The organism is Caballeronia sp. LZ008 (assembly GCF_031451435.1).
In the GTDB taxonomy this organism is placed as follows: domain Bacteria; phylum Pseudomonadota; class Gammaproteobacteria; order Burkholderiales; family Burkholderiaceae; genus Caballeronia; species Caballeronia zhejiangensis.
This window is the reverse complement of the sequence record NZ_JARUXK010000001.1, coordinates 168,775-281,988: the sequence shown is the minus strand read 5'-3', so window position 1 is coordinate 281,988 and position 113,214 is coordinate 168,775. Positions and strand designations below refer to the sequence as shown.

The 113,214-nt window shown below is 63.0% G+C and carries 111 protein-coding genes and 1 tRNA gene (1 of these 112 only partly in view); 40 read left to right on the top strand and 72 right to left on the bottom strand.

Features of this window, described 5'->3' with window-relative positions; translation table 11 throughout:
• Positions 1–56: 56 nt before the first annotated feature.
• The 15 genes from QCE49_RS01395 to QCE49_RS01325 all read right to left on the bottom strand — a co-directional run bounded on the left by QCE49_RS01395 (position 57) and on the right by QCE49_RS01325 (position 17,832).
• Positions 57–1,844 carry an acyl-CoA dehydrogenase C-terminal domain-containing protein gene (locus tag QCE49_RS01395; protein ID WP_008351605.1) on the bottom strand — a complete coding sequence of 596 codons (1,788 nt, stop codon included), beginning with the start codon at positions 1,842–1,844 and terminating at the stop codon, positions 57–59.
• Positions 1,845–1,913: 69 nt separating this feature from the next.
• Positions 1,914–2,588: a TetR/AcrR family transcriptional regulator gene (locus tag QCE49_RS01390; RefSeq protein WP_008351607.1), complete on the bottom strand. Its 675-nt coding sequence runs from the start codon at positions 2,586–2,588 to the stop codon at positions 1,914–1,916.
• A gap of 272 nt (positions 2,589–2,860) precedes the next feature.
• Positions 2,861–4,150: a phosphatidylserine/phosphatidylglycerophosphate/cardiolipin synthase family protein gene (locus QCE49_RS01385; RefSeq protein ID WP_034470584.1), complete on the bottom strand. Its 1,290-nt coding sequence runs from the start codon at positions 4,148–4,150 to the stop codon at positions 2,861–2,863.
• Positions 4,147–4,623: a dihydroneopterin triphosphate diphosphatase gene (gene nudB / locus QCE49_RS01380; RefSeq protein ID WP_008351611.1), complete on the bottom strand. Its 477-nt coding sequence runs from the start codon at positions 4,621–4,623 to the stop codon at positions 4,147–4,149. The genes QCE49_RS01385 and nudB overlap by 4 nt, the downstream gene beginning before the upstream one ends.
• A 109-nt stretch (positions 4,624–4,732) precedes the next feature.
• A complete protein-coding gene (gene aspS, locus QCE49_RS01375) occupies positions 4,733–6,535 on the bottom strand; it encodes an aspartate--tRNA ligase (RefSeq protein WP_008351612.1) in 1,803 nt (600 codons plus the stop codon).
• A gap of 91 nt (positions 6,536–6,626) precedes the next feature.
• Positions 6,627–7,289, bottom strand: coding sequence for a DUF502 domain-containing protein (locus tag QCE49_RS01370; RefSeq protein ID WP_008351614.1), 663 nt, complete (start codon positions 7,287–7,289; stop codon positions 6,627–6,629).
• A 134-nt stretch (positions 7,290–7,423) separates the two neighbouring features.
• Positions 7,424–7,795: an FmdB family zinc ribbon protein gene (locus QCE49_RS01365; RefSeq protein ID WP_008351617.1), complete on the bottom strand. Its 372-nt coding sequence runs from the start codon at positions 7,793–7,795 to the stop codon at positions 7,424–7,426.
• A gap of 149 nt (positions 7,796–7,944) precedes the next feature.
• Complete coding sequence (locus QCE49_RS01360; protein WP_250433651.1) at positions 7,945–8,562, bottom strand: methyltransferase; 618 nt, start codon at positions 8,560–8,562, stop codon at positions 7,945–7,947.
• Positions 8,563–8,573: 11 nt separating this feature from the next.
• Positions 8,574–10,145, bottom strand: coding sequence for a ubiquinone biosynthesis regulatory protein kinase UbiB (gene ubiB, locus QCE49_RS01355; protein WP_008351622.1), 1,572 nt, complete (start codon positions 10,143–10,145; stop codon positions 8,574–8,576).
• A 22-nt stretch (positions 10,146–10,167) separates the two neighbouring features.
• Positions 10,168–10,872: an SCP2 sterol-binding domain-containing protein gene (locus tag QCE49_RS01350; RefSeq protein ID WP_051996412.1), complete on the bottom strand. Its 705-nt coding sequence runs from the start codon at positions 10,870–10,872 to the stop codon at positions 10,168–10,170.
• A 125-nt stretch (positions 10,873–10,997) separates the two neighbouring features.
• Positions 10,998–12,008, bottom strand: coding sequence for a Tim44-like domain-containing protein (locus tag QCE49_RS01345; protein WP_008351625.1), 1,011 nt, complete (start codon positions 12,006–12,008; stop codon positions 10,998–11,000).
• A 25-nt stretch (positions 12,009–12,033) separates the two neighbouring features.
• Positions 12,034–12,765 carry a bifunctional demethylmenaquinone methyltransferase/2-methoxy-6-polyprenyl-1,4-benzoquinol methylase UbiE gene (gene ubiE / locus QCE49_RS01340; protein WP_250456610.1) on the bottom strand — a complete coding sequence of 244 codons (732 nt, stop codon included), beginning with the start codon at positions 12,763–12,765 and terminating at the stop codon, positions 12,034–12,036.
• 84 nt (positions 12,766–12,849) lie between these two features.
• Positions 12,850–13,257: a gamma-butyrobetaine hydroxylase-like domain-containing protein gene (locus QCE49_RS01335; RefSeq protein ID WP_008351631.1), complete on the bottom strand. Its 408-nt coding sequence runs from the start codon at positions 13,255–13,257 to the stop codon at positions 12,850–12,852.
• Positions 13,258–13,266: 9 nt separating this feature from the next.
• A complete protein-coding gene (locus tag QCE49_RS01330) occupies positions 13,267–13,701 on the bottom strand; it encodes an HIT family protein (protein ID WP_008351633.1) in 435 nt (144 codons plus the stop codon).
• A 36-nt stretch (positions 13,702–13,737) separates the two neighbouring features.
• Positions 13,738–17,832, bottom strand: a complete 4,095-nt coding sequence (locus QCE49_RS01325) for an FAD/FMN-binding oxidoreductase (protein WP_250456611.1) — start codon at positions 17,830–17,832, stop codon at positions 13,738–13,740.
• Between the two features lie 494 nt (positions 17,833–18,326).
• On the opposite strand from QCE49_RS01325, the gene ilvA reads away from it, so the two are divergent.
• From ilvA to queF, 3 genes are read left to right on the top strand one after another with little or no spacing between them, the layout of a single operon-like run.
• Positions 18,327–19,850, top strand: a complete 1,524-nt coding sequence (gene ilvA / locus QCE49_RS01320; RefSeq protein ID WP_008351636.1) for a threonine ammonia-lyase, biosynthetic — start codon at positions 18,327–18,329, stop codon at positions 19,848–19,850.
• Positions 19,851–19,856: 6 nt separating this feature from the next.
• Positions 19,857–20,768 carry a 5'-nucleotidase gene (locus QCE49_RS01315; RefSeq protein ID WP_008351638.1) on the top strand — a complete coding sequence of 304 codons (912 nt, stop codon included), beginning with the start codon at positions 19,857–19,859 and terminating at the stop codon, positions 20,766–20,768.
• Complete coding sequence (queF, locus tag QCE49_RS01310) at positions 20,765–21,589, top strand: NADPH-dependent 7-cyano-7-deazaguanine reductase QueF (RefSeq protein ID WP_008351640.1); 825 nt, start codon at positions 20,765–20,767, stop codon at positions 21,587–21,589. Before QCE49_RS01315 ends, queF begins: the two co-directional genes overlap by 4 nt.
• A 56-nt stretch (positions 21,590–21,645) precedes the next feature.
• On the opposite strand, the gene QCE49_RS01305 is transcribed toward queF, so the two are convergent.
• The 3 genes from QCE49_RS01305 to QCE49_RS01295 are packed head-to-tail and all read right to left on the bottom strand — an operon-like array spanning position 21,646 to position 24,435.
• Positions 21,646–22,026, bottom strand: coding sequence for a RidA family protein (locus QCE49_RS01305; RefSeq protein ID WP_008351642.1), 381 nt, complete (start codon positions 22,024–22,026; stop codon positions 21,646–21,648).
• Positions 22,027–22,060: 34 nt separating this feature from the next.
• Positions 22,061–23,545, bottom strand: a complete 1,485-nt coding sequence (locus QCE49_RS01300; RefSeq protein WP_034470570.1) for an amidohydrolase family protein — start codon at positions 23,543–23,545, stop codon at positions 22,061–22,063.
• A 2-nt stretch (positions 23,546–23,547) separates the two neighbouring features.
• Positions 23,548–24,435 (bottom strand): MurR/RpiR family transcriptional regulator, encoded by an 888-nt coding sequence (locus QCE49_RS01295; RefSeq protein WP_008351646.1) that lies wholly within the window; start codon positions 24,433–24,435, stop codon positions 23,548–23,550.
• Between the two features lie 134 nt (positions 24,436–24,569).
• On the opposite strand from QCE49_RS01295, the gene QCE49_RS01290 reads away from it, so the two are divergent.
• The gene (locus QCE49_RS01290) at positions 24,570–25,844 is read left to right on the top strand and encodes an amino acid deaminase (RefSeq protein WP_008351648.1); all 1,275 of its coding nucleotides are present in this window, start codon (positions 24,570–24,572) and stop codon (positions 25,842–25,844) included.
• Here QCE49_RS01290 and QCE49_RS01285 read toward each other — a convergent pair.
• Both QCE49_RS01285 and QCE49_RS01280 read right to left on the bottom strand, forming a co-directional pair.
• A complete protein-coding gene (locus tag QCE49_RS01285) occupies positions 25,841–26,311 on the bottom strand; it encodes a MarR family winged helix-turn-helix transcriptional regulator (protein ID WP_008351651.1) in 471 nt (156 codons plus the stop codon). The genes QCE49_RS01290 and QCE49_RS01285 overlap by 4 nt on opposite strands.
• A gap of 12 nt (positions 26,312–26,323) precedes the next feature.
• A complete protein-coding gene (locus QCE49_RS01280; RefSeq protein ID WP_250456612.1) occupies positions 26,324–27,919 on the bottom strand; it encodes an MFS transporter in 1,596 nt (531 codons plus the stop codon).
• Positions 27,920–28,024: 105 nt separating this feature from the next.
• Here QCE49_RS01280 and QCE49_RS01275 point away from each other — a divergent pair, with 105 nt between their 5' ends.
• A complete protein-coding gene (locus QCE49_RS01275; protein ID WP_008351653.1) occupies positions 28,025–28,873 on the top strand; it encodes an EcsC family protein in 849 nt (282 codons plus the stop codon).
• Here the strand turns inward: QCE49_RS01275 and QCE49_RS01270 are convergent.
• The 3 genes from QCE49_RS01270 to QCE49_RS01260 all read right to left on the bottom strand — a co-directional run bounded on the left by QCE49_RS01270 (position 28,843) and on the right by QCE49_RS01260 (position 31,590).
• Positions 28,843–29,787, bottom strand: coding sequence for an alpha/beta hydrolase (locus QCE49_RS01270; protein ID WP_250456613.1), 945 nt, complete (start codon positions 29,785–29,787; stop codon positions 28,843–28,845). The genes QCE49_RS01275 and QCE49_RS01270 overlap by 31 nt on opposite strands.
• Before the next feature lie 12 nt (positions 29,788–29,799).
• Positions 29,800–30,246 (bottom strand): CHRD domain-containing protein, encoded by a 447-nt coding sequence (locus QCE49_RS01265; RefSeq protein WP_008351655.1) that lies wholly within the window; start codon positions 30,244–30,246, stop codon positions 29,800–29,802.
• A gap of 180 nt (positions 30,247–30,426) precedes the next feature.
• A complete protein-coding gene (locus QCE49_RS01260; protein WP_175979781.1) occupies positions 30,427–31,590 on the bottom strand; it encodes a porin in 1,164 nt (387 codons plus the stop codon).
• A 440-nt stretch (positions 31,591–32,030) separates the two neighbouring features.
• On the opposite strand from QCE49_RS01260, the gene QCE49_RS01255 reads away from it, so the two are divergent.
• Positions 32,031–32,966, top strand: coding sequence for a LysR family transcriptional regulator (locus QCE49_RS01255; RefSeq protein WP_250456614.1), 936 nt, complete (start codon positions 32,031–32,033; stop codon positions 32,964–32,966).
• Positions 32,967–32,978: 12 nt separating this feature from the next.
• Here the strand turns inward: QCE49_RS01255 and QCE49_RS01250 are convergent, their stop codons facing one another.
• The 6 genes from QCE49_RS01250 to QCE49_RS01225 all read right to left on the bottom strand — a co-directional run bounded on the left by QCE49_RS01250 (position 32,979) and on the right by QCE49_RS01225 (position 40,986).
• Positions 32,979–36,137: an ATP-binding protein gene (locus tag QCE49_RS01250; RefSeq protein WP_250456615.1), complete on the bottom strand. Its 3,159-nt coding sequence runs from the start codon at positions 36,135–36,137 to the stop codon at positions 32,979–32,981.
• A 392-nt stretch (positions 36,138–36,529) separates the two neighbouring features.
• Positions 36,530–37,180, bottom strand: coding sequence for a response regulator transcription factor (locus QCE49_RS01245; protein ID WP_008351659.1), 651 nt, complete (start codon positions 37,178–37,180; stop codon positions 36,530–36,532).
• 59 nt (positions 37,181–37,239) lie between these two features.
• A complete protein-coding gene (locus QCE49_RS01240) occupies positions 37,240–37,920 on the bottom strand; it encodes a response regulator transcription factor (RefSeq protein WP_033536541.1) in 681 nt (226 codons plus the stop codon).
• Positions 37,921–38,046: 126 nt separating this feature from the next.
• Entirely contained in the window at positions 38,047–38,694 is a 648-nt protein-coding gene (locus QCE49_RS01235) for a response regulator transcription factor (RefSeq protein WP_034470552.1), read from the bottom strand.
• A 440-nt stretch (positions 38,695–39,134) separates the two neighbouring features.
• Positions 39,135–39,665: a single-stranded DNA-binding protein gene (locus tag QCE49_RS01230; RefSeq protein WP_008351662.1), complete on the bottom strand. Its 531-nt coding sequence runs from the start codon at positions 39,663–39,665 to the stop codon at positions 39,135–39,137.
• Between the two features lie 118 nt (positions 39,666–39,783).
• Complete coding sequence (locus tag QCE49_RS01225; protein ID WP_075583486.1) at positions 39,784–40,986, bottom strand: MFS transporter; 1,203 nt, start codon at positions 40,984–40,986, stop codon at positions 39,784–39,786.
• A gap of 342 nt (positions 40,987–41,328) precedes the next feature.
• Here QCE49_RS01225 and uvrA point away from each other — a divergent pair, with 342 nt between their 5' ends.
• A complete protein-coding gene (gene uvrA / locus QCE49_RS01220; RefSeq protein WP_175979777.1) occupies positions 41,329–44,202 on the top strand; it encodes an excinuclease ABC subunit UvrA in 2,874 nt (957 codons plus the stop codon).
• Between the two features lie 112 nt (positions 44,203–44,314).
• A complete protein-coding gene (locus QCE49_RS01215) occupies positions 44,315–45,406 on the top strand; it encodes an AI-2E family transporter (protein WP_008351668.1) in 1,092 nt (363 codons plus the stop codon).
• Positions 45,407–45,458: 52 nt separating this feature from the next.
• On the opposite strand, the gene purU is transcribed toward QCE49_RS01215, so the two are convergent.
• The 5 genes from purU to QCE49_RS01190 are packed head-to-tail and all read right to left on the bottom strand — an operon-like array spanning position 45,459 to position 50,440.
• The gene (purU, locus tag QCE49_RS01210; RefSeq protein WP_008351670.1) at positions 45,459–46,328 is read right to left on the bottom strand and encodes a formyltetrahydrofolate deformylase; all 870 of its coding nucleotides are present in this window, start codon (positions 46,326–46,328) and stop codon (positions 45,459–45,461) included.
• A 22-nt stretch (positions 46,329–46,350) separates the two neighbouring features.
• Positions 46,351–47,196 carry an NUDIX hydrolase family protein gene (locus QCE49_RS01205; protein ID WP_175979776.1) on the bottom strand — a complete coding sequence of 282 codons (846 nt, stop codon included), beginning with the start codon at positions 47,194–47,196 and terminating at the stop codon, positions 46,351–46,353.
• Positions 47,197–47,199: 3 nt separating this feature from the next.
• Positions 47,200–47,814 carry a LysE family translocator gene (locus QCE49_RS01200; RefSeq protein ID WP_008351673.1) on the bottom strand — a complete coding sequence of 205 codons (615 nt, stop codon included), beginning with the start codon at positions 47,812–47,814 and terminating at the stop codon, positions 47,200–47,202.
• A 1-nt stretch (position 47,815) separates the two neighbouring features.
• Positions 47,816–48,382: an adenine phosphoribosyltransferase gene (locus tag QCE49_RS01195; protein ID WP_008351675.1), complete on the bottom strand. Its 567-nt coding sequence runs from the start codon at positions 48,380–48,382 to the stop codon at positions 47,816–47,818.
• A gap of 60 nt (positions 48,383–48,442) precedes the next feature.
• Complete coding sequence (locus tag QCE49_RS01190) at positions 48,443–50,440, bottom strand: monovalent cation:proton antiporter family protein (RefSeq protein ID WP_008351676.1); 1,998 nt, start codon at positions 50,438–50,440, stop codon at positions 48,443–48,445.
• A 160-nt stretch (positions 50,441–50,600) separates the two neighbouring features.
• On the opposite strand from QCE49_RS01190, the gene kdsD reads away from it, so the two are divergent.
• From kdsD to QCE49_RS01135, 11 genes are all read left to right on the top strand, one after another.
• A complete protein-coding gene (kdsD, locus tag QCE49_RS01185) occupies positions 50,601–51,584 on the top strand; it encodes an arabinose 5-phosphate isomerase KdsD (RefSeq protein WP_008351678.1) in 984 nt (327 codons plus the stop codon).
• On the top strand, positions 51,584–52,123 hold the full coding sequence (locus QCE49_RS01180) for an HAD family hydrolase (RefSeq protein ID WP_034470545.1): 540 nt from the start codon (positions 51,584–51,586) through the stop codon (positions 52,121–52,123). The genes kdsD and QCE49_RS01180 overlap by 1 nt, the downstream gene beginning before the upstream one ends.
• 4 nt (positions 52,124–52,127) lie before the next feature.
• Entirely contained in the window at positions 52,128–52,730 is a 603-nt protein-coding gene (lptC, locus tag QCE49_RS01175; RefSeq protein ID WP_008351682.1) for an LPS export ABC transporter periplasmic protein LptC, read from the top strand.
• A 30-nt stretch (positions 52,731–52,760) separates the two neighbouring features.
• Entirely contained in the window at positions 52,761–53,447 is a 687-nt protein-coding gene (gene lptA / locus QCE49_RS01170; protein ID WP_033536543.1) for a lipopolysaccharide transport periplasmic protein LptA, read from the top strand.
• Between the two features lie 11 nt (positions 53,448–53,458).
• The gene (lptB, locus tag QCE49_RS01165; RefSeq protein ID WP_085955336.1) at positions 53,459–54,226 is read left to right on the top strand and encodes an LPS export ABC transporter ATP-binding protein; all 768 of its coding nucleotides are present in this window, start codon (positions 53,459–53,461) and stop codon (positions 54,224–54,226) included.
• Positions 54,227–54,379: 153 nt separating this feature from the next.
• Positions 54,380–55,897: an RNA polymerase factor sigma-54 gene (locus QCE49_RS01160; RefSeq protein WP_034470542.1), complete on the top strand. Its 1,518-nt coding sequence runs from the start codon at positions 54,380–54,382 to the stop codon at positions 55,895–55,897.
• Positions 55,898–56,081: 184 nt separating this feature from the next.
• Complete coding sequence (hpf, locus tag QCE49_RS01155) at positions 56,082–56,441, top strand: ribosome hibernation-promoting factor, HPF/YfiA family (RefSeq protein WP_008351690.1); 360 nt, start codon at positions 56,082–56,084, stop codon at positions 56,439–56,441.
• A gap of 414 nt (positions 56,442–56,855) precedes the next feature.
• A complete protein-coding gene (ptsN, locus tag QCE49_RS01150) occupies positions 56,856–57,311 on the top strand; it encodes a PTS IIA-like nitrogen regulatory protein PtsN (RefSeq protein ID WP_008351691.1) in 456 nt (151 codons plus the stop codon).
• Positions 57,312–57,485: 174 nt separating this feature from the next.
• Entirely contained in the window at positions 57,486–58,454 is a 969-nt protein-coding gene (gene hprK / locus QCE49_RS01145) for an HPr(Ser) kinase/phosphatase (protein WP_008351692.1), read from the top strand.
• 63 nt (positions 58,455–58,517) lie between these two features.
• A complete protein-coding gene (gene rapZ / locus QCE49_RS01140) occupies positions 58,518–59,390 on the top strand; it encodes an RNase adapter RapZ (RefSeq protein WP_008351693.1) in 873 nt (290 codons plus the stop codon).
• A 56-nt stretch (positions 59,391–59,446) separates the two neighbouring features.
• Positions 59,447–60,079: an LON peptidase substrate-binding domain-containing protein gene (locus tag QCE49_RS01135; protein WP_008351694.1), complete on the top strand. Its 633-nt coding sequence runs from the start codon at positions 59,447–59,449 to the stop codon at positions 60,077–60,079.
• Here QCE49_RS01135 and mutY read toward each other — a convergent pair.
• Both mutY and mutM read right to left on the bottom strand, forming a co-directional pair.
• Positions 60,076–61,137, bottom strand: a complete 1,062-nt coding sequence (mutY, locus tag QCE49_RS01130; protein ID WP_008351695.1) for an A/G-specific adenine glycosylase — start codon at positions 61,135–61,137, stop codon at positions 60,076–60,078. The two genes, QCE49_RS01135 and mutY, sit on opposite strands and share 4 nt — an antisense overlap.
• Positions 61,138–61,143: 6 nt before the next feature.
• The gene (gene mutM / locus QCE49_RS01125; RefSeq protein ID WP_250456616.1) at positions 61,144–61,974 is read right to left on the bottom strand and encodes a bifunctional DNA-formamidopyrimidine glycosylase/DNA-(apurinic or apyrimidinic site) lyase; all 831 of its coding nucleotides are present in this window, start codon (positions 61,972–61,974) and stop codon (positions 61,144–61,146) included.
• Between the two features lie 85 nt (positions 61,975–62,059).
• Here mutM and QCE49_RS01120 point away from each other — a divergent pair, with 85 nt between their 5' ends.
• The 8 genes from QCE49_RS01120 to hisC all read left to right on the top strand — a co-directional run bounded on the left by QCE49_RS01120 (position 62,060) and on the right by hisC (position 69,149).
• Positions 62,060–63,919: a tetratricopeptide repeat protein gene (locus tag QCE49_RS01120; RefSeq protein WP_175979773.1), complete on the top strand. Its 1,860-nt coding sequence runs from the start codon at positions 62,060–62,062 to the stop codon at positions 63,917–63,919.
• A complete protein-coding gene (gene lolB, locus QCE49_RS01115; protein WP_008351698.1) occupies positions 63,916–64,545 on the top strand; it encodes a lipoprotein insertase outer membrane protein LolB in 630 nt (209 codons plus the stop codon). The genes QCE49_RS01120 and lolB overlap by 4 nt, the downstream gene beginning before the upstream one ends.
• Positions 64,546–64,575: 30 nt before the next feature.
• Positions 64,576–65,457: a 4-(cytidine 5'-diphospho)-2-C-methyl-D-erythritol kinase gene (gene ispE, locus QCE49_RS01110; RefSeq protein WP_008351699.1), complete on the top strand. Its 882-nt coding sequence runs from the start codon at positions 64,576–64,578 to the stop codon at positions 65,455–65,457.
• A gap of 53 nt (positions 65,458–65,510) precedes the next feature.
• A tRNA-Gln gene (locus QCE49_RS01105) sits at positions 65,511–65,587 on the top strand.
• Between the two features lie 50 nt (positions 65,588–65,637).
• On the top strand, positions 65,638–66,591 hold the full coding sequence (locus tag QCE49_RS01100; protein ID WP_008351701.1) for a ribose-phosphate pyrophosphokinase: 954 nt from the start codon (positions 65,638–65,640) through the stop codon (positions 66,589–66,591).
• Between the two features lie 151 nt (positions 66,592–66,742).
• Positions 66,743–67,360, top strand: a complete 618-nt coding sequence (locus QCE49_RS01095) for a 50S ribosomal protein L25/general stress protein Ctc (protein WP_034470532.1) — start codon at positions 66,743–66,745, stop codon at positions 67,358–67,360.
• Positions 67,361–67,465: 105 nt separating this feature from the next.
• Positions 67,466–68,068, top strand: a complete 603-nt coding sequence (pth, locus tag QCE49_RS01090; protein WP_250456617.1) for an aminoacyl-tRNA hydrolase — start codon at positions 67,466–67,468, stop codon at positions 68,066–68,068.
• Between the two features lie 13 nt (positions 68,069–68,081).
• Positions 68,082–69,149, top strand: coding sequence for a histidinol-phosphate transaminase (hisC, locus tag QCE49_RS01085; RefSeq protein WP_250456618.1), 1,068 nt, complete (start codon positions 68,082–68,084; stop codon positions 69,147–69,149).
• On the opposite strand, the gene QCE49_RS01080 is transcribed toward hisC, so the two are convergent.
• The 3 genes from QCE49_RS01080 to rsmD all read right to left on the bottom strand — a co-directional run bounded on the left by QCE49_RS01080 (position 69,146) and on the right by rsmD (position 70,716).
• Complete coding sequence (locus tag QCE49_RS01080) at positions 69,146–69,406, bottom strand: YfhL family 4Fe-4S dicluster ferredoxin (RefSeq protein ID WP_008351708.1); 261 nt, start codon at positions 69,404–69,406, stop codon at positions 69,146–69,148. The two genes, hisC and QCE49_RS01080, sit on opposite strands and share 4 nt — an antisense overlap.
• A gap of 77 nt (positions 69,407–69,483) precedes the next feature.
• Positions 69,484–69,990, bottom strand: coding sequence for a pantetheine-phosphate adenylyltransferase (coaD, locus tag QCE49_RS01075; protein ID WP_008351711.1), 507 nt, complete (start codon positions 69,988–69,990; stop codon positions 69,484–69,486).
• A 99-nt stretch (positions 69,991–70,089) separates the two neighbouring features.
• Positions 70,090–70,716: a 16S rRNA (guanine(966)-N(2))-methyltransferase RsmD gene (gene rsmD / locus QCE49_RS01070; RefSeq protein WP_034470529.1), complete on the bottom strand. Its 627-nt coding sequence runs from the start codon at positions 70,714–70,716 to the stop codon at positions 70,090–70,092.
• Between the two features lie 232 nt (positions 70,717–70,948).
• Between rsmD and ftsY the strand changes: the two genes are divergently transcribed.
• A complete protein-coding gene (gene ftsY, locus QCE49_RS01065) occupies positions 70,949–72,184 on the top strand; it encodes a signal recognition particle-docking protein FtsY (protein ID WP_250456619.1) in 1,236 nt (411 codons plus the stop codon).
• Positions 72,185–72,216: 32 nt separating this feature from the next.
• Here ftsY and QCE49_RS01060 read toward each other — a convergent pair whose 3' ends face one another.
• The 3 genes from QCE49_RS01060 to QCE49_RS01050 are packed head-to-tail and all read right to left on the bottom strand — an operon-like array spanning position 72,217 to position 74,184.
• Positions 72,217–72,834 carry a LysE/ArgO family amino acid transporter gene (locus tag QCE49_RS01060; protein WP_008351716.1) on the bottom strand — a complete coding sequence of 206 codons (618 nt, stop codon included), beginning with the start codon at positions 72,832–72,834 and terminating at the stop codon, positions 72,217–72,219.
• Positions 72,831–73,475, bottom strand: a complete 645-nt coding sequence (gene maiA, locus QCE49_RS01055) for a maleylacetoacetate isomerase (protein ID WP_008351718.1) — start codon at positions 73,473–73,475, stop codon at positions 72,831–72,833. The genes QCE49_RS01060 and maiA overlap by 4 nt, the downstream gene beginning before the upstream one ends.
• Before the next feature lie 10 nt (positions 73,476–73,485).
• Positions 73,486–74,184 carry a fumarylacetoacetate hydrolase family protein gene (locus QCE49_RS01050; protein WP_008351720.1) on the bottom strand — a complete coding sequence of 233 codons (699 nt, stop codon included), beginning with the start codon at positions 74,182–74,184 and terminating at the stop codon, positions 73,486–73,488.
• Positions 74,185–74,510: 326 nt separating this feature from the next.
• Here QCE49_RS01050 and ybiB point away from each other — a divergent pair, with 326 nt between their 5' ends.
• Both ybiB and leuA read left to right on the top strand, forming a co-directional pair.
• Positions 74,511–75,503, top strand: coding sequence for a DNA-binding protein YbiB (gene ybiB / locus QCE49_RS01045; protein WP_008351722.1), 993 nt, complete (start codon positions 74,511–74,513; stop codon positions 75,501–75,503).
• A 417-nt stretch (positions 75,504–75,920) separates the two neighbouring features.
• Positions 75,921–77,573 carry a 2-isopropylmalate synthase gene (gene leuA / locus QCE49_RS01040; protein WP_008351725.1) on the top strand — a complete coding sequence of 551 codons (1,653 nt, stop codon included), beginning with the start codon at positions 75,921–75,923 and terminating at the stop codon, positions 77,571–77,573.
• Positions 77,574–77,589: 16 nt separating this feature from the next.
• Here the strand turns inward: leuA and QCE49_RS01035 are convergent, their stop codons facing one another.
• Positions 77,590–77,973 (bottom strand): nuclear transport factor 2 family protein, encoded by a 384-nt coding sequence (locus QCE49_RS01035; protein ID WP_008351729.1) that lies wholly within the window; start codon positions 77,971–77,973, stop codon positions 77,590–77,592.
• 45 nt (positions 77,974–78,018) lie between these two features.
• On the bottom strand, positions 78,019–78,585 hold the full coding sequence (locus QCE49_RS01030) for an acyloxyacyl hydrolase (RefSeq protein WP_033536544.1): 567 nt from the start codon (positions 78,583–78,585) through the stop codon (positions 78,019–78,021).
• A gap of 363 nt (positions 78,586–78,948) precedes the next feature.
• On the opposite strand from QCE49_RS01030, the gene rpoH reads away from it, so the two are divergent.
• The gene (gene rpoH / locus QCE49_RS01025) at positions 78,949–79,884 is read left to right on the top strand and encodes an RNA polymerase sigma factor RpoH (protein WP_008351733.1); all 936 of its coding nucleotides are present in this window, start codon (positions 78,949–78,951) and stop codon (positions 79,882–79,884) included.
• A gap of 131 nt (positions 79,885–80,015) precedes the next feature.
• Here rpoH and nagE read toward each other — a convergent pair whose 3' ends face one another.
• The 5 genes from nagE to QCE49_RS01000 all read right to left on the bottom strand — a co-directional run bounded on the left by nagE (position 80,016) and on the right by QCE49_RS01000 (position 87,495).
• Positions 80,016–81,806 (bottom strand): N-acetylglucosamine-specific PTS transporter subunit IIBC, encoded by a 1,791-nt coding sequence (gene nagE / locus QCE49_RS01020; protein ID WP_034470518.1) that lies wholly within the window; start codon positions 81,804–81,806, stop codon positions 80,016–80,018.
• Positions 81,807–81,893: 87 nt separating this feature from the next.
• Positions 81,894–84,482, bottom strand: coding sequence for a phosphoenolpyruvate--protein phosphotransferase (ptsP, locus tag QCE49_RS01015; protein ID WP_008351737.1), 2,589 nt, complete (start codon positions 84,480–84,482; stop codon positions 81,894–81,896).
• 12 nt (positions 84,483–84,494) lie between these two features.
• Positions 84,495–85,502 carry an SIS domain-containing protein gene (locus QCE49_RS01010; RefSeq protein ID WP_008351738.1) on the bottom strand — a complete coding sequence of 336 codons (1,008 nt, stop codon included), beginning with the start codon at positions 85,500–85,502 and terminating at the stop codon, positions 84,495–84,497.
• Positions 85,495–86,598, bottom strand: coding sequence for an N-acetylglucosamine-6-phosphate deacetylase (nagA, locus tag QCE49_RS01005; RefSeq protein WP_008351739.1), 1,104 nt, complete (start codon positions 86,596–86,598; stop codon positions 85,495–85,497). The genes QCE49_RS01010 and nagA overlap by 8 nt, the downstream gene beginning before the upstream one ends.
• Positions 86,599–86,760: 162 nt before the next feature.
• Entirely contained in the window at positions 86,761–87,495 is a 735-nt protein-coding gene (locus QCE49_RS01000; RefSeq protein WP_008351740.1) for a GntR family transcriptional regulator, read from the bottom strand.
• A 198-nt stretch (positions 87,496–87,693) separates the two neighbouring features.
• On the opposite strand from QCE49_RS01000, the gene QCE49_RS00995 reads away from it, so the two are divergent.
• Complete coding sequence (locus tag QCE49_RS00995; protein WP_309805630.1) at positions 87,694–88,737, top strand: GNAT family N-acetyltransferase; 1,044 nt, start codon at positions 87,694–87,696, stop codon at positions 88,735–88,737.
• Between the two features lie 58 nt (positions 88,738–88,795).
• Here QCE49_RS00995 and QCE49_RS00990 read toward each other — a convergent pair whose 3' ends face one another.
• Positions 88,796–89,608 carry a MetQ/NlpA family ABC transporter substrate-binding protein gene (locus QCE49_RS00990; RefSeq protein ID WP_008351742.1) on the bottom strand — a complete coding sequence of 271 codons (813 nt, stop codon included), beginning with the start codon at positions 89,606–89,608 and terminating at the stop codon, positions 88,796–88,798.
• Between the two features lie 201 nt (positions 89,609–89,809).
• Here QCE49_RS00990 and QCE49_RS00985 point away from each other — a divergent pair, with 201 nt between their 5' ends.
• Complete coding sequence (locus QCE49_RS00985) at positions 89,810–90,109, top strand: YciI family protein (RefSeq protein ID WP_175979765.1); 300 nt, start codon at positions 89,810–89,812, stop codon at positions 90,107–90,109.
• A gap of 34 nt (positions 90,110–90,143) precedes the next feature.
• Here the strand turns inward: QCE49_RS00985 and QCE49_RS00980 are convergent, their stop codons facing one another.
• The 5 genes from QCE49_RS00980 to QCE49_RS00960 are packed head-to-tail and all read right to left on the bottom strand — an operon-like array spanning position 90,144 to position 94,236.
• Positions 90,144–90,734, bottom strand: a complete 591-nt coding sequence (locus tag QCE49_RS00980) for an SCO family protein (RefSeq protein ID WP_008351744.1) — start codon at positions 90,732–90,734, stop codon at positions 90,144–90,146.
• The gene (cyoE, locus tag QCE49_RS00975; RefSeq protein ID WP_008351745.1) at positions 90,731–91,636 is read right to left on the bottom strand and encodes a heme o synthase; all 906 of its coding nucleotides are present in this window, start codon (positions 91,634–91,636) and stop codon (positions 90,731–90,733) included. Before cyoE ends, QCE49_RS00980 begins: the two co-directional genes overlap by 4 nt.
• Positions 91,637–91,645: 9 nt before the next feature.
• Positions 91,646–92,770 (bottom strand): heme A synthase, encoded by a 1,125-nt coding sequence (locus tag QCE49_RS00970; RefSeq protein ID WP_008351746.1) that lies wholly within the window; start codon positions 92,768–92,770, stop codon positions 91,646–91,648.
• A 32-nt stretch (positions 92,771–92,802) separates the two neighbouring features.
• Complete coding sequence (locus QCE49_RS00965) at positions 92,803–93,453, bottom strand: cytochrome c oxidase subunit I (protein ID WP_008351749.1); 651 nt, start codon at positions 93,451–93,453, stop codon at positions 92,803–92,805.
• Positions 93,454–93,483: 30 nt separating this feature from the next.
• Positions 93,484–94,236 (bottom strand): SURF1 family protein, encoded by a 753-nt coding sequence (locus tag QCE49_RS00960; RefSeq protein ID WP_034470509.1) that lies wholly within the window; start codon positions 94,234–94,236, stop codon positions 93,484–93,486.
• Positions 94,237–94,361: 125 nt separating this feature from the next.
• Here QCE49_RS00960 and QCE49_RS00955 point away from each other — a divergent pair, with 125 nt between their 5' ends.
• Positions 94,362–94,571, top strand: coding sequence for a twin transmembrane helix small protein (locus QCE49_RS00955; RefSeq protein WP_008351753.1), 210 nt, complete (start codon positions 94,362–94,364; stop codon positions 94,569–94,571).
• Positions 94,572–94,777: 206 nt separating this feature from the next.
• Here QCE49_RS00955 and QCE49_RS00950 read toward each other — a convergent pair whose 3' ends face one another.
• From QCE49_RS00950 to QCE49_RS00915, 8 genes are all read right to left on the bottom strand, one after another.
• On the bottom strand, positions 94,778–95,635 hold the full coding sequence (locus tag QCE49_RS00950) for a cytochrome c oxidase subunit 3 (RefSeq protein WP_008351755.1): 858 nt from the start codon (positions 95,633–95,635) through the stop codon (positions 94,778–94,780).
• Between the two features lie 85 nt (positions 95,636–95,720).
• Positions 95,721–95,924 (bottom strand): DUF2970 domain-containing protein, encoded by a 204-nt coding sequence (locus QCE49_RS00945; RefSeq protein ID WP_008351758.1) that lies wholly within the window; start codon positions 95,922–95,924, stop codon positions 95,721–95,723.
• A gap of 5 nt (positions 95,925–95,929) precedes the next feature.
• Complete coding sequence (locus QCE49_RS00940; protein ID WP_008351760.1) at positions 95,930–96,502, bottom strand: cytochrome c oxidase assembly protein; 573 nt, start codon at positions 96,500–96,502, stop codon at positions 95,930–95,932.
• 9 nt (positions 96,503–96,511) lie between these two features.
• Positions 96,512–96,652, bottom strand: coding sequence for a cytochrome oxidase small assembly protein (locus tag QCE49_RS00935; RefSeq protein WP_008351762.1), 141 nt, complete (start codon positions 96,650–96,652; stop codon positions 96,512–96,514).
• Between the two features lie 63 nt (positions 96,653–96,715).
• Entirely contained in the window at positions 96,716–98,326 is a 1,611-nt protein-coding gene (gene ctaD / locus QCE49_RS00930; RefSeq protein WP_008351764.1) for a cytochrome c oxidase subunit I, read from the bottom strand.
• 97 nt (positions 98,327–98,423) lie between these two features.
• On the bottom strand, positions 98,424–100,037 hold the full coding sequence (coxB, locus tag QCE49_RS00925) for a cytochrome c oxidase subunit II (RefSeq protein ID WP_008351767.1): 1,614 nt from the start codon (positions 100,035–100,037) through the stop codon (positions 98,424–98,426).
• Positions 100,038–100,079: 42 nt separating this feature from the next.
• Entirely contained in the window at positions 100,080–100,553 is a 474-nt protein-coding gene (locus QCE49_RS00920) for a DUF2244 domain-containing protein (protein WP_008351769.1), read from the bottom strand.
• 232 nt (positions 100,554–100,785) lie between these two features.
• Positions 100,786–101,766 carry a methyltransferase domain-containing protein gene (locus QCE49_RS00915; protein ID WP_250456620.1) on the bottom strand — a complete coding sequence of 327 codons (981 nt, stop codon included), beginning with the start codon at positions 101,764–101,766 and terminating at the stop codon, positions 100,786–100,788.
• 149 nt (positions 101,767–101,915) lie between these two features.
• On the opposite strand from QCE49_RS00915, the gene QCE49_RS00910 reads away from it, so the two are divergent.
• Together QCE49_RS00910 and trmL are read left to right on the top strand one after the other, a co-directional pair.
• Positions 101,916–102,701: a ComF family protein gene (locus QCE49_RS00910; protein ID WP_175979761.1), complete on the top strand. Its 786-nt coding sequence runs from the start codon at positions 101,916–101,918 to the stop codon at positions 102,699–102,701.
• 22 nt (positions 102,702–102,723) lie between these two features.
• Positions 102,724–103,194, top strand: a complete 471-nt coding sequence (gene trmL, locus QCE49_RS00905) for a tRNA (uridine(34)/cytosine(34)/5-carboxymethylaminomethyluridine(34)-2'-O)-methyltransferase TrmL (RefSeq protein WP_008351775.1) — start codon at positions 102,724–102,726, stop codon at positions 103,192–103,194.
• Here trmL and QCE49_RS00900 read toward each other — a convergent pair.
• From QCE49_RS00900 to QCE49_RS00880, 5 genes are all read right to left on the bottom strand, one after another.
• Positions 103,167–103,712, bottom strand: coding sequence for an O-acetyl-ADP-ribose deacetylase (locus tag QCE49_RS00900; protein ID WP_250456621.1), 546 nt, complete (start codon positions 103,710–103,712; stop codon positions 103,167–103,169). The genes trmL and QCE49_RS00900 overlap by 28 nt on opposite strands.
• A 12-nt stretch (positions 103,713–103,724) precedes the next feature.
• Entirely contained in the window at positions 103,725–104,723 is a 999-nt protein-coding gene (locus tag QCE49_RS00895; protein WP_250456622.1) for an NAD(P)H-dependent glycerol-3-phosphate dehydrogenase, read from the bottom strand.
• 27 nt (positions 104,724–104,750) lie between these two features.
• Positions 104,751–105,221 carry a protein-export chaperone SecB gene (gene secB, locus QCE49_RS00890; protein ID WP_008351779.1) on the bottom strand — a complete coding sequence of 157 codons (471 nt, stop codon included), beginning with the start codon at positions 105,219–105,221 and terminating at the stop codon, positions 104,751–104,753.
• A gap of 70 nt (positions 105,222–105,291) precedes the next feature.
• On the bottom strand, positions 105,292–105,552 hold the full coding sequence (grxC, locus tag QCE49_RS00885) for a glutaredoxin 3 (protein WP_008351780.1): 261 nt from the start codon (positions 105,550–105,552) through the stop codon (positions 105,292–105,294).
• Entirely contained in the window at positions 105,549–105,974 is a 426-nt protein-coding gene (locus QCE49_RS00880) for a rhodanese-like domain-containing protein (RefSeq protein ID WP_008351781.1), read from the bottom strand. The genes grxC and QCE49_RS00880 overlap by 4 nt, the downstream gene beginning before the upstream one ends.
• A 182-nt stretch (positions 105,975–106,156) precedes the next feature.
• Between QCE49_RS00880 and gpmA the strand changes: the two genes are divergently transcribed.
• From gpmA to QCE49_RS00860, 4 genes are all read left to right on the top strand, one after another.
• Positions 106,157–106,903, top strand: coding sequence for a 2,3-diphosphoglycerate-dependent phosphoglycerate mutase (gene gpmA / locus QCE49_RS00875; RefSeq protein ID WP_008351782.1), 747 nt, complete (start codon positions 106,157–106,159; stop codon positions 106,901–106,903).
• A 248-nt stretch (positions 106,904–107,151) separates the two neighbouring features.
• Positions 107,152–108,735 carry a S41 family peptidase gene (locus tag QCE49_RS00870; RefSeq protein WP_008351783.1) on the top strand — a complete coding sequence of 528 codons (1,584 nt, stop codon included), beginning with the start codon at positions 107,152–107,154 and terminating at the stop codon, positions 108,733–108,735.
• A gap of 102 nt (positions 108,736–108,837) precedes the next feature.
• Positions 108,838–109,608: a molybdopterin-synthase adenylyltransferase MoeB gene (locus QCE49_RS00865; RefSeq protein WP_175979757.1), complete on the top strand. Its 771-nt coding sequence runs from the start codon at positions 108,838–108,840 to the stop codon at positions 109,606–109,608.
• Between the two features lie 77 nt (positions 109,609–109,685).
• Positions 109,686–109,982 carry a hypothetical protein gene (locus QCE49_RS00860; protein WP_250456623.1) on the top strand — a complete coding sequence of 99 codons (297 nt, stop codon included), beginning with the start codon at positions 109,686–109,688 and terminating at the stop codon, positions 109,980–109,982.
• Here QCE49_RS00860 and ptsP (QCE49_RS00855) read toward each other — a convergent pair.
• The 4 genes from ptsP (QCE49_RS00855) to gshB all read right to left on the bottom strand — a co-directional run.
• Positions 109,979–111,739, bottom strand: coding sequence for a phosphoenolpyruvate--protein phosphotransferase (gene ptsP / locus QCE49_RS00855; RefSeq protein WP_008351786.1), 1,761 nt, complete (start codon positions 111,737–111,739; stop codon positions 109,979–109,981). The genes QCE49_RS00860 and ptsP (QCE49_RS00855) overlap by 4 nt on opposite strands.
• 221 nt (positions 111,740–111,960) lie before the next feature.
• Complete coding sequence (locus tag QCE49_RS00850) at positions 111,961–112,230, bottom strand: HPr family phosphocarrier protein (RefSeq protein WP_008351787.1); 270 nt, start codon at positions 112,228–112,230, stop codon at positions 111,961–111,963.
• Positions 112,231–112,267: 37 nt separating this feature from the next.
• Positions 112,268–112,756, bottom strand: a complete 489-nt coding sequence (locus tag QCE49_RS00845) for a PTS sugar transporter subunit IIA (RefSeq protein ID WP_008351788.1) — start codon at positions 112,754–112,756, stop codon at positions 112,268–112,270.
• A gap of 297 nt (positions 112,757–113,053) precedes the next feature.
• On the bottom strand, positions 113,054–113,214 hold the 3' end of the coding sequence (gene gshB, locus QCE49_RS00840) for a glutathione synthase (protein WP_008351790.1). It continues 796 nt past the right edge of the window; only the last 161 of its 957 coding nucleotides appear in the window; the start codon falls outside the window, past its right edge; the stop codon is at positions 113,054–113,056.

The following is a 113,214-nucleotide window of genomic DNA, read 5'->3' as shown; positions in this document are numbered from 1 at the left end:
GACCGACACGAAAACGGGATCCCCCGAAAGCGAAAGCAGAAGCGAAAGCAAAAACATCAAAACAACGCTTCGTCGTAATCCATCATAGGCTTGGCACCGGCCCGAGCAGCGCGAATCGTAGAAGCGGTCTCAGGCAGCAGCTTGGCGAAATAGAACCGCGCGGTGGCCAGCTTGGCCTTATAGAAAGCATCACCGCCAGAGGCACGATCGAGCGCAACCCTCGCCATCCGCGCCCAGAAATAAGAAAACACGAGATGCCCGACAGTGCGCAGGTAGGGCACAGCAGCAGCCCCGACCTCATCGGGATTCTGCATGGCCTTCATGCCGATCTCCATCGTGAGCTTCTGCACCTTCTCGCCGATATCCGCGAGCGGATTGATGAACTCCTGCATCTCCGGCTTCACGCCTTCCTGCTCGACGAAGTCCGCAACCAGCTTGCCGAAGCGCTTCAGCTTCGCGCCCATGTCGCCGAGAATCTTGCGGCCCAGCAGGTCCAGCGCCTGAATGGAATTCGTGCCCTCGTAGATCATGTTGATGCGCGCATCGCGGACGTATTGCTCCATGCCCCATTCGGAGATGAAGCCATGTCCGCCGTAGATCTGCATCGCCATGTTCGTGCCTTCGAACGCGTTATCGGTCAGGAAAGCCTTGATGACCGGCGTCAGCAGCGCGACAAAATCGGCGGCTTCGGCGCGCACGGCTTCATCCGCATGCGACAGTTCCTTGTCGATATTCAACGCCGCCCAGTACGTGAACGCGCGGCCCGCCTCGGCATAGGCCTTCTGCGTGAGCAGCATGCGACGCACATCCGGATGCACGATGATCGGATCGGCGGCCTTCTCCGGCGCCTTCGGGCCGGTCAGCGAGCGCATCTGCAGACGCTCTTTCGCGTACACGAGCGAGTTCTGATACGCGACTTCAGTCAGCCCGAGACCCTGCATGCCAACGCCCAGACGCGCTGCGTTCATCATCACGAACATCGCGTTCAAGCCCTTGTTCGACTCGCCGACGAGCCAGCCCTTCGCGCCGTCGAGGTTCATCACGCAGGTCGCGTTGCCATGAATGCCCATCTTGTGCTCGATCGAGCCGCACTTGATGTCGTTGCGCGCACCGACCGCACCGTTCGCGTCCGGTACGAACTTCGGCACGATGAAAAGCGAGATGCCCTTGGTGCCCATCGGCGCGCCGGGCAGACGCGCGAGCACCAGATGAACGATGTTCTCGGCCATGTCGTGCTCGCCGCTCGAAATGAAGATCTTCGTGCCGGTGAGCGCGTACGAGCCGTCGGGATTCGGCTCGGCCTTCGTGCGCAGAATGCCGAGGTCCGTTCCGCAATGCGGTTCCGTGAGGCACATCGTGCCGGTCCACTCGCCCGAGACGAGCTTCGAGAGATACGTCGACTTCTGCTCCGGCGTGCCGTGCGCATGCAGGCATTCGTAGGCGCCGTGCGACAGGCCCGGATACATCGTCCAGGCCTGATTCGCCGAGTTGAGCATTTCGTAAAGCGCGTTGTTCACGAACGCGGGCAAGCCCTGGCCGCCGTACTCGGGATCGCATCCGAGCGCGGGCCAGCCTGCATCGATGTACTGCCGATAAGCTTCCTTGAAGCCGGCAGGCGTCTTCACGACGCCATCGCCCTCGTAAGTGCAGCCTTCGCGGTCGCCGCTCTGATTGAGCGGGAACACGACTTCGGAGCAGAACTTCCCGGCTTCCTCGAGCACCTGATTGATGGTGTCGGCGTCGAGGTCGGCATGCTTCGGCATGCTCTTCAATTCGGCTTCCACGTTCAGCACTTCGTGCAGCACGAACTGCATGTCGCGAAGGGGGGCGGCGTACTGTCCCATGAGTCTCTCCAGTTTCTTCAAGCGTCTGGTTGCGCGCCGCCGAACCCTTTGTCGATTCGAACGGCGCCGCTAACGGCTGTCGGTCTGTTGCGATGTCAGATTCGTGGCCGGGATCGGAGTCGGCTGCGCAACGCTTCCATTCGCGCCCGCACTCGACGTCTGATACGACTGAATCGTCTTTTCCAGCGCGTCCCGCGTCAGTTGCACGGCTTCCGGCAGATGCAGGAAGCGCGCGTCGTGATGCAGGCCGAGCGTAAAGCTGTACAGCTCGAACAGCATCAGATGCGGATCGGTTTCCGCCTTCAGATGCCCTTCGTCCTTCGACTGGCGGATCGCGCGCAGCAGCGCCTCGCGCCACATGCTCACGCTATGCACGAGCTGCTCGCGCACGGCGCTCGCGGCGCGGTCGTCGTACTCCACCGCTCCGCTGATATAGATACAACCCGTGGTCACTTCCTGGATGCGTTTCTCCATCCAGCGATTCATCATCGCGCGCAATCGCGGCAGGCCTCGCACCTCACGCAGGCTCGGAAAGAACACCTCATCTTCGAAGCGCCTGTGGTACTCGCGCACTACTTCCACCTGCAAGTCCTCGCGCGACCCGAAATGCGCAAACACACCGCTCTTGCTCATTTGCATCCGTTCGGCCAACAGGCCGATCGTCAGCCCTTCCAGCCCGTCCCGACTTGCCAACTCCAGCGCTGCGTCGAGAATCGCGGCCCGCGTCTGTTCGCCTTTTCGCATGATGTCCCTACCGTTCTTATGTGACCCGTAAAATCGAACGGCCGTTCTATTATTATGGCCGAACGTTGGTGATACAAGCAGATTTTTAGACACGCATTTCTAAAACGCCAAGCCTTGTCTATAGGATAAATCTCAACAATGTCCGGGTTCATTGTCGCGTTTTATGTACGGACTGCCTGTAAGTGACTGCCCGAATTTCCCGATTCGTGGGAAGCCTTCTGCAGCGCTGCTTGTCGGTATGTATTTTTGCGCAATCGCTGCTAAAAGGCAGGTTAATCGTACTGCCCGATGGTGATCACCTTCATCATCAGCCGGTACGTGTTATAAGCCAGCCAATTAAGCGTGCGCTCCGTAACGGGCCGCGCCGCATAGTGTTTTTCATCGATGGGGCGGCCTTCGTCAAAAGCCTGAAGAATGGCGTCGTGCAACCCCGCGATCTCGGAATGATTGACGAGCACCATGTTGGCCTCGTTGTTGAGCACGAGCGAAAGCGCATCGAGATTGGATGAGCCGATGGTCGCCCAGTCCGCGTCCACTACCGCGACCTTGCCGTGAAGCATCGTCTTCTCATACTCGGCGATCCTCACGCCATGCTTGAGCAGATTGCCGTAGAGAAACGGCGTCGCGTAATCGAGCGCGACGAACTCCTTACGACCAATGACGAGGGACACGCGCACGCCGCGCTCCGCCGCGTTGACAAGCGCGCGCCGCAGCTTGCGACCCGGCATGAAGTAAGGATTCGCCAGCAGGACTTCGCTCTCGGCGTTCGCGATCGCCCGCAGATACGCCTTTTCGATCGCGCGCCGGTTGAGCAAATTGTCGCGCGCGACGAACGCGACGCACGGGCGATCGACCGCGTGAATCTCGCCGAGACGCGCGCGCCGGCGTGCCAGCATGGCGCGACGGGCGTTCCATCGGCCGGGCGCGCGATCGCTCTCTTGCGTTTCACAACCCGGCTGCGACGGCTGACGCGGCTTCACGCCGAGCCGGATGCGCTGCCATTGGAGATCGAACGCTTCGCGCACGTCCTTGACGACGGGGCCTTGCGCCTCCATCGCGAAATCCCAGCGCGGACGCTCCAGACGCGTGCCGTTCTGGTCGTAGTCGTCGACGATATTGATGCCGCCGCAAAACGCAAAGGTCTCGTCGATCAGCGCGAGCTTGCGATGCGTGCGCGACCAGCCTTGCGGACCGAACAGCAGATGCGGATTATAGATGCGATGCTCGACGCCGCGCGCCTTCCAGAGCTCGAACATCGGCAGATTGCTTTCCGTGCCGATGCCATCCGTGATCACGCGTACCGTGACGCCACGCTCGGCGGCGCGCACGAGCGCATCGGAGACGGCGCGACCGATGTCGTCGTTGGCGAAGATGTAGGTTTCGAGCGACACCGATTTGCGCGCGTTGTCGATCCGCTCGATCAACGCCGGGAAGAACTGCACGCCACCTTTGAAGAGCCTGACGTGATTGCCCGTCGTAAAGCATAAGCGCGGCGGCCGGCGGCCGGAGAACAGCGCCTGGCGCAGCCGCTTGAAACTGCGCCGGGGACGCAGTCCGATCATCGGTTATGCGCCGCGAGGCGCTCGGGCAATTGCAGGATCGCTTCCCGGTTCGACCACGAGAAGCATCGGTCGGCGGCCTCGCGAAACGGCAGCCAGAGATGCGCGGTGTGTTCGCGCGGCGCGAGCGTCACTTCGAGACAATGTGGCACGAGCAGGCTGAACTGATGCTCAGTGTTGCGCATGATCCCTTCCGCGTAGCGATGCCGCCATTGCGGATAAATCTCGTACTGAATGCTGTGATGCCAGTCGAGCAGCGCGTTCTCGGGCACGAGCGCGCTGCCTATCACGATGCCCGTCTCTTCCTGCACCTCGCGCGCGGCGGTCTCGATGAGCGGCTCGTCGATGTGATCCTTCGAGCCCGTCACCGATTGCCAGAAGCCCTTGTGATCCGCGCGTTCGATGATGAGCACGTCGAGCTCGGGCGTATGAATGACGACGAGGACGGATTCGGGAATTTTGGGCGGCTTCTGCATGAGCTTTTGAACGCGCGTTTCTTTATCTGTTTATGCCCAAAGACTGTAACGCAAAAAACGAAAAAGGCGCACCCGGCGCCTTTTTCATCACATCGACAACGAAAGCTGCTTATTGCGCTTTCTGCTCCGGCTGACGCAGACGGATGTGCAACTCGCGCAACTGGCGCTCGTCCACTTCGCTCGGGGCCTGCGTGAGCAGATCCTGCGCGCGCTGCGTCTTCGGGAACGCGATCGTGTCGCGGATCGAATCGGCGCCGGACATCAGCGTGACGATGCGGTCCAGACCGAACGCGATGCCGCCATGCGGCGGCGCGCCGTACTGCAGCGCGTCGAGCAAAAAGCCAAACTTCAGGCGGGCTTCTTCAGCGCCGATCTTCAGCGCGCGGAACACCTTGCTCTGCACGTCTTCCTGGAAGATACGCACGGAACCGCCGCCGATTTCCCAGCCGTTCAGCACCATGTCGTACGCCTTCGCAAGGCAGCGGCCCGGGTCCGTTTCCAGATACTCGAGGTGCTCGTCCTTCGGGCTCGTGAACGGGTGATGCGCGGCCACGTAGCGGTTCTCTTCCTCGTCGTACTCGAACATCGGGAAGTCGATGACCCACAGCGGCTTCCAGCCGGTTTCCAGCAGGCCGTTCGCCTTGCCGAATTCCGAATGACCGATCTTGAGACGCAGCGCGCCGAGGCTGTCATTCACGACCTTCGCGCGATCCGCCGCGAAGAAGATGATGTCGCCGTCTTCCGCCGCCGTGCGCTCCATGATCGCCGCGAGCGCCGCGTCATGCAGATTCTTGACGATCGGGCTTTGCAGGCCGTCGCGGCCCTTGGTCTTGTCGTTGACCTTGATCCACGCGAGCCCCTTCGCACCGTAGATGCGCACGAATTCCGTGTAGCCGTCGATGTCGCCGCGCGACAACTCGCCGCCCTTCGGCACGCGCAGCGCCGCGACGCGGCCGTCCTTCGAGTTGGCCGGCATGCTGAACACCTTGAAGTCGACGTCCTTCACGGCATCCGTCAGGTCGGCGAATTCGAGCTTCACGCGCAGATCCGGCTTGTCGGAGCCGAAGCGGCGCATCGCTTCCGAGTACAGCATGACCGGGAATTTCTCGGGCAGCGCGACTTCCATCGTCTCCTTGAAGACGTGGCGGATCATGTTCTCGAACAGATCGCGGATTTCCTGCTCGGTGAGGAACGAGGTTTCGCAGTCGATCTGCGTGAATTCCGGCTGACGGTCGGCGCGCAGGTCTTCGTCGCGGAAGCACTTGGTGATCTGGTAGTAACGGTCGAAGTTCGCGACCATCAACAATTGCTTGAACAATTGCGGCGACTGCGGCAGCGCGAAGAACTGGCCCGCGTTCACGCGCGACGGCACGAGGTAGTCGCGCGCGCCTTCCGGTGTGCTCTTGGTCAGCATCGGCGTTTCGATGTCGATGAAGCCCTGCGCGTCGAGATACTTGCGCACTTCCATCGCGACGCGATAGCGCAGGCGCAGATTCTTCTGCATCTGCGGACGGCGCAGGTCGAGCACGCGATGCGTGAGGCGCGTGGTCTCCGACAGGTTGTCGTCGTCGAGCTGGAACGGCGGCGTCACCGATGCGTTCAGCACCACGAGTTCGTGGCACAGCACTTCGATCTTGCCGCTCGTGAGGTTCGCATTGACGGTGCCTTCCGGACGGTTGCGCACGACGCCCTTCACCTGCACGCAGAACTCGTTGCGCACGCCTTCGGCCACCTTGAACATCTCGGCGCGGTCCGGGTCGCAGACGACTTGAACGAGGCCTTCGCGGTCGCGCAAGTCGATGAAGATAACGCCGCCGTGATCGCGCCGGCGATGCACCCATCCGCACAGCGAGACGGTTTCGCCCAGTCGGGCCTCGGTCACCAGACCGCAGTATTCAGATCGCATCGACATGATGTTGTGTCTTTCGTTGTTCGTTAATCAACGGCTCGCGCGCTCGGGTCATGCTCTCTCGCGGCTGACTCTCGCTGCGCGCGCGCCGGCATTACATCGGCGGCTCGGTGGGGCGGCGGGCTGGCGCGACCGGTGTCGGTGCGCTCGGCGAAGGGGCCACCACGCCCATCGAGACGATGTACTTCAGTGCGGCATCGACGGTCATGTCCAGTTCGACGACTTCGCTTTTCGGCATCATCAGGAAGAAGCCGGACGTCGGGTTCGGCGTCGTCGGCACATAGACGCTCACGTGCTCTTCATCGAGATGATTCAGCACGTCGCCGCCCGGAATGCCCGTGAGAAATCCGATGGTGTACGAGCCTTTGCGCGGATACTCGATCAGGAGCGCCTTGCGAAACGCGTTGCCGCTCGAAGACAGCAACGTGTCCGACACCTGTTTCACGCTCGTGTACAACGGGCCGACGACCGGAATGTGACGAAGGATGGCGTCCCACCATTTCACGAGCTTCTGGCCGACGAAGTTCTGCGTCAACAGCCCGACGATGAAAATGAACGCAAGCGTCAGCACCGCGCCCACGCCCGGCAGATGAAAACCGACGATCCGCTCGGGCTGCCACGATTGCGGCAGCAGAAGCAGCGTCTGGTCCATCGTTCCGATCACGAGCCCGAGCACCCACAAGGTGATGGCGAGCGGCACCAGCACGAGCAGGCCGGTGAGGAACACGGTTTTCAGCGTAGTCTTTTTCGTGGTCATTTACACGGGGCGAAGGCTGCGCCGGCTCTCGAGTGCGTCGGAGATTCGGCTTGGCAGGCGGGTCGCGCTCGGCTGAGCGCGGTCTACGAGGTCATCGGCGCGGCATGTGGCCGGCCGCGCCGGCCGTCTGGCGCTCAGGCGGCGCTCGACGATGCGGACGCGCCCGCGGCGGGTTTGGCGGCATCCGAGGATGATGGCGTGCTCGCCGGCGTCGCGCTATCGCTCGAATTCGAGTTGCCGGAACCGGCCGAAGCGGCATCGTCCGATTTCGCCGCCGATGCGTCAGACGCGGCCGCGTTGCTCTTGTTGCCGGCATTGCTGTTTCCGCCACGGAAGTCGGTGACATACCAGCCTGAACCCTTCAACTGGAATCCGGCGGCGGTCACCTGCTTCGAAAAAGTGTCCTTCCCGCAGGCGGGACACTGCGTGAGCGGCGCATCGCTCAGTTTCTGAAGCACGTCTTTTTCGTGGCCGCAGTCGGCGCAACGGTACGCGTAAATCGGCATGGCACTCTTCCTACAATGATCTGTCGACGCTTGCAAAGCCTTGAATTATAGCCGCAAACCGATATTGGCCCGCGCTTTTCGGGACCGCGGGCGCAAGATTAACCGCGCAATATTTCAGGGCGTCGGCGGCGAATTTCAAGCCGGCTGGCTCAGATTCGCCGCCACGTCATCCAGCGCTCGCGGCCGGCGAATACGGGTATCGAGTGGCTCACCTCGCGGTCTTCGATCAATTCGAAGTGCGGCGACAGTAGCGCATCCAGTTCGGCGCGCTCGATTCCGAAAGGCGGCCCTTTCGGCGTCGCTCCGATGAAAAAGAAGCCCGCCAGCAGCGCGCCGGGCGCAAGCAACGCCGCCATCCGGCTGGCGTAATCCTGCCAGCGGGTCTTCGGCAGCGCGCAGAGAAACGCGCGCTCGTAGATCCAATCCGGCGAAAACGGCGGCACATACGCAAAAAAATCCGCCTCTTCGACGACGCCCGCATGCGCGCCGAGTTGCGCGCGCGCCGCCTCGACAGCGGCCGGCGAGAAGTCGATTGCGCGGACCGGCCAGCCGCGTTCGGCAAGATGGAGCGCTTCGTACGCGCTGCCACAGCCCGGAATCAGCACACTCTGCGCACTGCGCGACGCGACGAAACTCTTGAACATCTCCGGAACGCCGGCCTGATCCCACGGCGTGAAGTGCTGACCGAAACGTTCATCCCAGAAACCCGGAGAGTTCGGATCGCGGTTTTCGAAATCGGGAACGTTTGAGTTCGTCGGATCGCTCATGCTGCGCGCCTTCAGGGATGGAGCCAGAACTGCGCGATTACGAAGCCCGCGCCCGCCATCGCGACGACACCGGCAACGAGCACCGCGACGAGCAGGCGGTTCGTGCGCTTCTGCTCCGCAAGGAGCATTCGCATCAGTTCGTCGCTGCCGCTTTTCGGCGCGTCGTGGCGCTCCGCCAGAATATGGTGAATCAACCGCGGCAGCTGCGGAATCGTCTTGCTCCACTGCGGCGCTTCCATTTGAAGGCGCTCGTACCAGCCGCGCCAGCCGATCTGCTCGTTCATCCAGCGCTCGAGATACGGCTTGGCCGTTTTCCACAGATCCAGCTCCGGATCGAGCGAGCGCCCGAGTCCTTCGACGTTGAGCATCGTCTTTTGCAGAAGCACGAGTTGAGGCTGAATCTCGACATTGAAGCGTCGCGACGTCGAGAAAAGGCGCATCAGCACCTGCCCGAGCGAGATGTCCTTCAGCGCGCGATCGAAATAGGGCTCGCAGACCGCGCGGATCGCGCTTTCCAGTTCCTCGACGCGCGTGCTCGGCGGCACCCAGCCGGATTCGAGGTGCAGCGTCGCGACGCGGTGATAGTCGCGCTTGAAGAAGGCGAGGAAGTTCTGCGCGAGGTAGTTCTTGTCGAAGTCCGAAAGCGCCCCGACGATGCCGAAATCCAGCGCGATATAGCGCCCGAACGTCGCCGGATCGAGGCTCACCTGAATGTTGCCGGGATGCATGTCGGCGTGAAAGAAGCCGTCGCGGAACACTTGTGTGAAGAAAATCTCGACGCCTTCGCGCGCCAGCTTGGGAATATCGACGCCCGCGGCGCGCAAGGTCTCCACCTGGCTGATCGGCACGCCGACCATGCGCTCCATGACGAGCACCGTCGGCGCGGACAAGTCCCAGTACATCTCCGGCACGAGCAGCAGATCGAGCCCCTGGAAATTGCGGCGCAACTGGCTGCCGTTGGCGGCCTCGCGCATCAGATCGAGCTCGTCGTGCAGATATTTGTCGAACTCCGCGACCACTTCGCGGGGTTTCAGACGCCGGCCGTCCGCCCAGAGGCGCTCGGCCCACGTCGCGATGTCGCGCAGCAGGGCGAGGTCGGAGTCGATCACGGGCAGCATGCCCGGGCGCAACACCTTCACCGCGACGGCCTTTCCCGCGTGCTCGCCGTTCCTGATCTTCGCGAAATGCACCTGCGCGATGGACGCGCTCGCCACCGGCACGCGCTCGAAATCGTCGAACAATTCGTCGATGGGCGCACCGAGCGATTTCTCGATGATCGACACGGCCACCGCCGAATCGAACGGCGGCACCTGATCCTGAAGCTTGGCGAGCTCGTCGGCGACATCGACGGGCAGAAGATCGCGCCGCGTCGACAGCACTTGCCCGAACTTCACGAAGATGGGCCCGAGGCTTTCCAGCGCGAGCCGCAAGCGGATGCCGCGCTCGACGTCGAACCTGCGGCCGAACGTCGTGATACGCATGAGGTAGCGCACGCGACGATCGTCGATGCCGCTCATCACCAGCTCATCGAGACCGAATCGGACGATCGTGAAAAAAATCTTGAGGAAACGCAGAAAACGCATGGTTCGAATTTGCTTCAGCTCGTTATTCGTGCGAGTCGCGCACAGACTCGCCGCCGGATCGCGCTGAGGCGCCGCTCGCCGGCCGGGATTGTTCGGTTTGCCGTTCGATTCTTTCGATGCGCTTTTCGACGCGCGCCAGTGCATCGCGCGCTTTCGAAAGCTCGGCATTGAATGCGTCGAGCGCGCTCTTGCGCACGAGTTGCGGGCGCTCGTCGAGGAAATACTCGGTGAAGGTGTCAAGAAGATTGCGCCCGGTGCGCTGCGCCTGCTCCTGCACCGCCCGCGCGATGATGCCAACGCGATGCGCGGGCGCGTCGCCGATTACGCGCGCCAGATCCTCTTCCGGATCCCAGCGCAGATGTTCGGCCAGCTTGGCGAGCGTCGTCGCGAATTCGGCGTCGCCCTCGATGCGAACGTGTTTCATCACCGCCGCCTGGCCGCCTTGCACGAACGCGGGCAGCGCGTCGAGCGGCACGGCGATCGTCACGTCGAATGCGCCCGCTTCCGCTTCCGTGGTTGCCGCGAAGAGACCGTCCGGCTGCACGACGAGCGCGATCGAAACCGGCCCGCACGACAGCTTCACGCGCTTGCCTGCATAAGGCTTGAGCCGCTCGAGCGCCCAGGGCTCGCGCACGAGCAGATGGTTCACGGCGGCCGCGAATCCACTGGACGCGGTCTTCAAGGCGGGATTTGCTGCGGGACGGGCGGATTCGTCTGCGTTCGTCATCGGCTGTGAGATGAAAAAACCCGCGCGGGACACTTCTCGCGCGGGTTTCTATTCTACCTTCGCAACCGGCCATCACACCGACGGTTGCCGGCGCCCTGGCCATTCGGCCAAGGGCATGGTCAAGCTCAACTGACCTGCTGAATGCCCGCCAGCAGCCAGCCTTCGTTGCCCGACTTCTGCTTCGACAGGTTCCAGACCTCGACGAACGGTTCCGCCGCCGCCCCTTCCGACTCGCGGATCAGGCCGTGGAAGCGCACGCTCGCGAGATACTCGGACGCGCGGTCCTCGACACCGAGCACATCGGCGTTGAGCTGAACCACGTCGGTACGGTTCGGCGCGCTGCCGCGTGCGTCGACGTCGAGTTTCACCTCGGCGAACATCTCGGGCGTCGTGAACTCGCGGATGTCGTTGACGTTGCCGCGATCCCACGCGTCCTGCAAACGCACGAAGTAGACCTTCGCGTTACGCACGAATGCTTCGGTGTCGAAGCCCGCCGGCACGTTGGGATTCGCGACCGCTTGCGTCGCCGGCGATTCGATGTAGTTGGCACCGAAACCGGTCGGCTGCTGCGGCATTTGCGGCGGTTCCTGATTCAGGCTCTGGCGCGCGGCCGCGCCGTACGGCGAACCCGAAGCAGATCCGGCACCCGCGTATGCCGGCGTGTTGTTGCCCTGACGCTTGCGCATGATGAAGCGGAACAGCATGACGGCCGCCAGCACGATCAACGCGATCATGATCATGTTGGCCATCGCGCCGGCGAACGCCTCGCCCAGCCCGAAGTGCGACAGGAGCGCCGCGATGCCGAGACCCGCCGCGAGACCGGCGATCGGCCCGAGCCAGCGATTGCGCGCGGGTTGCGCCGCGGCGGGTGCGGCCGGCGCGGCCGGCGCGCGTTGTGCCTGCGCTGCGTTGTTCTGCTGCATCGATTGAGACTGCGAAGGCGGCGTCGCCTGATGCTGCTGCGTTGCCGTGGCCGACTGACGGCCCATGCTGCGGCCGCCGCCCATACGCTTGGCTTCCGCCGTTTCCGCGAAGATTGCGCCGGCCGCAATAACGCCAGCCAGCGCCAAGATTCCGGCCTTCCTGAAGAAGAGGTTCAGGAAACCCCGGGATTGGGGTTTGCGCGAATCGAACATATCGAATCCTTAAGAGAGTGGAACATCAAAATTTGGTCCCGACGTGTAACGCTACCACGCCACCTGACAAATTGTAATATTCGACTCGATCCAGGCCCGCTTGTTCCATCATTGTTTTGAGAGTTTCCTGGTCCGGGTGCATGCGGATGGACTCGGCCAAGTACCGATAGCTATCCGCATCTTTAGCCACTTTTTCGCCAAGCCACGGCAAAATCTTGAAACTGTAGACATCGTACGGCTTCTTTAGCGGCTCCCATACTTTCGAAAATTCCAGCACGAGCAGCTTTCCACCGGGTTTCAACACGCGCGTCATTTCGGCCAACGCGCGATCCTTATGCGTCATGTTACGAAGACCGAAGGCAACTGTAACCACATTGAAATAATTGACCGGGAACGGAATCTTTTCGGCGTCGCAGAGCAGCGCGGGCGTCAGCACGCCTTTGTCGATCAGCCGGTCGCGGCCCACGCGCAGCATCGATTCGTTGATGTCCGTGTGCCAGACTTCGCCGGTCTCGCCGGCCTGCTTGGCAAACGCCATGGCGAGATCGCCCGTGCCGCCGGCGATGTCCAGCACCTTGTAGCCCGGCCGCACCTTGGCCTGCCCGATCGTGAAGTGTTTCCAGATCCGATGCAGTCCGCCGGACATCAGGTCGTTCATCAAGTCGTAGTTGCCCGCGACGGAATGAAACACGCCCGCCACTTTCTTCGCCTTGTCCTGCTCTTCGACCGTTTCGTATCCGAAGTGGGTCTTGCTCATCGCGCGTTTTCCTCGCCTGTTGTTCGTTCTATGTCTGCGCAAAACTCGCGCCGGCTATGCGGCGTTATGCCGCAGCCCTATTGCTCAGTGACAGTGTCCGCCGGATGGTTTTGCGGCCATCGGCGCGTCTCGGTCCACGCCGGCGGCTTCCAGCTTCGCCAGATACTCGCGCCACAGTTCGTCCTGACGCGTCGCCAGGTCGTGCAGGATGTCCCAGGAATAGATGCCGGTATTGTGACCGTCCGAAAAATTGAGTTGCAGCGCATAGTGCCCGACCGGATCGACGCCGATGATCGTCACCTCGCGCTTGCCGGTTTGCAGCGTTTCCTGTCCGGGGCCGTGGCCCTGCACTTCGGCGGACGGCGAATAGACGCGCAGAAGCTCGAACGGCACGCGATACGACTCGTCGCCGTATTGCAGCTCCAGCACGCGCGATTTCGAATGCACGACGACGCCGGTGGGAATCGGCGTCGTGGAAGTGAGTCCGCTCATGATCTCGTCTTATTGATGGCCGAAGGCCTGGTTCAGCTCGTTGCGCACCTGTTCGCGCAAAAGCGTGGCCTGCGCGCGGCGCTTCGATAGCTGCGATTCGGACACCGTGCGCTGGCGCGGCGCCCAGATCGGCAGAGGAAAGCGGGAATCGTTGGAAAAGCGTGGAATGACGTGCCAGTGGACGTGCGGCACCTGATTGCCGAGACTTGCCAGATTGATCTTTTCCGGCACGAGCACGCGGCGCATCGCGCGCTCGACGCCGTTGACGGCGGTCATCACGCGCACGCGGTCGGCATCCGGCAAATCGGACATTTCGGCGACGTGCGCGCCCCAGATCACGCGACACAAGCCCGGCCAGTCGGGCTCATCGGCAAGGACGACGCGCAACGTGTCGTCCGACCACAGCACTTCGCCGCCGTCTTCACGGCAAAACACACAGTCCATCTCATACCTCTAGCGAATCAAACCTCGATTTCGCTATTACACCAGCACGCGCTCGATACCGCCATTGTTCGCGCGTTCGACGTACTGTTCCATCCAGTTTTCGCCGAGCACCTTGCGCGCCATTTCCACGACGATATAGTCCGCCTCGACGTTGGCGTCCTCGTTGTAGCGCGACAGACCTTGCAGGCACGACGGACAGCTCGTCAGGATTTTCACGTCCGTGCCGTTGGTCTGCGCGCCATCGCCTGCGGAGAGCACCGAACCGGGCGCCGCGCCGGCCGAGCCCGCAGACGCGTTCATCGGATTGATCGCGTTCGAGCCCGCTTCCGCGACGAGCGGAATGCCGCGCAACTTGGCCGCGCCCTTGCGAATCTCTTCTTCCTTGCGGAAGCGCACTTGCGTCGAGATGTCCGGACGCGTGACCGCGAGCGTGCCCGATTCGCCGCAGCATCGATCGCTCTTCTCGATCTTGTAGCCGTCGTTCTGCGAACCCATCAGATCGTTGACGAGCTTGACCGGGTCCATCGTCTTGATCGGCGAGTGACACGGATCGTGATACATGTAGCGCGTGCCGGTCACGCCGTCGAGCTTCATGTTCTTCTCGAGCAGGAACTCGTGAATGTCGATGATCCGGCAGCCCGGGAAGATCTTCTCGAATTCATAGCCCGCGAGCTGGTCGTAGCACGTTCCGCACGACACGACCACGGTCTTGATATCGAGATAGTTCAGCGTATTCGCGACGCGATGGAACAGCACGCGATTGTCGGTGACGATCTTCTCGGCCTTGTCGTACTGGCCGGAACCGCGCTGCGGATAGCCGCAGCACAGATAGCCCGGCGGCAGCACGGTCTGAACGCCCGCTTCCCACAACATCGCTTGCGTCGCGAGCCCGACTTGCGAGAAGAGACGTTCCGAGCCGCAGCCGGGGAAATAGAACACGGCTTCCGAATCGACGGTGGTCGTCTGCGGATTGCGGATGATCGGAACGATCTTGTTGTCCTCGATATCCAGCAGCGCGCGCGCCGTCTTCTTCGGCAAATTGCCCGGCATCTTCTTGTTGACGAAGTGGATCACCTGCGTCACGACCGGCGGCTTGCCGACCGTCGCGGGCGGCTGCGCCGTCTGCTTCTTGACGATCTTCTTCAGCACATCGTTGCCGAAACGCTGCGCCTTGTAGCCGAAGTCCATCATCACGTTGCGCGCGAGATTGATGGTCTGCGGATTCGTCGCGTTCAGGAAGAACATGCCCGCCGCGTTGCCCGCGTTGAACTTCTTCTTGCCCATCTTGCGCAGCAGATTGCGCATGTTCATCGACACGTCGCCGAAATCGATCTTCACCGGACACGGCGTCACGCACTTGTGACAGACCGTGCAGTGATCGGCGACGTCGTTGAACTCGTCCCAGTGCTTGATCGACACGCCGCGGCGCGTCTGCTCTTCGTACAGAAACGCTTCGACGAGCAGCGACGTCGCGAGAATCTTGTTGCGCGGGCTGTAGAGCAGGTTCGCGCGCGGCACGTGCGTCGCGCAGACCGGCTTGCACTTGCCGCAGCGCAGGCAGTCCTTGATCGACTCGGAAATCGCGCCGATATCCGACTGCTGCATGATGATCGACTCGTAGCCCATCAGCCCGAACGACGGCGTGTAGGCGTTGCGCAGATCGGCGCCGTCGAACAGCTTGCCCTTGTTGAAGCGGCCATGCGGATCGACGCGCTGCTTGTACGCGCGGAAATCGCCGATTTCGTCTTCGGTCAGGAATTCCAGCTTCGTGATGCCGATGCCGTGCTCGCCCGAGATCACGCCGTCGAGCGAACGCGCGAGCTTCATGATGCGCGCGACCGCGTGATGCGCGTCCTGCAGCATCGCGTAGTTGTCGGAGTTGACGGGAATGTTCGTGTGCACGTTGCCATCGCCCGCATGCATGTGCAGCGCGACGAAGACGCGCCCGCGCAGCACTTGCTTGTGGATGGCCTGCGCTTCGTCGAGGATCGGCTTGAACTCGCCGCCGTTGAAGATCTTGCGCAGTTCCGCGCGGATTTCCTGCTTCCACGACACGCGCACCGTACGGTCCTGCGCGACATGGAACACGTTGGCGTCAGGCTGAATGTCGACGCGATCCGCGAACTTTTCCGCGAGCGCTTCGTAGCCCAGATTGACGAGATAGTGCTGCGCCTCGCGCAAGGACATGTCGAGCTTGTCGCCGACGAACGTCCAGCGCTCACGCACGCGCTTCAGCAGATCGAGCGCCTGCTGCACGCGGTCTTCGAGCAGTTCGGCGCTCGGAATTTCGTTCGCGTCGTCGGACTTGCCGAGCGGCAGCTTGCCGTTGCGGAAGAACGCTTCGAGCGCGTCGACGAGTTGCAGCTTGTTCTTCAGCGACAACTCGATGTTGATGCGCTCGATGCCGTCCGTGTACTCGCCCATGCGATTGAGCGGAATCACGACGTCTTCGTTGATCTTGAACGCGTTCGTGTGCTTCGCGATGGCGGCCGTGCGCGAGCGGTCGAGCCAGAAACGCTTGCGCGCCTCGGCGTTCACCGCGACGAAGCCTTCGCCGCTCTTGCCGTTCGCCATGCGCACGACTTCCGATGTGGCGGCGGCGACGGCATCGGCGTCATTGCCGACGATATCGCCGATCAGCACCATCTTCGGAAACGCGTTGCGCTTGCTCTTGGTCGCGTAGCCGACCGCGCGCAGATAGCGTTCGTCGAGATGTTCGAGGCCGGCGAGGATCGCGCCGCCCTGCTTCGACGTCTCGAACAGATAGTCCTTGATTTCGACGATGCTCGGAATCGCATCGCGCGCCTGGCCGAAGAATTCGAGGCAGACGGTGCGCGTATGCGCGGGCATCTTGTGCAAAATCCAGCGCGCGGACGTAATGAGACCGTCGCAGCCTTCCTTCTGCACGCCGGGCAGCCCGGCGAGGAATTTATCGGTGACGTCCTTGCCGAGCCCTTCCTTGCGGAACGTGCGCCCGGCGATGTCGAGGCTTTCGGTGCGCAGCAGCTTCTCGCCCGGCGGACGATTGCCGTCGAACCAGTCGAGCCGGAAACGCGCCACTTCGACGTCGTGAATCTTGCCGCAGTTGTGATCGAGACGCGTGACTTCGAGCCAGTTGCCTTCCGGATCGACCATGCGCCACCACGCGAGGTTGTCGAGTGCCGTGCCCCACAACACCGCCTTCTTGCCGCCCGCGTTCATCGCGACATTGCCGCCGACGCACGACGCATCGAGCGAAGTCGGATCGACGGCGAACACGAAGCCCGCCTGCTCCGCCGCTTCGGTGACGCGCCGCGTGACCACGCCCGCGCCGGAGAAAATCGTCGCGACCTTGTGATCGACGCCCGGCAGATCCGTCATTTCGACGGGACCGAGCTGTTCCAGCTTTTCCGTGTTGATGACCGCCGAAAACGGCGTGAGCGGAATCGCGCCGCCGGTGTAGCCGGTGCCGCCGCCGCGCGGAATAACGGTAAGCCCGAGTTCGAAGCACGCCTTGATGAGTCCGGCGATTTCGGCTTCGGTGTCCGGCGTCAGCACGACGAACGGGTATTCGACGCGCCAGTCGGTCGCATCGGTGACGTGCGCGACGCGCGACAGGCCGTCGAACTTGATGTTGTCCTTCTGCGTTTCCTTGCCCAGAACACGCGACGCGCGGCGGCGCAAGTCGGCCATGCGGCCGAACTCGGCGGCGAAATCATCGACGGCGCGGCGCGCGGCGGCGACCAGCAACTGCACGCGCTCGGCGCGTTCGCGGCTGCCGGCTTCGTCGCTATGCGCGGTGAGATCGGCGCTGCGGCGCTTTTCGATTTCGGCGAGACGGTGATTCAGCGCTTCGACGAGCAGCGCCCGGCGTTTCGGATTGTCGAGCAGGTCATCCTGCAGATACGGATTGCGCCGCACGACCCAGATGTCGCCGAGCACTTCGTACAGCATGCGCGCCGAACGGCCGGTGCGGCGCTCGTTGCGCAGTTCGTCGAGCACGGCCCAGGCTTCGTCGCCGAGGAGCCGCATGACGATTTCACGATCGGAAAACGACGTGTAGTTATAGGGAATTTCGCGGAGACGCGGCTCGATATCGAGCGCCAAGGCGGCATGGGCGCCGTTCGGATCGAAGGCTTGAGGTGCGTTCATGTTCGACGGTTCGGTGTGCCGGCGCTCGCGCTAGAAAAGCGGAAATGCCGGCGATGCGCGTGGGGGCGCAAATTTTCGAATGAAACTTCTCTTGGCGAAGGCCGCCGGGCTCGTCACAGCGCCTTCGGTGTGCCCTGGATCAACGCCACGATCGCGCGTGGCGCGCATGCCTTTCCGCCGCGGGATGCGACTCGCGGGAAACATGCGCCAGAAAATCGATCCGAAGCTGCCGGTGCATCTGCCGATCCTGATTGCTGATTCGTAAAAGGAAATTCTAACCCATCGGGCAAACGCGCGTTTGCGGGCGCTAGCAGCGAGAAGGGGCTTTTGCGTGCGGATTCGCGACGCGTTCATGTCATTTTCGACGCTTTTTTACACGACCGTCCGGACGGTCGAAGCACACGGCGCGCCCGGAACGCGCGCGGATGGCGCTATCATTGATGCTTTCGCTCTCAAAAACCTGCGCGCATCGCGGCCGCCTGACGATTTCTCGCATGACACATCCCGACTACCTGAAAAAAGTGCTGACCGCGCGCGTGTACGACGTCGCGCGTGAAAGCGAGCTCGAACCCGCGCGCAACCTGTCCGCGCGCCTGCGCAACTCCGTGTTCCTCAAGCGCGAGGACAATCAGCCGGTTTTCTCGTTCAAGATTCGGGGCGCCTATAACAAGATGGCGCAGCTCCCGGCAGATGTGCTCGCACGCGGCGTGATTACGGCGTCGGCGGGCAACCACGCGCAGGGCGTGGCGCTGTCGGCGGCGCGGCTCGGCTGCCGCGCGGTGATCGCCGTGCCGACGACGACGCCTCAAGTGAAGATCGACGCGATTCGCGCGCACGGCGGACCGACGGTCGAAATCGTGCTCGCGGGCGAGTCGTACAGCGACGCCTACGCGCGCGCCGTGCAGCTTCAGGAAGAGCGCGGCCTGACCTTCGTGCATCCGTTCGACGATCCGGACGTGATCGCCGGACAAGGCACGGTGGCGATGGAAATCCTGCGCCAGCATCAGGGTCCGATCCACGCGATCTTCTGCCCGATCGGCGGCGGCGGGCTGGCTGCGGGCGTCGCGGCGTACATCAAGGCGGTGCGCCCGGAGATCAAGGTGATCGGCGTGCAGACCGAGGATTCCTGCGCGATGGCGCAGTCGATCAAGGCGGGCGAGCGCGTGACGCTCTCCGAAGTCGGCCTGTTTTCGGACGGCACGGCGGTGAAGCTCGTCGGCGAGGAAACGTTCCGGCTGTGCAACGAGTTGCTCGATGAAGTCATCACCGTCGATACCGATGCCCTTTGCGCCGCGATCAAGGATGTCTTCCAGGACACGCGGAGCGTGCTCGAACCCGCCGGCTCGCTCGCGGTCGCGGGCGCGAAGCTGTACGCGGAGCGCGAGGGCATCGAGGGCAAGACGCTCATCGCGGTGACGTCGGGCGCGAACATGAACTTCGACCGCATGCGCTTCGTCGCGGAGCGCGCGGAAGTCGGCGAGGCGCGCGAGGCCGTGTTCGCCGTGACGATTCCCGAAGAGCGCGGCAGCTTCCGGCGCTTCTGCGAGCTCGTCGGCACACGCAGCGTGACCGAGTTCAATTACCGCATCGCCGATGAAAGAGCCGCGCATATCTTCGTCGGCGTGCAGATCAAGTCGCGCAAGGAAACCGCGCAGATGATGTCGTCGTTCATCGAGCATGGTTTCGCGACCGTCGACCTTTCGCACGATGAGCTCTCGAAGCAGCACATTCGCTACATGGTCGGCGGACATTCGCCGCTCGCGCGCGACGAACGTCTGTTGCGCTTCGAGTTTCCGGAACGTCCGGGCGCGCTGATGAAGTTCCTTTCGTCGATGGCGCCCGACTGGAACATCAGCCTGTTCCATTACCGGAATCAGGGCGCGGATTACAGCTCGATTCTCGTCGGCATTCAGGTGCCGCAGTCGGACAACGCGGAGTTCGAGCGCTTCCTCGCGACGCTCGGCTATCCGTGGTGGGACGAAGGCGCGAATCCGGTCTACAAGCTGTTTCTGGCGTAAATCGAAATGCCGAAGTTCACGCTCGAAGACAAGCTCGTCGTCGCGATTTCGTCGCGCGCGCTGTTCGATTTCGAGGAAGAGAACCGCGTCTTCGAGACCGGCGATCTCGCGCAATACGAAGCGCTGCAACGCTCGCGGCTCGACACGCCCGCGAAACCCGGCGTCGCGTTCGGGCTGATCCGCAAGCTGCTCGCGCTGAACGCGGATGAACAGCGCGTCGAAGTGGTGATCCTGTCGCGCAGCGATCCGATCAGCGGGCTGCGCGCGTTTCATTCGTGCCGCGAACACGGACTTGCGATCGAGCGCGGCGTGTTCACGCGCGGCCGTTCGCCGTTTGCGTATCTGAAACCGTTGCGGGCGTCGCTGTTTCTATCGGCGAATCCGGACGATGTGCGCGACGCGCTCGCCGCCGGCTTTCCCGCCGCGCGCGTGCTGCCGGAAACGCCGCGCGCCGCGAGCCGTTACGCGGACGAAATCCGCATCGCGTTCGATGGCGACGCCGTGCTCTTTTCCGACGAAGCCGAGCGCGTGTTTCAAAGCGATGGTTTGCATGCGTTCGTCGGGCATGAATTGGACAAACGCGAGTCGCCGCTGCCGGACGGTCCGCTTAAGCCGCTGCTCGCCGCGCTCAACAAATTGCAGCGCATCGCCGACGATCACGACGATCAGCCGATGCACATCCGCACGGCGCTCGTCACCGCGCGGTCCGCGCCGGCGCACGAGCGCGCGATCCGCACGCTGATGGCGTGGAACATCGAAATCGACGAAGCGATGTTTCTCGGCGGACTCGACAAGGGCGAATTCCTGCGCGAATTCGAGCCCGACTTTTTCTTCGACGATCAAATTCGCCACTGCGAATCGGCTCGCGTCGTCACCGCGACGGGGCACGTTCTCAGCGGCATAGCGAACGCATCATGACACCCGATCAATCTCCGCTCGGCAAGCCCGTCCATTACACCGAACAGTACGATGCGTCGCTGCTGTTTCCGATCGACCGCAAGCGCGCGCGCGATGCGATCGCCGTGCCCGCGCGTCTGCCGTTCTTCGGCACGGATATCTGGAACGCGTATGAGTTGTCGTGGCTGAACAAGCGCGGCAAGCCGCAGATCGCGGTCGCGACGTTCTTCGTGCCGGCGGATTCGCCGAACATCGTGGAATCGAAGTCGTTCAAGCTGTATCTCGGCTCGTTCGCGCAGACGCAATTCGATTCGATCGACGACGTGCGCGCGGCAATCAAGCGCGATGTGTCCGCCGTCTGCGGCGCGACGGTTTCGGTGCAACTCGCCGCGCCGGCCGATTTCGGCAAGCTCACGATGGAAGAGTTCGATGGTTTGTCGCTCGACCGGCTCGATCTCGATTGCGATGTTTTCTCGCCGGATCCTTCGTTATTGAAGGCCGCGCACGATGAAGCGCCCGTCGACGAGACGTTGTTTTCGAACCTGTTGAAATCGAATTGCCCGGTTACGGGACAGCCGGACTGGGGCAGCGTGCAGATCCGCTATTACGGCGGGCAGATCGATCACGCGGGATTGCTGCGGTATATCGTGTCTTACCGCGAACATACGGGGTTTCATGAGCAATGCGTCGAGCGCATCTTCATGGACATCATGCGGGAGTGCAAACCGGAACGGCTCGCGGTGTATGCGCGTTATACGAGGCGCGGCGGGCTGGATATCAATCCGTTCAGAACGAATTTCAACTTGCCGATGCCGGATAATGCGCGGCTGGCGCGGCAGTGAATAACGACGCGGCTCTGCTTCACAGGAATCAGAGCCGCGATCGCATGTTCGCCTTCTTACGCCTTCTTATAAGCCACGCAATCCACCTCGACCTTGCAGTCGATCACCATCGACGACACCACGCAAGCCCGCGCCGGCGGATTCGCGCCGAAGTACTCCTTGAACACCTTGTTGAACGACGCGAAATCGCGCGGATCGTCCAGCCACACGCCGCAGCGCACGACGTGCTCGGTGCCGTAACCCGCCTCCTTCAGAATCGCGATGACGTTCTGAATCGCCTTGTGCGATTGCTCGACGATGCCGCCGTTGATCACTTCGCCATCTTCCATCGGCGTCTGGCCCGACACGAACAGCCAGCCATCGGCCTCGACCGCGCGTGCGAACGGCATATGCGCGCCGCCTTGTCCCTTGCCACCTTCCACGCCATAACGCTTCATCTTTCAGACTCCTTTTCCTGACTCGAACCAGTGCTCAAAACGCGCCGGCCGCATCCAGCTTGGATGCCGAACCGCGCGCCACGAAACGTCCCGCTCGCGCGCCGGTCACGGCCTGCTCGCGATACGTCAAAACGCCATTCACCCACACCGCGTCGATGCCGTCCGCCGCCTGCTGCGGATTCGCGAACGTCGCCGAATCGATCACGCGCTCCGGATCGAACACGACCAGATCCGCGTGATAGCCGACCTTCACTTCGCCGCGCTCCGCGATGCTGAAACGCCGCGCCGACAGGCTCGTCATCTTGCGCACGGCTTCTTCGAGCGTCAGCACGCCTTCGTCGCGCGCATAGTGGCCGAGCACGCGCGGAAACGCGCCCCACAAACGCGGATGCGGCAGCGGATCGTTCGGCAAGCCGTCCGAACCGACCATCGTCGCGGGATGCGAAAGAATGCGCCGCACGTCGTCTTCCGACATGTTGTGATACACCGCTCCCGCCGGCTGCAAGCGCTTCGCCGCTTCCTGCTGCGTCACCTTCCATTCGTCGGCGACTTCGCGGATCAGCTTGCCGGCCATCTCCGGATGCGGCGTCGACCAGGTGATCGTGATGTCGATATCGCCCGTCACCTGCTTCAAGTCCAGCGTCGATGAACTGCGGTTATACGGATAACAATCGCATCCGACCGGCTGCCCGTCGCGCGTCGCTTCGATCGACTTGAGCACTTCCGCGCTGCGTCCCCAGTTCGACGGCCCCGCGCACTTCAGATGCGAAATCACCACCGGCACGCGTGCATGACGCCCGACGCGATACGCCTCGTCCATCGCGTCGAGAATGGCGTCGAACTCGGTTCGCATGTGCGTCGTGTAGAGCGCGCCCGCTTTCGCGAGCGGCTCGGCGAGCGCCTGCACTTCCTCGGGCGGCGCGCTGAACGCCGAGCCATACGCCAATCCGCTCGACAATCCGAGCGCGCCATTACCCAGCGCTTCTTCGAGCTGCGCGCGCATCGCGGCGACTTCATCGGCGGACGCGCCGCGATCCAGCCGGTCCATATGATTGTTGCGCAGCGCCGTATGGCCGATGAGCGCGCCGACATTCACCGTCGGGCGCGCGGCATTCACGGCATCGACGTAAGACGCGAAAGTCGGGTACGCGAACGCGGCGGCGTCACCGAGCAGGTTCATCGGATCGGGAGGATCGCCCTTCAGCGTCACCGGCGACGCGCTGATCCCGCAATTGCCGACGATCACCGTCGTCACGCCCTGCGTGATCTTCGGCATCATCTGCGGCGAGCGGATCACGTGCGTGTCGTCGTGCGTGTGGACGTCGATGAAACCGGGCGCGAGCACTTTGCCTTGCGCGTCGAACACGTCGTCGGCGGTCCAGTCCGCGAGACCGCCCGGCGCCTCGATCGCAACGATGCGTCCGTCGCGCACGGCGACATCGCGTTCGACGGCGGGCGCGCCCGTGCCGTCGATCACGCGCGCGCCGACGATCAGCGTGTCGGCCTTCAACGATTCCATGATCAGTCTCCCAAGGGTTGACGCTCGCCGCCGCCGCGATGCGAATCGAGCGCGTGCTTCATGCGCCGCAACAGTTCGCGGCTGTGATCGGCCTGCTTGACGGCCAGTTCGGTGACGAGCAAATCGAGCGCCATCATCATCGCGTAACGCGACGACGAGGGCTTGTAGATGAAATCCGTTTCGATCGCGATGACCGGAATCAGCCAGTCCGCGAGCGCGCCGAGCGGCGATGCGGGCGCGGTCAGCGCGATCACGCGCGCGCCGTACTGCTTCGCCAGCGCGCAGCTTTCGACGATCTCGGGCGTCTGCCCCGTCACCGAAAGCGCGACGACCACATGTTCCTTCGATAACGTCGACGCCACCATGCGCTGCAACAGCCCGTCCTGATACGACGCGACCGGCCGCCCGAGCCGCACGAGGCGAAAGCGCATTTCGTCGGCGAGCGCCGTGGAGCCGCCGCCCATGCCGAACACGTAGATCATCGACGCGGCCGCGAGCGCATCCGCGGCTTCGGCGATCGGCGCGGCGGCGAGCGCGCCCTGATTCTGCGCGAGCGTCGCCTGCACTTCCTCGAAGATGCGCGCGGCGAGCGAATCGGGCACGGCGTCCGCGTCGCGCCGGAAGAAACGCTGTCCGACGCCCGCCGCCTGCGCGAGCCGCAGCTTCAGTTCGCGCACGTCCTCGCAACCGACGGCTTTCGCGAAACGCGTCACCGTCGCGACGCTGACCTCGGCCTTGTCCGCCAGCGCGCCGATGCTCGCGCGCGACGCGCTCACGATGTCGTCGAGAATCAGCGCGGCGACCTTGCGCTCGGCCCCGCGCAACTCGGGCGCCCGCTCCGCGATGCGTGCGACGATGTCGAAACTGAGCGTGTCGGCGTGGCCGTTCATGGTTTACGATGAGCCCGTGTTACTAAATAACATTTCCTTCCCGGATGCTACTTTGGTTAACATGGCACCGTCAACCTTGACGCACATCGCACTGCGCGCGGGGTTTATTTAAACGGACGATGGAGTGGCAGCACATGAAAGTTACAAACTATCAGAACGCGACGATCGACCCGTTCGGCAAGGGCCTCGGCATGGTGCCCGGCACGGGCATCCAATTGAACGACGCGTCGCGCCTGCAATGGAATCTGCTCGAAGAGGACGTGAGCCTGCCCGCCGCCGTCCTCTATTCGGATCGCATCGAACACAATCTGAAGTGGATGCAGGATTTTGTCGGCGAATACGGTGTGAAGCTCGCGCCGCACGGCAAGACGACGATGGCGCCGCAACTTTTCCGCCGTCAGCTCGACACCGGCGCGTGGGGCATTACGCTCGCAACCGCGCATCAGGTGCGCGCGGCGTATCGCGGCGGCGTGCATCGCGTCCTGATGGCGAATCAGCTCGTCGGCAAACGCAACATGGGCATGATCGCCGAATTGCTCACGGACGCGAGTTTCGAGTTCTTCTGTCTCGTCGATTCAGCCGATGGCGTCGATCAGCTCGGCGAATTTTTCAGCTCGGTGCGCAAGAAGCTGAACGTGCTGATCGAACTCGGGGTGCCGGGCGGACGCACCGGCGTGCGCGATGACGCGCAGCGCGATGCCGTCCTCGCCGCGATCGCGCGCTGGAACGGCACGATCGAACTCGCGGGCATCGAGTTGTATGAAGGCGTGCTGCAGGACGAAACCAAGGTGCGCGAGTTTCTGAAGAGCGCGGTCGATGTCACGCGCAAGCTGATCGGCGAAGGCAAGATCGCGCGCAAGCCGGCGATTCTGTCGGGCGCGGGATCGGCGTGGTACGACGTCGTCGCCGACGAGTTCGCGAAGGCCAACAGCGATGCGATCGAGGTCGTGCTGCGGCCGGGCTGCTATCTGACGCACGACGTCGGCATCTACAAGAAAGCGCAGAACGAGATTTTCGCGCGCAATCCTATCGCGAAGAAGATGGGCCAAGGTCTGAAGCCGGCGCTGCAACTATGGGCGTACGTGCAGTCGATTCCGGAACCGGACCGCGCGATCATCGGTCTGGGCAAGCGCGATTCCGCGTTCGATGCGGGCATGCCGGAGCCGGCGAAGCATTATCGTCCGGGCAACGAAGCGCCGCGTGACGTATCGCCCGACGAAGGCTGGGAGATTTTCGGCCTGATGGATCAGCACGCGTACTTGCGCATCAAGCCGGGCGACGACGTGAAAGTCGGCGACATGATCGCGTTCGATATCTCGCATCCGTGCCTGACGTTCGACAAGTGGCGTCAGATTCTGGTCGTCGACCCGAAGTATCGCGTCACCGAAGTGATCGAAACGTTCTTCTAAGCCTTTTCTTCTAGCGCGGCCGCCGATGCGGCATTCGCGGCCGCCACTTCCTGAAGGCGTCCCTCGAACATGTGCAGCGCGCTCGACAAGGCCTCGATGGCCTCGTCGGGCAGCGAAGCCATCGTGTCGTGAAGGAACGCATTGCGTCGCGGCAAACCATCTTCCGCGATGGCGCGTCCTTGCGCCGTCAGCGCGACATTCGACACGCGATTGTCGCGTGCATCGACGCTGCGCACGATCCAGCCGAGTCCTTCCAGCGTCTTTAGCTGACGCGTCAGCGCGCCCGGGTCCACTTTCAGATGCTCGACGAGCCGCTTCTGCGACAGCACGCCCGCGTGCTCGTGCAACGCGAGCAGAATGCGCCAGCGTGGCATCGGCTGGCCGACGGCCGTCTCGAACGCCGACATGAACGCGCGATATGTGCGCCCGAATTGCTGCACCACGGCGATACGGTCCTGTTCATTCATGCTCTTTCTCTATCATTCGGCGAGGATGACCGGCTCTTGCGGCCCTTTCAGTCGCACCGGCGGAACGCGGCGCGACTGCCACAACGACACCACCGCGATCACCGCCGCGAGCGCGAGACCAATGTGGATCGCGGCGACGAGCGCTTCGCGCGCGGCTTCGAGCAGCATCGCGCCGTTATGCCCCGCCGCGCTCAGTTGCGCAAGCAGCGTCTCCTGACCTTCGCGATTGATGAGGATTTGCGGATCGGAGAGATCAGCGGCCCAATGCATCGCGTGATCTTTTTCCAGCGCGAGATTCACGCCGCTCGCATAGAGATGCGCGACGAGCGTGCCGGTGAGCGCGGTGCCGATCATCCCGCCGATCATGCGCAGCGACTGCAAAAGCGCCGTCGCGATGCCCAGATGCGCGCGGCCCGCGGTCTGTTGCGCGAACACGGTGAGATTCGGCATGACGAAGCCAAGGCCGAGTCCGCCGAGCAGCATGACGACGAGCAGCAGCGAACGCGGCATGTTGTGCGTCGCGACGACGGTGCCGAGACACGACACCGCGAGCAGCGCGAAACCGACGTACAGCATCAGATTGGCGTTCTTCAGGCGCGTGACGATGCGCCCGTTCACGATGCTGCCGATCGTGATGAACACGACGAGCGGCGTAATCATCATGCCCGCGTCCCTCGGCGACATGCCGAAGCCGCCCTGGAACAGCAGCGGCGCATAGAAGAGCAGCGAGAACATCGTGAAACCGCCGAGAATCGCGAGCGTGAAGAGCGCGGCGAGCGCCTTGTTGCGAAACATGTCGATGGGCAGGATCGCGTAATCGCAGCGCATTTCCCACTTCCACAGCGCGAAGCCGGCGGCGACGCTCATCGCGAGCAGCGCGACGGATTCCGCGCCGAAGCCGTGTTTCGGCAGCATTTCGACGAACAATTGCAGCGCGCCGAGCGCCACCGCGATCAGCGCGGCGCCCGGCCAGTCGAGGCGCATCTTGCCTTCATGCGCGACGTGCCGCAGATGCGGCAGGAAGCGCCACACGAAAAAGAGCGACACGATGCCCACCGGCAGATTGACGTAGAAGACCGAACGCCAGCCGTAATACTGCGTGAGGAAGCCGCCGAGCGACGGCCCGACCGCGTTCGCGATGCCGAACGCGGAACTCATCAGCACTTGCCAGCGCAGGCGCACGACGTTATCGGGGAAAAGATCGGCGATGCACGCGAACGCCGTGCCGACGAGCATCCCGCCGCCGATGCCTTGCAAGCCGCGCGCGAGCACGAGGAACATCATGCTGTTGGCGAGCCCGCACAGCACGGAGGCGACGGTGAACACGACGATCGACGCGATCACGAACGGCTTGCGGCCGTAGTAATCGCCGAGGCGTCCGAAAATTGGCACGGTGATGACGGAAGTCAGAAGATACGACGTGGCGACCCACGCGTAGAGATCGAAGCCTTTAAGCTCCGCGACGATCGTCGGCAGCGCGGTGCCGACCACAGTCTGATCGAGCGCGACGAGCATCGTGACGAACGAAACGCCCAGCATCGCCATGAGGGATTCGCGAAAAGGCAGCACCTGCCCGCTGGAATGATGCGCGGCTGTATGAACGGCCATCTTTGTAAGCGCAATGATTGACTAGTCAACGGAAATGGAATCATAGCACGGGCGCGCACTCTAATTCTGCATGTCAACTTACCTTTTCCCGGATAGAACCCTCGCATGGAACCGACGCCGATCATCACCTCGCCGCTTACGACCGAAGATTTCGCGGCCCTTGCCCGCGCGAAGGAATTGCTGGAAAGCCCGTCGCTGACGATGAAGCTGGCGAGTGTCGTCGGCGCGCCCATCGAAAAGCTGATGGGCCGCTTGCCGGCCGCCGCGCAGGAAAAAGTCGACGACGCGACGCAGCTCGCGCTGAAGAAATGCCTTCAGGTCGCGCTGCGCACGCTCGGCAAGAGCGCGCCCTCCGATTCGCTACTCGCGCCGCCGCCCGACAAGCCGCACAACCTGATGCACAAACTCGCCGTCGCGACGACCGGCGCGGCGGGCGGCGCATTCGGACTGTTCGCGTTGCCTGTCGAGTTGCCCGTTACGACGACGCTGATGTTCCGCTCGATCTGCGATATCGCGCGCAGCGAAGGCGAGGACGTGCATCGAGTCGAGGCGCAATTGCAATGCATGATGGTGCTCGGAATGGGCGGCACCAAAACCGACGACGACAACGCCGATCTCGGCTATTTCATCGTGCGCGGCGCGCTTGCGCAGTCGGTCTCGCGCGCGACAAACGAGATCGCTGCCAAGGGTCTGAGCAGTCACGGATCGACGGCGCTGCTCAAGTTCCTGCAGACGGTCGCATCGCGGTTTTCGGTGCAGGTCAGCGAGCAGGTCGCGGCGAAGTCGATTCCGGCGATCGGCGCGGTGCTCGGCGCGATGGTCAACACCGTGTTCATCGACCATTTCCAGCAGATGGCGCATGGGCACTTCACCGTGCGCAGGCTCGAGCGTCGATACGGCGCGTCGGCGGTCGAGCGCGCGTATCAGACGATCGAGGTCATGGGCGGGCGATGAGGATTCGTCGCCGCCGCCGTCGATTCGATGAATGCGGCGGCGTGCGCGAGCGCCTCGCGCGCCTCGGGCATGAACGGCGCCCAGATCTGGAAGATGTGCGGCACGCCGCGCCAGATTTCCATTTCGACGCGCACGCCCGCCGCGCGCGCTTTGGCTGCGACGCGGGTGGCGTCGTCGAGGAGCAATTCCGTATCGCCGGCCTGGACGAAGAGCGGCGGCAAGCCTTCGTAATCCCCGAAAACGGGCGACGCGTAAGGATTGCGCGCGTCCGCCGCGCCGAGATATTGCTCGGCAACTTTGGGAAACGCCGACGCGTGATACATCGGGTCGCGGCCGTCGTTGGTTCGCATCGACTGGCCGCTGGACGTCAGATCCGTCCACGGTGAAAACAGCACGGCTGCGGCCGGAAGCGGATCGCCTGCGTCGCGCAGCGAGAGAAGCGTCGCGAGCGCGAGGCCGCCGCCCGCGGAATCGCCCGCGATGACGATCGATTGCGCCGGCACCCCGTTTTCGAGCAACCGACGATAGGCCGCGACGCTATCGTCGAGCGCCGCTGGAAAGCGATGTTCCGGCGCAAGACGATAATCAAGCGAGAAAACGCTGGCATTCGCGCGGGTCGCCAATCCGAACGTAATCGCTCGATGACTGCGGGGCGAGCAAAAGTAATAACCGCCGCCGTGCAGATAAAGAATCGTTGCGCGCGGCGTTGTCGGCGGGATGAGCCATTGGCCGCGCAGCGGTGCATCGCCGATTGTCTCGCGGATGTCGAGCCGCCATCCTTTCGGCACGCGCGGCGACCAGAGCCGGCGCGACGCGTAGTCGCGCGCGAGTTCGACGTCGAGCGTGGGATGCGCGCTGTGCGGACGCACGCGTTTCGCTACGACCCAGCACGCGAAGGCGCTTTGCCAACTCATCGTCGCCGAGCGTCAATCGGCAGGCACCACCTGACCGCGTATCTCGCCGGTCGGGTTCTCCTGCGTGTGAATATTGAAATACCACTGACCCGCCATGAGATCGGTGACTTGCGGGTCCGTCAGCGTCGCTTGTCCTTTCATCGGGCTCGCGAGCGCTTTCTTGTCGACGGGCACTTGCACCTTCGCGTTCTGCCCGACCGGCGCGGGGCCGTGGAAATGCGCCATCGTCACCGGACCCGATAGCTCCGCATAAGTCGCGGTCCAAGTCAGCACTTTGGTGTCGGTGTCGAAAGTGGCGTCGAGGATGCCGTGGCCTTTGCTCACGCGCGGCGGAACTTCGCTCGAAGGCTGGAGGTTCGCTTTTAGCGCGACGGAGTCGGCGTGAGCGGGGCTCGCGGCGAGCGTCGCGAGCAGCAGAATGGGTATCCAGCGGACATGTGGTCGGCATGTCGAGATCATCATTGCTCTCCTGGTCGCGGTCAGTGCGCGTTTTGCTGGTAGGACCGCATCGCCATGGTAGATCAATTCAAATGCGTGACGCATTTCTCTTCGGTGAAAGCGGGCGCGCCAATGCGAAAAGGGCGCCTCGCGGCGCCCTTCTCTAGCTAGCTACAACAGCTTGGTACTGCTCAAACCGCTTTAGAAGCGGTGACGGATACCCGTCGTCAGGAGAACCTGACGGCTGCTCGAGGAAGCGTCGCCTGCGCCGCTGATAGCAGCGCGCGGGTACACGCCGTCTCCACCGCCGCTCGCGATCTGCACAACGCCTTCAGCATAGATGTCGGTGCGCTTGGACAATGCATAGTCCGTCTGCAAACCGAACTGGTGACGGCGAACGCGCCTGGACTCCTCCAGCGGATCTTCGGTCTTGGCGTACGTGAAGGTGTAAGCCGCACCAACCGACAGTGCCGGGCTAAGTGCGTAGCGGCCGTTGATTTCGTAGTTATTGGTAATCGACGAAGAATCAAGCGCGGCGTTGCTATTGTTGTCGAGGCGGATCTGCGTCCAAACCAGACCGAACGTCATAGCACCGGTCGTGAAACTACCGCCCGCACCGAACGTACGCACGCGTGCTGTGTCTTGATCGGCCGGAGTGAACAGCGTTACCGGAACCTCCGTGATCGCGCCGACGTTGTTCGAGTTGTAACCGTTCGCTTGCGTGTATGCCGCGCCGAACTTGAACGGACCATTCGCATAGCCCGCACCGAGGCTGTATGCACGGTTTGCGGCGAAGCTGCCCGCGGTGTTCGAGAAGCCGTATGCGCCAGCGAACGACAGGCCGGAATAGTTCGCACTCACGAACTTGATGGAGTTGTTAATGCGGAAAGCGTTACCGTCCAGATTGTCCAGATCGCCCGGGTGCGCGAAGTACGTGCCGCCCCACGAACCGGTCGCGCTCAACGGGCCGAGATAGTCAGCAACAGCGTCGTTCTGACGACCGAGCGTCAGAGTACCCGCTTGCGCCATCGACAGACCGACGTAAGCCTGACGGCCGAACTGGCGACCATCGCTGGTGCCGTTCGCGATGTTGAAACCGTTTTCCAACGTGAAGACGGCTTTCATGCCACCGCCGAGGTCTTCAGCGCCGCGCAAGCCCCAACGGCTGTTCTGCAGATTGCCGCTGGTCACGCCCCACGCGCTTGCCTTTTCGTAGCCTGCGCCGAACGGAGCTTGCACGTTGTTGACGTACGTCAGGCCCGCATCGACCAGACCATACAGCGTGACGCTGCTTTGCGCGCTTGCAGCAGTTGCGAACGAACCGGCCAGAGCGGCAACGGCCGTTACGATCAGAGTCTTTTTCATGTGTATTCCTTTGAGTCTTGAGACTCGATGGGTTGCTTCAGGCCAAACGCCTGTCGAGTTCGGACTCCCGTCTTCGCTCGTCTTGTTCAGCACCGATATTCGGCACGGCAAAGTTTATTGCCCGCTATTTTTGAGAAACCGCCAAAGGAATCACAAAAACCTTTTCGAATAATTCGAAAAGTTCAATTTCGGGATGGGTTAACGCTTAGGCCGCATGGACTTACGCGTCATCCGATTAGCGCCGTGCGAACGCGCCTATGGACACGAGTTGCGTTCATGCCACAGTGGTCGCATTGAGACATTCGTCTCCGATCAGAACACTCCGATTCCCCAGCATGTCATCGCGCTCTAACATCGCGCACGCGAGGCCGCGCTTTAGCCGCCGGCATTTATCGGCATACTCGAAGCGTTCGAAATGCGCTTCTCACATCGATCGCTCAATGAATCAACTCCAGGCGATGCGCGTCTTCCTGAAAGTGGCGGAAACCGAATCGTTCGGCCGTGCCGCCAACGCGCTCGATCTATCCAACGCCGTGATAACGCGCTACGTCTCGTTGCTCGAGGCGCATCTCAACACGCGCTTGCTGAACCGCACGACGCGCAGCGTGTCGCTAACCGAGGCCGGTCGCGCCTATGCGGACGGCTGCCGTGCAGTGATCGAACAGATCGAGACGATCGAAGCATCAGTGGGGAACAGTTCGGTCGACTCTTCGGGCACGCTCAAGCTCGTCGCGTCGGCATCATTCTCATTGCTCGGACTCACGCCAATGCTGCGCGGATTCCGCGAGCGATACCCGAACGTGAAGTTGCGCCTGACGCTGCTGCATCGTCCGGTCGATCTCGTCGCGGAGGGCTTCGACGTCGGCATCGTCGTGCCGCATCTCGTGAACAGCGGCATGCTGATCAACCGCCCGTTGGTGAGAGTCGCGGCGGTGCTCGTCGCCGCACCGGCTTATCTGGCGCAACGCCGCGCGCCCGTCGGGCCGGCATCGCTGGCGTCACATGAGTTTCTCGCGCCGTCTTCGGATATCCATGGATCGACGTGGTCCTTCATCGGACCGTCGGGAGAGACGGAAAGCGTCGAACTCGATCCGGCATACAGCGTGAACAGTTCGCACATGCTGCGGCAGGCGGCGCTTTCCGGAATGGGAATCGCGGTGCTCCCGGAGAGCTACGTGGCGCAGGATATCGAGGTGGGTTCGCTCGTGCGACTGCTGCCCGGCCATACGCTCAAGGACGCTGACAAGGAAGTGTCTATCGTCTACCCGGGACGCCGGCACGTTTCGGCCAAGACACGCGCGTTCGTCGATTTCGCGCTCGCCTATTTCCGCGATGGCGAACTCGCCGATGCGAGTCCCTGCACACCTACGGAATAAGAAAGCGCCCGGTCAGAGAATTGCGGCGCCTTGCGCGTGGATACGGTCCACGAGCTGCTCGCATCGCGCGATCAACGCAAGTCCCTCGCGACGGCGCACGTCGCGCGATTTCACATGCAGATCGCGACGAAACTCCTCCAGCGCGCCGAGCAGCGGCCGATACTGCAACACGCTCGCCGCCCCGACGACGCGATGATGCCAGTCCCGCAGATCATCGACCGTGCCGCGATCGAGCAATTGCCGAAGCGCCACGAGATCCTCGCGGAACGACGACACGAACGCATCGAGCAACGCCTTGACGGTCGCTTCGCTGCCCCATAGTTGCGCCATGGCGCTCAGATCGAGTTCGTCATCGTAGCGGGCCGGCACATCGGTTCCCTGAGCGGAATGTGTCTCGGCTTCGGGCGTGCGTTCATTCGTGATCCACCATCGGTTCAGATGCTCCCGCAAGGTAGCGAGCCGGGTCGGCTTCACGAGACAGTGGTCCATGCCCGCCTCACGGCACTTGCGCAATTCGTCGGGCGCCGTGCTCGCCGTGACGCCGAGGATCGGCAAGCGACGCGACGCGCCGGCTTCATCCGAACGGATGCGTCGAGCCAGTTCGTAGCCCGTCATGTTCGGCATGTGACAATCGGTAATCAGGAATCCGTATCGGGTGTCAGCGAGGGCAGCGTATGCCTCGGCGCCGTCGTGCACGACATCGCACGCGAAACCCAGCAGGGTAAGCTGATTTCGGATCAGCTCCTGATTCACCGGATGATCTTCGGCGACGAGCACGAGCCTGCCGCTGCGCAGCGCGTCTTCCCGGTCGGGCGCCACCATCTTCGCTTCGTGCGAATGCGTGACGCCCGATGCGACCTGCGGCATGCCTGTCAATGCGGCGACGCAGGCCGCGCCGAGGCCGTGCCACGAAATCGGATTGACGCTCACGCGGATGTCGTCTTCGAGAATGCGGTATCCCGTCGGCTTCGGCTTTTCGGTTACGTGGATCACACGCGAAGCGGATGGCGAAGCGTGCTTGTGCGTATCGCTCAGAAAGACGATCTCGATGTCTTCGAGCAACTCGTGTTCTGATCGCGCGAGTTCGTCGGGCGTGTAGCGCAGCAATTGCAGACCAAGCGCCTCGCCATAGTGCACGAGGGCCGCCGCGACGCGATCGTCGTCGATCGCCACGATGCCTCGCTTGCCGCGCAATCCGTCGATCTGATAATGCAAGGTCTCGACGGGCATCGTGAGACGAACGGTCATTGCCGTGCCGACGCCCAGCGCGCTTTCAAGGCTCATCGCGCCGCCCATCAGCGCGACGAGACGATTGCAGATCGTCAGGCCGAGCCCGGTGCCGCCGAAGCGCCGCGTCGTGGAGGTTTCAGCTTGCACGAACGGCTCGAACAGGCTTCGCTGCGCGTCCGGAGCGATCCCGATGCCCGTGTCTTTCACGCACAGTTCGATCACCTGCGCCGACTCGGTGTGCTCGACCGCGCGAACGTGCAGCGCGACATCGCCCTTGATCGTGAACTTGATCGCGTTGCTCATAAGATTGAAGAGAACCTGCCTGAGCCGCACGCTGTCGCCCCTGACCGCCGCGGCCACTTCGGGCGCCACGTCGACGCGCACGCGCAGGCCCTTTTCGTGCGCTCTTGCGGCGAGCAGGCCCACCGCACTATCGACGAGTTCGCGCAAATCGATCGGCGTGGACTCGATCGTCAGCCTGCCGGCCTCGATCTTCGAATAGTCGAGGAGATCGTCGAGAATCTGCAGGAGCGCGCTCGCCGAATCCTGAATCATGCCGAGCATTTGCGACTGGTCGGGGTTCAGACGCGTATTTTCGAGCACTTCGACGAGCCCGAGCACGCCGTTCATCGGCGTACGGATTTCATGACTCATCATCGCGAGGAAGTCGTCCTTCGCGCGCGATGCGGCTTCGGCGGCGTCGCGCGCGCGGGCGAGTTCGTCGGCGCGGGCGTGCTCGACACTCGCGTCGGCCCAATAGCCGCTCCAGACCACGGCGCCGTCGTCTTCGCGGTGCGCGACGAGATCCGCGCGAATCCAGCGGTGCACGCCTTCCACCGTCGAACGAAACTCGGTGTGCAGCGGCTCGAGTGTCCGCGCCGAAGTTTCGATTTCCGCGAGAAGCCGGGCGCTGTCTTCGTCGTGGACGTGCGTCAGCGCGTGAATCGGATCGTCGGCCAGAGCGGCGACGTCCAGACCGAGCAACTGACGCGTATCGCCATCGATATAAGGAAGGCTGTACGTGCCGTCGCTCGCGCGGCGCAACTGGAACACGACCGCCGGCAGCGATCGCGTCACGTCGTGAAGACGCCGCTCGGTTTGCCGCGCGCGCGTTTCGGCGTCGCGAATATCGGTGATGTCGATCATCGTGCCGACGACGCCCGCTCGCTCCCCGTTCGACGCATTGAACGCGCCCGTCCAGAAAAGCCCGCAGCGCGAGTGATTGCTGTTGTCGGCAAATTCCGCTTCGACTTCCTGACGTTGACCCGTTTTGAGCGTCGTGCTGGTCAACTCGTGAAGCACGCGGCTGTGCGCGTCTCCCCACGCCGTGACTTCGACGCTCGTGCGTCCGAGAACGTCTCCGCGTCGAACGCCGAGCGCTTCTTCGAAGGCACGATTCACCGCGATGTAGCGATTCTGCATGTCCTTCGCGACGAGGGGATACGGCACCACCTCCATCATGGTCTGCTGGAAACTGAGTTGCGTAGCCAGACGCTGCTCAGTCTCCATGCGCCGTCCCATTTCCTGCTGCAATCGGACGAAAGCGCGCAGCGTCACGAACAAGACGGCTGCGATGCCGATGAGCGCAGGCAGCAAGCGCAACGCGGAGATATGCGTGGTCGCGGATGCCGCCTGCCTGGCGACGGCTTGCGTCTCGGCTTGCCTGAACGCCCGCTTGATCAACAGGTCGAGCGGCTGCAACTCGGAATGCATCGCGTAGTTCAAGGTTCCGGGCGGGCTCGGTGCGACGATCATTTCGATTTCGCCGCGTTGAAACGCCGATGCGGCCGTGGGCCAGTCGTTGAATCGCTTCGGCTCGAACGTGACGCCGAGGGACTGTTCGATTTTGGCGAGCGCGACTTCCGGCGGCTGAAGCGGCTGATCCGGACGACCGCGTGACGCTTCTATCAAGCCGACGGCGATCGGATTCAGCGTGCGCAAGTAACCGCGCTCGGGCTCATCGAGTTGGACGCTGGCCGTTGCGTCGTTTGTATTTTTTCGAAGTCCAGAAGTCGGCTGGGAAGCGTAGGCATGCGGGTCGGCCGCATTGCCGAACGATGGCGCGATCAGGCTGAAAAGGAGCAAACAACGCGCGAACAGAAATCTCAATTCGAATCCTTCGGATGCGGGCCGGCGCGGCAAGGACCGTTGCTGCGCCGTCTGAGCAAGAACTCGATGACGCCGATTCACGGCTTTTGACCGCTACGAGTCGCCGCGCTTCGTGCTTGCCTGTCGAGTGCAAATGTCTTGAGTCTGAGCCGCTGCGTATCAGGATCGAATCAGAACCGTCCCAATTTGCTCCTAAACCGGGCATCGGCGACGGCTACACCACTTCAGACCAGGCCGACTTGCTGAAAGTAGGCGACCAGCTCCTCCTCGCTATCGAGTCCCAGCTTGCGCATGCCGGCACGCTTCTGCGTCGCGATCGTCTTGCGGCTTCGTCCGAAGTGCTCAGCGATCTCATGGACCAGAAGACCGCGAGCGTAGAGCTGGAAAACCTCCCATTCGCGTCGGCTCAGTACGCCCACGCGCGCCGGCGATGTCGCGGGCAAATGGCGCACGGCCGCCTCCACGGTTGGGGAGAGGAAACAGCCGCCGGCTTCGGCGACGGATATCGCGTCGTGCAGGCATTCGAGTCCGTCGCGCTTGTCGATCACGCCGTCTACGCCGAGCTGAACGAGCCCGGCCAGCATTCGCGTTTGGCAGATCATCGTGAGCACGATGATCTTCGGCCGCTTTTCCTGCCAGGTCAGACGCCTGAGGAAGGTGATCGAGCTGCTTTCCCCGTCGATACCGCGCATACCGATGTCGGAGAAGATGAAGTCACACGGCGTGGTATCGATTGCTTCGGCAAGTTCCAGCGTGTCGCACGCGGTGGCGACCACGCGCACCGCGCCATCTCGCTCGAGCAGGGTTTGAATACCCTTGATGACGACCGGATGGTCATCCGCAACGATGGCGCGTTTCGGCGTTCTTGTTCTCATTCTGTTATGCGTTCTTGCTGGCCTCAGGGCTTGCGCGGCGTGCGCGCTATGCGATGCGTCTAGATCAAGCCACTGTCCGCGATAAATCGATACAAATCTGCGTCTGTCGATAAATCGAGCTTTCGCATGGCCGCGCATTTTTGGGCGCTGATCGTCTTCACGCTGCGATCGAGTTCCTTCGCGATCTCGGTGACATTCGCGCCGCGTGCATAGCGCTCGATCACTTCCAGTTCGCGGCTCGTGAGCCGCTGACGAATGAAACGCGCGTGGCTTTCGGAATCCGCGAGCGCGAGCGTGCGGCGTATTGCGGGCCCAAGATAGGTTTCATTGGCGATGACCGAAACAATCGCGACGTAGATCAGTTCGAGCCGGTCTTCCTTGCTTAGAAACGCGTGGGCTCCCGCTTCCAGCGCCTGCTTGACGAGCGCGGCGTCGCCGCTGCGCGACATGACGACGATCCTGACCTCCGGATACTGGTTCGCCACATGCTGAATCAGCTCGACGCCGTCGCCGTAACGTCCGCCCGGCATGAAATAGTCGATGACGACGACGTCGCACTCGCCGCGAGCAAGCGACTCTTCGAGTTGGGTCGAATTAGCGTGACGACTTACCACCTCTACATTGGGAAAATTCCCAGCGAGTCGCTCGACGGCGAGGATGACGAGAGGATGATCATCCGCTATTGCGAGCCTTATCCGTTTAGCGTGCGAGAACACCTGGTTCCCGTTCCAGAACTCCATTGCCTCAAACCCCTTCTAGTCCTGCGGACCAGAATTCACATCCAAAAAAAGAGAAGGTCGATCATCCGGCATCGAAAAATTTAGATACATAAGATGCATCCGAAACCATTTCAGTGCGCCAAAAACTCATCCTAATCCGCGTGCGCGCACAAACGCGAATAACCCGGGATCGTTTCTTACGCCTAGCTTATTCATCGCATCACGTTTCTGACGGCTGATCGTGCGAACATCGCGATCGAGTTCTTTTGCTATTTCGGTAATCGAATGGCCTTTGGCAAACAGGCGGACGACTTCGATCTCTCGCACGGACAGGCGCGGCTCCTCCGGCGAAAATTCGGTCTCCGTGCCCGCTTCCGCAAGCGCCGCGACAAACGAGGCGCTCACGAAACGGCGTCCGACGCTCGCATGCCGCACGGCCGTCACCACGAGTTCGATGGGTTCGGCCTTGTTAACGAGGCTCATCGCGCCGGCATTCAGGATGGAGCGCAAAATCGCGACGTTGCTCACGCTTGTGAGCACGACGATGCAGAGGTCGGGGAAATCCTGGCGCACCTTGCGAATGAGACGGAGACCGTCATTTGCATCCGCTCCCGGCTCGGGCATGGCGAAGTCCGTGACCAGCACATCGCACGGCTTGACCGCGAGTTCTGCCAACAAAGTGCTCGCATTATTTGCCTCGCCGACGACCTCTAATCCGTCTGCGGCGGCGAAGATGGCCTTCATCCCAAGGAGAACGAAAGGATGATCGTCAGCCAGTACTATTCGAAGCTTCAAGAGGCCCCCGGTTATTCTTGGTCTCGGTGAAAATGCTTGTGGGCTGCAACGGCGCGCAACGGATTAATCCACGCGGCACGATTAAGCACGGCTTTCCGATTCGCGTTTACCAGAAACAGATAAACCGCAAACCTTCAAAAACCTCAATTAGATGACGACAAGCAAATAAAGATTGCGTTTATTTTCTCGGATAATCGCCTCAAAAATAGAATGTGACCAATTTGCAGGCCATAGGATAAATCCGATTAGACTGCGGAATAGTTGGTGTGCACTTGATGGCGTACGAGCGCGACTATCAGGCGCCGAGCGCTTAATAGGCTCCGGCGCGAGCAATAGATCACACCGCAATCAGGAAGCGCCTCGCCGACTAAAAAAAAAATGGGCCTCAGGCTGTTTCAGCCAGAGGCCCATCTTCCGATGCGCGAATTGCCGGTGATTCTTTAGAACGGGATATCGTCGTCCATGTCGTCGAAGCCGCCGCCTGCCGGCGCGCTCGGGCGGCTGGAACCGCCGCCTGCTGAGCCGCCGCTCGCACGACCGCCTGCGGGCGCGCGTCCGCCGCCGCCGCCGCCACCGCCCGAACGATCCATCGGCGCGCTGCGGCTGTAGCCGCCATCATCGCCGGCACCGGCGCCGCCGCGACCGCCGAGCATCTGCATCTGATCCGCGACGATTTCGGTCGAATAGCGCTCCTGGCCCGATTGATCGGTCCATTTGCGCGTGCGAATACGCCCTTCGATGTAAACCGACGACCCCTTCTTCAGATATTCGTTGACGATTTCGGCGAGCCGGCCGAAGAACGCCACGCGATGCCACTCCGTGAGTTCCTTGAATTCGCCGGAGGCCTTGTCCTTGTAGCGGTCCGTCGTCGCGAGACGAATATTGGCCACGGCGTCGCCGCTCGGGAGGTAGCGGGTTTCCGGGTCGGCGCCCAGATTGCCCACGAGAATGACCTTGTTGACTGATGCCATGATTTCTCCGGTAGATTCCTTGCTAACTGTCAGCCGAAAGATGCGATTGGACCGATCTCGTCTTCAGACGTGGATTCGGTTGCACCCTGTCGGCTCGATTCGATGATTCCAATTTCTCTCAGGCCGCGCGCTCTGTTCTGCGCGGTGGCGGCTTCATCCATGCAGCGACGATGAGCCACGCCAACACCAGCGCCGAACACGCGAAGAAAACCGCGCTCGGCCCGTCGAGCTTCAGCAGCCAGCCGCCGATCACCCCGCCGAGGGCAAGGCCGATCGACTGCGTCGTGTTGTACACGCCCGCCGCCGCGCCCTTTCTCGTGCCCGGCGCAAGCTTCGACACCAGAGACGGCTGCGACGCCTCCAGCACGTTGAAGCCGAGAAAGTACACGAACAGAATGGCTGCCACGGACCACAGCGTATGGGGAGCCGCGCCCAATAACAACTGGCCGATCAGGATAAGCCCGATCGCACTCAGCATCACGCTCTTCATTTTTCCACGTTTCTCGGCGGCGATGATGGCCGGCACCATGAGCACGAACGCGAGCGCCATCACGGGCAGGTAAATCTTCCAGTGCGATGCGACCGGCAACCCGCCGTCCACCAGAATGCGCGGCACGACGAGGAAAAGCGCGGTCTGCGTCGCGTGGAGCACGAGCACGCCGAAGTTCAAGCGCAACAACTCGACGTTGTGCAGCACTTCCGCGAACGGCGCCTTGACGTGAACCGGATGCGCGGGCGGATCGGGCACGATCCAGAACACCACGCCCACCGCGAGGATCGACAGGACGCCGATCACCGTGAAAAGCCCGCTCATGCCGACCCAGTGGAACACGATCGGCGCGCCGACGATCGCCACCGCGAACGACACGCCGATGCTGCCGCCGACCATCGCCATCGCCTTCGTGCGGTTTTCCTCGTGCGTGAGATCGGCAATGAACGCGATCACCGCGGACGAAACGGCGCCCATGCCCTGGATCACGCGCCCGGCGATGATCCACGTCATCGAATGCCCGGCGGCCGCGACGAAGCTGCCCACCGCGAAGACGAGCAAGCCGAACGCGATGACCGGCTTGCGCCCGAGCTTGTCGGAAATCCAGCCGTAGAAGATGTAGAGCATCGACTGCGTGACGCCGTAGGCGCCAAGCGCAATGCCGACGAGCAGCACGTTGTCGCCGCCGGGGATGGTTTTCGCGTACACCGAAAACACCGGCATGATCATGAAAAGACCGAGCATGCGCAGCGCGAAGATGGCAGCGAGCGACACGGTCGCGCGCAACTCCGGCGCAGACAGACGTGTGGACGTGGCAGACGGATTGGACATCAGAAACGGGAAAAGGATGAGGGTCGCGTCTGGCCTGGCCTGCGGCGCAGCCAGGCGCGGCCGCCTTGTTCTTGCTCGAAACGGCACTATATGGAATCGCACGGCTAAAAGCGCGCCGCTCGATGCGTCGGCGCTCTCCCGTACTTGGCCGGCAAGTCCCCGCGCCGGCCGATCGACGCGCATCCGGCCCTTGGGCTCGGGCGCTGCGCCCTTTAAAAGTCGTTATAGTAGCAGGTTTGGCCCCCTCTCTTTCCGCCCGGCAATGGCTTCGTGGCCCGTCCGGACAGATGAAAGCGCCGCTGAAAACATCCGAAAGCACCCGAAAAACGCCGGAACGAACTCGTGGAAGAAATTCGTATTCGTGGGGCTCGCACCCACAATCTGAAGAACGTCAATCTCGACTTGCCGCGCCATAAGTTGATCGTGATCACGGGGCTGTCGGGGTCGGGCAAGTCGTCGCTCGCGTTCGACACGCTCTATGCGGAAGGCCAGCGCCGTTACGTGGAAAGCCTCTCGGCGTATGCGCGGCAATTTTTGCAGCTGATGGAAAAGCCGGACGTCGATCTGATCGAAGGTTTGTCGCCGGCCATTTCGATCGAGCAGAAGGCCACGTCGCACAATCCACGCTCGACGGTCGGCACCGTCACTGAAATTCACGATTACCTGCGTCTTTTGTACGCGCGCGTCGGCACGCCGTATTGCCCGGATCATCTGATTCCGCTGGAGGCGCAAAGCGTCTCGCAAATGGTCGACGCCGCACTCGCGCTGCCTGAAGAAACCAAGCTGATGATCCTCGCGCCGGTCGTCGCGGATCGGAAGGGCGAGCACGTCGAGCTGTTCGAGGAAATGCAGGCGCAGGGTTTCATCCGCTTTCGCATCCGCTCGGGCGGCGGCACGGCGAACGAAGGCGTCGCGAAAATCTACGAAGTCGATTCGCTGCCGAAGCTCAAGAAGAACGACAAGCACACGATCGACGTCGTGATCGACCGTCTCAAAGTGCGGCCGGACATGAAGCAGCGCCTCGCGGAATCGTTCGAAACCGCGCTGCGTCTCGCCGACGGCCGCGCGATCGCGCTCGAAATGGACACCGAAAAGGAGAAGCTCTTCAGCTCGAAATTCGCGTGTCCGATCTGCTCGTATTCGCTGCCGGAACTGGAGCCGCGTCTTTTCTCGTTCAATAATCCGATGGGCGCGTGCCCGGAATGCGACGGTCTCGGACAGATCACGTTCTTCGATCCGAAGCGCGTGGTCGCGCATCCGTCGCTGTCGCTCGCGGCGGGCGCGGTAAAGGGCTGGGACCGGCGCAATCAGTTCTATTTCCAGATGCTGCAGAGCCTCGCGGCATTCTACGAATTCGAAATCGACGCGCCGTTCGAGGATCTGCCCGAGAAAGTGCGCAAGATTCTTCTGTACGGCTCGGGCAAGCAGGCGATTCCGTTTTCGTACATTAACGAGCGCGGGCGCGCGTCGGTCCGCGAGCATGCGTTCGAAGGCATCATCCCGAATCTGGAGCGGCGCTATCGCGAGACCGATTCGGCGGCGGTGCGCGAAGAACTCGCGAAATACCAGAACAATCAGCCGTGCCCGGCGTGCGAAGGCACGCGTCTGCGGCGCGAAGCGCGCTTCGTGAAAGTCGGCGCAGAAGAACAGGCGCGCGGCATCTATGAAATCAGCGGCTGGCCGCTACGCGATGCGCTCGGCTATTTCCAGACGCTGCGTCTGGAGGGCGCGAAGGGCGAAATCGCCGACAAGGTCATCAAGGAAATCGTCGCGCGGCTCTCGTTCCTGAACAACGTCGGGCTGGATTATCTGTCGCTGGAACGCAGCGCGGAGACGCTTTCCGGCGGCGAGGCGCAGCGCATCCGGCTCGCGTCGCAGATCGGCTCCGGCCTTACGGGCGTGATGTACGTGCTCGACGAGCCGTCGATCGGCCTGCATCAGCGCGACAACGACCGGCTGATCGACACGCTCAAGCATCTGCGCGATATCGGCAATTCGGTGATCGTCGTCGAGCACGATGAGGACATGATCCGCATGGCCGATTACGTCGTCGACATGGGACCGGGCGCGGGCGAGCACGGCGGCGTGATCGTCGCGCAAGGCACGCCGGTGCAGGTGCAAAAGGACGGGAATTCCATTACCGGGCAGTATCTGTCCGGCAAGCGCACGATCAGCTATCCCGCCGAGCGCACCGCGCCGGACGAGCGCATGCTGCGCATCGTCGAGGCGTACGGCAACAATCTGAAGCGCGTGACGCTCGATTTGCCCGTCGGACTTCTGACCTGCGTGACGGGCGTGTCCGGCTCGGGCAAGTCGACGCTCATCAACGACACGCTGCAGCACGCGGTCGCGCAGCATCTGTACGGCTCGGCGACGGAGCCCGCACCGTACGAGTCGATCGAAGGTCTCGAACACTTCGACAAAGTGATCGCCGTCGATCAGTCGCCGATCGGCCGCACGCCGCGCAGCAATCCGGCCACTTACACCGGACTGTTCACGCCCATCCGCGAACTGTTCGCAGGCGTGCCGGCGGCGAAGGAGCGCGGCTACGACCCCGGCCGCTTCTCGTTCAACGTGAAGGGCGGCCGCTGCGAAGCCTGTCAGGGCGACGGCGTTCTGAAGGTAGAAATGCACTTTTTGCCGGATGTCTACGTGCCCTGCGACGTGTGTCACGGCAAGCGCTACAACCGCGAGACGCTGGAAGTCCAGTACAAGGGCAAGAACATCAGCGAAGTGCTGGACCTGACGGTCGAGGCCGCGCACGAGTTCTTCAAGGCGGTGCCGGTGGTGGCGCGCAAGCTGAAAACGCTGCTCGACGTCGGTCTCGGCTATATCCGGCTCGGCCAGTCCGCGACGACGCTATCGGGCGGCGAGGCCCAGCGCGTCAAGCTTTCGCTGGAACTGAGCAAGCGCGATACCGGTCGGACGCTATATATCCTCGACGAGCCGACGACCGGTTTGCACTTCCACGACATCGCGCTTTTGCTCGAAGTGATTCATCGATTGCGCGATCAGGGTAATACTGTCGTAATCATCGAGCATAATCTCGACGTAATCAAAACCGCCGACTGGGTCATCGATCTCGGTCCGGAAGGCGGCGCCGGCGGCGGGCAGATCATCGCCCAAGGGACGCCGGAGCAGGTTGCGAAGTCGAAGGCGAGCTTTACCGGCAGATATCTGGCACCCTTGTTGCAACGAGCCAAATCGGCGGCCTGATTCACGGCGCCGGTCTGGCTGCCGAAGCGCTGTCAGCCGGACCGTCGAAATGCGCCGCGCGCGCCGCGGCACGAATAACCGTCGTACGCAGCAGGGGAAAAGGAACGCAGTCATGGCGAAGCGCAACGAAGCGGCCAACGAGGAAGCGCGTGTACGGGACCTGCCCACGCGCCACGTCAGGCTGACGAGCGACATGAGCTTGCCGAAGCTGTCGGCGGTGGAGATCGGCAGCTACGTCCTTGCGCTGCTGGCGCTGTATCTCACGCTCAGGCTGCAATTGCTCGGCGGCCTGCTCGCCGGCATGCTGGTTTTTCAGCTTACGCACATGATCGCGCCGCTGATCGAGCGCCATGTGGTCAGCCGGGGCGCGCGTCTCATCGCGGTCGGGCTGATTTCGGCGATCATCGTCGGCGGGCTGACGGGCGCGACCATCGCCACCATCGAACATTTCGAGCGCGACTTCCCGAGCGTCCAGAAATTGCTCGATCAGCTGATGAGCATCACGTCGAGCGCGCGGCTGTCCGTGCCCGACTGGCTCGCGAATTACCTGCCCGTGGACACCGTGCAGATGAAGGACAAAGCCACCGAGCTGATGCACAAGCACGCCGAGATGCTCCAGCAAGGCGGCAAGGAGATGGCGCGCGGCTTCGGTCATATTGTAATCGGCATGATCGTCGGCGCGATTATCGCGGTGAGCGCGCCGCGGGCGACGCACCATCGGCTGCCGCTTTCCACCGCGCTCGTCGCGCGCGTGTCGCGCTTCTCCGATGCCTTCCGCCGCATCGTGTTCGCGCAAATCAAGATTTCAGCGATCAACGCAGTCTTCACCGCGCTGTATCTTCTCGTCGCACTGCCGCTCTTTCACGAACGGCTGCCGCTTTCGAAAACGCTCGTGCTCGTCACGTTCATCGTCGGGCTGCTGCCGGTGATCGGCAATCTCATTTCGAACACGATCATCGTCGGCATTTCGCTGTCGGTGTCGTTCGGCACGGCGGTCGCGTCGCTCGCGTTCCTGATCCTGATCCACAAGCTCGAATACTTCCTGAACGCGCGCATCATCGGCGGGCAGATCGAGGCGCGCGCGTGGGAACTGCTACTCGCGATGCTCGCAATGGAAGCCGCGTTCGGCATTCCCGGCGTCATCGCCGCGCCGATTTTCTACGGATATATCAAGCGCGAGCTGATTTATCTGCGGCTCGTTTGAGCGTAAAAAAGCCCGCCTGAACCGGCGGGCTTTGTCTTTCCGAAAGCGCGATCTAGCGGAACACGACCGTCTTGTGTCCGTTGAGCAGAATGCGATGCTCGGCATGCCACTTCACCGCGCGCGCGAGCGTCACGCATTCGACGTCGCGGCCGATCGCCGTCAGTTGATCCGGCGTCATGTTGTGATCGACGCGCTCCACTTCCTGCTCGATGATCGGGCCTTCGTCGAGATCGGACGTGACGTAGTGCGCGGTCGCGCCGATCAGCTTCACGCCGCGATCGAACGCCTGATAGTACGGCTTCGCGCCCTTGAAGCTCGGCAGGAACGAGTGATGAATGTTGATCGCGCGTCCCGACAGCTTCGCGCACAAATCCGGCGACAGAATCTGCATGTAGCGCGCGAGCACGACGAGATCGGTGTCGTGCTGATCGACGATTTCCATTACGCGCGCTTCCTGCGCGGCCTTCGCTTCGGACGTCGCGTTGAGCAGCGGAAGATGATGGAACGGGATGTCATAGCTCGCCGCGAGCTGATAAAAATCCTTGTGATTCGAGATGATCGCCGGAATCTCGATCTGCAATTGCCCGGTGCGATAGCGGAACAGCAGATCGTTCAGGCAATGGCCAATCTTCGACACCATGATGACGACGCGCGGCTTGACCGATGCGTCGTGCAGTTCCCAGCGCATGCCGAATTCATCGGCGAGATCGCTGAACGACTTGCGCAGCGCGTCGAGGCCCGGATCGCCGCCGACTTGCTGGAAATGCACGCGCATGAAGAACTCGCCGGTGCGGCTGTCGCCGAACTGCGCGGAATCGAGGATATTGGCGCCGAGATTGAACAGGAAGCCCGACACGGCATGCACGATTCCCGGCCGGTCCGGGCACGACAACTTCAGATAAAAACTATGTTCGGTCGACATGACCTTTCCTCGTTCGGTTCTTTCAAATTTGCGGCGCTTCGAACAGCACGTCGATGCCTTCGCACGCGTCTTCGTCGATCCACTGATGACGCAGCATGCAATCGAGCGTCGCGAGACTCGCATCGACGGTGAGCTTGCCCTCTTCGATCCAGCGCGCGACGTCCTCGATGCGCGCAAGGCGATGCTCGCCGACTTCGCCGTCCTGATTGTGCGGCGCGAAATCGGGCGGCAGGGAGACGTCGTACACGAAGATCTGCTCGGCCTGCGTGCCTTCCGGAAGCGACTGAAGCACATGAAACGTGCGGCCGGGCGTCGCCGTCGAAGCGAGTTCGGCGCTCATGCCCGCCTCTTCCCAGCATTCCTTCACGAGCGTCGGCATGAGTGCGAAACCCCAGCCGATGCCGCCCGCGACGACGTTGTCGAGCATGCCGGGATCGGTCGCCTTGGTGTCGCTGCGGCGCGCGATCCACAACTGCGGCGCCTTATCCCGGTATTTTACGATGCCGTTCAGATGCACCGCGTAGGTCATCGTGCCGAAGAAGCGCGACGCCGCACGCTCGATGAACGCGAGCGGCGCGGCGTCGAAGCCGTTGCGGATCGCGTAGGTTTCGTCGCGCCAACCGGGAATCTTGCCTTCGGCGAAAAGCGCGCCGATGACCGCGCCGAGCGCGGCGCTGCGCGCGTTCACATCGGCGAGCGCCGCGTGCAGGCGAACCGAAGCGGCGTCGATCACGAAGACGTCCGGCCAGCGGCGCAGCGCGTCGACGTCGGATCGGCGAATCCAGCCGACGCGTTCATCGCCGATAAAGAACGGTAGGTGCGCGGCGGCGTCGAAGCGGCGTGCGGCAACGATCGAAGCGAGCGGCATCTCTCAGTCCTTGAGCGCGACGCGAATGCCGAGCGCGATGAACGTGACACCCGCGAGCCGGTCGAGCCACACGCCCACGCGCGGACGGCGCTTCAGCCACGCGCCGATCATTCCCGCGCCGATGCCGAAAAGCGAAAACACGACGACCGTCTGCAGCATGAAGAGCGCGCCGAGTTCGAACATCTGCAGCATCACGCTTTGCGCGCCGTGCGGATCGACGAACTGCGGCAGGAACACGATGAAGAACAGCGTCACTTTCGGATTCAACATGTTGCCGATCACGCTCTGGCGGAACACGGTCGTAAGCGGCTGGCTCGGGCGCGCGTGCGCGGTCGCGAGGCCGTGGCTGCGCAGCGCCTTGATGCCGATCCACACGAGATACGCCGCGCCCGCCAGTTTCACCGCCTGAAACGCCATCGGCGACGAACGCAGCAGTGCTGCAACCCCGAGCGCCGCGAGCGTCGTATGGAAGATCACGCCGAATGCGAACCCGCACGCCGCGACCACGCCCGCGAGCCGTCCTTGCGAAATGCCGCGCGCGAGCACCTGAAGATTGTCCGGCCCCGGCGCGACGGTGATCGCGACGGAAGCCGCGAGAAAGAGCAGAAAGTTGGGCATGTCAATGTCCGGCGAATTCGCACACGGTATAAAGCGGCACGCCATTTTCGCGCAGCAGCTTCGAGCCGCCGAGATCCGGCAGATCGATGATCGCCGCCGCCTCGACTACTTGCGCGCCGAGCCGCTCCAGCAGAATCTTGCCGGCCATCATGGTGCCGCCGGTCGCGACGAGATCGTCGACGATCACGACGCGGTCGCCCGGCTTGCACGCATCCTCGTGAATCTCGACGGTCGCGCGGCCGTATTCCAGCTCGTACGACTGTTCGAGCGTCTTGTACGGCAGCTTGCCCTTCTTGCGGATCGGCACGAAACCGAGGCTCAGCTCGTACGCGAGAATCGGCCCGATGATGAAGCCGCGCGCGTCCATGCCGGCGATCACGTTCACGTTTTCGTCGATATAGCGCTGCACGAACAGGTCAATCAGCATGCGCAGCGCCTTGCGGTCTTGCAGGATGGTCGTGATATCGCGGAACTGCACGCCGGGTTGCGGCCAGTTATCGACGGTGCGCACGCGCTCCTTGATGAAACGCGCGGCGTCGAGCTGGGCGTGCGAGGGGGTAATGGACATGACTTCTCCGGAGTCCGCGCCGTGAGGCCGCGCGTTCGCCTTGGTGACAAAAGAGGGAAGCTAGGCTGCCCGGCGATTGCGCGAGAGCCGTTCCTCGGCTTGCGCCAGCACTTCGGGCAGGCCGCGCAGCACGACGATATCGTTCGCGCGCAGCTTGGTTTCGGGGTCCGGTGCGACGCCCCGGATGCCGTGGCGCCGGATCGCGGTCACTTCGACACCGTTGCCGACGAGTCCGAGATCGTCGAGCGAATGCCCGACGGCTTCGGAATTTGCGTCGATGGGTACGGATTGTAGCCGGACCTGCTCGTGGCCATCGTCGTCGTCGACGTCGTCGGCGCCGTGGAAATAGCCGCGCAGCAGGCTGTAGCGCGCATCGCGCATTTCCTCCACGCGCCGCACGACGCGGCGCATCGGCACGCCCATCAGGACGAGCGTGTGCGATGCGAGCATCAGGCTGCCCTCGACGATCTCCGGAATCACTTCCGTCGCGCCCGCCGCGGTGAGCTTTTCGAGATCGGCGTCGTCGACGGTGCGCACGATCACCGGCAAAGTCGGCGCGAGTTCGTGGATGTTGTGCAACACGCGCATCGCGGACGGCGTGTTCGCGTACGTGATCGCGACCGTCGCCGCGCGATGCAGGCCCGCCGCGAGCAGCGATTCGCGCCGTCCGGCATCGCCGAACACGACCGATTCGCCCGCCGCCGCTGCCGCCGCCACGCGATCCGGGTCGAGATCGAGCGCGACATACGAAATGCCCTCTTGCTCCAGCATGCGCGCGAGGTTCTGTCCGGCGCGGCCGTATCCGCAGATGATGACGTGGCCGCTCTGCTTCAGGCTCTGCGTCGCGATTTTCGTCATTTGCAGCGATTGCAGCATCCATTCCGTCGACGAGAGCCGCAGCACGATCCGGTCCGCGTTCTGGATGATGAACGGGGCGGCGAGCATCGAGAGCAGCATCGCGGAAAGAATGGCTTGCAGGATCGTGGAATCGACGAGATGCGAATCCAGAATCAGATTCAGCAGCACGAAGCCGAACTCGCCCGCCTGCGCGAGACCGAGGCCCGTACGCATCGCGACGCCCGGCGTCGCACCGAACGCGCGCGCGAGACCGGTGATCATCACCGCCTTGAGCAGGATCGGCACGACGAAAAAGCCGAGCACGAGAAACGGATGCTCCCAGATCACGCGCGGATTCAGCAGCATGCCGGTCGTCACGAAGAACAGACCGAGCAGCACGTCGCGGAAAGGCTTGATGTCCTCTTCCACCTGATGCCGATACGGCGTCTCCGCGATCAGCATGCCCGCGATGAACGCGCCGAGCGCAAGCGACAGACCGAACTTGTCGGTGATGAACGCCGCGCCCAGCGTCACGAGCAGCAGGTTCAGCATGAACAGCTCTTGCGAGCGGCGCCGCGCGACGAGGTCGAACCAGCGCGTCATGAACTTCTGGCCGATGAAAAGCAGCACCGTCAACGCGATGACGATCTTCACCGCGGCGATGCCGAGCCACATCGCGAGCTGCGACGACTGGCCGTTGCCGAACGCCGCGATGATGATGAGCAGCGGCACGACCGCCAGATCCTGAAACAGCAGCACGCCGAAGATGTTGCGGCCGTGCTCGGATTCGAGCTCGAGCCGCTCGGCGAGCAGCTTGCTGACGATGGCGGTCGAGGACATGGACATCGCGCCGCCGAGCGCGAAGCTCGCCTGCCACGACATGCCGATCCAGAAATTGGCGATCCAGCCGAAGATCATCGCGAGCGCGATGGTCGCGCCGACCTGGCTCGCGCCAAGTCCGAACACGATGCGCCGCATCGAGCGCAGCTTCGAGAGCGAAAACTCGAGCCCGATGGAGAACATCAGGAACACGACGCCAAATTCGGCGAGATGCTGCGCGCGGTCGGTGTCCGGCGCGATGCCCGCCGCGTGCGGCCCGACGATGATGCCGACCGTCAAATAGCCGAGCATCGGCGGCAGGTTGAAATAGCGAAATACGACGACGCCTGCCACGGAGCAGAGCAGCAGCAACAGCGTCATTTCGAGCGGAGAAATCGGCATCCGACTAGCGTCCTCGTTCGTCAGCGTTCCGAGGCGCGTGAATCGGGCGCTCCGGCATCTTAAAAAGGCCCCTGACGACAGGGCTTGCGGGGGCGGATAGACGGCGGCGCACCGGGCTCCGTACGGGGCGGCCCGGAATCGCCTTTGCTATACTCCGCGCATGATAGCGAAAATCAATGGCGACCGGGCGCTGGCGCTGGCTCGCAACGTAATTCAGATCGAAGCCGACGCCGTTCGCGGGCTCTCCGAACTCCTCGACGACAACTTCACGAACGCGGTCGAAACGCTGCTCGGCTGCCGCGGCCGCGTGGTCGTCTCGGGCATCGGCAAGTCGGGCCACGTCGCGCGCAAGTTCGCCGCGACGCTCGCCTCCACCGGCACGCCGGCGTTCTTCGTGCATCCGGCCGAAGCGAGCCACGGCGACCTCGGCATGGTCACCGCCGACGACATCTTCATCGCGCTGTCGAACTCGGGCGAAACCGAGGAGCTCGTCGCCATTCTGCCGCTCATCAAGCGGCTTGGGGCAAAGCTGATCGCGATCACCGGCCGTCCCGAATCGAGTCTCGCGCAACTGGCGGACATGCATCTGAATGCACGCGTCGAAAAGGAAGCGTGTCCGATGAATCTCGCGCCGACGGCCAGCACGACCGCCGCCATGGCGCTCGGCGATGCGCTCGCCGTAGCCGTGCTCGACGCGCGCGGCTTCGGTCCCGACGACTTCGCGCGCTCGCATCCGGGCGGCGCGCTCGGGCGGCGCCTGCTCACCTATGTGCGCGACGTGATGCGCGTAGGCGACGAAGTGCCGGTCGTTTCGCTCGACGCAACCGTTGCGGACGCGCTCTTCCAGATCACCGACAAGCGCATGGGCATGACCGCGGTCATCGACGAAAATCGTCACGTCCACGGCATTTTCACCGATGGCGACCTGCGCCGCATCCTGCAGCGCGACGGCGATTTCCGCGCGTTGAAACTCGCCGATGTCATGACCCGTAATCCGCGCACGATTGCGCCGGATCATCTCGCGGTCGAAGCCGTGGAACTGATGGAGCGCTTTCGCATCAATCAGATGCTGGTCGTGGACGCCGATGCGACGCTGATCGGCGCACTGAACATGCACGACCTCTTCTCCAAGAAGGTAATCTGATGGCGCAGAAGCCTCTCACCGCCGCCGAACGCGCGAGCCGTCTGAAGCTGATGGTGTTCGACGTCGACGGCGTTTTCACCGACGGCAGTCTCTATTTCACCGCCGAAGGCGACGCGATGAAGTCGTTCAATTCGCTCGACGGCCACGGCGTGAAGATGCTGCAGTCGGTCGGCGTGCAGACGGCGATCATCACGGGACGGCAATCGGGCATCGTCGCGGCGCGCGCGCGCGAACTGGGCATCACGCATCTCTATCAGGGCGTCGGCGATAAAACCGTCGCGCTCGCCGAACTTCTCGAAGCCACCGGCATCCCGGCCGACGAATGCGGCTACATGGGCGACGACTGGCCGGATCTCGCGGTGATGCGCCGCTGCGGCTTTGCGGCCGCGCCCGCGAACGCGCATCCCGAAGTAATTCAGCGCGTGCACTGGGTCGCGGAAGCGCGCGGCGGCCACGGCGCCGTGCGCGAAGTCTGCGACGCGATCCTGCGCGCGCAACATCGCTACGACGAACTGCTCGCCGCAGCGCTCGGAGGCTGAGGCCATGCCGCGCCCCGGAAAGCTCGCCTCGCTCCTGCCGCTTCTCGCGGTGGCGGCGCTGGCCGGCATCACCTACTGGCTGCTGCAGGCCACGCTGCCTCCAGCACAGCAGGCGCCCGCGCCCGAGAAGCGCCACACGCCCGACTACTTCGCCAACAACTTTTCGGTTTCCGAGCTCGACGCCACTGGCACGACGCAATATCGTCTGACGGCGAAGTCGATGGTGCATTACGAAGACGACGAGATCAGCGAGCTCACGCTGCCCGCGATGCGAATGTTCCAGCCGATGAAGCCGACCGTCACGGCGACGGCCCAGCGCGGCACGGTCAATGGCGACGTCTCGATCGTCGATCTCTACGACGACGCGCGCATCGTGCGCGCGGCCGGTTACGGAGATCCGCAGATGCAGGCGGATTCCCAGCATTTTCGCGTGCTGGTGAACGACGATGTCATCGAAACGGAAAAACCGGTTAGACTTCAGCGCGGCCCGTCGGTGATGACGGCCTCTGGCATGAACTACAACAACGTGACCCGGGTGATGAAGCTGTTCGGTAACGTGCGCGGCGCGATCGCAGCCACGGATATCAACGGCGGTTCGTCCAAGTAATCCCGGCACTCCCATCCGAATTGTGACTGCATGAACGAAAGGTTCCCTCGTCCCGATGGCGGCCCTGCGCGCGCAATGCTCGCGCGCCGTGCCACGCACGCCGTGCGGGCCGGGCTCGCTGCCGCCCTGACCATCGCGGTCGCGCTGGCCGCGCTGCCGGCGCACGCCGAAAAGGCCGACCGCGACAAGCCGCTCAACATCGAAGCGGACAACATGTCGTACGACGATCTCAATCAGAAGAACATCTTCACCGGTCACGTAGTCGCGACGAAAGGCACGATCGTGATCAAGGCCGACCGCGTCGAGGTGACGCAAGACCCGCAGGGTTATCAGTACGCGACCGGCACGTCGACCGGCAACAATCTCTCATATTTCCGTCAGAAGCGTGACGGTCTGAACGAGTACATCGACGGCAACGCGGTGCGAATCGATTACGACGGCAAGAACGACTTCACGAAGCTCACGACGCGCGCCGTCGTGCGCCGCCTGCAAGGCCTGACGACCGTGCAGGACGAAGTGCACGGCAGCGTGATCACCTATGACGGCCAGAAGGACTTCTACACGGCGAGCGCGGGCAAGGACCAGGCCGGACCCGGCAATCCGAGCGGCCGCGTGCGCGCGATGCTCGCGCCGCGTTCAGGCGGCGCCGCGCCGCTGAACGGTTCGCCTGCCACGCTTTCTCCGTCGAATACCATTCAAGGAACGCCGCAGCAGTGAATTCGCCCGCCATGCCCCACCGTAAGCCGGAAGGCGAGTCGAGTTCGCTCGTCGTCCGCAATCTGAAGAAGCGTTACGGCTCGCGCACCGTGGTGAAGGACGTGTCGCTCGATGTGAAGAGCGGCGAAGTGGTCGGGTTGCTCGGCCCTAACGGCGCGGGCAAGACCACGTCGTTCTATATGATCGTCGGCCTCGTGCCGCTCGATGCCGGCGAAATCGATCTCGACGGCAACTCGATCAGCCTTCTGCCGATCCACCAGCGCGCGCACCTCGGCCTGTCGTATCTGCCGCAGGAAGCATCGGTGTTTCGCAAGCTCACTGTCGAGCAGAACATCCGCGCGGTGCTGGAACTGCAAACCGATGCGTCGGGCAAACGCCTGTCAAAAGACGCCATAACACAGCGCGCCGAAGCCTTGCTCGACGAGTTGCAGATCGCGCATCTTCGCGAGAATCCGGCGCTGTCGCTGTCGGGCGGAGAGCGCCGTCGCGTCGAGATCGCGCGGGCGCTCGCGACCAACCCGAGCTTCATCCTGCTCGACGAACCCTTCGCGGGCGTCGATCCGATCGCGGTGCTGGAAATTCAGAAAATCGTGAAGTTTCTGAAGCAGCGCAACATCGGCGTTTTGATTACCGACCATAACGTGCGCGAGACGCTCGGCATTTGCGATCACGCCTACATCATCAGCGACGGCACCGTGCTCGCGGCGGGCGCGCCGAGCGAAATCATCGAGAACGAAAGCGTGCGCCGCGTCTATCTCGGCGAGCATTTCCGCATGTGAGCGCACCGTCGCAAAGGCCGCATTGATAGTGCGCCGCATCATGCGAAAGTTGCAAAACTTACGTGCCGCCCCCGTGGGCGGCATGCGCTTTTTTGGAATCCCCGCGAGGTTTCGCGCGCGTGGCAAACTCTCTACAATGATTAAAACTTTGCCATGAAAGCCAGCCTCCAACTCCGCCTCTCGCAGCATCTTGCGCTGACCCCGCAACTTCAGCAGTCGATCCGGCTGCTGCAGTTGTCGACGCTCGAACTGCAGCAGGAAGTCGCGATGGCCATCGCTCAGAATCCGCTGCTCGAGAACGACGACGACTGGATTGCGAGCCCTTTGCGCGTCGCCGCGGACGGTTCGCTGATCGCGGCGCCGGCCACATCGAGCGCGCCGCCCGATTCGATGATGAGCAACGGCTCCACGTCGAGCAGTTCCAGTTCCGAGCGTTCGGAAAACAGCGAGCCGCAAGGCGTCGACGAGTACAACGGCCTGGGCTCCGACAGCGGTCAGGACTCGAGTTCATGGAATCTGGAAGACTACGGCCGTTCTAACAATGCTTCCGACGACGACGATCTGCCGCCGCTGCAAATCCACGAATCGACCACGACGCTGCGCGACCATCTGACGGCGCAGTTGCGCATGACCGCGGCGAATCAGCGCGATCGGGCGCTCGTCACGTTTCTGATCGAGTCGCTGGACGAGGACGGGTATCTCACGGCATCGCTCGACGAAGTCCAAACCGATCTTCCCGAAGAACTCGAAGTCGATCTCGACGAACTGAGCGCGGCACTCGCGTTGCTGCAGAGTTTCGATCCGCCCGGCGTGGGCGGACGCTCGGCATCGGAATGCTTGAAACTGCAGTTGCTGCGGCTCGATGGCTCGCCAACGCGCACGCTGGCGCTCGAGATCGTCACGAATCATCTGGAATTGCTCGCCGCGCGCGACTTCACGCGCCTGCGCAAACAGTTGAAGGCAAGCGACGACGCCCTCCGGGACGCACATTTGCTCATCAAGTCGCTGGAGCCGTTTCCGGGCGCGGCGTATGGCAAGAGCGAAGCAGACTACGTCGTTCCGGACATTCTCGTGCGCAAGACGTCGGGCGGCTGGACGGCTGAACTCAACCCGGAGATCGTGCCGAAGCTGCGCATCAACCATTTGTACGCGAACATCCTGCGCAACAATCGCGGCGATCCGGGCAGCGGTTCGTTGCGTCAGCAGCTTCAGGAAGCGCGCTGGCTCATCAAGAACATTCAGCAGAGGTTTGAGACGATCCTGCGTGTCGCGCAGGCAATTGTCGAGCGTCAGAAGAACTTTTTTGCACATGGCGAAATCGCCATGCGCCCCTTGGTTTTGCGGGAGATTGCTGATACGCTGGGTTTACACGAGTCGACGGTTTCTCGTGTGACCACAGGCAAGTACATGCTCACCCCATTCGGGACGCTTGAATTTAAGTACTTCTTTGGATCGCACGTTTCGACCGACACAGGAGGCGCGGCATCGTCAACGGCGATCCGGGCCCTCATCAAGCAACTGATAGGAGCGGAAGACCCCAAAACTCCTCTTTCAGACAGCCGCATCGCCGAACTGCTGGCGGAACAAGGATTCGTGGTAGCGCGGCGCACCGTAGCCAAGTACCGCGAAGCCCTCAAGATCCCGGCAGTGAATCTGCGCAAGTCTCTATGACCCGTCTCTGTAGTCCATCGCGTGTTGCGATGGGCGTTTACCGGCCGCAACGCGAAAGCGCGGACGTGCCGGCCGATGCGCCCCGTTTGTCAAGCGCGCCAGGATGACGCGCCGGCGGGACACATTGCCGACCGGTATCGGACGAGCCGACGTGGCCTAGCGGCCATTAGCTTGGAGAGCAACTATGAATCTGAAGATCAGTGGACACCACCTCGAATTGACGCCTGCGTTGCGCGAGTATGTGATCACGAAACTGGACAGGGTGCTCCGTCATTTCGATCAAGTGATCGACGGCAACGTGGTCCTCTCGGTCGACAATCATAGGGAAAAGGAAAAGAGGCAGAAGGCGGAAATCAACCTGCACCTGAAGGGCAAGGACATTTTCATCGAGAGTTGTGACGCTGATATGTACGCGGCCATCGACCTGATGGTCGACAAGCTGGATCGGCAGGTCATCAAGCACAAGGACAAGATCCAGGGCCACGCCCATGAATCCGTGAAGTACCGCGGCGAGTCGCATGAGATGGAAGCGCCGTCGCCGTGAGCATGAAGCACGGCATGCACGAAGTCTGATCGCCGGATGACAGCAAAACCCGCCGCCACAGGACGGCGGGACTGATTGGAGGGAGTCCTCGAATATCCGGAAACGATGGATCGGCGCATGCACCGAACCGAAGCCGCCCCGACTGGCGGCTTTTTTGTTGGATTTCTGCCGCTAGGTGATACAAGCCATTGATTTTCAGGGCTTTGTCCTGCACATTGAATTGAAAACCGTGCCATTGCGCGGCGCACCATCGGGCAGTGCCCTGTTCTATAATGGTCCGGTAATTTTCGGGGTCGCACGACAGGCACGCTGCAGGCAACGCCGCCAGCGCACTTTCCGTTTCACCATCGCCGTGAGCGCTTTCAGACAGCGGCCACGATGAGGAGCTATCAGGCCACGCTTTCGCCTGCCAACATGAATCGTTTAGCCAAATTTCTTCCCATCGAGAACGTGGTTCTCGGACTGTCCGTTACCAGCAAGAAACGCGTATTCGAGCAAGCGGGCCTGATTTTCGAGAACCAGAACGGCATCGCTCGCAGCACCGTCACCGACAATCTCTTCGCGCGTGAGCGCCTCGGCTCGACCGGCCTCGGCGAAGGCGTCGCCATTCCGCACGGCCGCATCAAGGGGCTGAAGCAACCGCTCGCCGCCTTCGTGCGTCTCGCCGAACCCGTCGCGTTCGAATCCCCCGACGGCCAGCCGGTCTCTCTGCTCATCTTCCTGCTTGTGCCCGAACAGGCGACGCAGCAGCATCTTGAAATTCTGTCGGAGATCGCCCAACTGCTCTCCGACACCGAGGCGCGCGAGCGTCTGCACAAGGAAGAAGATCGTGACGCGCTCTATCAGGTGCTCACGCAATGGCAACCGTAATAGCCACCCGAACATAGCGTTGCGCGTCCGTGCCGCCTCCGCGCCGGACGCGCCTCGCTTACGCAAGGCTTCTGGGGCACAATCGGTCAAACGCAGCGCCATGCAGCGTATCGAAGCGACCCGCTTCGTCGTGACGCAAAGGCTGCTCCCGGCTTCCAACGGAGTTCCGGTCTCATGGATACGTCCAGCATCAACGCCCAAAGCATTTTCGACGACAACGCCGCCGCTCTTAAGCTCAGCTGGCTCACCGGGCATGAAGGCTGGGAACGCGGCTTTTCGAGCGAGACGGTCGCCAACGCGACGTCGAGCGCCGACCTCGTCGGTCACCTGAACCTGATTCACCCGAACCGTATCCAGGTGCTCGGCGACGCCGAGATCAACTACTACCAGCGCCAGTCCGACGAAGACCGATCGCGCCACATGGCCGAGCTGATCGCGCTCGAGCCGCCGTTTCTAGTCGTCGCGGGCGAAGTGGGCGCGCCGCCGGAGCTCGTTCTGCGCTGCACGCGCTCGTCGACGCCGCTCTTCACGACGCGCATGTCGGCGGCGGCCGTTATCGACAGCCTGCGCGCGTACATGTCGCGCATTCTCGCGCCGCGCGCGACGCTGCACGGCGTGTTCATCGACATCCTCGGGATGGGCGTGCTGCTCACCGGCGACTCCGGTCTCGGCAAGAGCGAGCTCGGTCTGGAGCTCATCAGCCGCGGCCACGGACTCGTCGCCGACGACGCCGTCGATTTCGTGCGCCTCGGCCCCGATTTCGTCGAAGGCCGCTGTCCGCCGCTGCTGCAAAATCTGCTCGAAGTGCGCGGCCTCGGACTGCTCGACATCAAGACGATCTTCGGTGAAACCGCCGTGCGCCGGAAGATGAAGCTCAAGTTGATCGTGCAACTCGTGCGCCGGCCGGACGGCGAATTCCAGCGCCTGCCGCTGGAAAGCCAGACCGTCGACGTGCTCGGCCTGCCGATCAGCAAGGTGACGATTCAGGTCGCCGCGGGCCGCAACCTCGCCGTGCTGGTCGAGGCCGCGGTGCGCAACACGATTCTGCAACTGCGCGGCATCGATACCTTGCGCGACTTCATGGATCGCCAACGCCTTGCGATGCAGGATCCCGACAGCCAGTTTCCCGGCAAGCTGATCTGAGCGCGCGCCGAAACGAATCGGGCGCAGGTGCTAAGCTTAGGAAAAGCGAATTTCCCGAGACCCATGCGTATCATCCTGATCACCGGCATCTCCGGTTCCGGCAAGTCCGTTGCGCTGAACGCGCTTGAAGACGGCGGCTACTATTGCGTCGACAACCTGCCGCCGCGCTTTCTGCCCGAACTCGCCGACTATCTCGCGAAAGAAGGCCAGACGCGCCTCGCCGTCGCGATCGACGCGCGTTCGAGTCTCTCGCTCGATGAAGTGCCGTCCATCATCGACAAGCTCTCGAAGGACTTCGATCTGCGCGTGCTGTTCCTCAACGCGAGCACGCAGTCGCTGATCCAGCGTTTCTCCGAGACGCGCCGGCGTCATCCGCTGTCGGGCCCGCCGATGCGCGAAGCCGATGTCGGCGTGCTGAACTCGCTCGCCGAAGCGATCGAACGCGAGCGCGAACTGGTCGCGGGCCTCGCGGAATACGGCCATCAGATCGACACGAGCAATTTGCGCGCGAACGTTCTGCGCGCGTGGGTCAAGCGCTTCGTCGAAACCGACGCCGCCGACCTCACGCTGATGTTCGAATCGTTCGGCTTCAAGCGCGGCGTGCCGCTCGACGCCGATCTCGTCTTCGACGTCCGGACGCTGCCCAATCCGTACTACGACCGCGAATTGCGCCCGTTCACGGGCCTCGACAAACCGATCATCGATTTCCTCACCGCGCAGCCGCTGGTCGGCGAGATGATCGACGATATCGGCGCGTTCGTCGGCAAATGGCTGCCGCGTTTTCGCGACGACAACCGCAGCTATCTCACTGTCGCGATCGGCTGCACGGGCGGCCAGCATCGCTCGGTGTTCATCGCGGAGGCGCTCGCCGCGCGCTTTTGCGAGACGGCAAATGTGATCGTGCGGCATCGTGACGCGCCCATCCCCGCCGGGTAGCGCGATCCACACGCGAACCTGATCGCCGCGCCGGCGGTCCATCCTGGAGGGACGCGATGTCCGCGAATCCTGTTCTGGCCGACTTGCCGCTGTTTCCGCTTCACACCGTGCTTTTTCCCGGCGGCCTGCTGCCGCTCAAGATATTCGAGGCACGCTATCTGGACATGGCGCGCGAGTGTCTGCGCGAGCAGACGCCGTTCGGCGTGTGCCTGCTCAAGAGCGGGCACGAAGTCGCCTCGCCGGGCGATCCGTCGGTGCCGGAAAGCATCGGCTGCCTGGCCGAAATCGCGGAATGCGATGTCGATACCTTCGGTCTCCTTCTCGTGCAGGCACGCGGAACCGATCGTTTCCGGCTCACCGATCATCGTGTCGAGCCGAGCAATCTGATCGTCGGCACGGCCGAGTTGCTGGGTGAAGATCAGCCGCTGCAGGGCGCCGAGGCGCTCGCGAAATTCGGCGCGTGCGCAGAAGTGCTGGAGCGCATCATCGACACGATCAAGGAACGCGAGCCGCAGAATCTGCCCTTCGTCGAGCCCTTTCTATACGACGATCCCACCTGGGTCTCCAACCGCCTCGCCGAAATCCTGCCGATCCCGATGCGCGCACGCCAGAAGCTCATGGAGTTGATGGACGCCGGCGCGCGCATCGACGTCGTGCATCACTACATGCAGCATCATCAACTGCTTTAGAGGAGCGTGCCTGTCAGCGCGTCGAGCAGCTTGCGCACTGGCGCGGGCACGCCATAGGCGTCGATCTTCGCGAGCGACGCCCAGACGGTTTCGAGGTCCATCAAGTCGCGCGGCGCCTGGCGCGCCTCGCCGAGCCGCGGCTCGATATCCAGCTTGAAGTGCGTGAATGCGTGCGACATCGGCGCGAGTCGCTGCAGATGTTCATCGGCGCCGAGACGCTGCGCGACTTGCGCTAGCGCGGCTTCGTCCGCCGCTTCGGGCAGGCTCCACAATCCGCCCCATATTCCGATCGACGGACGCTTCTGCAGCAGGATCGAATCGCCGTCCCTCAGGACCAGCATCCATGTCTTGCGCGTCGGCACGGCTTTCTTCGGGCGCGCGGCGGGCAACTCGCGCTGACGCCCTTCGACCTTCGCCACGCAATCCGATGCGAACGGACAGCGCGCGCAGTCCGGCTTGCCGCGCACGCACAGCGTCGCGCCGAGGTCCATCAGGCCTTGCGTGTAAGCGGTCACATCGTTGTTGTTCGCGGCTTCCGGCAAGAGCGATTCCGCGAGCGTCCACATCGCCTTCTCGACTTTCTTCTCGCCCGGAAAACCTTCGACGCCGAATACGCGCGCGAGCACGCGCTTCACATTGCCGTCGAGGATCGTCGCGCGTGCGCCGAACGCGAACGACGCGATCGCCGCTGCCGTCGATCGTCCGATGCCCGGCAGCAGCGCGAGTTCGTCGACGGTCTGCGGAAACGCGCCACCGTGCTCGTACGCGACGGCCTGCGCGCAGCGGTGCAGATTGCGCGCGCGCGAGTAGTAACCGAGCCCGGCCCAGAGCGCCATGACGTCGTCGATGGGCGCATCGGCGAGCGCCGATACCGTCGGAAAGCGTTCGAGAAATCGCGCGTAGTACGGAATGACGGTGGAAACCTGCGTCTGCTGCAGCATGATCTCCGACAGCCAGATGCGGTAAGCATCGCGCGTGTTCTGCCACGGCAGGTCGTGACGGCCGTGAATGCGTTGCCACGCGATGAGGCGCGACGAAAAATCGGTGAGAGCGAGCATCGGATATTAGCGTTGGCAGCGCGGGCAGAAGTACGTCGAGCGCTGTCCCTGGACGATTTGCCTGATCGCCGTGCCGCAGACGTGGCACGGCAGGCCCGCGCGATCATAGACGAAATAGTCGAGCTGGAAGTAGCCCGACTCGCCGTTGCTGCCGACGAAATCGCGCAGCGTGCTGCCGCCCTTGTCGATGGCGGCGGCGAGCGTCACGCGCACGGCGTCCGCGAGCAGGTCATAGCGCACGAGAGAGATGCGCCCGGCGGCGGTCGTCGGCCGGATGCCCGCGCGAAAGAGGCTCTCCGACGCATAGATATTGCCGACGCCCACCACGATCCCGCCCGCGAGCAGCGCCTGTTTCACCGACACCTTGCGCCCGCGCGTCTCGCGGAACAGCAGCGCGCCCGAAAACTCCGGCGAAAACGGCTCGACGCCGAGGCTCGCGAGCAGCGGATGATCGAGCACGTCGCCGTCCGAGCGCGGATGCCAGAGAATCGCACCGAATCGGCGCGGATCGCGAAAACGGAGAATGAAATCGTCGAACACGATATCGACGTGATCGTGCTTCGCCGCCTCGGGCGGCTGCGGCACATGCCGCAGCACCCGCAGCGTGCCGGTCATGCCGAGATGGACGATCAGCCAGCCTTCGACGGTTTCGAACAGCAGATACTTCCCGCGCCGCTCTACTTTGTCGATTTTCAGATGGCCGAGCGTCTTCGGAAGATGCTTCGGGATGGGCCAGCGCAGCGCGGGCGTACGCACGTCGACGTGCTCGACGCGCCGTCCGGCGACATAGGGTTCGATTCCGCGGCGAGTGACTTCGACTTCCGGCAGTTCGGGCATTTTTCTGGAGAGAGACTTGCTCTGGCGTTTGTGCCGGTATTTTAGCGACCGCGTTACAATCGACTGAAACATCGTCTGGATTTCCATGAACTCGTTCGTCATGAAGCTGTTTGCGAAGCGTCAGTCCAGTTCGACGCATTCGTTCGCCATGCCAATGTCGCGAATCGCCGGCGCCGTTGCGCTCGCGATGGCCGCGCTCGCGTTCGCGCCCGCGCACGCCCAGGCGCAGAACGCCACGCCCGTTCCGAGCGCCGACGATCAGGCCGACGCGCAAAACGCCGCCGATCTGCTGACCGCGCCCGTCAGCGGCGCGGAGACACAGGATCTGCCGAATGTGACAATGTCGAGCCAGATCGTGTTCCAGGTTCTGGCGGCCGAAGTCGCATTGCAGCGCGGCCAGCCCGCGCCCGCATTCCAGACCTATCTCGCGCTGGCCCGCGACACGCACGATCCGCGTTTCGCGCAGCGCGCGACTGAAATCGCGATCGCCGCGCAAAGCCCGAACGACGCGCTCACGTCGGCGCAGCTCTGGCAGCAGTTCGCGCCGCATTCCGATCGCGCGGCGCAGTTGAGCGCATCGCTGCTAATCGTCGGCGGCAAGCCCGAAGACGCGAAGCCGACGCTCGAACGCGAACTCGCGAAGGTGGCGCCGGACCAGCGCGGCGACGCCATACTTTCTCTTCAGACCTTACTCGCGCGCGGGCCGAATCGTGTCGGTGGCCTGAACGTGCTCAAGGACCTGACGCAAAACGATCAGAACCGGCCCGAAGCGCAACTCGCGCTCGCACGTCAGCAGCTCGTCGCGGATGATCCGCCGGGCGCGAAGGCATCGCTCGAAAAGGCGTTGCAACTCAAGCCGGACTACCTGCCCGCCGCGCTGACGCTTGCGCGCATGGGCCCGGAAGAGCGCAAGGAAGGCATCGCGTCGTTCGAGAAATACGTCGACAAGAATCCGAAATCGCATGACGCGCGGCTCGCGCTCGCGCAGTTGTATCTGTCCGCCGACAGGCTCGACGACGCGCAGAAGCAGTTCGAGATCATGCGCAAGAACGACCCGAAGGACCTGACGCCGTTGATGGCGCTCGCGCTCATCAACATCCAGAAAAAGCAGTTCGACAAGGCGCAGGACTTCTTGAACCAATACGCGAAGGCGGCGGAAAACACGCCGGGCGCGGATCCTGGTCAGGCCTATATCTATCTCGCGCAACTGGCGCTGGAACAAAAGAACGACGACGCCGCGAGCCAGTGGCTCGACAAGATTCCGCGCACGAGCCAGCAGTATTTGCCTGCGCAGATCACGCGCGCGCAACTGCTCGCGAAGCAAGGCAAGGTCGACGATGCACGCGCGCTGATCGGCAATCTGCAAAGCTCGGATCCGCGCGATCTGGCGCTGCTCGCACGCACCGATTCGGCGATTCTTTTCGAGGCGCATCGCTACAAGGAAGCGGAGGCGAATCTCGCGAAGGCGGTCGCCGCGTTCCCCGACGATCCCGATCTGACGTACGACTACGCAATGGCCGCCGAGAAGAACGGTCACTACGACGTCATGGAAACGCAGCTTCGCACTTTGATGCGGACGCAGCCGAACAACCCGCAAGCGTACAACGCGCTCGGCTATTCGCTCGTCGATCGCAATCAGCGGCTCGACGAAGCGGTGAAGCTGATCGAACGAGCGGTTTCGCTCGCCCCGAACGACGCGTTCATCATGGATAGTCTCGGCTGGGCGCGCTTCCGTCAGGGCAATGCGGCCGAGGCGGAGAAGATCCTCAAGAACGCCTACAACCTTCAGCCGAACGCCGAAATCGGCGCGCATCTGGGCGAGGTGCAGTGGAAGTCAGGGCAGCAGGATCAGGCGCGCGCCACATGGCGGCAAGCGCAGAAGCTCGAACCTGACAACGACACGCTCGTCAAAACGCTGAAACGACTTCAGGTGAACGACCTTTGATCGCATTCGATTCATTCGCCGGCGCATCGCTTCGACGTGGCGCGCTCGGCATCGCGGCGGCCGCCGCGCTGGTAATGTCCGGTTGCGCGCTGGAACCGCGCGTTCCCACGACGACGAACGCATCCACGTCGCTCGCGACGCAGACGAGCCGCATGTATCACGGACGCTTCGCCGTGCAGTACAACGACCAGAACGGCACGCCGCGCAACGCCTACGGCAATTTCGACTGGCAGGAGACGGGCGACACCGTCACGCTGCAGTTGCGCAATCCGCTCGGCCAGACGATGGCGATCGTGACTTCATCGCCCTCGCTCGCGACGCTCGAATTGCCGAACCGGCAACCCGTCAGCGCCGACAACGTATCTCAACTCATGCAGAACACGCTCGGCTTCGCGCTGCCGGTCGAAGGGTTGCGCTACTGGCTCCAGCCGTCGGCCGCGCCTAGCTCGCGTGCACAGACCACGCTCGATCCGGGCGCGGACAACGGCCGTCCGAAAGAAATCAAGCAGGACGGATGGACGATCGACTATCTCGCCTATGCCGACGCGCCGGGAACCGGCGTGAAGCGCGTGAATCTCACGCGCAGCGAACCGCCGCTCGACATCAAGCTCGTGCTCGATCAATAACTCAGCCGCTTTCGGTTCAAAGCATCACGCATGTCCTCATCGAACGAAACGCTTCGTGACTGCCTCGCGCCAGCGAAGCTGAATCTTTTCCTGCACATCACGGGCCGCCGTCCGGATGGCTACCATTCGCTGCAGACCGTTTTCCAGTTGCTCGACTGGGGCGACCATCTGCACTTCAGGCGTCGCGACGACGGCGTCATCATGCGCAAGACCGACGTGCCGGGCGTGCCCGAAGAACACGATCTCGTCGTGCGGGCCGCACGTTTGCTCCAGCATCACACGCGGACGAAGTTCGGCGCGGAGATCGAGATCGACAAGCGTTTGCCAATGGGTGCGGGCCTCGGCGGAGGCAGTTCCGACGCGGCGACAACTCTTTTAGCGTTAAATCGTCTCTGGGGTGTTGATCTTTCGCGTGAGATTCTGCAGAATCTCGGCCTGCAACTCGGCGCGGACGTGCCGTTTTTTGTCTTCGGGCAAAATGCTTTCGCAGAAGGTGTAGGTGAGGCGCTCCAGGCAGTCGATCTGCCGAAACGTTTCTTCCTCGTAGTAACGCCTGATGCTCACGTCCCCACCGCGGCGATTTTCTCCGAAAAAAGCTTGACACGGGATACGAAAGTCGTCACAATGATGGACTTTCTTGCACAGCAAAGGTCAGACACAAACTGGCCAGACAGCTTCGGTCGAAACGACATGCAGGCTGTGGTTGCAGGAAAGTACGCGGAAGTTGCAAAGGTGCTCGAGTGGTTTTCCAATCTCGCACCGGCGCGAATGACCGGATCTGGAGCAAGCGTGTTTGCCGCTTTCGCCAGCCGAGCCGAAGCAGAAATGGCGCAAGCCAAATTGCCGGCAAGCTGGAAGAGTGTGGTAACGGCAAGTCTGGATTCTCATCCTCTCTTCGCTTTCGCGTCATAGGTTTCGTTTTGCCGGGTATGTCCTACACTTCCCGGCGAGACTCAGAGTTGTGTAGGGGAGTCGCCAAGTTGGTCAAGGCACCGGATTTTGATTCCGGCATGCGAGGGTTCGAGTCCTTCCTCCCCTGCCATTCCTTTTCTCGCGTTTTTCCTCTCGCCTCCAGCCGCAGACAGGTGCACGATGAGCAGTGACGGCCTGATGGTTTTTACTGGCAACGCTAATCCCGCGCTTGCACAGGAAGTCGTCAAAATCCTTGGTATTCCTCTCGGCAAAGCGATGGTCAGCCGCTTCTCAGACGGCGAGATCATGGTCGAGATTCAGGAAAACGTTCGGGGCAAAGACGTATTCGTTCTGCAGTCCACCTGCGCTCCCACGAACGACAACCTGATGGAACTGATGATCATGGTCGATGCGCTCAAGCGCGCATCCGCAGGCCGGATCACCGCAGCCATCCCCTACTTCGGCTATGCGCGCCAGGACCGCCGTCCGCGTTCCGCGCGAGTGGCCATCTCGGCGAAGGTCGTCGCGAACATGCTGGAAATTGCCGGCGTCGATCGCGTGATCACCATGGACCTTCACGCCGACCAGATTCAAGGCTTCTTCGACATCCCCGTCGACAACATCTACGCAACACCCGTTCTTCTCGGCGATCTGCGCAAGCAGAACCATGACCATCTGCTGGTCGTGTCGCCGGACGTCGGCGGCGTGGTGCGCGCGCGTGCGCTCGCCAAGCAGTTGAACACGGACCTCGCGATCATCGACAAGCGCCGTCCGAAGGCGAATGTCGCTGAAGTGATGAACATCATCGGTGAAGTGGAAGGCCGCACCTGCGTCATCATGGATGACATGGTCGACACCGCCGGCACGCTGTGCAAGGCCGCGCAAGTATTGAAGGATCGTGGCGCGAAACAGGTTTTCGCATACGCGACGCACCCCGTTCTGTCGGGCGGCGCGGCGGCGCGCATCACGGCGTCGGAGCTGGACGAACTCGTCGTCACGGACACGATTCCCCTTTCGGCCGAATCGCTCGCGTGCGCGAAGATCCGTCCGCTGTCGAGCGCGGGTTTGCTCGCGGAGACGTTCTCCCGAATCCGGCGCGGCGACTCGGTGATGTCGCTCTTCGCCGAAGGTTAATCAGAATCGAGCAAGGAACGCGAAGCAGAGGCTTCGCGTTTTTGCATGATCGGCGCGAACGGACGAAGGTTCGCGTCGCTTGTTGTGGGATCACACGTTTTCGATGATCCCGGTTTCCCTGCCTGGTCGCGGGCAGATATAGGAGTCGAATATGAAAGTCGTCGCTTTCGAGCGTAGCAAGCAAGGTACGGGTGCGAGCCGCCGCCTGCGTAACTCGGGCAAGACCCCGGGTATCGTGTACGGCGGTGAAACGGACGTTCAACTGGTCGAACTCGACCACAACGCCCTGTGGCACGCCCTGAAGAAAGAAGTTTTCCACTCGTCGATTCTCGACCTGGAAGTGGCCGGCAAGTCGCAACAAGTTCTGCTGCGCGACGTGCAATACCACCCGTTCAAGCAGCTCGTGCTGCACGTGGACTTCCAGCGCGTCGACGCGAAGAAGAAGCTGCACACCAAGGTGCCGCTGCATTTCATGAACCAGGAAACCAACCCGGCCGTGAAGCTGTCGGGCGCGGTGATCTCGCACGTCGTGACGGAACTGGAAGTGGAATGCCTGCCGGCAGACCTGCCTGAGTTCCTGGAAATCGATCTGGCGAAGATCGAAGCCGGCCAGACGATGCACGCGAAGGACATCCCGCTGCCGAAGGGCGTGAGCCTGACGATCTCCGTCGAGGCGGAAAATCCGGTGGTGGCTTCGGCGACCATTCCGGCTGCCGTCGTGTCGGAAGGGACTGGCGAAGCTGAAGGCGACAAGCCGGCAGCCGAGTAAGCACGCGGAATATCGCTATCCTCTCGATCCGTTCGCAAGAACGGTCGACGTGACCCGCCGGCGCGCAAGCCCCGGCGGGTTTTTTTTCGTTCTACAAGACTCGACATGATCAAGCTGATCGTCGGCCTGGGCAATCCGGGCGCCGAATACACGGCGACGCGGCATAACGCGGGCTTCTGGTTCGTCGACCAGTTCGCACGCGACGCCGGCGCCACGTTGCGCGAAGAGCGCCGTTTCCACGGTTTCTACGGCAAGGGACGTCTGCACGGCCACGAAGTGCATCTGCTCGAACCGCAGACGTTCATGAATCGCTCAGGGCAATCGGTCGTTGCGCTCGCGCAGTTCTTCAAGATTCTCCCCGACGAAATTCTCGTCGCGCACGACGAACTCGATCTTCCGCCCGGCACCGTCAAGATGAAGCTCGGCGGCGGCAGCGGCGGACACAACGGCCTCAAGGACATCTCCGCGCATCTTTCGTCGCAGCAGTACTGGCGGCTGCGCATCGGGATCGGGCATCCGCGTGATCTGATTCCCGAAGGCGCGCGCGTGGGCGCGAAACCCGATGTCGCGAACTTCGTCCTCAAGCCGCCGCGCCGCGAGGAACAGGACGTGATCGATCAGTCGATCGAGCGCGCGCTCGCCGTGATGCCGTTCGTCGTCGCAGGCGAAACCGAGCGTGCGATGATGAACCTGCACCGCAATTCTTGATTTGGAGCCGACAGTGAGCCGTTTCTGGAGCGATATCGTCCATCGTCTGACGCCGTATGTGCCGGGCGAGCAGCCCGCGCTGGCGCATCCCGTCAAGCTGAACACCAACGAGAATCCGTATCCGCCGTCGCCGCGCGTCGTCGATGCAATCCGCCACGAGCTCGGCGCGGACGGCGCGTCGCTGCGCAAATATCCGGATCCGACCGCGCGTGCATTGCGCGAGGCCGTCGCGAACCATCACGGATTGCGCATCGAGCAGGTTTTCGCGGGCAACGGTTCGGACGAAGTGCTCGCGCACGCGTTCCAGGCGCTGCTCAAGCACGACAAGCCGATCCGCTTTCCCGACATAACCTACAGCTTTTATCCCGTGTACGCGCAGCTTTACGGCGTCGAATACGAGACCGTGCCGCTGAACGCCGATTTCGCCATCGATGTCGACGATTACCGCGCGCCATGCGGCGGCGTGCTGCTGCCGAATCCGAATGCGCCCACGGGCCGCGCCCTGCCGCTGTCGGAAATCGAAGTGCTGCTGAAGGCGAATCCGGATGCACCCGTCATCATCGATGAAGCGTATGTGGACTTCGGCGCGGAATCGGCCGTGAATCTGATCGACGCCCATCCGAACCTGCTCGTCGTGCAGACGACGTCGAAAGCACGTTCGCTGGCGGGTATGCGCGTCGGCTTTGCGTTCGGCGATCCGGCGCTCATCGAGGCGCTCACGCGCGTGAAGGACAGCTTCAATTCGTATCCGCTCGACCGCCTCGCGCAAGTCGCGGCAATCGCGTCGTACGAAGATCAGGCGTGGTTCGAGGAAGGTTGCGCGAAGGTGATCGCGAGCCGCGAGAAGTTGAGCGCGCAGCTACAGACGCTTGGATTCGATGTCGTTCCGTCCGCAACCAACTTCGTCTTCGCGAAACATCCCGCGCACGATGCCGCGACGCTCGCCGCGGCGCTAAAGTCGAAGGAAATTTTCGTGCGCCACTTCAAACTGCCGCGCATCGATCAGCATCTGCGCATTTCCATCGGCACGCCGGCCGAATGCGATGCGCTCGTCGCTGCATTGACGGAGATCGTCGCTTAGGAATTGCCCTTCGCGGCCATCAGCGCGTGGTACTTGGCCATCAACTGTTCGGGCGATTCGGCGTGCGCCGGATCGCGCGGAATGCATTCCACCGGGCACACTTGCTGGCACTGCGGCTCGTCGAAATGGCCGACGCATTCCGTGCATTTGTTCGGGTCGATGACGTAAATCTCGGGACCCATCGAAATTGCGTCGTTCGGGCACTCGGGCTCGCAAACGTCGCAGTTGATGCACTCGTCGGTAATGATCAGGGACATGCTTCACTCTCTTCTTGCCGGATGGCTTCCGGCATAAACCCGCGCACCTTCGCAGATAAGTGCGCGGGCCCGGCGTCTCAAGGCGCCGCCGGATCTTTCTGCGTCTGCTCGCCGACCTTGTCCATCAACCGCTTTTCCACCGACGGGAACACGAACTTGCTCACGTCGCCGCCAAGCTGCGCGATCTCGCGCACGATGGTGCCGGAGATGAACTGATATTGATCGGACGGCGTCATGAACATCGTCTCGACATCGGGCAGCAGATAGCGGTTCATCCCGGCCATCTGGAATTCATACTCGAAATCGGAGACGGCGCGCAATCCGCGCACGATCACGCGCGCGTTGTTCTTACGCACGAAATCCTTCAATAGCCCGGTGAAACTGCTCACCTGCACGTTCGGATAATGCCCGAGGACCTCGTGCGCGATATCGAGCCGTTCCTGCAGCGAGAAAAACGGCTTCTTCGCGCGGCTGTCCGCGACGCCCACGACGAGCTGATCGAAAATGCTCGATGCGCGCCGCACGATGTCTTCATGCCCGCGGGTGAGCGGGTCGAACGTACCCGGATACACGGCGACAACCATGAGCTTCTCCTCTTCTATTTACACTGGGCCGCGTGGCTGCGACGACCAGCTCTGCCTCGTTTCCCGCGAAATCGGCTGCGTCGAAATCGGGAACGCGCATTATTCCTCATTTTCGCGGCGCAGCAAATGATAGCGGACGGCGCCCGCCTTGCCCTCGCGCACGACGCTCCAGCCGGCGAGCGCATCGATGCCGGACATGTCCAGCGCATCGCCGCATTCGACGTAAATCGCGCCATCGGGCGAAGCGAGCGGCGCCGTCAGCTCGAGCGCCCGCAATAGCAACGCGTGATCGCCGAAAGGCGGATCGAGAAAGATCACGTCGAACGAACCGGGCGCGAGGCTCGCGACGAGCCGCAGCGCATCGGCCTCCGCGATCTCGATGTTGCGCGCGCCGAGCTTGGCTTGATTTGCGCGGATCTGAGCGGCCGCCTTCGCGCTTCGTTCGATCATCAGCACGCGCGCCGCGCCGCGCGACGCGGCTTCGAAACCGAGCGCGCCGCTACCGGCGAACATGTCGAGACAACGCTGTCCGGAGAGATCCTGGCCGAGCCAGTTGAAGAGGGTCTCACGCACGCGATCCGGCGTGGGCCGAAGGCCATCGAGATCGAGCACGGGCAGCGGCGTGCGCTTCCAGTCTCCGCCGATGATGCGGATCGTGTGCGGTTTGCCGCCGCGCGATGGCGTGTGGCTGGTCAGGGCGGAGCGGGTAGCGGACGAGCGAGGCATAAAAGGAAGGTGGGAGTCGGGCGCGCCGGGCGTGTTTTTGCTTGAGATCGGATGGCGCGAGCAATGAAAGCCAACGTTACCACACGCACGCCATGACGGGAGCCGCACGGGCGCGCACGGCAGCGCCTGATAAAATATGCCGCTTCCATCCCATCGCGCGGGCCTCGCGCAAAAACGACTCGAAAGCGCGCACAGGGCCATCGGATCACGCGCGCATCATCGTCACACATCCATGTTCAGCTTCTTCAAGAAATTCAAAAAGCCGGCTGATGCGCCGCTCGACGCGCCTCAGGACGAATCCGTCGAGGCGGCCGAAGACGAAGAAATCTCCGACGCCGAGCTGGAACGTCAGGCGCTTTCCGCCGAAACGCCGTCGGAGGAAGTGCAGCCGGAGGAACCGGCGCCCGCGGAACCCGTCGCTCCCGCTGCGCCCACGCCGCCCGCCGCACCGCCCTCGGAGGAATCGAAGGAATACTGGCAAGGGCGCACGCAATCGCAATGGGCGCGCGGCCCAGAGACGGATCAGGCGAGCGAGGAAGTCGTGCCGCCACCGACGCTCGATGCGGCCGCGAAAAAATCGTGGATCTCGCGTCTGCGGCACGGTCTTTCGAAGACGAGCTCGAATCTGACGGGGATTTTCGTCAGCGCGAAGATCGACGAGGATCTCTACGAAGAGCTCGAAACCGCGCTGCTCATGTCCGACGCCGGCGTCGATGCAACGGAATTCCTGCTCGAATCACTGCGCGAGAAGGTGCGCGCGGAACGCCTGACGGACGCCTCGCAGGTCAAGAAGGCGCTGCGCGAACTGCTCGTCGATCTGCTGCGCCCGCTCGAGAAATCGCTGATGCTCGGACGCGCGCAACCGCTCGTCATCATGATCGCGGGCGTGAACGGCGTCGGCAAGACGACGAGCATCGGCAAGCTGGCGAAGCATTTGCAGCGCTTCAATCAGTCGGTGATGCTCGCCGCCGGCGACACGTTCCGCGCCGCCGCGCGCGAACAGCTGACGGTCTGGGGCGAGCGCAACAACGTGACGGTGATCGCGCAGGAAAGCGGCGACGCCGCCGCCGTGATCTACGACGCGGTCGGCGCGGCGCGCGCACGCAAGATCGACGTGATGATGGCCGACACCGCCGGACGTCTGCCGACGCAATTGCATCTGATGGAAGAGCTGCGCAAGGTGCGCCGCGTGATCGCGAAGGCAATGCCCGATGCGCCGCACGAAGTGCTGCTCGTCATCGACGCGAACACGGGTCAGAACGCGCTCGCGCAGGTCAAGGCGTTCGACGACGCGCTCGGTCTCACCGGCCTCGTCGTCACGAAACTCGACGGCACCGCGAAGGGCGGCATTCTCGCGGCCATCGCGCGTCAGCGGCCGGTGCCGGTGTATTTCATCGGCGTGGGAGAGAAAGTCGAGGACTTGCAGCCGTTCAGCGCCGAAGAATTCGCCGACGCGTTGCTCGGCTGAACGTGAAACGAGCGCCCGCGTGGCGCTCTTTTTTATCGCGCGAAGAGCAAGGAAGCCGCGATCCACCACATCACGCAGCCGACGATCACATCGAGCACGCGCCACGACACGTCTTTCTCGAACCACGGTTCCAGAAGACGCGCGCCGTAGCCGAGCGCCGTGAACCAGACGATCGACGAAGACATCGCGCCGGCCGCGAACCACGCGTCGCCCGGCCAGCCGCGTTGCGCGCCGATGCCGCCGAGCAGCACGACGGTATCGAGATAAACGTGCGGATTGAGCAGCGACAAGGCGAGCACCGTGGATGCCGCGCCCACCGCCGTCTGCGAATCGCCATCCGATGCGTCCAGATGCCCCGGCCCGCGCCACGCCGCGATGAACGCGCGCAATCCGTACAGGAACACGAAGATCGCGCCGGCCCAGCGGATCACGTCGAGCAGGACGGGCGCACGCGAAATGAGCGCCCCCATGCCGCCGACGCCGAGCCCGATCAACATCACGTCGATGAACGCGCAGATCGACACGACGATTCCTACGTGACGTCGCTTCAAACCCTGCCGCAACACGAAGGCGTTCTGCGCGCCGATCGCGACGATCAGGCTCGCGCCCAATCCCGCCCCCGACAGAAAGCTCGGGAAATCCGCCGTCATTCGGCGTCCGGTTGCTGCGCGGGAGCGGCCCGCGCGAAGGCGTCGATCGTGCTGGCGTGATCGGCGATGCGCGAAATCGTCGGATAAGCGCTCACGTCGATGCCGAAGCGCCGCGCGTTGAACACCTGCGGCACGATGCACAGATCGGCAACGGTCGGCGTGTCGCCGAACGTGAGCGCGCCGACGCGCCTGTCGGCGGCCAGCCGCGTTTCGAGCGACGTGAAACCCATCTCGACCCAATGCCGATACCACGCGTCCTTCACGTCATCCGGCACCTTCACCTGATGCTTCAGGTACTTGAGCACGCGCAAATTGTCGAGCGGATGAATCTCGCACGCGACCTGCATCGCGACCGAACGCACGAAGGCGCGATCGGACGGATTCTTCGGCAGGAGCGCCGGCTCGGGATGCGTCTCCTCGAGATACTCGATGATCGCGAGCGACTGCGTGAGAACGTCGTCGCCATCGACGAGCGCCGGCACAATGCCGTCCGGATTCACCGCGCGATATTCGGGCTTTAACTGCTGGCCGCCGTCGCGCAGCAAATGCACGCCCTCGTACTCGTAATCGAGCCCCTTCAGATTCAGCGCGATACGCACGCGATACGCCGCCGAGCTGCGGAAATAGCTGTAGAGCTTCATGGTCGCGGACTCAGACGACGCGCACGGAGAATTCGCCGATGCCGTCGACGCCGCCCTTCAGCACGTCCCCCTTCACGACCGCGCCGACGCCTTCGGGCGTGCCGGTGAAGATGAGATCGCCGGGGAAGAGTTCGAAGAGCGTCGACAGATACGCGACCGTCTCGCCGACCGACCAGATCAGTTGCGAGATGTCCGAGCGCTGCTTTTCCTCGCCGTTGACCGTCAGCCAGATCGCGCTCTTTTCCAGATGCCCGACCTTCGATACGGGATGAATCGGGCCGATCGGCGCGGAGCGGTCGAAACCCTTCGCCGTGTCCCACGGACGGCCGAGCTTCTTCGCTTCGGCTTGCAGGTCACGGCGCGTCATGTCGAGCCCGAGCGCGTAGCCGTAGACGTAATCCAGCGCCTTATCGGCGGGGATGTCCTTGCCCTGCTTGCCGATCGCGGCGACGAGTTCCATCTCGAAGTGCAGATTCTTCGTCTGCGACGGATACGGGAATTCCGCCGTCGAGCCCGGCGCAACGTTCAGCACGGCATCGGCGGGCTTGCTGAAGAAGAACGGCGGCTCGCGATCCGGATCGTGGCCCATTTCGCGCGCATGGGCTTCGTAGTTTCGCCCGACGCAGTAGATGCGGCGCACGGGAAACTGTTCGTTCGAACCATCGACGGGCACGGCTGCTGCCGGCGCCGGAGGAAACACATAACTCATCCCGCTCTCCTGATGCTGTTTTGATTTGCAGATTTCCGGACGAATGCGTCGGCGTTCACGGCCGGCGAGAACAAGGAGTGTAACGTGCGCGCACAAATCGTGGCGAAGCTTGTCGGGCTTGGCTCTGCGAGCTTTCGACCGGCCTTCGGAGCGGCGGCTGGCGCGGTGGTTTTAGTAAGCATCGGCGGAAAAGCGCGCGAAACGTTCGATGGGCAAACCTTGCCAGCGCTCCTCAAATGCGGTACTCAATAGCATTCCTGCACCTTAAAAAGCGCAACGGCATCGCTCAGATTACGGAATTGAGCGCCCGATCGCGCACCTCTCCGATGACCGACTCCGCTTCCCCCACTTTCGCCTGCGCACGCTACATCAAGGAAATCGGCCGCGGGCCGAATGGCGCGCGCGCACTTTCGCACGAGGATACTTACGCGCTCTACGAAGCGATGCTCGACGATCGCGTGCCCGAACTCGAACTGGGCGCGGTGCTGCTGGCCTATCGCGTCAAGGGCGAAACCGCCGCCGAGCTTGCCGCGATGCTTTCCGCCGCGCATCGCTCGTTCGAGCCGCTGCATGTCCAGGATGGCCGCGAGCACGCACGGCCCGTCTCGATCCCGAGCTACAACGGCGCACGCAAGACGCCCAATCTCGTGCCGCTCCTGTCGCTGCTGCTCGCGCGCGAAGGCGTACCGGTCCTGGTGCACGGTGTCACCGGCGATCCCGGCCGCGTGACGAGCGCCGAAATCTTCGCGGAACTGGGCATCGCGCACGCGGCTTCGCACGATGAAATCGAAGACAGCCTCGCCTCGCGCCGCCTCTCCTTCGCGCCGATCACCGTGCTCGCGCCGAAGCTCGCGCGATTGCTCGCGCTCAGACGCCGCATGGGCGTGCGCAATTCGACACATACGCTCGTGAAGATCCTTCAACCGTTCGCGGACCCGGGCCTGCGGCTCGTCAACTACACGCATCCCGAATATCGCGAGAGTCTCACCGGGCTTTTCACCGCGCATCCGGACGCGGCGGCGGGCGGCGCACTGCTCGCGCGCGGCACGGAAGGCGAAGCCGTCGCGGACACGCGCCGCCAGGTGCAGGTCGACTGGTTTCACGACGGCCACGCCGAAACGCTGATCGCGCCCGAGCATTCGCAGCCGGACGCCCCGCGTGTCGAGCTGCCCGAGACGCTCGACGCCGCGACCACCGCGCGCTGGATCGAATCCGTGCTGCGCGGCGATGTGCCGGTGCCGCCCGCGGTCGCGCGCCAGGTTGAAGTCATCGCCAATGTGGTGCGCAAGCCGGTCGCCGGTCAGGAAAATCCCGTTTGACACACTATTCAACGCTGGTTTAAAGTCGAACGCATGCGCTTGACTCAGTTTTCCTCCCTCCGAATTATTTCGGGCCGCCTAGCGCGGCCCCTATCGCTACGTCTAGCGTAAGTCGCCAGACGTAGCGCCGTGCGTTCGCAAGTCGCGCGGTCCTCCAGAAGTTTCCCGCAGTACCTTTTCTTACCAACCTGTAGTCGTCAGCTTTTCGTTCGCGCATCCCGCGAAACGGAAACGCGAGGGTCACATGCACGCTGCTTCGCGCACGTTCACGTTGGTCGCAGGCGTCACCATCGCCGGTGATTCGTGTGAACGCGCGCGCCGCCCGGTCTTACGTGCATGCCGCCACGCCCGGCCAGCCGCCGGACACGGCCTCTCTCGCAGACGCTACGCAAACCGTCCGAAGAGAGATCGACGATCATGATGCCGAACCCCGCCGAGAAATACCGTCCGTTTCCGCAAGTCCGTCTGAATGGCCGCCGCTGGCCGAACCGCACGATCGAAAAAGCGCCCGTCTGGATGAGCACCGATCTGCGCGACGGCAACCAGTCGCTCATCGAGCCGATGAGCATCGCAGCGAAGCTCGAGTTCTTCGAGATGCTGGTGAAAATCGGGTTCAAGGAAATCGAGGTGGGCTTCCCGTCGGCATCGCAGACGGATTTCGACTTCGTGCGCAAGCTGATCGACGAAAAGCGCATTCCGGACGACGTGACCATCGAAGTGCTCGTGCAGTCGCGCCGCGAACTGATCGAGCGCACGTTCGAAGCGGTGGAAGGTGCGAGCAAGGTGATCGTGCATCTCTATAACGCGATCGCGCCGTCGTTCCGCAAGATCGTGTTCAACCAGTCGAAGGACGAAGTGAAGGCGCTGGCGGTCGAAGGCACGCGCATCATCAAGGAATGCGCGGCGGCGCGGCCGGACACGCACTGGATCTATCAGTACTCGCCCGAAACCTTCAGCATGACGGAGCTGTCGTTCGCGCGCGAAGTCTGCGATGCCGTCGCGCAAATGTGGCGTCCGACGCCCGATCACAAAATGATCGTGAATCTGCCCGCGACCGTCGAAGCGGCAACGCCCAACGTCTTCGCCGATCAGATCGAGTGGATGGACCGCAACATGGGCTTTCGCGACAGCATCGTGCTGTCGGTGCATCCGCATAACGATCGCGGCACGGCCGTCGCGGCGGCGGAAATGGCGTTGCTGGCTGGCGCGGATCGCATCGAAGGCTGCCTCTTCGGCAACGGCGAGCGCACCGGCAATGTCGATCTCGTGACGCTCGCGATGAATCTCTACACGCAAGGCGTCGATCCGGGCCTCGATTTTTCCGATATCGACGCCGTGCGCCGCGTCGTCGAGCGCTGCAATCAGATTCCGGTGCATCCACGCCATCCGTACGCGGGCGATCTCGTGTTCACGGCGTTTTCGGGTTCGCATCAGGACGCGATCCGCAAGGGCTTCGCGCAGCGCGTGCCGGGCACGGTGTGGGAAGTGCCCTATCTGCCGATCGATCCGGCCGATCTCGGCCGCAGCTACGACGCCGTGATCCGCGTGAACAGCCAGTCCGGAAAGGGCGGTTCGACGTATCTGCTCGAACGCGGTCTCGGCTTCACGCCGCCGCGCCGCGTGCAGATCGAATTCAGCCACGCCGTCCAGAAAGTCACCGATGCATCCGGCGCGGAAATCAGCGGCGAAGCGATCTGCGAGCTCTTCAAGCGCGAGTATTTCGATGCGGGCGGGCCGGTATCGCGCATCGACGTTTCGACGCTTACGGTATTCGAAAGGCGCGTCGCATTACCGGCCGTAGTGGCTGCGACGAGCGGCGACGCTCACGCGCAGGCGGTCGCCGCCGCGCTCGGCGTGGACGCGAGCGTGAACTGGTTCGAGACGTCCGTGACGGCGAACGGCGACACGGCGGCGTTCGTCGGCTGTCGTGTCGGAGACGGGCCGACGCGCTTCGGCGTCGCGGTGCATGCGAATCCGGCGCTCGCGGTCGCCGATGCCGTCGTGAGCGCGGTCAACCGCTCCGGGCGCGTCGTGGACAACCTGCGGCAAGACGAAGCCGTGGAAGCGTGATGGGCGGCGCGCGTGGCTATTCGAGCGCCACGCGCGTCGCCTGCAGGGCGAGCAGCTGCCATTGGCCTTCGGTCTGCACATGGACGGCGGTGTAGGCGATCGGAAACAGCAGCGCGCCGTTCTTCGATTCCATCTCGATCAGCGCACGGCCGGACACGAGGCACGTATCGCGGCCGGCGGGCAGCACATCCTGCGACTGAATTTCGATCTGCCGATAGCGGCGGCGGCCCGCGGTGATCGCGTCGATGAACTGGCGCTTCGTCTCCCGCTTGCCGTTCGTGTGGACGTAGCTGACGTTCTCGGCCAGCAGCGCGTCCAGCGCCGGGCCGTCGCCCTCGACCATGGCACGGAAGCGATCGCGCTCGAGGCCGCGGATGGCCTCAATGGTTTTTGCCGGCATCTGTCGATTCCCCTTGTGTCGAGGAACCGATGCGCCGGCGCCTCGTCAGAAGTTGTATTGCAGATATAGCTGGCTGAAATTTATACCAGGATTCGGCTCTTTGATACCGCCGTTCGACAGATGCTGAAAGCGAAATCCCGCTTGATAGCTCTGCTTCGACCCGAAGATCATGCCGACGCCCACCATGTCCGCGAACTGGAACGCCGACCCGACGCTGAAATCCTCGGTGATGCGCGTGTGCGAGAGCAGCCGCACGCCGACGCCCGCCTCGATGAACGGCCGGAAGTAGCCCGAGCTCTTCACGAAGCGCAGCACTGGCGTAATGCCGAATTCCCATATGTTCGGATGCACGGCGTTGTCCTCGGTCGTGTGCCAGTAGGACACGTGACCTTCGCCGATGAGCGTGAAGTGAAAACCGCCGATCTCCCACCAGGTGAGGCCCGGATCCCAGGACAGGCCGAGATCGGCCTTCTTGATGTCGTGGTCGGCGACGCCGCCGGCGATCTGGACACCGAATCGGTCGGCATGAGCCGCCGCCGACGCGAGACCCAATGCAGTACAAACCGCCACGCGCACTAGCGGGCGGGGCCACGAACTCTTGTTTTTATGCATTTGCACCCCAATTTGCTCGGATAGCGGGTGTGTTTCGTAAATTGCTGTCGCTTGGCGATTCTAGTGACGTTTTAAAACATTTGCAGAAATCGCATCAGCGCGCCCCCGTTCGTAGAATTTCTGATCGCGACAGTGGGCAAGTAAGGTAAATCATGCGAAAACGTTTCAGCCTCCGGTAGTTTCTTCCGCTGCTCGCGCAACAGTCCGTCCTATTGAACCCGCAAATTCGATAGTTTTTGTGGGAACTCCCACATTCCCCTCTGCTCTAACACTTAGCACTCGATGGACTGGAGTGCTAATATCGTGTCTGACTTGCCGCGGTCGTTAAGCGGCACGTGAATTGTTGATAAGGAGCTTATGAGCGTGACCAATGCGATGACCCTTCCGAATGTTGTGAGCTCGGCACCTGCCAAGGCATCTTCGGCAGGCGCGCTGACGTACGCACAGTCGTCGATGCTGACCGGCCAGATCGGCAACATCGATTCATACATACAAGCAGTGAACCGTATTCCGATGCTTTCGCAGGCGGAGGAACGACAGTACGCCACCGAATTCCGCGAGCAGGGCAACCTGAACGCCGCGCGCCAGCTGGTGCTTTCGCACCTGCGCCTCGTCGTGTCGATCGCCCGTAACTATCTCGGTTACGGCTTGCCGCACGCCGACCTGATCCAGGAAGGCAACATCGGTCTGATGAAAGCGGTGAAGCGCTTCGACCCAGAGCAAAACGTGCGCCTGGTGTCGTATGCGATGCACTGGATCAAGGCCGAGATTCACGAGTACATCCTGCGCAACTGGCGCATGGTGAAGGTCGCGACGACCAAGGCGCAGCGCAAGCTGTTCTTCAATCTGCGCAGCCACAAGACCAGCCATTCGGCGTTCACGCCGGACGAGATCGAAGGTCTCGCGAGCGAGCTGAACGTAAAGCGCGAGGAAGTCGCGGAGATGGAAACGCGCTTGTCGGGCGGCGATATCGCGCTCGAAGGCCAGGTCGAGGATGGCGAGGAAGCGTACGCGCCCATCGCCTATCTGGCCGACTCGCACAACGAGCCGACTAACGTCATCGCCGCGCGGCAGCACGACAGGCTGCAAAGCGACGGCCTCGCCGATGCACTCGAATCGCTCGACGAACGCAGCCGCCGCATCATCAAGGCGCGCTGGCTCGACGTGCAGGACGACGGCTCGGGCGGCAAGACGCTGCATGAACTGGCTGACGAGTTCGGCGTCTCGGCGGAGCGCATTCGCCAGATCGAGGCGAGCGCGATGAAGAAGATGCGCTCGGCGTTGCATGACTACGCGTAACAATTGACTGTGCCATTGCAGAAATTGCAAAGCCCGCCGTCGACGAGACGGCGGGCTTTTTCTTTGGCACTTCGCTGAAAACACAAACGGCGCCCGCGGGCGCCGTTTGTTATCGAGCTTCGATTACCGCTTCAGGCAGGCATCGGTGCAGCGCCGCCGCCGTTGCCGGACAAGCGCGTGGACAGTTGCGCCGCATAGCGCTGCGCCGCCGCGCCCACGACGATGTGGAACGTATCCGCCGACACCCACGCCACATCCAGCGACGACAAACGCTGACGATCCACCGACGACGGATCGCGCACGACCACGCGCAGGCGCGTCTGCGCAACCGCGTCGAGCGATACCACGTTGGTCGCGCCGCCGAACACCGCGAGCCAGCGGAACGGGTCCGGATCGAGCGGGCCGGGCGTCTGGTCGCCGCTCACCGCTGCCGCGACCGGTTGCGCCGGCGTCGACGATGCGGGCGTTGCGCCGCGCGTCGACGAATGTTCGAGTTCGCTGCGGATTTCATCGGCGATCAGATCGGCTTCCGGCCCGATGATCACCTGGACGTTGGTCGCGCCGCGCTTCAACACGCCGCGCGCGCCGATGCTCTTCAACTGCGGCTCCGACACCTTCTCCGAATCCACGACCGACAGACGCAGACGCGTCGTGCAGGCATCGACGAGCGTCAGATTCGATGCGCCGCCGAGCGCCGCGACGTACTTCGCAGCGCGCGTGTTCGACACGGCTGCTGCCGCGCCGGGCACGGGCGGAATCAGGCCGCCATCGACGGTTTGGGCCACGTCGGTTTCGGCGTCGGTCGTGGCCGGCTCGCGGCCCGGTGTCGCCATGTTGAACTTGCGGATAAAGAAGCGGAACAGGCCGTAATAGATGACGAAGTACACCGCACCGACCACGAGCGCCAGCCAGCCGCGCTGCGACAGACCGTAGTTCAGCACGTAGTCGATCGCGCCCGCCGAGAACGTGAAGCCCAGATGGATGCCGAGCGCCGAGCAGATGGCGAGCGACAGGCCCGTCAGCACTGCGTGGATGCCGTAGAGCACCGGAGCCAGGAACATGAACGAGTATTCGATCGGCTCGGTCACGCCCGTCAGGAATGCGGTCAGGGCCATGGAGAACAGCAGGCCGCCGACGATCGCGCGGCGCTCCTTCGGCGCTTCATGGAACATCGCGAGGCACGCGGCCGGGAGACCGAACATCATCACCGGGAAGAAGCCCGTCATGAAGCCGCCCGCCGTCTTGTCGCCCGCGAAGAAGCGATGCAGGTCGCCGTGCACGATCGCGCCGCCGTCGGGCGGCGTGAACGAGCCGAACACGAACCACGCGAGCGAGTTGATGATGTGATGCAGACCCGTAACCAGCAGGATGCGGTTCAGCACGCCGAACACGAAGGTGCCGAGCGCGCCGGCGGTCGTCAGCCAGTTGCCCGCGCCGTCGATGGCCGCCTGCACCGGCTGCCAGATGTAGCCGAAGACGATGCCGAGCACCAGACACGCGACGCCTGTCACGATCGGCACGAAGCGCTTGCCGCCGAAGAATGCCAGATACTCGGGCAGCTTGATGTCCTTGTATCGGTTATACAGATAGCCGGCCACCATACCGGCGATGATCCCCGACAGCACGCCCATGTTGAGCTTGTCGTTGATGTCCTTCATCACGGCCACTTCGATGAGGTAGCCGATCGCGCCGGCGAGACCCGCCGTGCCGTTGTTGTCCTTCGCGAAGCCCACCGCCACGCCGATCGCGAACAAGAGCGGCAGATTGGTGAAGATCGCGTCGCCGGCGTCGGCGATCATCTTGATGTTGAAGACATCGGGCTGGCCGAGACGCAAAAGCAGGCCGGCCACCGGTAGTACGGCGATCGGCAGCATCAGCGCGCGGCCTAGTCGCTGCATCTTTGCAAACGGGTTGGCGTCCATCGGGTTCTCCAAAAAATATAGGTCTTGTCTTTGCTGCTTCGGGGATTGCTGAAAAGGCATCCGTGAAGCTGGCTGCAGGGAAGACGTTCAGTCCTGCGGCCAGATTTCGCGGCTTGCCGCTCTTACTGCCTGAGCCGATTCGAGCGCGAGGCAATCCTCGGCGCGCTGACGGCACAGTTGGTAATCGAGATTGCGCACGCGTGCCTTGATGCCGGGCACCGACACCGGATCGACCGACAATTCCGTCACGCCGAGTCCGATGAGCAAGGGCGCCGCGACCGGATCGCCGCCGAGCGCGCCGCACACGCCGACCCACTTGCCGTGCTTCTCCGCGCCCTGCACCGCCGCCTTGATGAGACGCAGCACGGCCGGATGCAGGCCGTCGGATTGCGCGGCGAGATCGGGCTGGCAACGGTCCATCGCGAGCGTGTACTGCGTGAGATCGTTGGTGCCGATCGAGAGGAAATCGGCGTATTTCGCCAGTTGGTCGGCAAGCAGCGCCGCCGACGGCACTTCGATCATCACGCCCACTTCGACCGGATCGGTGCGGCCCGCTTCGCGCGCCAGTTCGTCGATGCGCGCACGCAAGCGCTGCAGTTCGCCGGAATCGGTGACCATCGGCAACAGGATTCGCAGCGCGCCCGCCGGCTTCACGGCGAGCAGGCCGCGCAACTGGTCATCGAGCAGATCGGGGCGCACTTGCGCGAGCCGGATGCCGCGCAGCCCGAGCGCCGGATTTTCCTCGGGCGGCAGCGTCAGATAATCGACTTCCTTGTCCGCGCCGACATCGAGCGTGCGGATGATCGCGGTGCGGCCCTGCAAGGCATCGACGATGCCCTGATAGCTTTGCGCGTGCTCCGCGACCGTCGGCGCCGACTGGCGATGAATGAACAGCAGTTCGGTGCGCAACAGGCCGACCGCATCGGCGCCGTTTTCGACGGCGGCTTTGGCGTCGTCGAGCGTCGCGATGTTCGCGGCGACTTCGATCGCGCGGCCATCCTTCGTCGATGCCGCTTCGCGCGACAGCTTGCGGTTCGCTTCACGCACGCCCGCGAGCCGCTCGCGCTCGTTGCGTGCGCGCTCGACGTCGAGCGCGGTCGGCGCATGCTCGATGCGTCCCGCCGATGCATCGACGACGACTTGCGTGCCTTCGGGAATCGCGTGCAGCGCATCGCCGATCGCGACGAGCGCCGGAATGCCGATCTGCCGCGCGATGATCGCCGCGTGCGAGGTCGCGCCGCCGCGCGCCATCACGAGCGCGGTGACGCGGGTGCGGTCGAGCGACGACAGATCCGACGGCGTGAATTCCGTGGCGGCGAGCACGGCTTCCTGAGGCAACTCGAGCGCCGCCGTGTTGTTGAGGCCGAGCGCGCGCAACACGCGCTTTTCGATGTCGCGAAGATCGGCCGCGCGCTCGGCGAGCAGTTCGTCCTGCACGTTCGAGAGCAGCGCGATCTGCGCGCGGATCGCCTCGCGCCATGCGAAGCCCGCGCTCTTGCCGAGGCTGATGAGATCGCGCGCGGCGTCGAGAAGCGTCGGATCTTCGAGCAGCACGCGATGCACCGCGAAAATGCCCGCTTCGCCGACCGCGCCGCGCTGCGACGCGGTACGCACGGTTTCGCCGAGTTCGGCATCGACCTGGGCGATGGCTTTATCGAGCGCGCGGCTTTCCGCCGCCGACGCGCCGCTCGCCTGTTCCGGCGGCACGATTTCCTGATCGTCCCAGCGCACCAGCTTGCCGATCGCGATGCCCGGCGCCGCGCACACGCCCGCGAGCGTGTTCGGCGGCAACGGCTCGCCCGTTCGCGTGGCTTGCACGACCGGCGCGGGCGACTTCTCGCGCGCGGGCGATTCTTCGACTTCGCCTTGCGCCGCGCGCAGCAATTCCACCGCAACCGCTTCGACCGCCTGTTGCGCCTGCACGCCGATGCCGACGAGCTCGATGGTCGCGCCCTCGCCCGCACCGAGGCCGAGCAGGCCGACGACGCTTTCCACCGGCGCCTTCTTGCCTTCGTAGCGCACTTCGACCTTCGCGTCGAAACCGCGGGAAGCTTCGCGTGCCCGCGCCGCCGGACGCGCATGGAGGCCGCCCGCATGGGAGAGCGTCAGGCTGCGGCGCGCTTCGTCGAGAACGACCGCGCCCGCGCGCGCCGTCTCGGCTTTCTCGCCGTCCTTGGCGCGCAGAACCAGCAGGCGCGAGCCCGCTTTCAGCACGCCGCGGCCGGCGCGATCGATGACATCGAAGGCATCGCCGTTGGCGATCGCGATTACCGAAACGAGGCTCGGCGCGTGCTGCGCGACGAAATCCGCATCGAACTCGATCAGCGGCTCGCCCGCGCGCACCGTCGCGCCTTGCTGGATCTTCGGCGTGAAGCCCTTGCCGCCCAGCTCGACCGTGTCGATGCCGATATGCACGAGAATCTCGGCGCCTTCCTTCGTGCGCAGCGTCACGGCGTGATGCGTGCGCGCCAGATGCGTGATGGTGCCGTCGCAGGGCGAGACGAGCACGTTATCGAGCGGATCGATGCCGATGCCGTCGCCGAACATGCCCTCGGCGAACACGGGATCCGGCACGTCGGCGAGCGGCACGACGGGACCGGTGAACGGCGCGAGCAGCACGACGTCGTTCGGGTTATCGATGGAATGGTTCAACAGTGACTCCTCGGCACGGCGCATCGGCTATCTCACTCAATGGGTTTCGGTGACCTTGTTCAGGTGGCGCGGCGCGTCGGGATTGCGCCCGCGCGCGGCGGCCAGACCCGCGGCCATCACGTAGAACGAAAGAATCGCGGCGATCGGATCGAGCGCGGGATGGTCCGTGGCGACGAGCGGCAGTTCGGCTTCGGCGACGTCGGCTGGGGCTGCGAGCAGCACGCGCGCGCCGCGGGCACGCATATCGGCGGCAAGCTGGATGAGACCCGCCTGCTCCGGCCCGCGCGGCGCGAACACGAGCAGCGGATAGTCGCGGTCGATGATCTCCATCGGACCGTGACGCACTTCCGCGCTGGAAAACGCTTCGGCCTGAATGCCCGACGTTTCCTTCAGCTTGAGCGCGGCTTCCTGCGCGATGGCGAGGCCGAGGCCGCGCCCGATCACGATCATGCGATCGACGCTCTTCAGTTCGTCGACGGCGCGCGTCCAGTCGAGCTTGCCGGCGGCGCGCAGCTTCTCGGGCAGCGAATCGAGCGCCTTCAGCAATTCGACGTCGCGCTGAACGTGCGCGATCACGATCGCGGAAAGCGACAGCATCGCGATATAGCTCTTGGTCGCGGCAACCGACAGTTCGGGACCGGCGAGCAGCGGCAGGAAGTATTCGCACGCGCTTTCGAGCGGCGAACCGGAGACGTTGACGGCCGCGACGGTGAACGCCCCCGCGTCGCGCAGCGCCTGCATGGTGCCGACGAGATCGGGGCTCTTGCCCGACTGCGAGAACGCGACGGCCAGTTGGCCCGAGACACGCAGCGGCGCCTGCTGCAACGTCGCGACGGACATCGGCAGCGATGCGACCGGCACGCCGATGCGGCTCATCGTCAGGCTTGCGAAATAACTGGCGGCGTGGTCGGAACTGCCACGCGCGACCGTGAGCGCGACATTGCGCGGCTGTTCCTTGAGCTTTTCCGCGAGTTCTTCGATGCGCGAGGTATCGGCGAGCTGAGCCGCGACGACGTCGGCGGACTCGAGCGCCTCATTAAGCATATTCGACAATTGATTCTCCTTCGACGTACGTGGCGGTCAGCGCGTGCTCCCGGTCGAGCACGACGAGATCGGCCCAAGCGCCGCGCGCGATGCGGCCGCGGTCTTCGAGTCCGAGATAGTCGGCGGGGAAACGCGACAGGCGATTCGAGACGTCCGCGAGCGGAATGCCCAGCGAGACGAGATTGCGCAGCGCCTGATCCATCGTCAGGGTGCTGCCGGCGAGCGTGCCGTCCGCGAGGCGCACGCCGCCCATGCATTTGGTGACGTGCTGGCTGCCGAGGCGATATTCGCCGTCGGGCATACCGGCCGCCGAGGTGCTGTCGGTCACGACGTAGAGACGCGGAATCGCGCGCATCGCAGCCCGAATCGCGCCCGGATGAACGTGCAGCAGATCAGGAATCAGTTCCGCGTATTCGGCATGCGCGAGCGCCGCGCCGACCATGCCCGGGTCACGGTGATGCAGCGGCGACATTGCGTTGAACAGATGCGTGAAGCCGCGCGCGCCGTGCTTGAGCGCGTTCACGGCGTCGTCGTATGTGCCGAGCGAATGGCCGAGCTGCACACGCACGCCGCGCGCCGCGAGGTCCGAAATAATGTCGAGATGACCGGAGATTTCCGGCGCGATCGTGACGACGCGGATCGGCGCGAGATCGAGATACTTCAGCACTTCGTCGCGCACCGCGACGGCGGCCGCGTCCGGCTGCGCGCCGAGCTTGCCGGGATTGATGTACGGACCTTCCAGGTGCACGCCGAGCATGCGCGCGCCGCCCGCCGCGCGGTGTTTGGCCTGTTCGCCGAGACCCGCGACGACGCTCATGAGTTCGTCGCGCGGCGCGGTCATCGTGGTGGCGAGCAGGCTCGTCGTGCCGTGCTGCGCGTGCTGGCGGGCAACGGTGTCCGCCGCGTCGCCGCCTTCCATGATGTCGCGCCCGCCGCCGCCGTGAACGTGCAGATCGATAAAGCCCGGCAGGATGTAGGGCGCGTCGTTGGCGAGCGGATCGGCGATATGTCCTTCGAGCGCCGTCACGCGGCCGTTCTCGAAGCGGACCGTGCCGTGGATCCAGCCATCGGTCGTGAGTATGTTTCCTTTCAGCATGAATTTCTCTGGAAGTACGCGATGCATGGATGAGGTTCAGTGCCGTCCGCGCCGTGCTGCGAGCAGGCTTTCGTCGCGAAAGAAGCGAACGGCGTCCTTGGGTCCTCTCGTTCTCTGTTTGCTCTCTTGATGCGTCCGGATTAAGCGCGTCTGTGCCGACGCTTATCGATGCAGTTCCGCGACGAAGTCGTAGTAGTCGTCGCGACAGTAGGTGTCCGTCAATTCGATCGCGCGTTGATCCGCCGAATAGCCGATGCGCGTGATCACGAGCAGCGCTGCACGCGGCGCGACGCCCATGAGCCGGGCGATCTCCGCGCCGGCGTTCACCGCGCGAAAGTGCTGCAACGCGCGCACCACCGACAGCCCGCGCGCCTCCAGATACCGGTAGAGCGAAGCGCCGATCGCGAGTGGATCGGGCACCGCGGCGACCGGCAACGTTGAATGCTCGACCGCCATCACGATGCCGTCCGCGCGCCGCAACCGCTTCAGGCTTGCAACAGCCGCGCCCGGCGCCAGACCGAGGCGCACGGTTTCATCGCGATTCGCTGCGCGCAGTCCGCGTTCTAGCCAGATCGAATCGGGCGTGAAGCCGCGCTGCTCCATCTTTCGCGTGAAACCGGTGAGACGGGAAAGCGGATCTTCGACGCGCGGCGTGATGAAACTGCCCGCGCCTCGTACGCGCCGGATCAGACCTTGCTCGACCAGCAGCGCGATGGCCTTTCTCGCGGTGATCCGCGACACGCCCACACCTTCCGACAACGTGCGCTCGGACGGCAGCGCCTCGCCAGCCGACCAGTTGCCCGCGTGGATCGCCGTGGCGAGGCGCGACGCCAACTGAAGATAGAGCGGCGTGTCGCTCCGCGCGTCGGGTGTCAGGTCCTGCCAGCGATGCTCCATCGAAAGCTCTCACCTCAGAAGTGGAGCCCATTATATAACCAACATAATACCAGTCAACGCTAAAGCGGCGTCTCAGGACGAACGTCAAATTTCTCGTTAAATCAAGGAGTTAAAAAATGTTTAGCGGCTCGATTCGGAACATGTCTGCTATCGGGACTTACCCGTACACGTAGTCCACTTGCCGAATTGGTTCCTTAATTGCCTGATAACCCATTTTTCGGGCATTTTCGTATTCGCACGGTCGTTCTTCTTTGGCACAATGCATGTATTAATTCGGATTCACAATTAATTTCAACAAAACGAGAGACTAGAGCGATGGGCAGTTCCGATCCGAGCCGGGCCGTCGAAGCGGTGCGCCGTTTCAACCGTTTTTATGCACGCCATACCGGCGCACTCCACGAGCGGCTCCATAAAAGCTGCTTTTCGTTAACTGAAGTTCGCATCCTGCATGAGTTGGCGCAAGACCGGGCTGCCACGGCGGCCGATTTATCGCGCAACCTTGGACTTGATACGGGCTATCTCAGTCGCCTGATCAACAATTTCCAGAAGAACGGCCTCGTGGTACGGCGAAAGAACGAATCGGACGGCAGAGCGCATCTGCTTCATATCACGCCCGAAGCGAAAGCCCAGGTCGATGAGATCGATCTGCACGTATCGGCCGAGGCCGCCGCGCTGCTCAAGCGGCTGACCGCTGCCGAAATCGATCAGCTCTGCACGGCAATGGCGGACGTCGAGCGTCTGCTCTCGCCGCCGAACGCCGAAGGAGAAACGCGACTGCGCGGCCCGCGCGCCGGAGACTTCGGCTGGATGATCGAGCGCCAGGCGCATCTATATAGCGGCGAGCGGCCGAAGCTGGTCAGCGAGGCATGGGCGGCGAACATGGTCGCGAACTTTCTCGCGAAGATGCAGGCGAACACCCCGCGCATCGCGTGTTGGGTGGCGGAGCAGAACAACGCGACGCGCGTCGGTGCCGCGATACTTACTGCGGACTCCGAAAGCCGCGCACGCATCGACATGTTGTTCGTCGAACCGGGCGCGCGGCGTCGCGGACTCGGCGAGCGGCTCGTCGCGGCGTGCACGAACTTCGCGCACGGCGCTCGCTACGAACAGGTGATCTGCCGGCTGGACGAGCCCTACGAAGATTTCTGCGGACTCTTCATGCGAACCGGTTTCACGCCGGTGCAGGAGGGGAGCACGGGCATTCTTTGGCAGCGGCAGTTGCAGCAGATTTGCGTCGACTGATTGCGCCAAGGAAAACGGCGTCCCGCAGGACGCCGTTTCGAAACTCAAGCGATGACATTCAGAACGAAGGCACGACCGAGCCTTTGAACTCGCTCTTCAGGAACTGGCGGACATCTTCCGACTGGTAAGCCGCAACCAGCTTCTTCACCCACGGCTGATCCTTGTCCTTCGCGCGCACCGCGATCAGGTTCGCGTACGGGCTATGCACGTCTTCGAGCGCGATTGCGTCCTTCGTCGGCTGCAGGCCCGCGGCAAGCGCGAAGTTCGTGTTGATCGCGGCGGCATCGACGTCGGCGAGCGTGCGCGGCAATTGCGCGGCGTCGAGTTCGACGAGCTTGATCTTCTTCGGATTCTCCGCCACGTCGAGCGCCGTCGCGTTGTTGCCGTTCGCGCCCGCGCCCGCCTTCAGCTTGATGACGCCTTGCGCTTGCAGCAGCAACAGCGCGCGATTCTCGTTCGACGGATCGTTCGGCACCGCGACCTTCGCGCCTTGCGGGAGATCCTTGAGCGACTTCAGTTTCTTCGAATAGACCCCGAGCGGCGAGATATACGTCAGCCCCGCGTTGACGATCTTGTAGCCGCGCTGCTTGATCTGACTGTCGAGATACGGCTGATGCTGGAAACTGTTTGCGTCGAGATCGCCGGCGTCGAGCGCTGCGTTCGGCTGCACGTAGTCGTTGAACTCGATCACTTTCACGTTGAGCCCTTCGCGCTTCGCGACCTTCTGCACGACTTGCCAGATTTGCGCGTCAGGGCCGCTGATGGTGCCGACCTTGATCACCTTGTCGTCGGCGTGAGCGGCGAGGCTCGTGAACAACGCGGCGGAGGCCGCGACTGCGGTAATGGCTTTAAGCAAATTTCTGCGCTGCATGGTGTTCCTGTTTCGATGATGCGTGCTTGCTGGATTGCCTGATTCGTCTCCGATCGATGATCAGACCGGGTGACGGATGTTCGCACAGCATTGGTGCGACGTGAAATACAGATTGCTCATGTGAATATCCGCTGCCACGGGGTACGGCTAGAATCGACAACAGAACATCACAAATCTCGCGAGCCGGAGGCGCATCTCACCATGTACGTCATCAATCTTCGCTACACAGGCGCGCTTGCCGAGATCGACGACGCGCTCGACGCGCATCGCGCCTATCTCGAGCGCTATTTCGCGGCGGGCGTCTTCGTGATGGCGGGACCGAAGGTGCCGCGGGATGGCGGCGTCATCGTGGCGTCAGGCATCGAGCGCGATCGGCTAGATGCGATCGTCGCGAAAGATCCGTTCGCGCAGCAAGGGCTCGCGCACTACGACATCATCGAATTCAAGGCGACGCGGCTCGCGCCGGGTCTGAATCTGCCTGAGCCGTCGCTGGACGGCTGATAAAAGAAGTGGCCCGTTCGGGCCACTTTCGCGATCAGTCGATCAAGATCTTCAGGTCGTGAACCCACGGCTCGACGCCCTGCCCGTCGCGCGCGAAGAGACGCAGCTTGCCGTCCTTGTCGAACACGTAGCTCGCGGCGGTGTGATCCATCGTGTAGTCGTCGGGCGTCTTGCCCTGCGACTTCGCATAGTAGACGCGGAAGTCCTTGGCGAGCTTCGCGAGTTGCGCATCGTCGGCGGGCCGCAGACCGACATACGACGAGTTGAACGCCGCCACGTACTGACCGAGCAGATCGGGCGTGTCGCGCGCCGGGTCGACGGTGACCATCAGCACCTGCACGTCTTTCGCTTTGTCGCCGAGTTGCTGCATCGCTTGGGAGAGCTCGGCGAGCGTCGTCGGGCACACGTCGGGGCAATGCGTATAGCCGAAGAACAGCACCACGGCCTTGCCCTTGAAGTCCGCGAGCGTGCGCGTCTTGCCGTGTGTATCGGGCAAGGCGAAATCGCTGCCGAATTGCTTGTTCCCGGTGATGTCGAGATTCTTGAAATCCGGGGCTTTCTCGCACGCCGAAAGCAGCGCCGCGAAAAACAGCAGCGCGAAGATGCGACGAAGAATGGCCGTCATGCGCCGATCACCGTACGCACGTAGTGATCGACGAGCAGCGCGCCGAACAGCAGCGACAGGTACACGATCGAATAGCGGAAGGTCTTGCGCGCGAGCGCATCGGAATAGTCGCGATACATCTTCCACGCGTAGCCGATGAAACCCGCGCCGAGTGCGATCGCGCTCGCCAGATACACGACGCCGCTCATGCCGGAGATATACGGCATCAGCGTCACGGCGAACAGCACGAGCGTGTAGAGGAAGATGTTGAGCAGCGTGTACTTCTCGCCGTGGGTGATCGGCAACATCGGCAGGCCGGCGTTCTCGTAATCCTTGCGGCGATACAGCGCGAGCGCCCAGAAATGCGGCGGCGTCCACACGAAGATGATCAGCACGAGAATCCATGCGTCGCCGGGCACGTGTCCCGTGACCGCGGCCCAGCCGAGCGCCGGCGGCATTGCGCCCGACGCACCGCCGATCACGATGTTCTGCGGCGTGTAAGGCTTGAGCAGCAGCGTGTAGATGACCGCGTAGCCGACGAACGTGGCAATGGTGAGCCACATCGTGAGCGGATTGGTGAACGTGTAGAGCGTCCACATGCCGATGCCGCCGAGCAACGCGGAGAACGTCAAAATCTGCGTGGACGTGATCTGGCCGCGCGCGGACGGTCGCCACGCGGTGCGGCGCATTTTTGCATCGACTTTTTGCTCGACGAGACAATTGATTGCAAATGCCGCGCCGGCCAGCAACCAGATGCCGACGGCGCCGCCGATCAGCTTGTCCCACGGCACCATGCCGGGCGTGGACAGAAACATGCCGATGACGGCACAGAAAACGGCGAGCTGCGTGACGCGCGGCTTGGTCAGCGCGAGATACTGCGATGCGCGGCTGCCGAGTGGGGAGTTGAGTGTCGTGCTATCCATGATGTGGAGTCACGCTGAAACGACGTCGCGCGCGGGAACTGCGGCGCGGCCGGGACGGCTGGAAGAGATTCGAAAGTTTAGCATAACGAGTAGCAGCAACAGGATCGCGGCTCCGCCGTTGTGCGCCACCGCGACCGGCAACGGCCACTGCAGCACGATGTTCGACATGCCCGTCAGGAACTGAAGGACGATCATCAACAATACGCCGTTTGCGGGCTTTCGCAGCGATTCGAAACGTCGCAGTCTCAGCGCGAGCCACAGCAGATAAATCACGACGACGACCGCGAACGTGCGATGCGTCCAGTGAATCGCCACCAACGCGTCCTGCGAGATCACGTCACCGTCGCCGGTCATGCCGAGCGCGCGCCAGAGATGAAAGCCGTGCTCAAAATTCATTGGCGGAACCCACTGGCCGTTGCACAGCGGAAAGTCCGTGCACGCGAGCACCGCGTAATTCGTGCTGACCCAGCCGCCGAGCGCGATCTGCACGACGAGCACCAGCAAGCCGAATGCCGCGGCCGGCATCCAGCGCGCGGCGGCGGCATTCGAAACCGAGTCGAGCGATGGAATCGGCGTCATGCGCGCCGCCAGCCAGCCGAGCACGCCGAGCAGCGCGAGTCCGAGCAGCAGGTGCGTCGTGACGATCACCGGTTGCAGCTTCAGTGTGACGGTCCACGCGCCGAACGCGCCTTGCAGCAGGATAAGCAGCAGAATGCCTGTCGGCCACCACGGCGACACGTGCAGCGGACGCTTCTTGATGCGCGCCGTCCACGCGATGATCACCTGCGCGATGATGAGCACGCCGATCGCCATCGCGAAATAGCGATGCAGCATCTCGATCCACGCCTTCACCATGCTGACGGGACCGGTCGGCATCGCCTGATACGCGGCTGAAATCTGCGCATGGGCGATGAACGGCGACGACGTGCCGTAGCAGCCGGGCCAGTCCGGGCAGCCGAGGCCGGAATCGGTCAGACGCGTGAAGCCGCCGAACATGATGAGATCGAGCGTCAGGAAAGTGGTCAGCCAGACGAGTTTCCTGAACTTGTCGTCATCGGCCTTCACCCATACGTACGAGAGCGGCAGCAGCGCGATGCAGATGCCGATCAGGCCCAGTTGCAATACATAACTCATGTTTAACCTTCAAACCGCGTATTAGCCGCGCTTTAGCCGATGCGCGACCACTTCAGGAGCTTTGCCACATCCCCGTTGATCTTCTTCGGATCGGGATTTTTCGGGAAGCGCATCATCAGATTGCCGTTCGGATCGACGAGAAAGATGTGATCCGTGAGCTTTGTGCCGTCATTCACCGGCAGCCACGCCGCGATCGCCTTCTCGTCGGCGACGAGCATGCGCGTGTCCGGCTGCGGATACGCGGACTTGATGACGTCGGCGACCGGCTTGTCATCGGTGCGCAGCCACACGTTCACGACGCGCTCGCGCTCGGCGTTCTGCAACACGCGCACTTGCCGCATGAAATAGAGGCGCGTCGCGCATTGCTCGTCGCAGTCGCTGCCGTTGACGGTGATCATCAGCCATTTGCCTTCGAGCGACTTGAACGGCAGGGTCTGCCCTTTTTCATCGGTGACGACGAGCTGCGCCGGAATCGGGCGCTGCGGATCGATCAGCGTGCCGTAGCTCGATGTGCCGCCCGCGGGCTTGAACACGTAGTACATCAGATACGACGCGATCACCGGCGCCGCGCACACGAGCGCGAGCAGCAAAAGCATCCAGCGGCCGCTGATCCAGGAGCCTTTCTTCGCGTTTCCTTGCTGCGTGCGTGTCTTGTCGGTGGCAGCGGAGCGTTGTGATTGCATCGGTGAAAATGTGTCTCTGTTCGTCAGTGTTCAGGCGTGATGCTCGGCTTCATCGTCGGATTCGCCGCCTATGTCGGTTGCATCGCGCTTCTTCCCGGCGCGGCGCGCGGCGTACAGGCCAAACCCGATGGCCGCCGCCGCCATGCCCCACCACTGGAACATGTAGCCGTAATTGCGCTCGACGCCGAGCGTCGGCGCGGGCCAGTCGCGCACGAGCCTGTCGCCGGTATCGTTCGTCTGCTGGATCACGAACGGCTGAAACGCCAGCCCGGTTTCGGCCGCGTACGATCTGATATCCAGGTTCTGGCGGATCTCCTTGTGCGCAGCCGATCCGCCGCTGCCCAGTTCGAACGCCTGCGACGCATTCGCGCGCGCGATCCCCTTCACCTCGACCACGCCTTTCGGCGTCTCATACGGCTCGATGCCCGTGCGGTCCGCCATGTTGCGCGGCAGCCATCCGCGATTGACGAGCACATAGCCGCCGCCCTCGAGTTTAAGCGGCATCACGACATAAAAGCCTGGCTGGTCGTTATAGGGACGATTGTCCAGATACACGACGCGCTCTGGCATGAACTCGCCGCGCGCCTCCACGCGATGGAACTCGATCGACTTGAGCGGCATCGGCTCGACGCCGACTTCGCGCGCGGGCGCATTCTCGAACGCGACGATCTGCGCGTTGAGCGCTTCCTTCTGATGCGCGCGGTCGCGCTGCCAGAAGCCGAGGCGCACCGTGATCGCGACGACGATCAGAATCAGGAGCGCGGGCCAGAACCGGATCTTCATGCCGAACGCCTAACCGTCGGCATCCGGCCGGCCGCTACACGCCGGGTTCCGTCGAGTGAGATAATGAGATAGTCCAAATTCATACTGCTCACCGTCGTTCCTGAGCAAAATCGCTGGCTGGTTTCATGCACATCTTCGTTGCTATCGCATTCATCCTTATCATCGGCAGCCTGGGCTCGGCGCTCTATTTCATGATGACCGACCGGGGCAGGACGAAGCGGATGGTGTGGTCGCTCGCCGCGCGCGTCGGGCTGTCCATCTCGCTCTTCCTTTTCATCCTGTTCGCTCACTGGATGGGCTGGATTCAAACGTCGGGCGTTCCCATCGGACGCTGATCGCGACGATACGCGCAACGCGCGCCTCGCCCCGCGAGGCGAATTGTCGCGCGCGGCGCTAAAACGCACCGCCTCTTCAAACGACAACGCCGCCCTTGAGACATCGAGGGCGGCGTGTTGATCACTGCTTCTATGCTCTCGGACCGGCGTCGCCGCCGGCCTTGCATCGCGGGACGGCGCATCGCGCGCGCCCGCGTCGATATTCCTTACAGCCAGTAGACGACGACGTACAGACCCAGCCACACGACGTCGACGAAGTGCCAGTACCACGCGGCGCCCTCGAACGCGAAGTGGTGCTCCGCCGTGAAGTGACCGCGAATCAGCCGGAACATCACCACTGCCAGCATCGTGCCGCCGAGGAACACGTGGAAACCGTGGAAGCCCGTCAGCAGGAAGAACGTCGAGCCGTACACGCCGGAGTTCAGCGTCAGGTTGAGTTCGTTGTACGCGTGGAAATACTCGTAGCCCTGGCAGAACAGGAAGATGATACCGAGCAGAACAGTCGCGCCCAGCCAGATGATCGCCTTCTTGCGATGATCTTCGCGCAGCGCGTGGTGCGCCACCGTCAGCGTCGCGCCGGAAGACAGCAGAAGCGCCGTGTTGATGGTCGGCAGGGGCCACGGCACCATCGCGCGGAAATGCGGCACGAGCGCGGCGGGGCCGTTGTTCGGCCACACGGCGGTGAAGTCCGGCCAGATCAGCTTGTAATCGAGGCTGCCGAGTTCGTGCATCGCGATGGCGCGCGCGTAGAACAGCGCGCCGAAGAACGCCGCGAAGAACATCACTTCGGAGAAGATGAACCAGCTCATGCTCCAGCGGTACGACACATCGACACGCTTGCCGTACATGCCGCCTTCGGATTCGGAGATGGCGTCGCCGAACCAGTGCCACAGCACGAACAGCACGAACAGCAAGCCGATAAACGTGCCGGCGGGCCCGAAGCTATGGCCGTTCACCCACGACGCCAGCGAGGCGAGCATGATCAGCAAGCCAGTTGCAGCCATCACCGGATGCCGCGACGGATGCGGCACGAAATAGTACGGGCTCTCGTTTTGACCGCTCATTGTTGATTCTCCACTTCGATCCAGTTGCTTGAATTTTCTTTTGCCGCCGGCTGCAGCGCTTCGCGCGACGCCCGGCGTTTTCCGTCTATCCCACTACCGCGCGCACGATCAGCAACAACACGACGATGAACAGCACCGCCCCGATGATGCCCGCCGCGATCAGATGCAGCGGATTCAACTGCGCGGCGTCGCTCTCCAGGTCGGCCCGGCGGCGCACGCCGAAAAACGACCAGCACACCGCCTTGATGAGCTTGAAGAAACCGCCCTTTTTCGGCGTATCCGCGCTCATGGCCGTCACGAGCCCTTCGCCACCGACTTCGGCGTGTTCAGCTCGAAGAACGTGTACGACAGCGTGATCGTCTTCACATCCTTCGGCAGCTTCGGATCGACGACGAACACGACCGGCATGCGCTTGGTCTCGTTCGGCGCGAGCGTCTGCTGCGTGAAACAGAAGCATTCGATCTTCTTGAAATACTCGGTGGCCTGCTTCGGCGCATAGCTCGGAATCGCCTGCGCGTTCACCGTGCGATTCTGCTCGTTGGTTACGTCGTACATGACCGTCATCACTTCGCCGGGATGGATGTCCAGCGAGTTCTGCTCCGGCTTGAACTTCAGCGGGCCGCGCGCGTTCGCATCGAATTCGATCGAGATCGAGCGGCTCATGTCCACTTGCGTGTTCTTCGCCTCGCGCGCGCCGACGTCCTTCTGCACGAGGTTGTTGATGCCGGTGATCTGGCAGATCGCGCGGTACATCGGCACGAGCGCAAAGCCGAAGCCGAACATCAGCGCGGCGACGACGAAGAGCTTGACCAGCATCGACCGGTTGAACGACCGGTCGACATGCGAATTTTCCTGCTGAGTGGACACGTTGCTTTCCTACCCTCGCGACAACAGGTATTGCCTGACGACGATACCCAGAAAGAAGACGGCGGCAACCAACACCATGATGATTCCGAGCCGCTTGTTACCCGCGCGTATTTCCTCGGGCGTGCGTCTTTTTTGTGGATTCGGGGCCATGCTTTCTCTTGCTTGCCGGCTGCAAGACTTCCGTGGCGGAAGCCTTGCAAACCTCGATGCTATTTATTCGACCGTCGGCGGATTTTCAAACGTATGGAACGGCGCCGGGCTCGGCACGGTCCATTCGAGGCCTTCCGCGCCATCCCACGGCTTGTCGGATGCCTTCTCCAGCTCGCCGCCGCCACGATACGTCGGCAGCGCGACCGCGAACAGGAAGTACACCTGTGCGAGGCCGAAGCCGAATGCGCCGATCGTCGCGACCTGGTTGAAGTCCGTGAACTGCGCCGGGTAGTCCGCGTAACGGCGCGGCATGCCGGCGAGACCCAGGAAGTGCATCGGGAAGAACGTGATGTTGAAGAAGATCATCGACGCCCAGAAGTGGATCTTCCCGCGCATCTCGTTGTACATCCAGCCGGTCCACTTCGGCGCCCAGTAGTACCAGCCTGCGAACAGCGCGAAGAGCGAACCCGCCACCAGCACGTAGTGGAAGTGCGCCACCACGTAATAGGTGCCGTGCATCTGGATGTCGAGCGGCGCCATCGACAGGATCAGGCCCGTGAAGCCGCCCATCGTGAACACGAACAGGAAGCCGATCGCGAACAGCATCGGGGTTTCGAACGACAGCGCGCCGCGCCACATCGTCGCCACCCAGTTGAACACCTTCACGCCCGTCGGGACCGCGATCAGCATCGTCGCGTACATGAAGAAGAGCTGGCCCGTCACCGGCATGCCGGTCGCGAACATGTGGTGCGCCCACACCATGAACGACAGGATCGCGATCGATGCCGTCGCGTACACCATCGAGCTATAGCCGAACAGCGGCTTGCGCGAGAACGCCGGAATCACCTGCGACACGATCCCGAACGCCGGCAAGATCATGATGTACACCTCGGGGTGACCGAAGAACCAGAAGATGTGCTGGTACATCACCGGATCGCCGCCGCCCGCCGCGTTGAAGAACGACGTGCCGAAGTGACGGTCGAACAGCACCATCGTGATCGCGCCCGCCAGGACCGGCATCACGGCGATCAGCAGGTACGCGGTGATGAGCCACGTCCACGCGAACATCGGCATCTTCATGAGCGTCATGCCCGGCGCGCGCATGTTCAAAATCGTCACGACGATGTTGATGCCGCCCATGATCGACGACGCGCCCATGATGTGGACCGCGAAAATCGCGAAGTCCATGCCGGGGCCCATTTGCGTGGAGAGCGGCGCGTACAGCGTCCAGCCCGCGGCGGTTGCGCCGCCCGGCACGAAGAACGAGCCGACGAGCAGCACCGCGGCGGCCGGCAGCAGCCAGAAGCTGAAGTTGTTCATCCGCGCGAACGCCATGTCCGATGCGCCGATCTGCAGCGGCACCATCCAGTTCGCGAAACCGACGAACGCCGGCATGATCGCGCCGAACACCATGATGAGGCCGTGCATGGTGGTCAGCTGATTGAAGAACTCGGGACGCATGATCTGCAGGCCCGGCTCGAACAGCTCGGCACGGATGCCGAGCGCCATCACGCCTCCGGAGAGGAACATGATGAAGGAGAACAACAGGTACAGCGTACCGATGTCCTTGTGGTTGGTAGCGAAGAGCCACCGGCGCCAGCCATGCGGCGTCTCGTGCGCATGGTCGTGCGCGTGGTCGTGACCTGCGCCTACATCGTGTCCGATGCTAGACATGACAATCATCTCCTAAAGCGAATACTCGGGGCACTTGGCAATGACGCGTGGGACTTTCCGTTGCCGTCCGGCGAAGGAAAGCGCCACGCTCGGCACGTCAAGCAGCCGGACTGATTTCCACGCGACGGGCTTCCTTGTTATCGGCGCCGCCCGTGATGGTTTCCGGTTTCTTCAACACGATGCGGTCTTCCGACACGCCCGCAGCCTTCAGCGCGTCGCGCACGGCTTGCGCGCGGCGCTTGGCGAGATCGGCGTTCTGGTCGGCGTTGCCGGTCGCATCGGTGAATCCCGACAACGCGATCTTCGCGTCCGGATGCGCCTTTGCGTAGGCCGCCGCGGCGTCCACCGCACTCTTCGCGTCGGCGGGCAGCGAATCCTTGCCCGTCTCGAAATAGATGCTGGCGGGCAGACCGGCGGCTTGCGACGCCTGCGCACCCGATGCAGCCGGCGCGCTCGCTTCGGCCGCCGCGGGCGCGGCGCTCGCCGCTTCCGGCGCCGATGCCGCCGCCGCATTGCCGCCGCCTTCGGGCATCTTGCCCGCCTTGGCGTCGATGACCTGCTTCGGTTGCAGCAGATCGCCGGTGTGGTTGCTCCAGCTATTACGCTCGAACGTGACGACCGACGCGATCTCGACGTCGTTCAACACACCTTGCCACGGCGGCATCGCGGCCTTGCCGTGCAGCACGATATTCAGATGCTCGGCGATGGAACCGTTCGCGATCTTCGAGCCGTCGAGCGCCGGGAACTGGCCCGCGCCCTTGCCGGTCGGCTGGTGGCAGACCGCGCAGTTCGACGTGTAAACCTGCTGGCCGCGCGCCATCAGTTCGTCCTTCGTGTACGTCTTGAGCGGATCGTCCTGGCCGGCGGCCATCTTCTTCTTTTGCCCATCGACCCACTTCGCGTAGTCATCGGCCGACAGCACTTCGACGACCACCGGCATGTACGCGTGCTCCTTGCCACACAGTTCCGTACAGAATCCGCGATACGTGCCCACCTTCTCGGCCTTGAACCACGTGTCGCGCACGAAGCCCGGAATCGCATCCTGCTTCACGCCGAATGCCGGGACGTACCACGAGTGAACGACATCGTTCGCCGTCGTGATGATGCGGATCTTCTTGTCGACCGGCACGACGAGCGGGTTGTCGACTTCCTGCAGATACAGCGTCGAGATCGGCTTCTGACCGTTCACTTCGCTGCGCGGCGTGGAGAGCGTCGAGAGGAAGCTGATGCCTTCGCCCGGACCCTTCACGTAGTCGTAGCCCCACTTCCACTGATAGCCCGTGACCTTGACGGTGAGATCGGCGTTGGACGTGTCCTTCATCGCGACGACGGCCTTGGTTGCCGGCAGCGCCATCAGAATGACGATGATGAACGGAACGATCGTCCAGATGATTTCGACCGTGGTGCTTTCGTGGAAGTTGGCCGGCTTGAAGCCTTTCGACTTGCGATGCTTGAAAAGCGAATAGAACATCACCCCGAACACGCCAATGAAGATGACGGTGCAGATGATGAGCATGAAGATATGGAGGCCGTAGAGCTCCTCGGCGATCTTCGTCACAGGCTGCTGGAAGTTGATCTCGTTGACAGCGGGACCGCCTGGACTGTTTTCGACCGCCAGGGCTGCACCGGCGGAAAGCAGTGCGCCTGCCGCCAGCACGCCCGAGAGGGCTCGCTTGATTGTTTTCATAGCATCCTTACCCAAATTTTCCATTCAAACCCTCGACCCCCGTGGCATCGCACCCGCCGGCTCCTCTCATAGACGTCTCAGCGACGCCTGTAACTCGGCAGCAAATTGTTTGCGACGATGCTGTGCAAGGTGTTGTCCGATTTTCACCGATTGACCGCGCGATACGATCGTGAGCGGCTCTCTCGGCGTCGCGCCCGCTTCGACCCGCACCCAACGCGGATTGAACTCGAACTGCGTCAGCTCTTCGGCGTTCATCTGTTCGATCAACAACCGGTTTTGATACAGCCGGATCCGTTCGTAGTCGACCGCATGGCGCGCGTAGATCAGAAACGCGATGCCCACGACCGCCAACTCGATTCCGGTGAACGGCAGCACCAGCCAGGCGCCGTTCAGAAACAGCGGCGTTGCGATTGCCAGCGAAAACAGCGCAAGCGACACATAGAAGCCCACGAACTGACGCGGCGAGACCGAGCAGTTTCGCTTCATCAGCCAGTCCTTGATGACCGGCTCGGACTCCGTCAGCGTCTGGCTGGCTTGCATCGCTGCCTCCATCAATCCGCACGCAATCACACACATTTGCTCGGATTTCGCCCAAATTTGTGTCGGTCCGGGCGACAAACTGACGCATTATAGGCGTCTTGGGTGGCATCCACAAGCAAGGGTCGTAACCTCGCAAAGCCAAGCGCCACAAGCTTCTGCGCCCTTTTGACGCACCTTTTTGCGCGCCTTTCTTGCGCAAATTTCAGACATAACAACTGCGCTCTTTACCGATTCAGCGTTTCGGTTTCGAGCCTCGTCCAATATCTTCGAGACGGACGATGCCGTGCCCGTCCGCCGTCATGCGCGGCACCGCCTTCCACGCATGCCCGTAGATCACTTCGAAGGTCAGCGGGATCGTGCCGTCGTCGCGGCGCAGCGCTTCGAGCGCCTGATGCACCGCGCCGCGCACGGCCTTGGCGTCCGCATGGCCTTCGTCGAACGCGCGCTCGAACGGATACGCGCCCCAGCGCGTCACGTCCGCGAACAGCGATTCAGGCGATTTGTACGTGATCGTCAGCACTTCCTGATCCATCACCGGAATTTCGAAGCCGCTTTCGACGAGCATGTCGCCGAGATCGTGCATGTCGACGAAATCGATCGTATGCGCTTGCGGCGCGAGCCCGAGCGTCCGCTCCGCTTCGCCATACGCGGCGCGAAGCTCGCGCAGCGTATCGGGGCCGAACGTGCTGAACATCAGCAAGCCGTTCACCTTGAGCACGCGCTGCCATTCGGGAAAAACGAGGTCGGGACGCGCATGCCAGTGCAGCGCGAGATTCGACCACAATAGTTCGAACGCGCCCGATGCGAACGGCAGCGCGGAAAAATCCGCCTGCGCGAGTTGCGGGCCGCGTGCGCCGAACGCCTTGGCGAGCGTCGAAGGAAGAAAGCGGCGCCATCCCGCGCCGTTGTCCGCGTCCGTGGCTTCGGCGGCGCGCGCGCGCGCGAGCATCGCGGACGAGATGTCGATGCCGGTCACCGACGCCTCTGCAAAGCGTTCCCGCAAACCGGCCAGGTCCGCCCCGGCGCCGCACGCCGCATCGAGGACGCGCATCGGCGCAACCTTGATGTATTCGAGCCGCTCGCGCATGCGCTCCGCGATCTCGCGTGGCAGGAACGCGACCTCGTCGAAGGCGGCGGCGCGACCGTCGAAGATCGCGCGCAAACGGCGCGGATCATAGGCCGGACGGCTAGTTTTAGGGGATGTCGGGGACATGTCGATCTTTTTGCGGAGAGTGCGAAGTATACTCGGTCGTCTCGAAAACGACCCATGCGAAGTGCTGATACGAGGCATAAACGCTTCGTGAGGCGCAATGAATGCGCGTGTTTAGCGCATCGAGCCGCGATTTTTCCGATTCAGCAGTCATGAAAGCCGACAGCATTCGCCTTCCCTTCCGGACGCCCGTCACGGCACGCGCTCGCGGATTCGCGTCGGCGGCAAAACGGCTCGTCGCGTGCGCGCTGCCGAGCCAGTGCGCGTTATGCGGCAATTTGTCGCAAGCACTGCTGTGCGATGGTTGCGACGCGCAGTACTGGAACGAGCCGCGCTTGCGCTGTGCGACGTGCGCGCTGCCGTTGGCGGCATCCGCGATGCGACGCGAGCGCGAAGACCTGCGCGTGCACTGCGCCGCGTGCCTCGAAGCGCCGCCCGCGTTCAACGACACGCTCGCGCTCGCCGACTATCGCGCGCCCCTCGACACGCTCGCCGTCGAGTTGAAGTTTCGTGCGCGGCTCGCCGCGGGCGAGGCATTCGCGCGGCATCTGCATGCGCGTTTCGAGGACAGCGATCTGCCCGCGCCGGATGTGATCGTGCCGATGCCTCTCTCGCGCGAACGGCTCATCGCGCGTGGCTACAACCAGGCGTGGGCCATCGCGCGTCCGCTCGCACGCATGATGCGCGTGCCCGCCCACGCATCGATGATCGCGCGGGTCCGGCATACGTCGGCGCAATCGCGGCTCGATCGCGAAACGCGCCGCCGCAATGTTGCGAGCGCGTTCGCCGTCTCGGGCGATGTGCGCGGCACGCATGTCGGCGTCGTCGACGATGTGATGACATCGGGCGCGACGCTCGACGCGCTTGCTCGCACGCTGAAGCTCGCCGGCGCGCGGCGTGTCAGCAATTTCGTGGCGCTGCGCACGCCTAAAGATTAATCACCTTTATTAGAAGCAATCCATGTTCAACGTCGTACTCGTCGAACCCGAAATCCCGCCGAACACCGGCAACGTGATCCGCCTGTGCGCGAACACGGGCGCGCGTCTGCATCTGATCGAGCCGCTCGGCTTTCCGCTCGACGACGCGAAGATGCGCCGCGCCGGCCTCGACTATCACGAGTACGCCGAAATGAACGTGCATGCGGACTGGGATGCCTTCATCGCGAAGGAAACACCCGACGCCACGCGCATGTTCGCGTTCACGACGCGCGGCTCGACGCCGTTCTTCGATCACGCGTTCAGGCCGGGCGACTGGTTCGTGTTCGGCGCGGAGACGCGCGGCCTCGCGCCCGAATTGCTGGCGCACTTTGCGACGGAACAGCGCGTGCGCCTGCCGATGCGGCCGGGTAATCGCAGCCTGAATTTGTCGAATACGGTGGCGATCGTGACGTTCGAGGCGTGGCGTCAGGCGGGATTCGAAGGCGGCGCTTGAGCCTTTGCCGCTTCGAGTTCGGCTCGATAGAGCGCGAGCATGTTGTCCTGAAAGCATGCAAAGACGACACGCTGAACGGCGGGCGTGGAAGGCAAGGTGTCGATGACCGTGCGCACCGCGATCTTCACGGCTTCATCATGGGGAAAGTGATAGATGCCGCAACTGATGGCCGGGAACGCAATCGACTCGCAGCCCGCTTCCTGAGCGAGTTCGAGCGAGCGCTGGTAACAGCTCGCGAGCAATTCGGGCTCGTTCTTCTTGCCGCCGCTCCAGCGCGGCCCGACCGCATGAATGACGTGCTTCGCGGGAAGCTCGTAGCCGCGCGTGATTTTCGCGTCGCCGGTTTCGCAGCCGCCGAGCGTCTCGCACTCGCGCAGCAGGCCTTTGCCGGCCTTGCGATGAATCGCCCCGTCTACTCCGCCGCCGCCGAGCAGCGATTTGTTCGCCGCGTTGACGATGGCATCGACTTCGAGCGTGGTGATATCGACTTTCAGCGCTTCGAGCCTGGGCCTACGCACACACGCCTCCGATTACTCTGCTTTTGCGTCCCGACTGAGAAGCGCCTGCACGGCATCGCGCGGCGTCACGTTATCGAAGAGCACGCGGCATACCGCCTGCGTGATCGGCATCTCGATTCCGCGCGAATGCGCGAGCCCGAGCACGGCGCGCGCGCATCGCACGCCTTCCGCGACATGGCCGAGCGCCGCGAGAATCTCCTCGAGCGTGCGTCCGCTGGCGAGTTGCATGCCGACAGTGCGATTGCGCGACAGATCGCCCGTCGCGGTGAGGATGAGATCGCCGAGGCCGGTTAGCCCGGTGAAAGTCTCCGCGCGGCCGCCGAGCGCGACGCCTAAGCGCGACATCTCCGCGAGCCCGCGCGTGATGAGCGCGGCGCGGGCGTTCAGGCCGAGACCGAGGCCGTCGGAAATGCCCGTCGCGATTGCGAGCACGTTTTTCACCGCGCCGCCGACTTCGACGCCGATGACATCGTCGCCGGTATAGATACGCATCGCGCCATGATGGAACGCCGCGACCGTGCGCGCGCCCAGTTCCGCCGATGCGCTCGCGACCGTCAGCGCGACCGGCAAGCCTTGTCCCACTTCGCGCGCGAAGCTCGGTCCGGACAGCGTTCCGTTGCTGCGATGCTCGGGCAATTCGGCCGCGACGACCTCGTTGGGCAGACACTGCGTATCCGCCTCGAAGCCTTTGCACAGCCAGACGATATGCGCCGGTACGACGCCGGCGTCGCGCATCGAACGGCACAGCGCGCGCAGGCCCGCGACCGGCGTCGCGACGACGCACAGCGCGTCATCCGCCGATGCATGCGCGAGCGCCGCGGCGAAATCGGTCTCGAATGCGAGCGCGTGCGGCAGCGTCACGCCTTCGAGATAGCGCGTGTTTTCGTGCGTGCGGGAAAGTGATTCGATGAGCGCGGGGTCGCGCGCCCAGAGCTTCGTGTCGTGCCGGGTCGCGAGGTGGCCCGCGAGCGCGGTGCCCCATGCGCCGGCGCCGAGAACGGCTACTTTCATGCTCGGCTCCGGTCCGGCAGAGTCAGGTCAGTGCGTCGCGCCGTTCGCCGCGCCTTCCTGGGCGCTCGCGAGTTGGGCGATACGCTGCTCGTACAGCGCCTGGAAGTTGATCTCCGCGAGGTGGATCGGCGGGAAACCGGCGCGCGTGATCGCGTCGGCGATGTTCGAGCGCAGGTACGGGAACAGAATGGTCGGGCACGCGATGCCGACGAGCGGATCGATCTGCTCCGCCGGAATGTTGCGGATGTCGAAGATGCCTGCCTGCTTGGCTTCGATCAGGAATGCGACCTTGTCGGTGACTTTCGCCGTGACCGTGCCCGTGACCAGCACTTCGAAGACGCTTTCCGCGAGGCGGTCGGCCTTCACGTCGACTTCGACTTCGACCGACGGCATTTCCTGTTCGAGGAAGATAGCCGGCGAATTCGGCTGCTCCAGCGACATGTCCTTCAAATAGATGCGCTGGATGTTGAAAAACGGCTGGTTGTTCTCGTCAGACATTTTGATTTCCTAGGTAATCCGGTATGCGGCGCGCGTTCGTGTCGAATCGCGCGCCGCGAGTATGCATGTGTCAGGCCGATTCGAGCAGCGGCACGAGGCCGCCCTTTCGATCGAGCGCGGACAGATCGTCGTAGCCGCCGACGTGCGTCTCGCCGATGTACACCTGCGGCACGGTCCGCCGTCCGGTGCGCGTCATCATTTCCTCGCGCCGGCCCGGCTCGCGATCGATCAGGATCTTCTCGATCGTTTCGACGCCGCGGGACTTTAAAAGACGTTCGGCCATCTGGCAATACGGGCACACGACCGTGCTGTACATCACCACTTTTTTCACTTGACTGCTCCTTGTTTCACCACCGGCATGCCGGCTTTTTGCCAGGCGTCCACTCCGCCTTGCAAAACGTGGACCTCGGCGTAACCCGCCTCGGACACGGTGCGGCTCGCACGCTGCGATTCTTGACCGGTTTGGCAAACGAGCACGACCGGATTGCTCTTATTCTTCGCGATCTGGCCGATTTTTGCTTGAAGCTCCGTGGCTTCGATATTTCGTGCAGACGGCAGATGTCCCTTCGCGAATTCCGCGGCGGGCCGCAAATCGACAACCACGGCGTTGCGCCGGTTGATGAGCGTCGTGGCTTCGGCGGCCGAAATGCCGCCGCGCCCGCGCCGCGTGACGGCGGGCCAAAGGAGCAGCGCGCCGGAAACCAGCGCGATGACGATAAGTGCAATATTCGTGTAATCAGTGAAAAACTTCACGTCGAGGGCCGCCGAAATTTAGTAGGAAAGGAAGAAAGGGAAATGGGCGCAATCGGGGCATTATAAAATAACCGTTTCCCGCGATGGCCTCTGCCGTCCGGCCGATGGCGACACCCCGCCCGTTCGGGCAGCATGACGGGGTGCGATCGGCGCACCGCTTTTCCAACTGACCGACCGAAATCATGTACAAGCTAGTGCTCATCCGCCACGGCGAATCGACGTGGAACAAGGAAAACCGCTTCACCGGCTGGGTCGACGTCGACCTGACCGAGCAGGGCAACCGTGAGGCGCGCCAGGCAGGCGTGCTGCTGAAGGAGGCGGGCTACCAGTTCGACATCGCGTATACGTCGGTGTTGAAGCGCGCCATCCGCACGCTGTGGCACGTCCAGGACGAGATGGATCAGATGTATATCCCGGTTGTGCATTCGTGGCGCCTGAACGAACGCCACTACGGCGCGCTCGCGGGCCTGAACAAAGCAGAAACCGCGAAGAAGTACGGCGACGATCAGGTGCTCGTCTGGCGCCGCAGCTACGACACGCCGCCGCCCGCGCTCGAACCGGGCGACGAGCGTGCGTCGTACAACGATCCGCGTTACGCGAAGGTGCCGCGCGAACAGTTGCCGCTCACCGAATGCCTGAAAGACACGGTCGCCCGCGTCCTGCCGATCTGGAACGAATCGATCGCACCCGCCATCAAGTCCGGCAAACAGGTCGTGATTTCGGCGCACGGCAACTCGATCCGCGCGCTGGTCAAGTATCTGGACAACATCTCCGATCAGGACATCGTCGGGCTGAACATCCCGAACGGCGTGCCGCTCGTGTACGAACTCGATGAAAACCTGAAGCCCATCCAGCACTACTATCTGGGCGATCCGGAAGCCATCGCGGCCGCGCAGGCCGCTGTCGCCAAGCAAGGCAAGGCAGGCTGATTCCGGCTGTCCGGCAGATGTTTCGCCTCACGAGGGCGCCATAACGGGCGCCCCTCGCGGCGTTCATGGCGCCCGGCTGACGAACCGCGAGCGGCATCGACAGGATCGCGTCGAAACGTGCGCGAGCCATCGCTTCAACGGATGAAAGCCTCAGGCATTTAAGTTGCGTTTAAGTCGCCAATCAAGGCGAGCGGGTATACTGGCCCGTCACCAACGATGCAGCCCATCCGATTCCGACCGCACTCTCTATGCGAAAGAACCTGAAAAACTTCGGCCTGGTAGCCGTTGGCGTTGCTGCCGGCGCACTCGCCACCCTGCAGATCTCCGCATCCGCACAGCAAGCTGCTTCCTCGCCTCTGCCGCTCGAACAATTGCGGCTTTTCGCCGAAGTTTTCGGTCAGATCAAGCACGAATACGTCGAACCGGTCGACGACAAGAAGCTCCTCACCGCCGCCATCAAGGGCATGGTGTCGAGCCTCGACCCGCACTCGTCCTATCTCGACAAGACCGATTACGAAGAACTGCAGGAACAGACCAAGGGCCGATTCGCGGGCCTCGGCATCGAGATTTCTTCGGAAGACGGCCTCATCAAGGTCATTTCGCCGATCGAAGACACGCCAGCGTTCCGCGCCGGCATTCGTCCGGGCGACCTCATCACGCGCATCAACGACAAGCCGGTGCGCGGCATGACGCTGGATAAAGCCGTGAAGCAGATGCGCGGCGAGCCGGGCACGAAGGTCACGCTCACGATCTTCCGCAAGAGCGACGACCGCACGTTCCCGCTCACCGTGACGCGCGCCGTGATCCGCGTGCAGTCGGTGAAGATGAAGGTGCCGGAGCCTGGCTACGGCTACATCCGCATCACGAGCTTCCAGGAGCGCACGGTGCCGGATCTCGCGTCGAAGCTGCAGGATCTCGCGCGCCAGCAACCGAATCTGAAGGGCCTCGTGCTCGATCTGCGCAACAACGGCGGCGGCTTGCTGCAAAGCGCGGTCGGCGTCGCGGGCGCGTTCCTGCCGGATAACGCGGTCGTCGTGTCGACCAACGGCCAGATCGCGGATGCGAAGCAGACTTTCCGCGACACCTACGACAACTATCGCCTGCCGTCCTTCGATTCCGATCCGCTGAAGAGCGTGCCGGAAATCTTCAAGAAGGTGCCGATGGTCGTGCTGACCAACGCGTATTCGGCGTCGGCCTCCGAGATCGTCGCGGGTGCGCTGCAGGATCATCATCGCGCGCTGATCGTCGGCAAGACCACGTTCGGCAAGGGCTCGGTACAGACCGTGCGTCCGATGACCGCCGACAGCGCCCTGCGCCTGACGACGGCCTATTACTACACGCCGAGCGGCAAGTCGATCCAGAATCAGGGCGTGCGCCCCGACGTGCCGGTCGATCAATACGCGGACGGCGATCCGGACGACGCGCTCGTCACGCGCGAAGTCGATTACTCGAACCACCTCGCGAACACGCAGGATCCGAACGAGAAGAAGGAACAGGAGCAGCGCGAGGCGGATCGTCTGGAGCAACTGCGCATTCTCGAAGAGCAGAACGACAAGAAGACGCCCGAGCAGCGCCGCAAGGACCGCGAGCGCAAGCCGGTCGAGTTCGGCAGCGCGGACGACTTCATGCTCCAGCAAGGTCTGAACAAGCTGGAAGGCAAGCAGGTCGTGGAGTCCAAGTCGTACAGCGAACGCAAGCTCGCGCAGAACAAGCCGGCACGTTCGGCGTCCGCTCCGGTGGTTGCACCGCCTGCGCTGCCGGCCACGCCGGGTTCCGCGCCGGCGTCGGGCGCGCAGCCGGCATCGGCGCCTACCGCGCAGCAGTCGAAGTAACTTTCCCGTAGTCCCCGCAAAGGCTTCGCAGCGTAACGTTGCGAAGCCTTTCTTCTTTTCGCGCTTAGAATGCTTCGTTCGAGCAAGCCGATTCTTTCCGCGATGAACGACGACCAACTCCTTCGCTATTCCCGCCACATCCTCGTCGATGAAATCGGCATCGAGGCGCAGCAGCGCTTTCTCGACGCGCACGCCGTCATCATCGGCGCGGGCGGACTCGGCGCGCCCGCGGCGATGTATCTCGCGGCGTCAGGTGTCGGAAAAATCACGCTCGTCGATGCCGATACTGTCGATCTCACGAATCTCCAGCGGCAGATCGTGCACATGACGCGATCGGTCGGAGCGCCCAAGGTGGAATCGGCACGCGAGACGTTGAGCGCGCTGAATCCGGACATCGACGTCATCGCGGTGAACGCGCGCGCCGACGCCGCGTGGCTCGACATCAACGTGCCCGGTAAAACCGTGGTGCTCGATTGCAGTGACAACTTCGCGACGCGTCACGCGATCAACGCGGCCTGCGTCGCGCATCGCGTGCCGCTCGTGTCGGGCGCGGCGCTGCGTTTCGACGGGCAGATCAGCACCTTCGACTTCCGCGCACCCGATTCGCCCTGCTACGCGTGCGTGTTCCCGCCGGATCAGCCGTTCGAGGAAGTCGCGTGTTCGACAATGGGCGTGTTCGCGCCGACGGTCGGCATCATCGGTGCGATGCAGGCGGCGGAGGCGCTGCGCGTGATCGGCGGTTTCGGCGAGACGCTCGCGGGCCGGCTGATGATGCTCGACTCGCTGCGCATGGAATGGAACACGATGCGAATCGCGCGGCAGCCGGATTGCGCTGTCTGCGGAAACACCGGAAGCCGCGAAGCAGCGCGCTAAATCGGTCGCGTCTTACGCCGTCGACCGGACGGTCCGCTTAAGCTCATCGATTCTTCAATCGCAGGGCGGATCGTTCTTTGAGCGCCATCACTTCGCCGGCGAGCGCGCAACGCGGGCTCACGCAAAGCGCGTTCGCGGCCGTCGCTTCCGCGAATCACCCGCACACGGAGTTCCGCACGCCGTATCGCGTGATCAATTTCCACGCATGCAATAGTTGCTTCAACGACACGACGTGCGACTTCGACAACCGCGATTTTCTGTGGTGTCCGCGCCGGCGCGGCAAGCCAAGCCGCTTTCAATGCACTTCGGCGATCTCACCCGAGCAGGTCATCGCTCGGGTGGATCGACTGATTGCGGATCACGGCTTGGCCTAGACCTTCTGCAACGCCGTGAGCGCGGCCTGCAATTCAGCGGGTTCGTAGGCCGCAAGCACATCCGCGACCGGCTTTTCCAGCGCCTTCAGGTTCGAGCGCAGAATTTCCTGCTTCACGATCAGCAACTGGCTCGGATGCATCGAAAACTCGGTGAGCCCGAGGCCGAGCAACAGGCGCGTGACGGCGGGATCGCCCGCCATTTCCCCGCACACCGACACCGGCACGCCCGCGCGCTTCGCCTCGCGCAACGTGAACGCGATCAGGTTCAGCACCGCCGGATGCAGCGGATCGTAAAGATGCGCGACGCTGTTATCGGCGCGATCGATCGCGAGCGTGTACTGGATCAGATCGTTCGTGCCGATCGACAGAAAATCGAGCCGGCTCAGGAACAGCCGCACGGCGATGGCCGCCGCCGGAATCTCGATCATCGCGCCGACCTGAACCTGACGGTCGTACGCCACGCCTTCGTCGTCGAGTTGACGCTTCGCCTCGCGGATCAGATCGAGCGTCTGGTCGATTTCCTGTGCGTGCGCGAGCATCGGAATGAGAATCTTGGTCGGCCCGAACGCCGACGCCCGCAGAATGGCGCGCAGTTGCGTGATGAACATCTGCGGCTCGGACAGGCTCCAGCGGATCGCGCGCAAGCCCAGCGCGGGATTCGGCGCGGTTTCGTAGCCATCGCTTCCGGTCATGGAATCGAGCGGCTTGTCCGCGCCGACATCGATCGTGCGGATCGTCACCGGCTTGCCGTTCATCAACTCGACGGCGCGCTTGTACGCCTCGAACTGCTCCTCTTCCTCCGGCAACTGGTCCTTGTGATTCATGAAGAGGAATTCGGTGCGGAACAGGCCGACGCCCATCGCGCCCGCTTCGACGGCGACTTGCGCGTCTTCCGGCAACTCGATGTTCGCGCACAGTTCGATCTTCGTACCGCAGAGCGTCTGCGTCGGCGAGAATTTCAGGCGCTGGAGCTTGCGCTGTTCCAGCAGTTTCTCGCTCTGACGATACGAATACTCTTCGAGAACGATCGGCGCCGGATCGACGATCACGATGCCATGATCGCCGTCGACGATGATGAGATCGTTCTGGCGGATCAGCACGCTCGCCTGCTGCACGCCGACGGACGCCGGAATGCCGAGACTGCGCGCGACGATCGCCGTATGCGAGGTGCGGCCGCCGAGGTCGGTGACGAAGCCCTTGAACGCCTGCGTCTTGAACTGAAGCATGTCCGCCGGCGCGATATCGTGGGCGACGACGATCATTTCGTTGTGCCCGTTGCTGGCGGCCGTATGCACGACGAGCGACGCGGCCGTCGGCGCGCCGGCCAACGCTTTCAAAAGACGCTCGACGACCTGCTCGACGTCCGCCTTGCGTTCGCGCAGATATTCGTCTTCGATCTCGTCGAAATAACCGCCGAGGATTTCCAGTTGCTCGGTGAGCGCCCACTCGACGTTGTAGCGGCGCGTGCGAATCAGGTCGATGGTTTCCTGCACGAGCATGGCGTCGTTCAGGATCATCGTATGGACGTTGATGAACGCGCCCATTTCGCTCGGCGCATCGGCGGAAAGGTCTTCGCGCAGCGCTTCGAGTTCGGCGAGGACGGCCGCCTGCGCCGCGTGGAATCGGGCGATTTCCGCGTCGATCTGATCCGGCTCGATCAGATAGTGGTCTACGTCGAGCGCCGCCGGCGCGATCAGATACGCGCGCCCAATGGCGATGCCGCGCGAGACGGGAATTCCATGCAGCGTGAAGGACACGCGCCCTCCTCTAGTTCTTTGAATGTCGCGGTCTGCCAGGCGCCCCCTCGACGGGCACAAACCGCGCGTCCATTATATGTTCGATCGTGCTCACAAGTCCCTGAACACCCGGTGACGACAGGGCCGGAACGGTTGCACGACGTTACGCGAAAGCGTGATGCGGATACGAAAAAGCCGCGTCGATGCGCGGCTTTTCACTGACGGACACTGCGGCGACACGCTTACTGCCCTTCTCCGAATTTATCGGCGATGAGCGCGAGAATGGCTTGCATCGCTTCGGCTTCGTCCGCGCCTTCGGTTTCGATCGTCACCGTGCTGCCGATGCCCGCCGCCAGCATCATCACGCCCATGATGCTTTTCGCGTTGATCCGGCGCCCGTTGCGGCTCATCCAGATCTCGCATTGAAAATTGCCCGCTAGTTGTGTGAGCTTGGCCGAAGCGCGTGCGTGGAGCCCCAGCTTGTTCACGATTGTTGTTTCTTGTTGCAGCATGATGCTCCGAAGCGCTAGATGGATGAAATGAGCGGCGTCAGTGGCTGGCGGCCTTCGCGCTGATGAGATCGGCGCTCGCCGAGCATGCCGGATCGGGCGAGCCGGCGGCCTTCGTCGCGAGGGCGCAGGGGTTGAGCGGCGTGGACGAATCCAGTTCCTGGATGCCCTTCGAGCCGCCCTGAAGAATCTTTTCGGCGAGCGTGTCGAGCGGCGTCGCGCGGTAGCAGACGGCGCGCACGAGCATCGGCAGATTGCAGCCGGCGAGCACGCGCACATCGGTGTCGTGCAGGCTCGCCGCGATGTTCGCGGGCGTCGCGCCGAACACGTCGGTGAGCACGATCGCGCCGTTTTCTTCTTTCAGGCGATCGATTTCGGAGCGCGCGAACGCGCGAACTTCGACCGGATCGCAGTCGGGCATCACGTCGATGACGCCGATGCGCGCCGGCAAGCCACCGTAAATATGTGCGATGCACTCGCGTAGCGCGGTGGCGAAAGGTGCGTGCGCGATGATCAGAATGCCAGCCATGTCAGGAAATTGCCTCAGCGACAAATCAACGACGAAAAATCGGACAAATACGTCGGAGTTCGCTCGAAAGCGCGCGAGCGGCGCGGAACACAACTCTAAAGTGGATGCCGTTACAACGAAATCAACCGCCTTCCAGCTTCATTACCCCAAGCCTGCGCGTCGATGCTTAAGCGAACTTTAAGCGCACTTTTAGACGCGATCGCGCCCCAGAAACGCGGGCGCGGGAAAGTCAATTCTAACAGTCCCGCCGAGGTGAGTTTGGCGCGCTGTCCGCGCGCGTTTCGTTGGCCGGCAGACTCAGTGCGCCGCGCGCTCGAGCGCGTCGATAAACATGCCCGCAACGTCGAAGCCGGTCTGATCCATGATTTCGCGAAAGCACGTCGGACTCGTGACGTTGACTTCGGTGAGATAGTCGCCGATCGCATCCAGCCCGGCGAGCAGCAGGCCGCGCGCCTGCA

Bases quoted from the DNA above. Each gene is read 5' to 3' on its own strand.
- QCE49_RS01390 (WP_008351607.1), bottom strand. From the start codon at position 2,588: ATGCGAAAAGGCGAACAGACGCGGGCCGCGATTCTCGACGCAGCGCTG.
- QCE49_RS00935 (WP_008351762.1), bottom strand. From the start codon at position 96,652: ATGGCCCCGAATCCACAAAAAAGACGCACGCCCGAGGAAATACGCGCG.
- QCE49_RS01180 (WP_034470545.1), top strand. From the start codon at position 51,584: ATGGCGCAGAAGCCTCTCACCGCCGCCGAACGCGCGAGCCGTCTGAAG.
- QCE49_RS01295 (WP_008351646.1), bottom strand. From the start codon at position 24,435: ATGAACGGCCACGCCGACACGCTCAGTTTCGACATCGTCGCACGCATC.
- QCE49_RS01100 (WP_008351701.1), top strand. From the start codon at position 65,638: ATGAGCAGTGACGGCCTGATGGTTTTTACTGGCAACGCTAATCCCGCG.
- QCE49_RS01300 (WP_034470570.1), bottom strand. From the start codon at position 23,545: ATGGAATCGTTGAAGGCCGACACGCTGATCGTCGGCGCGCGCGTGATC.
- QCE49_RS01010 (WP_008351738.1), bottom strand. From the start codon at position 85,502: ATGCTTAATGAGGCGCTCGAGTCCGCCGACGTCGTCGCGGCTCAGCTC.
- QCE49_RS01315 (WP_008351638.1), top strand. From the start codon at position 19,857: ATGCCGAAGTTCACGCTCGAAGACAAGCTCGTCGTCGCGATTTCGTCG.
- QCE49_RS01255 (WP_250456614.1), top strand. From the start codon at position 32,031: ATGAATCAACTCCAGGCGATGCGCGTCTTCCTGAAAGTGGCGGAAACC.
- kdsD (WP_008351678.1), top strand. From the start codon at position 50,601: ATGATAGCGAAAATCAATGGCGACCGGGCGCTGGCGCTGGCTCGCAAC.
- ubiE (WP_250456610.1), bottom strand. From the start codon at position 12,765: ATGAGCAAGACCCACTTCGGATACGAAACGGTCGAAGAGCAGGACAAG.
- nagA (WP_008351739.1), bottom strand. From the start codon at position 86,598: ATGCTGAAAGGAAACATACTCACGACCGATGGCTGGATCCACGGCACG.
- QCE49_RS00950 (WP_008351755.1), bottom strand. From the start codon at position 95,635: ATGAGCGGTCAAAACGAGAGCCCGTACTATTTCGTGCCGCATCCGTCG.
- lptA (WP_033536543.1), top strand. From the start codon at position 52,761: ATGAACGAAAGGTTCCCTCGTCCCGATGGCGGCCCTGCGCGCGCAATG.
- QCE49_RS00895 (WP_250456622.1), bottom strand. From the start codon at position 104,723: ATGAAAGTAGCCGTTCTCGGCGCCGGCGCATGGGGCACCGCGCTCGCG.
- QCE49_RS01360 (WP_250433651.1), bottom strand. From the start codon at position 8,562: ATGAGCGATCCGACGAACTCAAACGTTCCCGATTTCGAAAACCGCGAT.
- QCE49_RS01205 (WP_175979776.1), bottom strand. From the start codon at position 47,196: ATGCCGCTCGCTTCGATCGTTGCCGCACGCCGCTTCGACGCCGCCGCG.
- gpmA (WP_008351782.1), top strand. From the start codon at position 106,157: ATGTACAAGCTAGTGCTCATCCGCCACGGCGAATCGACGTGGAACAAG.
- QCE49_RS01080 (WP_008351708.1), bottom strand. From the start codon at position 69,406: ATGTCCCTGATCATTACCGACGAGTGCATCAACTGCGACGTTTGCGAG.
- queF (WP_008351640.1), top strand. From the start codon at position 20,765: ATGACACCCGATCAATCTCCGCTCGGCAAGCCCGTCCATTACACCGAA.
- QCE49_RS01260 (WP_175979781.1), bottom strand. From the start codon at position 31,590: ATGAAAAAGACTCTGATCGTAACGGCCGTTGCCGCTCTGGCCGGTTCG.
- QCE49_RS01030 (WP_033536544.1), bottom strand. From the start codon at position 78,585: ATGCATAAAAACAAGAGTTCGTGGCCCCGCCCGCTAGTGCGCGTGGCG.
- QCE49_RS01120 (WP_175979773.1), top strand. From the start codon at position 62,060: ATGAACTCGTTCGTCATGAAGCTGTTTGCGAAGCGTCAGTCCAGTTCG.
- pth (WP_250456617.1), top strand. From the start codon at position 67,466: ATGATCAAGCTGATCGTCGGCCTGGGCAATCCGGGCGCCGAATACACG.
- QCE49_RS00990 (WP_008351742.1), bottom strand. From the start codon at position 89,608: ATGCAGCGCAGAAATTTGCTTAAAGCCATTACCGCAGTCGCGGCCTCC.
- QCE49_RS01270 (WP_250456613.1), bottom strand. From the start codon at position 29,787: ATGAGTTGGCAAAGCGCCTTCGCGTGCTGGGTCGTAGCGAAACGCGTG.
- QCE49_RS00980 (WP_008351744.1), bottom strand. From the start codon at position 90,734: ATGACGGCCATTCTTCGTCGCATCTTCGCGCTGCTGTTTTTCGCGGCG.
- QCE49_RS01000 (WP_008351740.1), bottom strand. From the start codon at position 87,495: ATGGAGCATCGCTGGCAGGACCTGACACCCGACGCGCGGAGCGACACG.
- cyoE (WP_008351745.1), bottom strand. From the start codon at position 91,636: ATGGATAGCACGACACTCAACTCCCCACTCGGCAGCCGCGCATCGCAG.
- ybiB (WP_008351722.1), top strand. From the start codon at position 74,511: ATGACCGACTCCGCTTCCCCCACTTTCGCCTGCGCACGCTACATCAAG.
- QCE49_RS01215 (WP_008351668.1), top strand. From the start codon at position 44,315: ATGGCGAAGCGCAACGAAGCGGCCAACGAGGAAGCGCGTGTACGGGAC.
- QCE49_RS01230 (WP_008351662.1), bottom strand. From the start codon at position 39,665: ATGGCATCAGTCAACAAGGTCATTCTCGTGGGCAATCTGGGCGCCGAC.
- mutM (WP_250456616.1), bottom strand. From the start codon at position 61,974: ATGCCCGAACTGCCGGAAGTCGAAGTCACTCGCCGCGGAATCGAACCC.
- QCE49_RS00870 (WP_008351783.1), top strand. From the start codon at position 107,152: ATGCGAAAGAACCTGAAAAACTTCGGCCTGGTAGCCGTTGGCGTTGCT.
- QCE49_RS00865 (WP_175979757.1), top strand. From the start codon at position 108,838: ATGAACGACGACCAACTCCTTCGCTATTCCCGCCACATCCTCGTCGAT.
- ptsP (WP_008351737.1), bottom strand. From the start codon at position 84,482: ATGCGCCGTGCCGAGGAGTCACTGTTGAACCATTCCATCGATAACCCG.
- QCE49_RS01060 (WP_008351716.1), bottom strand. From the start codon at position 72,834: ATGACGGCGGATTTCCCGAGCTTTCTGTCGGGGGCGGGATTGGGCGCG.
- QCE49_RS01275 (WP_008351653.1), top strand. From the start codon at position 28,025: ATGGAACCGACGCCGATCATCACCTCGCCGCTTACGACCGAAGATTTC.
- QCE49_RS01325 (WP_250456611.1), bottom strand. From the start codon at position 17,832: ATGAACGCACCTCAAGCCTTCGATCCGAACGGCGCCCATGCCGCCTTG.
- QCE49_RS01280 (WP_250456612.1), bottom strand. From the start codon at position 27,919: ATGGCCGTTCATACAGCCGCGCATCATTCCAGCGGGCAGGTGCTGCCT.
- coaD (WP_008351711.1), bottom strand. From the start codon at position 69,990: ATGGTTGTCGCCGTGTATCCGGGTACGTTCGACCCGCTCACCCGCGGG.
- QCE49_RS01135 (WP_008351694.1), top strand. From the start codon at position 59,447: ATGTCCGCGAATCCTGTTCTGGCCGACTTGCCGCTGTTTCCGCTTCAC.
- hprK (WP_008351692.1), top strand. From the start codon at position 57,486: ATGGATACGTCCAGCATCAACGCCCAAAGCATTTTCGACGACAACGCC.
- QCE49_RS00920 (WP_008351769.1), bottom strand. From the start codon at position 100,553: ATGCAAGCCAGCCAGACGCTGACGGAGTCCGAGCCGGTCATCAAGGAC.
- ilvA (WP_008351636.1), top strand. From the start codon at position 18,327: ATGACACATCCCGACTACCTGAAAAAAGTGCTGACCGCGCGCGTGTAC.
- QCE49_RS01305 (WP_008351642.1), bottom strand. From the start codon at position 22,026: ATGAAGCGTTATGGCGTGGAAGGTGGCAAGGGACAAGGCGGCGCGCAT.
- trmL (WP_008351775.1), top strand. From the start codon at position 102,724: ATGTTCAACGTCGTACTCGTCGAACCCGAAATCCCGCCGAACACCGGC.
- QCE49_RS01190 (WP_008351676.1), bottom strand. From the start codon at position 50,440: ATGCCGATTTCTCCGCTCGAAATGACGCTGTTGCTGCTGCTCTGCTCC.
- QCE49_RS01290 (WP_008351648.1), top strand. From the start codon at position 24,570: ATGAAAGTTACAAACTATCAGAACGCGACGATCGACCCGTTCGGCAAG.
- QCE49_RS00985 (WP_175979765.1), top strand. From the start codon at position 89,810: ATGTACGTCATCAATCTTCGCTACACAGGCGCGCTTGCCGAGATCGAC.
- nagE (WP_034470518.1), bottom strand. From the start codon at position 81,806: ATGGACGCCAACCCGTTTGCAAAGATGCAGCGACTAGGCCGCGCGCTG.
- ctaD (WP_008351764.1), bottom strand. From the start codon at position 98,326: ATGTCTAGCATCGGACACGATGTAGGCGCAGGTCACGACCACGCGCAC.
- QCE49_RS01335 (WP_008351631.1), bottom strand. From the start codon at position 13,257: ATGAGCGGACTCACTTCCACGACGCCGATTCCCACCGGCGTCGTCGTG.
- lptB (WP_085955336.1), top strand. From the start codon at position 53,459: ATGCCCCACCGTAAGCCGGAAGGCGAGTCGAGTTCGCTCGTCGTCCGC.
- secB (WP_008351779.1), bottom strand. From the start codon at position 105,221: ATGTCTGACGAGAACAACCAGCCGTTTTTCAACATCCAGCGCATCTAT.
- QCE49_RS01245 (WP_008351659.1), bottom strand. From the start codon at position 37,180: ATGAGAACAAGAACGCCGAAACGCGCCATCGTTGCGGATGACCATCCG.
- QCE49_RS00960 (WP_034470509.1), bottom strand. From the start codon at position 94,236: ATGAAGATCCGGTTCTGGCCCGCGCTCCTGATTCTGATCGTCGTCGCG.
- QCE49_RS00910 (WP_175979761.1), top strand. From the start codon at position 101,916: ATGAAAGCCGACAGCATTCGCCTTCCCTTCCGGACGCCCGTCACGGCA.
- rapZ (WP_008351693.1), top strand. From the start codon at position 58,518: ATGCGTATCATCCTGATCACCGGCATCTCCGGTTCCGGCAAGTCCGTT.
- QCE49_RS01395 (WP_008351605.1), bottom strand. From the start codon at position 1,844: ATGGGACAGTACGCCGCCCCCCTTCGCGACATGCAGTTCGTGCTGCAC.
- aspS (WP_008351612.1), bottom strand. From the start codon at position 6,535: ATGTCGATGCGATCTGAATACTGCGGTCTGGTGACCGAGGCCCGACTG.
- QCE49_RS01240 (WP_033536541.1), bottom strand. From the start codon at position 37,920: ATGGAGTTCTGGAACGGGAACCAGGTGTTCTCGCACGCTAAACGGATA.
- ftsY (WP_250456619.1), top strand. From the start codon at position 70,949: ATGTTCAGCTTCTTCAAGAAATTCAAAAAGCCGGCTGATGCGCCGCTC.
- purU (WP_008351670.1), bottom strand. From the start codon at position 46,328: ATGTCGACCGAACATAGTTTTTATCTGAAGTTGTCGTGCCCGGACCGG.
- mutY (WP_008351695.1), bottom strand. From the start codon at position 61,137: ATGCTCGCTCTCACCGATTTTTCGTCGCGCCTCATCGCGTGGCAACGC.
- ubiB (WP_008351622.1), bottom strand. From the start codon at position 10,145: ATGCGTTTTCTGCGTTTCCTCAAGATTTTTTTCACGATCGTCCGATTC.
- QCE49_RS00945 (WP_008351758.1), bottom strand. From the start codon at position 95,924: ATGAGCGCGGATACGCCGAAAAAGGGCGGTTTCTTCAAGCTCATCAAG.
- coxB (WP_008351767.1), bottom strand. From the start codon at position 100,037: ATGGAAAATTTGGGTAAGGATGCTATGAAAACAATCAAGCGAGCCCTC.
- QCE49_RS01385 (WP_034470584.1), bottom strand. From the start codon at position 4,150: ATGATCGGACTGCGTCCCCGGCGCAGTTTCAAGCGGCTGCGCCAGGCG.
- QCE49_RS01365 (WP_008351617.1), bottom strand. From the start codon at position 7,795: ATGCCGATTTACGCGTACCGTTGCGCCGACTGCGGCCACGAAAAAGAC.
- leuA (WP_008351725.1), top strand. From the start codon at position 75,921: ATGATGCCGAACCCCGCCGAGAAATACCGTCCGTTTCCGCAAGTCCGT.
- QCE49_RS01345 (WP_008351625.1), bottom strand. From the start codon at position 12,008: ATGTTCGATTCGCGCAAACCCCAATCCCGGGGTTTCCTGAACCTCTTC.
- ptsN (WP_008351691.1), top strand. From the start codon at position 56,856: ATGAATCGTTTAGCCAAATTTCTTCCCATCGAGAACGTGGTTCTCGGA.
- QCE49_RS01370 (WP_008351614.1), bottom strand. From the start codon at position 7,289: ATGACCACGAAAAAGACTACGCTGAAAACCGTGTTCCTCACCGGCCTG.
- QCE49_RS01035 (WP_008351729.1), bottom strand. From the start codon at position 77,973: ATGCCGGCAAAAACCATTGAGGCCATCCGCGGCCTCGAGCGCGATCGC.
- QCE49_RS00970 (WP_008351746.1), bottom strand. From the start codon at position 92,770: ATGAGTTATGTATTGCAACTGGGCCTGATCGGCATCTGCATCGCGCTG.
- QCE49_RS00965 (WP_008351749.1), bottom strand. From the start codon at position 93,453: ATGCAATCACAACGCTCCGCTGCCACCGACAAGACACGCACGCAGCAA.
- QCE49_RS00845 (WP_008351788.1), bottom strand. From the start codon at position 112,756: ATGGCTGGCATTCTGATCATCGCGCACGCACCTTTCGCCACCGCGCTA.
- QCE49_RS01265 (WP_008351655.1), bottom strand. From the start codon at position 30,246: ATGATCTCGACATGCCGACCACATGTCCGCTGGATACCCATTCTGCTG.
- QCE49_RS00915 (WP_250456620.1), bottom strand. From the start codon at position 101,766: ATGTCCCCGACATCCCCTAAAACTAGCCGTCCGGCCTATGATCCGCGC.
- QCE49_RS01160 (WP_034470542.1), top strand. From the start codon at position 54,380: ATGAAAGCCAGCCTCCAACTCCGCCTCTCGCAGCATCTTGCGCTGACC.
- maiA (WP_008351718.1), bottom strand. From the start codon at position 73,475: ATGAAGCTCTACAGCTATTTCCGCAGCTCGGCGGCGTATCGCGTGCGT.
- QCE49_RS00955 (WP_008351753.1), top strand. From the start codon at position 94,362: ATGCACATCTTCGTTGCTATCGCATTCATCCTTATCATCGGCAGCCTG.
- QCE49_RS00850 (WP_008351787.1), bottom strand. From the start codon at position 112,230: ATGCTGCAACAAGAAACAACAATCGTGAACAAGCTGGGGCTCCACGCA.
- QCE49_RS01350 (WP_051996412.1), bottom strand. From the start codon at position 10,872: ATGACGAACGCAGACGAATCCGCCCGTCCCGCAGCAAATCCCGCCTTG.
- lptC (WP_008351682.1), top strand. From the start codon at position 52,128: ATGCCGCGCCCCGGAAAGCTCGCCTCGCTCCTGCCGCTTCTCGCGGTG.
- QCE49_RS01195 (WP_008351675.1), bottom strand. From the start codon at position 48,382: ATGTCCATTACCCCCTCGCACGCCCAGCTCGACGCCGCGCGTTTCATC.
- QCE49_RS01330 (WP_008351633.1), bottom strand. From the start codon at position 13,701: ATGGACTGTGTGTTTTGCCGTGAAGACGGCGGCGAAGTGCTGTGGTCG.
- QCE49_RS01095 (WP_034470532.1), top strand. From the start codon at position 66,743: ATGAAAGTCGTCGCTTTCGAGCGTAGCAAGCAAGGTACGGGTGCGAGC.
- nudB (WP_008351611.1), bottom strand. From the start codon at position 4,623: ATGCAGAAGCCGCCCAAAATTCCCGAATCCGTCCTCGTCGTCATTCAT.
- QCE49_RS01200 (WP_008351673.1), bottom strand. From the start codon at position 47,814: ATGCCCAACTTTCTGCTCTTTCTCGCGGCTTCCGTCGCGATCACCGTC.
- QCE49_RS01285 (WP_008351651.1), bottom strand. From the start codon at position 26,311: ATGAATGAACAGGACCGTATCGCCGTGGTGCAGCAATTCGGGCGCACA.
- QCE49_RS01050 (WP_008351720.1), bottom strand. From the start codon at position 74,184: ATGAGTTATGTGTTTCCTCCGGCGCCGGCAGCAGCCGTGCCCGTCGAT.
- rsmD (WP_034470529.1), bottom strand. From the start codon at position 70,716: ATGCCTCGCTCGTCCGCTACCCGCTCCGCCCTGACCAGCCACACGCCA.
- hpf (WP_008351690.1), top strand. From the start codon at position 56,082: ATGAATCTGAAGATCAGTGGACACCACCTCGAATTGACGCCTGCGTTG.
- QCE49_RS01225 (WP_075583486.1), bottom strand. From the start codon at position 40,986: ATGTCCAATCCGTCTGCCACGTCCACACGTCTGTCTGCGCCGGAGTTG.
- ispE (WP_008351699.1), top strand. From the start codon at position 64,576: ATGTCCTCATCGAACGAAACGCTTCGTGACTGCCTCGCGCCAGCGAAG.